This window comes from Streptococcus sp. HMSC034E12 (assembly GCF_001835915.1).
GTDB classification, from domain to species: Bacteria; Bacillota; Bacilli; order Lactobacillales; family Streptococcaceae; genus Streptococcus; species Streptococcus vaginalis.
The window spans coordinates 1-104,456 of record NZ_KV826427.1; the positions used below are offsets into that span (position 1 = coordinate 1).

Genomic DNA, 104,456 nt, shown 5'->3' on the forward strand with positions numbered 1-104,456 from the left:
CTAGACAAGCTTTTGAGCTATTCAGAAGACTTGAAACACCACTACAATCTCTATCATCTCTTGCTTTTTCACTTCCAGAATAAGGAACCAGAGAAATTTTTCGGACTTATTGAGGACAATCTTAAGCTGGTTCATCCTCTTTTTCAGACTGTCTTTAAAACCTTCCCTCAAGGATAAAGAGAAAATCGTCAACGCCCTTCAACTACCCTATTCCAACGCAAAATTGGAAGCCACTAATAATCTCATCAAACTTATCAAGCGCAATGCATTTGGTTTTCGGAACTTTGAAAACTTCAAAAAACGAATTTTTATCGCCCTAAATATCAAAAAAGAAAGGACGAAATTTGGCCTTTCTAGATCTTAGCTTTTCATCTACCCACTACAGTTGACAAAGAGCCTTATAATGTTCATACTGGTCGAGTGACGGCTGGTCAGCGAGTCCTAGCAGGAGAGGATATTGGCCAAACTAAAGATGGTACGGGGCTAAAAGTCACCTATCAAAAGGTGGACGATGACACGGACAAGTTGGTTTATGTCAATCCAGCCTTTTACTTTCCTAAAGTGATTCAGCTTCAAACCACTATTATACCAGCCATTGGTCAGTTTGGCGGAGATGAGTTTGCGAGAGTGAAAGCGATCTATGAGTACCTGAAAAGTCAAGGAGCAACCAATCAAGCCATCGCAGCTATTTTAGGAAACTGGTCGGTAGAATCCTCTATCAATCCCAAACGAGCTGAAGGCGACTACCTATCTCTTCCAGTTGGGGCAAGAGAAAACTCTTGGGATGATGAGGGGTGGCTGTCTCTGGGTGGCCAAGCTATTTATAACGGTCATTACCCTAATATCTTGAGACGTGGACTAGGATTGGGACAGTGGACAGACACCGCTGATGGGTCACGCCGTCACACACTTTTGTTAGAATATGCTAAACGAAAGAATCAGAAGTGGTATGACTTAGGCTTACAACTGGACTTCATGTTGCATGGCGATAGTCCTTATTACACCAACTGGTTAAAGGACTTCTTCAAACATTCAGGAAGTCCAGCAAACCTTGCTCAACTCTTTCTCATTTATTGGGAAGGAAATAGCGGAGATAAGCTCTTAGAGCGCCAAACCAGAGCAACTGAGTGGTATTACCAAATCGAAAAAGGGTTTAGTCAGCCAAATGGTGGGACTGCCCAAAGTGATCCAAAAGCTTTGGAAGCTGTTCGTGGTGACTTCTATGACAACTCTATCCCAGGTGGTGGTGATGGTATGGGCTATGCCTACGGTCAATGTACATGGGGAGTAGCTGCACGGATTAACCAATTAGGCTTAAAACTCAAAGGCAGAAATGGTGAGAAAATTCCGATTATCAATACCATGGGCAATGGTCAAGATTGGGTACGAACTGCGGCTAGTCTCGGTGGTGAAACAGGAACCATCCCTAAAGCAGGAGCGATTGTCTCCTTTGCGGGTGGACAGTACGGGCATGTGGCCTTCGTTGAAAAAGTTTACCCAGATGGGTCATTTCTTATCTCAGAGACCAACTATAACGGCAATCCCAACTATACCTTCCGTAAATTATCAGGAGTGGATAGTACTATCAGTTTTGCCTACACAACGAAATAAAAAGGATATGCTAACAAAGTATAAAAATGTTAGCATATTCTTTTTGTTTTTTTTTATGGCAAGGTCAGCTGCTAGCTTTAAAGTCTTTCAGTCACGACTTAAACGTTATGATTAGAATTGAGAGCTATCAAGAGGCTGATAATCTCATTAAGTATATCTGTGAATAGAATGTCTTTTGTATAGCTATATTTTTTTGAATAATTTTGCCATTGTTGCTGTTGAATAGAGTCAGATTTGAATCTCTCCAGTAGTTCAATGATTTTATTGAAATCGAGTTCAGTTTCACGATAGGAAAAGGTTCTTTCACAAGCAATTTTTAATTGTGAAAAATCAATGTCATCTTTCTTTAGCTTTGAAAGGATATAGACATCGTAAAAATCTTTGCTGCGACTGTTCAAGAAATTTCGTGAATAAATGGTTTGGAGTTTTTCAGCTAAGATTGTTTCAATCGTATAAGCAATGATTGGAAAATTGCCATCATCAAAAATGGCTTTATAGTCATAGGTAACAGGGTAAGGTGTGACAATGTCTCCAGTCGCAATATCTAAATGGATAATTTGTTTAATATTTTCTAGTTGACATAAAATGGTTGCTCGATAACCACCATAATCATCGCTTTCCTTAATAGCTGTTATGGATTGAATTGAAAATTGAATACCATCTTTCGCTTCAGTTAAAATTTCTTCAAGTTGTTGTTGAATATTTTCTTCTGATAAAGTTTGTTTATGAAACAGGAAGTCAATATCAACAGTGCTGCGAGATTCGACCCCAATGACGTTTGAAAGTAGGAATCCACCTTTGAAAATATAGTGATTCGAATAAGAACTCTGACTTAATTTTTTCAGAATAGCTTCAAGAAAGTAATAGGTCATGACGGAATTAAAGGTTAATCCAGTATTCTTCGATATTTTATGGCAGAGTGCTGTTAATTTTGCTTTATTCATAGTAGTACCTCCAAGGTTCGTTTAACTTCATCTAAGATATTTAGTTTTTGAGCATATTTATAGAGCTTTGCGAGATTTCTTTTAGGGAAGTTACTATAAGTTTGAAGTGTTTTGACAAAGAGCTCAGCATCAATGTTATTTCGATTAAGGATAAAATCACACAGAACACGTTCAAAATTATAAACGTTAACGGTGTTTCCCATTGGAGTTTTTACACTGGTGACCCCGAAGTTGACAATGTCTTTAGAAACAGTGTGGATATTTAAATTTAATGGTGTATTCCTAAAACGGTAGTCCCTTGGGACTGTTACTTCAAAATATTGAGGAATTTCATCTGTAAGTCCTTGTAGATAAAGAGCAGAGATATGAGAAAAAACAGTTCTGGGGTAACGATACTGAAAGAAATAGTATTCATCATAACCTCCACTAGAGGATAGATAGATACCTTTTTCGACCCTAAAGATAACCCCTTCGTTTTCTAGTCTAGTTAGATAAATGGTTGGAATACCTAATTTTTTACAATCTCTATAAGTAATCATGCCGTTATGATTGTCTAAGTACTCAAGTAACAATTCTTTTTTAGACATATTTCTCCCTCTCTTTGTTGCTTTTGTACCGCAATTTTACCATTTTTACAGTACAAAAGCAACATTTTTAGATGTTATCTATACAGTTTACTATTCTCTTACTTGATGTGATACCAAAATCAAGCCTTCTTTTTTATGATGGGGAAAGAGCGACAGTTTGTTGCTACTTATCAAAAGAAAAGAAGGATTAGTTATGACAAAACAATGTCATCATCACTTTTTAGTGAATCAGGAAAAAGCAGAGAAGCATGTCTTTCGTAAAAGTAAGAAGTATCGTACGCTTTGTTCGGTAGCTATTGGAACCATGGTCACAGCTATTGTTGCATGGGGTGGTGCAGTGGCGCAGGCTGACGAAGTAACGGCACCACAGGATAACATCATTCAACGAACGGAAAATCCTGCCACCAATTTGCCTCAAGCACAGCCAGCACCAGTTGCCCAACAGACGAATAGTCTTGCTTCAACTGGTCATACAGACGGTGCGATTACTGTAACCGTTCCTCATGACACGGTAACCCAAGCTGTTAATCAAGCGAAAGCAGAAGGTGTCAAGACTGTTCAAGAGCAGCCAATGGATTTGGGCAACACGACATCAGCTAGTGAGACTAACCAACAATTAGCTAAAGCTGAAGCCGATGTTGCTAAACAAGCTGAGGAAATCACTCAGATAACAGATACCTATAAAGCTGATAAAGCAACCCATGAACAGGATAAAACACGTGCTGAAAAAGGGAATGCTGCGTTAGAGGCCAGTCACAAAGAAGCGACTCAAGCAGGAAATGGCTTAAACAGTTCTGTTGATACCAAGGTTTCAGAAGTGAAGACTCAAGATAAATTTGCTGATGTGACCGTAACGACTCAAACTGTATCGTCAGGAGATGGCTCAACTGTTCCAGGCTATCGGGATTACATGTTTTCAGTAGCTACTATTGATCAGATAAATAAGGATAATCTTTCAGAATATGTGACCAAGAAAAAAGCCGCAGATGTCATTGTCGCAAAGAATCTGGCTACTCAAAAGGAAAATGAAACAGGTCTAGCTAAGGCAAAGACTGATAATGAAGCGATTGACAAACGCAATCAAGCTGGACAAAAAGCGATTGATGATGAAAACAAAGCGGGTAAAGCTGCTGTTGATGAGTACAATAACAACCAACAGAAATTGGCCACAGATCGTGCGGATGAAATTGCAGCTATCACCAAACGCAACAAGGAAAAAGAAGAAGCCGCAAAGAAAGAAAATGAAGCCATTGATGCTTATAATGCAAAAGAAATGAACCGCTACAAGCGTGACTTAGCAGAGATTTCCAAAGGAGAAGAGGGGTATGTTTCAGAAGCCCTTGCTCAAGCTTTAAACTTGAATAATGGGGAACCACAAGCTAAACATGGAGCGAATACCCGCAATCCAGACCGTATTATTGCGAAAGGCAATGCTATGCTTGGAGGCTATTATAATATCTTAGATTCCACAGGCTTCTTTGTATATGACTCTTTTAAGACAGGTGAAACCTTAAGCTTCACTTATCAAAACTTACAAAATGCCCGATTTGATGGGAAGAGGATTAGTCGTATCACTTATGATATTACTAATCTTGTTTCACCAACGGGCACCAATGCAGTGCAGTTAGTCGTGCCAAACGATCCAACAGAAGGTTTTATTGCTTACCGAAATGATGGAACAGGAAATTGGAGAACCGATAAGATGGAGTTCCGTGTCAAAGCCAAGTATTTTTTGGAAGACGGAACGCAAGTAGCTTTCACTAAGGAAAAACCAGGTGTCTTTACTCACTCCTCACTGAATCATAATGATATCGGTCTGGAATATGTGAAGAATTCGTCTGGTAAATTTGTTCCTATCAATGGCTCGACGATTCAAGTGACAAATGAAGGTTTGGCTCGTTCACTAGGTTCCAACCGTGCCAGTGATTTGAAGTTGTCAGAGGAATGGGATACGACTTCTAGCCGCTATGCCTATAAAGGTGCGATTGTCTCAACCGTCACATCAGGGAATACCTATACAGTGATTTTTGGGCAGGGAGACATGCCGATGCAGGTGGGTGGAAAGACCTATTGGTTTGCTTTAAATACTTTGCCCGTCGCACGGACTGTTAAACCGTATCGTCCCAAACCATATGTGACCCCAAAACTGGATCCCGTACCTGATCCGATTAAGGTGGTGCAAAAAACTTTCACACCAAAGACGTTTACGCCTGAACCACATGTGACTTTTAAAGAGAAACCACTAGAGAAAGTGACACAACCTAGCTTGACCTTAACAAAGGTCACTTTGCCGAAAATTCCTACTTCAAAACCCTTGCCCAAAGCACCACAAGTGCCAATGGTTCACTACCATGACTACCGTCTGACAACAACGCCCGAAATTATGAAAAAAGTGGTGAATACAGACCAAACTAATCTTCATGGCAAAACAGTCGCAAAGGCTTCAACTGTTATTTACCCACTGACAGTAGACGCTTTTTCTTCCAATCGTGCCAAAACAACAAGCCTTACTTTCGAAGACTACCTTCCAGCAGGCTATGTGTTTGATAAGGAAAAAACACAAGTGGAGAACGGAAACTATGAGGTGACCTTTAATCAGGAAAAGAACTTTGTGACCTTAACTGCCAAGGAAAACTTGTTGCAGGAGGTTAATAAAGACTTAGCGTCTTTGGTAAATGCTGGTATTGTACTTATTGCAGTAAAGAGAGGAGCTGGAGATTTGGTGAAAAAGGTTGATATTGGGGGATATATTTCAACTATTTTTCACTTGTTTAATGATATTAGATTTATTACAAAAATAAAAAAAGATTTTATTGCTAAAGCTATTGAAGAAAATTATCAAGACAAATTAGCACAAGTTAAGTAGTTTCTAATATGTCTCCTGTAATATTGCTACCATGATATCAAGCTTTAGCAGGCACCAGACTATGAATTCGAGAAAGTTCATCCTGCAGTCTTGTTTTTACATGCGCATTACGTTAAGTCTGTTGATCTATTATCTAAGCTAGATGTTGCTTATCAGGATATTTTTGCATTAGATGAGAATGATATTCAATTTATTGATTAAAATTTACCTAATCAACAATCACCCACAGAGAGATAAAATCTGTGAGGTTTACATATAAATAACTGTTTTAAACAAAAAACTGCAAGCGTTTTAAAGAAAAATTGGGAAAAGGATTGATAAAAACGAAAAGGTAGTATAGAATGGAATTATTGAGAAATAATATATTAAAAGGAGTCGTTATATGAACTACAAAGAAGTTTATGAACAATGGCTAAACAATGATTTCTTCGATGAAGAAACAAAAGCTGATTTGCTGTCTATTCAGGATGATGAAGCTGAAATCGAAGATCGATTCTACAAGGGTCTTGAGTTTGGGACCGCTGGTCTTCGTGGGAAATTGGGTGCTGGTACCAACCGTATGAATAAATACATGGTGGGAAAAGCAGCCCAAGCATTGGCTGAAACCTTGAAAGACCATGGTGAAGAAGCGATTAAAAGAGGCGTTGCAATCAGCTATGATGTCAGATATAAATCAAAAGAATTTGCTGAATTGACCTGCTCCATCATGGCTGCTCATGGCATCAAAACTTATATTTACAATGGCATTCATCCTACGCCAATGTGCTCGTATGCAATTAGAAAATTGCACTGTAAGGCTGGCGTGATGGTGACAGCTAGTCATAATCCACAAGAATACAATGGCTATAAAGCATATTGGGAAGAAGGGTCACAAATTTTAGATGACATTGCAGGCCAAATTGCAGGTCACATGGATGAAATTGTCAACTTTGAAGACATCAAATCTATTCCTTTTGAAGAAGCTTTGGAAAGTGGTCTTGCAAATTATATTGATGCATCTGTCGAAGAAGATTACTACCAAGAAGTTCTCAATTTAACAATCAATGAAGATGTTGATAAATCTATTAAGGTTGGCTATACGCCTTTGAATGGTACAGGAAATATTCCTGTCAGAGAAATTCTGAAAAGAAGAGGATTTGAAAATATCTATGTCGTAAAGGAACAAGAATTTCCTGATCCAGATTTTACAACAGTTGGTTATCCCAATCCAGAATTTCCAAAAGCATTTGCCTATTCTGAAAAACTTGGAAAAGAAAATGATTGTGATATTTTGATTGCTAATGACCCAGACTGCGATCGTGTTGCGCTGGAAGTAAGAAATGCAAACGGTGATTATGTCTTTTTAAACGGAAATAAGATCGGTGCTTTGCTTTCTTATTATATTTTCTCACAACGTTCTGCTCTCAATAATTTACCTGAAAATCCTGTCATGGTGAAATCTATTGTTACAGGTGATTTATCTAGAGCGATTGCGAAGAAATATGGTATTGAAACAGTAGAAACCCTGACTGGATTTAAAAATATTTGTGGCAAAGCCAACGAATATGATCGTACTAAAGAAAAAACGTATGTGTTCGGTTATGAAGAAAGTATTGGCTTTTGCTATGGAACTTTTGTCAGAGACAAAGATGCTGTCAGTGCTTCTATGATGATTGTAGAAATGGCTGCTTACTTTAAAAAACAAGGTAAGACTTTGTTAGATGTTTTAAATGATATTTATGCAGAGTTTGGCTTCTATAATGAAAGACAAGTTTCGCTTGAGCTAGAAGGTGTAGAAGGTCAAGAGAGAATCGCTCGAATGATGGAAGAATTTAGAGAACATCCGTTGACAACAATTGGAGCAATGGAACTTGAAAAAGTGATTGACTTTAAAGATGGCTACCTTGATTTTCCAAAACAAAACTGTTTGAAATATTACTTTAAAGATGGTTCATGGTATGCACTCAGACCGTCAGGGACCGAACCTAAAATCAAACTATACATCTATTCAATTGGTAAAGATGAAAAGGAAAGTGTTGAAAAACTTGACCTCATCGAAAAGGCTTGCCGAGAAAAAATGGATAGTGTGAAATAAGCACATATAAAAGAGTTTGGGACAAAAAGATTTCAATTTTTAAAAATCTTAATTATTAAGCCCTTCAAATCTATAATTAAATGCGAAAAGCGAACAAAGCAGAATTCTGATTACCAGAAAACTAGTTTTGTTCGCTTTTTATATTTGAGGTCGGACTTTTGTCCCAGCTTCTTTTTGCTTTTTAAAGACTGGTCGAATGTTTTGGCTGTATTTTTTGGTCGGGATAGATATAATTCATGGCGTTGTTGATAGCTGTAGGAGCTTCGCCTAGTCCTGTGGCTATCAAATCAATCTTTCCGTCATAGCTACAGCAATCGCCAGCAGCATAGATACCTGCGACAGAAGTTTCTTGTTTGCTATTGACGATAATCTTGTGGCGATTGAGTTCTATTCCCCATTTTTTTAAGTTTCCAACAGATGATTTAAAGCCATAATTGACGAAAAGCTGATCAAGCGGCAAGAGCTCCGTTTCATCGCTTTTCACTTTAGTGATTTCAAGATGAGTGAGTTTGTTTCGTTCACCTATAAGTTGACTTGGGATAAATGGTGTTTTAATCGTGACAGTAGAAGCTTTTAGTTCATTGACACTGTGTTCTAAAGCACGGAAGGTGTCTCGACGATGGATGATATGTGTCGGAGCGATTTTATCAAAAGCAAGTGCCCAATCTACTGCAGAATCACCACCTCCTAGAACCACAATGTTTTGTCCAGCGTATTGATTGATATTGGAAACGTGATAATGAATGTTTTCAAATTGTTCTACATTGTCCAAATCAAGTGAGCGAGGTTTAAAAGCACCACCTCCCATAGCAATCAAAATGGCTCTTGAAATGTGCTTCCCATTGCTAGTTGTTAAGGTAAATAATTCATCGTTTTTTTCAATATCTAATACAGTCTCATTGAGATGTATGCTTGTTTCAAATGTTTTTACTTGATCAATCAAACGCTCAATCAATTCCTCACCTGTTAGATTAGTAAAACCAGGAACATCCAGAATTTTCTTTTCAGGATAGAGAATAGCTGGCTGTCCACCGAGCTGAGGCAGCGAATCAATCAAATTCACTTTTGCTTGACGCATGTGAGCATAAAAAGCAGCAAAAAGACCCACAGGCCCCCCACCAACAATCGTAATATCAAAAAATTCAGACATGATTTCTCCTTAAAATAGTAACGTATTTCTATTTTATCACAAAATGAGGAAAACGATAGAGAAATTGTGTTAGGACACGTGAATTATGTTACAATAGTTACAGATTATATTATTAAGGAGACATATATGCAAGCAGTTGCACATTTTATTGAAACATTTGTTCCAGAACATTATGATATTTTTTTAGATTTGAATCGGGAGCAAAAAACGTTCACAGGTAAGGTCAGCATTAGCGGAGAAGCAAAAGGTGAAAAAATTTCTCTTCATCAGAAGGATTTGACAATCCAGTCCGTTGAGGTAGCTGGCGAAGCTCGTCCTTTCTCTGTAGATAATGAAAATGAAGCAGTTTACGTTGAGCTTGGTCAAGCAGGAGTTGTTGAAGTAACGCTGACTTATACAGGTAAAATTACAGATAATATGACGGGGATTTATCCTTCTTACTATACTGTTGATGGAGTCAAAAAAGAAGTTCTTTCTACTCAATTTGAAAGTCATTTTGCACGTGAAGCCTTTCCAAGTGTAGATGAGCCAGAAGCAAAAGCTACATTTGACCTTTCTTTGAAATTTGACCAAGAAGCAGGAGAAATCGCACTTTCAAACATGCCAGAAGTTGATGTAGAAAATCGAAAAGCAACTGGCATCTGGAAGTTTGCAACGACTCCTCGCATGTCGTCTTATCTTTTGGCGTTCGCGGCTGGTGATTTACAGGGTGTTACAGCAAAAACGAAGAATGGTACCTTGGTCGGCGTGTACTCTACCAAAGCTCACCATGTTTCAAATTTGGAATTTGCTTTAGATATTGCAGTTCGCTCTATTGATTTTTATGAAGAATACTACGGAGTAAAATATCCGATTCCTCAATCTCTGCATGTAGCTTTGCCAGACTTTTCTGCAGGAGCTATGGAAAATTGGGGCTTGGTCACTTATCGTGAAGTTTATCTTTTAGTAGATGAAAATTCAACTGTTACAAGCCGTCAGCAAGTAGCTCTTGTGATTGCTCACGAATTGGCTCACCAATGGTTTGGTAATTTGGTTACAATGAAATGGTGGGATGACCTTTGGCTCAATGAAAGTTTTGCCAATATGATGGAATATGTCTGTGTGAACGCTATTGAGCCGACTTGGAACATTTTTGAGGACTTCCAAACAAGTGGCGTTCCTCTGGCTCTAAAACGGGATGCGACTGACGGTGTTCAATCTGTCCATGTGGAAGTAAAGCATCCAGACGAAATCAATACCTTGTTTGACCCAGCAATTGTCTATGCTAAAGGAAGTCGTCTCATGCACATGCTTCGTCGTTGGTTAGGAGATGAAGCCTTTGCAAAAGGTTTGAATACTTATTTTGCTAAACACCAATACAGTAATACGATTGGTCGTGACTTGTGGAATGCTCTCGGTGCAGCTTCAGGACGTGATGTGGCAGCCTTTATGGATTCGTGGTTAGAACAACCAGGTTATCCAGTTTTAACAGCGGTTGTGGAAAATGACACTCTCAAAATTTCTCAAAAACAATTCTTTGTTGGAGAAAAAGAAGAAAAAGACCGTTTATGGGTTGTGCCATTGAATAGCAATTGGACTGGTATTCCAGATACTTTAGAAACCGAAGCGCTTGAGATTCCAAATTATGCAGCTCTGGCAGCGCAAAATGAAGGAGCACTTCGTTTCAATACAGAAAATACGGCGCATTACATTACTGATTATCAAGGGGAATTGTTGGATAATATTTTAGCAACTATTACGGACTTGGATAATACAAGTAAGTTACAAGTAGTACAAGAACGTCGTCTGGTGGCGGAAGCTGGTTTTGTTTCATTTGCAGATTTGATTCCAGTGGTTGAAAAGTTAACCAATGAAACATCTTATCTTGTAGTATCTGCTGTGAAGGCTGTTCTAAATGGTTTGAAGACTTTTGTGGACGAAGGGACAGAAACAGAGGCAGCCTTTAAAAAATTACTCGTTAAGCTGAATGAAGATAACTTTGACCGACTTGGCTTTGAAGCGAAAGACGGTGAAACAGATGAAGATGAATTGGTACGTCAAATTGTTGTGGCAAATATGATTGCAGCTGATGATGAACAAGCGAGCCAAAAAGCGAGCCAAATCTTTGAAGCGCATCAAGAAAACTTGGAAAAACTTCCAGCAGCCACTCGTTTGCAAATTTTGATTAACCAAATCAAACACCATGAGACAAAGGAATTGACCGATCAATATCTAGCAACCTACATTACAACGGTTGACGGTAACTTCCAACGTCAATTGGCTTCGGCTCTTTCTTATACCAAGGACGAAACAACCCTCACCCATCTTTTAGAAGAATGGAAAAATAAGGATGTTGTAAAACCGCAGGATTTAGCAATGAGTTGGTATTTTACTTTCTTACAACATGATTTCACACAAGGAATTGTCTGGACCTGGGCGCGTGACAATTGGGATTGGATTAAGGCAGCTCTTGGTGGAGATATGAGTTTTGACAAATTTGTCATTTATCCAGCAAGTACCTTTAAGACGTATGAACGTTTAGCAGAATACAAAGCCTTCTTTGAACCACAATTATCTGATTTGGCAATTAGCCGTAACATTAGTATGGGAATCAAAGAAATTTGCGCTCGTATTGATTTGATTGACAAAGAAAAAGTAGCTGTTGAAGCAGCAATCAAAGCGACAGTATAACAGTATAGAAAAGAAAAGGTTGAATGCGAATTTCAGCCTTTTCTTATTGCATTTTGCTGTTTTATTAAAAAAGTGATAGTTTTTGAAAGAAAATGTTTGACTTTGAAATGAATTGGTGTATAATAAATCTGTAAACGATTGCAGGAAGAGGTGAGGTCTATCTTAAAATCAGAACGCAAACAGGTAATTTTAGAGGAAATCAATCATCATCAAGTTGTTTCTCTGGATAGCTTAGTTCGTTTGTTAAATACGTCTGAATCAACAGTCCGTAGAGATCTAGACGAATTGGAAGATGAAAGAAAACTGCGCCGGATTCACGGTGGAGCAGAAAGCATTCATTTTCTTCAAGAGGAAGAAAGCAATCAAGAAAAATCTATCAAAAACGTTCAAGATAAATTACGAATTGCTCAAAAAGCGGCGGAATTGATACAAGAACAGGATGTTATTTTTATTGATGCTGGAACGACAAATGAATTGTTAATCAATGAGCTTTCAAGCAAACATATGACGGTTGTGACCAACTCCATTCACCATGCTACAAAGTTAGTTGAGAAAAACATTCCAACGGTTATTATCGGAGGAGTTGTCAAAAGCTCAACAGATGCTAGTATTGGTGGTGTTGCTTTGAATCAAATTGGTCAGTTGAATTTCAACAAAGCCTTTATTGGTATGAATGGAATTGATGAAAATTTCTATACAACGCCTGATATGGAAGAAGGAGCAGTCAAACGAGCGATTCTTGAAAACGCCAAGCAGACCTACATCTTAGCTGATGCTTCAAAAATCGGTCATTCCTCTTTCGTGAAAGTCGCCCCTATCAAACGTGCTAGCATTATTACGAGTGCATGCGCCAATGAGCAATTGGAAAAGATAAAAGAAAAAACGGAGGTTATTGAAGTATGATTTATACTGTTACGCTTAACCCTTCTATTGACTATATTGTCCGTTTGGATAAGGTCAATGTTGGAAGCGTGAATCGTATGGAGAGCGATGATAAATTTGCTGGTGGAAAAGGCATCAACGTCAGTCGTGTGCTCAAACGTTTGGGAATTGACAATACAGCGACTGGCTTTATCGGTGGCTTTACTGGAAAATTTATTACTGATACCTTGGAAAATGAAGCGATTGCGACTAAATTTGTCCAAGTGTCAGAGGATACGCGTATCAACGTTAAGATTAAAGCAGACGCTGAGACAGAAATCAATGGAACGGGTCCGACTGTCTCACCAGAGCAATTGGCAGCCTTAAAAGATATTCTTTCAGGGCTTTCAGAGAAAGATACAGTTGTCTTCGCAGGGTCAAGCAATAAAAATCTAGGCAATGTCGTCTATAAAGAGTTAATTAGTCTGACGAGGCAAACTGGAGCACAAGTCGTTTGTGATTTCGAGGGACAAACACTTATTGATTCACTAGAGTTTCAGCCATTATTGGTTAAGCCGAATAACCATGAACTTGGTGATATTTTCAGAGTGAAGCTGGAAAAGCTGGATGAGATTGAGAAATATGCTCGTGAAATTCTAGCCAAAGGTGCGCAACATGTCATTATTTCTATGGCAGGTGATGGAGCGCTTTTGGTAACAAAGGACGGAGCTTATTTTGCAAAACCAATCAAGGGAATCGTGAAAAATTCTGTTGGAGCTGGTGACTCAATGGTTGCAGGCTTTACTGGCGAATTTGTTCGTTCAGGAAATGCTGTTGAAGCCTTCAAATGGGGAGTGGCTTGCGGAACGGCAACGACTTTCTCTGATGATTTGGCAACAGCCGCTTTTATTAACGAAACATATGAAAAAGTAGAGGTAGAAAAAATATGAAAATTCAGGATTTACTGAGAAAAGATGTGATGTTGCTTGATTTACAAGCAACTGAAAAAACAGCTGCTATTGATGAAATGATTCACAGTTTAGTTGACCACGGTTATGTGACAGATTTTGAAACATTCAAAGAAGGAATCTTGGCTCGTGAAGCTTTAACGTCAACAGGCTTGGGCGACGGGATTGCCATGCCACACAGTAAAAATGCGGCAGTCAAAGAAGCAACCGTTCTTTTTGCAAAATCAAACAAAGGTGTGGATTATGAAAGTTTAGACGGGCAACCGACAGATTTGTTTTTCATGATTGCTGCACCAGAAGGAGCGAACGATACTCACTTGGCTGCACTTGCAGAATTGTCACAGTACCTGATGAAAGATGGATTTGCAGACAAACTTCGTCAAGTAACTTCGCCAGATGAAGTGATTGCATTATTTGACCAAGCGTCTGAAAAAGCAGCAGAACCTACAACGGTAGCACCGGCAACCAAAGATGGTGATTTCCTTGTTGCGGTAACAGCATGTACAACGGGAATTGCACATACTTATATGGCGCAAGAAGCTCTTCAAAAGGTAGCGGCTGAAATGGGAGTTGGTATCAAGGTTGAGACCAACGGTGCTAGTGGTATCGGAAACAAACTGACCGCAGAAGATATTCAAAAAGCAAAAGCGGTTATTATTGCGGCTGATAAAGCTGTGGAAATGGATCGATTTGACGGCAAGCCATTGATTAACCGCCCAGTTGCTGACGGTATTCGTAAGACAGATGAGTTGATTAACTTGGCATTGTCAGGAAAAGCAGAAGTATATCATGCAGCCAATAAAGCAGCTGCGTCCTCTTCAGCGAATGCAGCAGGCGGTTTCTACAAACACTTAATGAGTGGTGTTAGTCAAATGCTTCCATTCGTTATTGGCGGTGGTATCATGATTGCGGTGGCATTCTTGATTGACCAAGCAATGGGAGTACCAAAAGATCAATTGGCAAATCTCGGTACTTATCATGAGTTGGCAGCTATGTTTAAGAATATTGGTGGCTTGGCCTTTGGCTTTATGCTTCCTGTACTTGCTGGTTATATCGCTTATTCTATTGCTGAAAAACCAGGTTTAGCGCCAGGTTTTGTAGCAGGTAGTATGGCTTCCGCAGGTCTTGCTTTTGGTAAAATTCCATTTGCAGAAGGTGGGAAAGCTACTCTTGCACTTGCTGGTGTACCTTCTGGTTTCCTTGGAGCCCTAGTGGGTGGTTTCCTTGCAGGTTACGTTGTAAACTTCCTTAAAAAAGCCTTGAGTTGTCTTCCAAAGTCGCTTGAGGGTATCAAGTCCATTCTACTTTATCCACTGTTGGGAACCTTGCTAACTGGCTTCTTGATGTTGTTGGTGAATATTCCAATGGCCGCTATCAATACTGGCTTGAATAGTTTCCTAGAAGGCTTATCTGGTAGTTCAGCTGTCCTCCTTGGACTCGTTGTAGGTGGTATGATGGCTATTGATATGGGCGGTCCCTTCAACAAAGCGGCTTATATCTTTGGTACAGGAACTCTTGCAGCAACTGTTTCAACAGGTGGTACAGTTGTAATGGCAGCGGTTATGGCTGGTGGTATGGTTCCTCCTCTAGCAGTCTTTGTTGCAACGCTTTTATTCAAAGATAAATTTACCGAAGAGGAACGCAATTCAGGCTTGACAAACATTGTTATGGGACTATCCTTCATTACTGAAGGTGCTATTCCATTTGGTGCTGCTGACCCTGCCCGTGCCATTCCAAGCTTTATGGTTGGTTCAGCCTTAGCAGGCGCACTTGTCGGCATGGCTGGTATTAAACTCATGGCACCACACGGAGGTATCTTCGTTATTGCACTTACTTCAAATGCTCTTCTCTATATCATCTTCATCTTGATTGGCGCAATTGTAAGTGGTGTGTTATTCGGAGCGCTTCGCAAACCATTGAATAAATAATGATGAGTTTCATCGTTCTAGGAGTTGGAGAAAAATTCTCTAGCTCCTTTTTTAATCTAAAAGAAACATTGAAAGGAGATGATTTTCATACTGATAAAATTAGTCAGGCGCTGGAAAATATGTTATAATTTTAATAACGCATATTTTGAGGAGAAATGAAATGGAATTACAACGCGAAAAAGAATTTGTCAGTCAATATCACTATGACGCACGTAATTTAGAGTGGGAAAAAGAAAACGGAACCCCAGAAACAAAAGTGGATGTCAATTTTCAATTGTTAAATCAAGATCAAGAAGGACAAGTAACTTCTATCGTTGTAATTGTGAACTTTATGATTGTCTTTGATGCTTTTGTAATTAGTGGAACAATCTCACAAGTCAACCATATCATGGGACAAATTGTCAATGAGCTAAGTGAATTTGAGCAGGACGAAGTAGAACAACTTGCTCGTCCAAGTTTGTCCATATTAAATCGTTTGACCTATGAAGTAACAGAAATCGCCTTGGATTTACCAGGTATCAATTTGGAGTTTTAATGCATGAAATTAGCCGTAATTACTGATTCGTCAGCATATTTGGATAGCAAAGTCATCGAAAATGAGCATTTATTTATCTTAGATATTCCCGTTAGTATTGACGGGGTTGAGTACATCGAAGGAAAGAATCTTTCTGCTAGCGAATTTTATCAAAAAATGGCAGCCTCTAGTGAATTACCAAAGACTAGCCAACCGAGTATCGCCAGCTTAGTGAACACTCTGTCTTTAGTAGAAGGGCAAGGTTATACTCATGTTATTGGTCTGTTTTTATCGAGCGGCATTTCTGGCTTTTATCAAAATATCCAGTATTTGAAAGATGAATTTCCAAGTTTAGAAATTGCTTTTCCAGATTCAAAAATCACAAGTGCGCCGCTTGGAATGATGGTGGAGCATATTTTAAACTGGGCTGAACAAGGGTTAGCGTTTGAGCAAATTCTGAGCAATCTTGACGTTCAAATCAAGGGAATTGGTGGCTTCATCATGGTAGATGACTTAAATCATTTGGTGAAAGGCGGTCGTTTGTCGAATGGCGCTGCAATTCTGGGAAACTTGCTCAGTATCAAACCAATTCTTTACTTTAATGACGAGGGCGTCATTGAGGTTTATGAAAAGATTCGTACCGAGAAAAAAGCTACGAAACGCCTGATTGAGATTGTCAAAGAGCAAACTGCACAAGGAAATTACCAAGTGATGATTATTCATGGAAATGCACTGGAAAAAGCAGAACATTTACATCAATTATTGTTAGAAGATAGTGTTTCTGGAGAGATTCCGATTGCGACATTTGGTAGTGTGATTGGAACTCACTTGGGTGCTGGAAGTATTGCCTTAGCCTATATTCCGATTATTTAAGGAGGATTCCATGAGTATAAAGGTTATTATTGCTGGTTTCAAAGGAAAAATGGGACAAGCTGCTTATAACATGGTGACAGAAGATCCTGCATTAGAGCTCGTTGGATTGCTTGACCCACTTACTCCAGAAAAAGAAGTAGCTGGTGTTCCCGTTTTTAATCAGAAAGAAGATTTGAGTGGCATAGAAGCGGATGTATGGGTTGATTTTACAACTCCTAAAGTGGCGTATGAAAATACTCGTTTTGCATTAGAGCATGGTTTTGCACCTGTGGTCGGAACGACTGGATTTACATCGGATGAAATCAAAGACTTAGTTGAGTTTTCTCGTCAAAAAGAGCTAGGAGGCTTGATTGCTCCTAATTTTGCTGTGGGAGCGGTTCTTTTGATGCAATTTGCAACGCAAGCAGCTAAATATTTTCCAGATGTGGAAATCATTGAATTACATCATGATCAGAAAAAGGATGCGCCGAGTGGCACAGCGATTAAAACAGCTGAATTGATCAGCAAGGTTCGCCCCAAGAAGCATCAAGGTGCAATGGACGAAAAAGAGTTATTACAAGGAGCACGTGGTGCAGAAATGGACGGCATGCGCATTCATTCGGTTCGTTTACCAGGATTGGTGGCTCATCAAGAAGTAATCTTTGGCGGTCAAGGTGAAGGACTGACACTTCGTCATGATTCGTACGATCGTAAGTCTTTCATGACGGGGGTGAATTTAGGTATTAAGGAAGTGGTCAAGAAAAAAGAGCTTGTCTACGGATTGGAATATTTGTTATGAGATTAAAAAATCTGCCTTCTGAATTTCAGGAGGCTTTACCAGTATTAAAGAAGATTAAGAATGCCGGTTTTGAGGCGTACTTTGTCGGTGGTTCAGTCCGCGATGCTTTATTGAATCGACCGATTCATGATGTGGATATTGCGAGTTCTAGTTATCCAGAAGAAACCAAACGTATTTTTGAGCGAACGATTGATGTCGGTATTGAGCATGGGACAGTTTTAGTCTTAGAAGATAATCATGAATACGAAGTGACGACTTTTCGGACAGAGGATATCTATGTAGATTATCGCAGACCGAGCAATGTCACGTTTGTTCGTTCTCTCGAAGAAGATTTAAAACGGCGCGATTTCACGATCAATGCTTTGGCTTTGGATGAAGCAGGGAATGTGATTGATTTATTTGAAGGGTTGGCTGATTTAGAAAATCAGATCTTACGTGCTGTAGGAATACCTTCGGAACGTTTCAACGAAGACGCTTTGCGCATTATGCGAGGATTTCGTTTTCAGGCTTCCTTAGGCTTTTCATTAGATACAGACACATGTAATGCTATGAAACTGTGTGCTCCGTTATTAGAAAAAATTTCTGTAGAGCGGATTTTTATTGAATTTGACAAATTACTGACAGCGTCTTATTGGCGTAAAGGATTGAAAAGTCTGCTTGCCAGTGGTGCAACAGACTATTTGCCTGACATGCGCAGCAGCCAATCTCAGTTGGAAACGATGTTTGATGTTAAAGCAGATTTTCAATTTACGAGTTCAGAGCAAGCTTGGGCTACTCTTTTAATGACTCTTCAAGTAAAAAATGTTAAAAAATTCCTCAGGCATTGGAAAACTTCAAATGAATTTCAAAAGCGCATAGAGCAAATTGTCACGATTTATAATATTCGCAAAAGGCATTTTCTGGATAAGGAAGAATGCTATCGTTTTGAACTGGAACTGATGATACAAGCAGAAGAAATTCGTCAAGCACAGGGATTAGCTGTTGATTTTGAAAAGATTCATTCTACTTATGATTCACTAACGATTCATGATAAACATGAAATTGTCGTCAATGGCGGTCTGTTAATCAAAGAATTTGGCTTTAAGCCGAGTCCTGCTTTAGGACAGCTCTTGACTGAGATTGAGGCGGCTATTGTGAATGGTGCCTTGGACAACCGTCTTGAAGCTATCTTAGCTTTTGTAGAGGAGAGAAGATGAGTGACTTTATTGTTGAAAAGTTGACTAAAACGGTGGGAGATAAGACTGTTTTTAAAAACATTTCCTTTATTATTCATGGTTTGGATCGGGTTGGCTTGATTGGGGTTAATGGAACTGGAAAAACGACTCTTTTGAATGTTCTGTCTGGAAAATCTGGATTTGATGGGGACGTTAATCCTTTTTCAGCTAAATCGGGCTATAAGATTGGCTACTTAACCCAAGAACCGCACTTTGATGACGACAAAACGGTACTAGATACGGTTTTATCAAGCAATTTGCGAGAAATGCAGCTCATTCGTGAGTATGAGTTATTGCTGTCTAACTATGATGAAAGCAATCAATCTCGTTTAGAGAAGATTATGGCTGAAATGGATGCTCTTCAAGCATGGGAAATTGAAAGTCAAGTTAAGACGGTTTTGTCGAAGCTAGGTTTGACCGACTTATCTGCTAAGGTCGGCGACCTGTCAGGTGGTTTGCGACGTCGCGTGCAATTAGCGCAAGTCTTGTTAGGAGACGATGACTTATTGCTCCTTGATGAACCAACTAACCATTTGGATATTGCTAGTATCGAATGGCTGACGAATTTTTTGAAGAATTCCAAAAAAACGGTTCTCTTCATTACCCATGACCGCTATTTTCTAGACCATGTTTCGATGCGAATTTTTGAATTGGACAGCGGAGATTTGCTTGAATATCAAGGAAATTATCAAGATTACGTCCGTTTGAAAGCAGAACAAGACGAGCGAGATGCTGCCCTTCTCCATAAAAAACAACAGCTTTATAAGCAGGAATTGTCCTGGATGCATCGCCAGCCACAGGCTAGAGCAACCAAGCAGCAAGCTCGAATCAATCGTTTTCAAGATTTGAAAAAGGATTTGTCTGATCAAGCGACTCAGAAAGACTTAGAAATGAATTTCGAGACCAGTCGTATTGGGAAGAAAGTGATTGAATTTAAAGATGTGGGCTTTGCTTATGGTGACAAGAAGATTCTTTCTCATTTCAATTTGTTAGTTCAAAATAAAGATCGGATTGGGATTGTGGGGGATAATGGTGTTGGAAAATCCACCTTGCTCAATCTAATTGCTGGGAAATTAGCACCTCAATCTGGTCAACTGACCATTGGTGAGACAGTTCGTGTGGCTTATTTCTCACAGCAAATTGAAGGGTTGGATGAGTCCAAACGCGTTATCAATTTCTTGCAGGAGGTCGCAGAAGAAGTTAAGACATCTGCGGGGACGACATCAATTGCCGAACTCTTGGAACAATTTCTCTTTCCTCGTTCCACTCATGGAACTTTGATTGAAAAATTATCCGGAGGAGAGAAAAAGCGGCTCTATCTTCTCAAGTTATTGTTGGAAAAGCCGAATGTTTTGCTGTTGGATGAGCCGACTAATGACTTAGATATTGCGACATTAACGGTGCTGGAAAACTTTTTGCAAAGCTTTGCCTGCCCAGTTATGACTGTTAGTCACGATCGGTATTTCCTTGATAAAGTAGCAGATAAGATTTTAGCCTTTGAAGAGGGAACTATCAGAGAATATTTCGGTAATTATACTGATTATCTGGATGAAAAGGCGTTTGAGCTAGAGAGCTCTGCCATTTACCAAAAGTCGGAAAAGGAAAAAGTAGCAAAAGTGCGAGAGGAAAAGAAGCGCTTAAGCTACTTTGAAAAACAGGAGTGGGAGTCTATTGAGGGAGATATAGAGAAGCTTGAGGAGGACATTGCAGCTATTGAGCGGGAAATGCAGGAATATGCTTCGGACTTCGGTCGGCTCGCTGAACTCCAAAAAGAGTTGGATAGCAAAAACGATTTACTTTTGGAGAAATATGAGCGCTATGAATACTTGAGCGAGTTAGTATAGAATTGACTACTGTTTATAATGTGTGTCGAGTATGATCGCATTTTTAAACAAGGTCTATTTACAAGTCCTATAAAATTTGGTATAATATCAACTAATTAAATAAGAATCCGCAAGACTAGTAGCTTAGGGGAAGTTTGACAGGGAGAAGAGCCAGAGACTGAGAGCTCTTTAGATGAAAACTAGGTGAATTCACTTGCAATAGGATTGAGAATTAAGGTCTGGGAAACCAGATAAAAACGGATGGTACCGCGTGTCAACGCTCCGCTTATGGAGTTTGGCATGCGGTCTTTATATTTGGAGGAATTATGTCAACCATTGAAGAACAATTAAATAAGCTTAGAGAAGAAACTCTGGCGTCGTTGAAAAAAATCTCGACTGAAAATGAAAAAGAAATGCAAAATCTACGAGTTTCTGTTCTTGGGAAAAAAGGCTCTTTAACAGAGATTTTAAAAGGAATGAAAGACGTCTCTGCCGATATGCGTCCGATTATCGGGAAGCATGTCAATGAAGTGCGTGATATTTTGACTGCTGCTTTTGAAGAATCTGCAAAGCTATTAGAAGAGCAAAAAATTACCAATCAGTTGGCGAATGAGTCAGTAGATGTCACCCTTCCTGGTCGGAAAATTCCTGCTGGGAATCGTCATGTTCTTAGCCAAACAAGTGAAGAAATTGAAGATATTTTTATCGGCATGGGCTATCAAGTCGTAGATGGTTTTGAAGTCGAAACAGACTATTACAACTTTGAGCGGATGAATTTACCAAAAGACCACCCCGCGCGTGATATGCAGGATACTTTCTACATTACAGAAGAAATTTTACTGCGGACTCACACTAGTCCGGTTCAAGCTCGAGCGATGGATGCACATGATTTTTCTAAAGGACCTTTGAAGATGATTTCGCCAGGGCGTGTGTTCCGACGGGATACGGACGATGCGACGCATTCTCATCAATTTCATCAAATTGAAGGTTTGGTTGTCGGGAAAAATATTTCTATGGCAGACCTTCAAGGAACATTGCAGCTCATTGTGCAAAAAATGTTTGGAGAAGACCGCAGTATTCGTCTGCGTCCGTCTTATTTCCCATTTACAGAGCCGTCTGTTGAGGTGGATGTTTCTTGCTTTAAATGCGGTGGGCAAGGATGCAATGTCTGCAAAAAGACTGGCTGGATTGAAATTATGGGAGCTGGAATGGTACACCCACGCGTCCTTGAAATGAGTGGCATTGATGCTGATGTTTATTCTGGTTTTGCTTTTGGGCTGGGTCAAGAACGGGTGGCTATGTTGCGCTACGGTATCAATGACATTCGTGGCTTCTATCAAGGTGATGTTCGTTTTTCAGAACAATTTAAATAAATGCTATGTTAGTAAAAGTAAAAGAAGAACAGGCTGAAGTTCTACGAGAACTGGAAGTGCAAACCTATCAAGAAACTTTCGGCCCTTATATCAAAGCGGAAGATATGCAAGATTATTTTACCCATGAACTCTCCCTTGAGCAGATTCAGAAGGATTTGGCGCAAGTAGAGTCGGAGACTTATTTTGCACTAGATGAGAAAGAAAAGATTGTTGGTTTGCTCAAATTTAACTGGGGGCAAGCACAGACTGAGCCCGTAGAGGCAGAGCACTCAATGGAGAATGCTTTTGAGGTTCATCGGATTTATGTTTTGAAATCTCATCAAGGACAGGGTTTTGGCAAGGAAATGTTTGATTTTGCTATGCAAGAAGCTGTCAAACGTGGCTTTTTCTGGGTTTGGTTAGGTGTTTGGGAAAAGAATTTTAAGGCACAAAACTTTTACTTTAAATATAGTTTTAAACGTTTTAGTGAGCATGAATATGCGACTGGTGAAACGGTTGATATTGACTGGCTCATTCGGAAAGAATTAAATTAAGCGAAAAAGCACTTGGCTTGGGCACTTGTCCCAGCCTCAAAAAGAAAGGAAGTAATATGAGACAAAATTTTTGAGCAGAAACAGTAGCTCTCAAAGATTTCTATGCACTCATATAGATGAATTATGCTAGTAAGTTATAAATGGTTAAAAGAACTAGTTGACGTAACTGTTCTGAGTGAAGAATTAGCTGAAAAAATGTCAACGACAGGGATTGAAGTAGAAGGGGTTAGCTCTCCTGCTGAGGGATTGTCAAAAATTGTAGTTGGTGAAGTGGTCAGCTGTGAAGAGGTTCCTGAGACGCACTTACATGTGTGTCAAGTGAATGTTGGGGAAGAAGCGCTTCGACAAATCGTTTGCGGCGCTCCAAATGTACGAGCAGGAATCAAGGTTATGGTAGCTCTTCCAGGAGCTCGTATTGCAGATAATTACAAGATTAAAAAGGGAAAAATCCGTGGGTTAGAATCCCTTGGAATGATTTGTTCCCTTGGAGAATTAGGCATTTCGGACTCGGTTGTTCCAAAAGAATTTTCCGATGGTATTCAAATTTTGCCAGAAGAAGCTGTACCGGGGGATTCCGTTTTTCCTTATCTTGACTTGGATGATGAAATTATTGAGCTTTCTATCACACCGAACCGTGCAGATGCGCTTTCAATGCGTGGAGTAGCGTATGAGGTAGCAGCTATCTACGACAAGTCGGTTCATTTTAAAGATTTTCCGTTGTTGGAAACACAAGAGCAAGCTGGAGAACAACTTTCTGTTGCGATTGAAACGGACAAGGCTCCTTTTTATGCAGCACGTATTTTGGAAAATGTAACCATTGCTCCAAGTCCGCAATGGCTTCAAAATCTGCTTATGAATGCAGGGATTCGTCCTATCAATAATGTAGTAGATGTGACAAATTATATTCTACTTTACTTTGGACAACCAATGCACGCCTTTGATTTAGATACTTTTGAGGGCAATCAAATTGTAGTGCGCGAAGCGTGTGCGGGCGAAAAATTAGTAACTCTTGATGACGAAGAGCGCGAATTAGAAATGAGCGATCTTGTGATTGCGGTAGCAGATAAGCCAGTCGCTCTTGCTGGTGTCATGGGTGGAGCTGCAACGGAAATTTCTTCTCAATCAAGCCGTGTAGTGCTTGAAGCAGCAGTTTTTGACGGAACTTCCATTCGTAAGACGAGCGGACGTCTCAATCTTCGTTCAGAATCATCCTCTCGTTTTGAAAAAGGAATTAACCTAGCGACAGTAACAGAAGCTCTAGATGCTGCGGCTAGCATGATTGCAGACCTTGCAGGTGCAACGGTACAAGCCGGTATCGTCTCAGCGGGTCAAGTGGACACATCAGATGTTGAAGTTGTTTCAACATTATCAGATGTCAATCGTGTACTTGGGACGGAATTAACTTATACAGATATTGAAGATGTTTTCCGTCGCCTTGGTTTTGGTCTTACTGGCGATGCAGAGAAATTCACAGTCAGCGTACCACGCCGTCGTTGGGACATTCACATTGAAGCAGACCTTTATGAGGAAATTGCGCGTATCTATGGTTATGATAAATTACCAGCAACTCTTCCAAAAGGTGACGGAACAGCTGGTCAATTGACAGAAACCCAAAAACTTCGTCGCAAAGTTCGTACAGTTGCAGAAGGTGCTGGTTTGACAGAAGTTATCACCTATGCTTTGACTACTCCTGAAAAAGCTGTGCAATTTAGCACTAATCCAAGTAACTTGACAGAGCTGATGTGGCCGATGACAGTAGATCGCAGCGTTCTTCGTCAAAATATGGTAGCTGGCATTTTGGATACTGTTGCCTATAATGTAGCACGTAAAAATAAGGATTTGGCTCTGTATGAAATCGGAAAAGTCTTCGAGCAAACGGGGAATCCACAGGAAGAATTGCCAACTGAAATCAACAGCTTTGCCTTTGCTTTGACAGGTTTGGTTACTGAAAAGGATTTTCAAACTCCAGCTGTACCAGTTGATTTCTTTTATGCAAAAGGAATTTTGGAAGCACTTTTTGACCGTCTGGGTCTAAAAGTAGAGTACACAGCGACACAAGCATTAGCTGGTATGCACCCAGGTCGTACAGCGACTATTTCACTAGACGGACAAGTCGTTGGTTTTGTCGGTCAAGTTCATCCAGTAACTGCTAAGGATTATAATATCCCAGAAACGTATGTAGCAGAAATCAACTTGACAGCGATTGAACAAGTAATGCAACCAGCAAAACTATTTGTAGAAATTACCAAATTCCCAGCTGTAACACGTGATATAGCACTGCTTCTGAAAGCAGAAATCAGTCACAAAGAGGTGGTTGCAGCTATTGAGGCTGCTGGTGTGAAACGCTTGACAGATATCAAATTATTTGACGTCTTCTCAGGTGAAAAACTGGGACTCGGCATGAAATCAATGGCTTACACCTTAACTTTCCAAAATCCAGAGGATACTCTGGAAGATGAGGAAGTAGCTCGTTATATGGAAAAAATCCAAAAGTCTCTTGAAGTAACGATTGGTGCAGAAGTGCGGTAAGACATGAAAAGCTCCTAAATTGAAGTTTAGGAGTTTTTTCTTGTAGTAATATAATGTATAATAAGGAAAAGTTTTATATCGGAGGAGAAAATGACAGTTTTTACACAACTTTGGAAAGCATTTTCCAATTTACCAGAAGTGACAGCGATTGCCTTAGGCGGATCTCGTAGCGGAGAAACTTATGATGAGACTTCGGACTATGATTTATATATTTACTGCACGAGCATTCCAGATGAAGCCAGTCGGAAGTTGATTTTGACCCAATATTGTTCTTATATGGAAATAAGCAATCAATTTTGGGAATTGGAAGACGACTGTACCTTAAATAATGACATTGATATTGATATTCTTTATCGGAATATTCGTGATTTTGCGCGAGATATTGAAAATGTCGTCGAAAAGCACCAAGCAGGAAATGGCTACACCACTTGCTTTTGGCACAATTTAAAAACCTGCAAGATTCTTTATGATGCTAATGGAGAGTTCGGAAAATTGAAAAAACGGTTTGACGTTCCTTTTCCTCCAAAATTAAAAGACAACATCATTTCACGAAATTTCAGTCTGTTAACCGGGCATTTGCCATCCTATGATACGCAGATTTTAAAAGCAGCAAAACGAAAAGACCTTGTCAGTGTCAATCACCGTATTGCAGCCTTTTTAGAATCCTATTTTGACATAATTTTTGCAGTTAATGAATTGACCCACCCCGGCGAGAAGAGAATGATATCATATGCAGCAGCACATGCGAACCTTCTTCCTAATCAATTTGAGCAATCTTTAAATACTTTACTAATGAGCATTACTGCTAGCCCTGAAATTCTTGAAAAACAATTAAGGGAAATTATTGCAAATTTAGAAGAAATTTTATCGTAAAATTCTCTGCCAATTGAGTTGTTAAGTACTAAAAAACGACCCAAGCCGTTTTTTAGTGCTTTTGATTTACAACTGTAAAAGTAGTATAATGTCACATATTTTAAAGAACTATTTAAAGGGAGAGAAAAATGAATCGTCAAGTAATGGGTAAAGAGCGTTTGGGAGCTTTTATTGATGCGGTGATTGCTATTATTATGACCATTTTGGTATTGGAACTGGAAAAGCCGAAAACCTTTGATTTACAAGGTCTATGGGAGTTCCGAACTAATTTTTTTGCCTATGGATTGTCCTTTTTCTGGCTTGGGGCTATGTGGACAAACTTTCACTCTTCATCGCAGGTAGTGGAGAAAATTAGTCAAAAAACAGTCTGGACTGCTATAATCATGCTTTTCTTTTCATCATTTTTCCCTTATACAACAAAATTAGTGGCTTCAAATTTTAACAATGCTATCTTAGATGAATTAAAAAAACTAGAGACAGAAGAAATTATCATTCGTCATGACGATAGACATACCTATGATTCTTTAACAGATTCTGCTCTTTCTGTTTCACAGACTTCGCAAAGTACCATGCTTGTGCCTAGACCAACTGTCATGGAAGTTGAAAAGTATTTGCAAGAGTGGGCTAACCTTGAAAGCTATAAATTACAAGAAACGGCATTAGATCGCTTGTTTTTTGAACTATCACCGAAAAATACAGATATTTCAGATATTCTGTTAAAGGTTGCAACACTAAATGACTTTTATAGTACTAATATTTTTTCAATATTTCCTGTAGCAAAACATATTTTATCACTTGACATTGATGAGAGGTTAAAGAGTGGTGATATTTTTCTAGTAAATGAAATTCAAAATATAACCATAAAAGAAGGTGTGCAGCGAAAATTCTATTCTTTTGCAACTAAGTATTGCTCGCATCACAATCCTTTAGCGTATCCCATATACGATAGTTATGTTGAAAAGGTCTTGAAGTACTTTAGAAAAACAGATCATTTTGCAAAGTTTAAGAATGCTGATTTAAAGGATTACCAGCAATTCAAAAATCTAATTCTAACCTTTAGAAGTTATTACGGACTAGAGCAATTCAATCTTAAACAAATAGACCAATATTTATGGCAGCTGGGAAAAGAATATTTTCCAAATAATTATAAATAGTTTGTATCCCCTAGAAAGGAAAACGACAAAATTGCATTACAAATTTCTACTATTCGATCTTGACCACACCTTGTTAGATTTTGATTTAGCGGAGGATTTGGCTTTGACTGCTTTTCTAAAAGAGCAGGGTGTGGCTGATATTCAGGCTTATAAAGACTACTATATTCCTATGAATAAAGCTCTTTGGCGGGACTTGGAACAGGAAAAACTGACCAAATCTGAGCTGATTAACACACGCTTTTCTCGTCTCTTTAACCACTTTGGTGTGGATAAGGACGGTGTTGAGTTGGCTCTCCATTACCAGCAACATATTGCCCAGCAAGGTCAGACCTATACTGGAGCTAGTGAGCTCTTGGATGTTTTGACAGAGGCAGATTATGAACTTTACGCTGCTACCAATGGTATCGGCTTCATTCAGACTGGTCGACTGGCTCGTTCGGATATCTCCCCCTATTTTAATCAGATTTTCATCTCTGAGCAACTCCACACGCAAAAACCCGATGCTCTATTTTTTGAAAAAATAGCAGAGCTAATACCAAATTTTGACAAAAATCGAACTCTAATGATTGGAGATTCTTTGACAGCAGACATAACGGGCGGGAACAATGCAGGCATTGATACGGCTTGGTATAATCCTAAAAGGTTGAGTAATCATACGCAAGCGAAACCGACTTATAATTTTCAGTCCTATCAGGATTTGTTGGATTTGCTGATAAAATAATAAGACAGAGATCATACCACCTCTGTCTTATTATTTTATAGTTTATTTTCGTGCTATCCAAGCCATTAGAGTAGAAGCTAGAATGGCTAGAAAAATAATGACTACCATGGCTTTAGGAGTGCCATCTGAAAAAAGAGCGAGGAGCAAGGAAGAAAGAATCCCACTTCCGTATTGGAGAGAGCCAAGTAGAGCGGCTGCTGAACCTGTCATCGAATCCTCTGCGCTATTGAGAGCTGCGGCATTTGAACATGCTGCAACGATACCATTGGTACTAAAAATGAGAAGCATAGGAAAGACGACTGCCCAAAGACTACGAAAATTTCTAATATTAAACAGTAGTAGTAAAAGAGCAAAAGCAAGAGCACAGCTAGTGGCAATGTGCAAGAGATTTCGTAGAGAAAAACGATCAACTAACCGACGATTAAGCATACTGATGATTGAAACCCCGATAATATTGATACCGAAGAAAACACCGTAATGTTCTGCTTTGTAGCCGTTTTCTTCTCTTCTCTTTTACTCATGAACTTTTCCTATTTTTTAAAAACTTTTTCCATGATGGTTTCTTGTGGTTTAAAACCTTGATGTTCATAAAATCGTAAGGCACCAGCGTTATCATTCCATACATTAAGGGTTAAGTTGTAACAGTCCATTTCTTGGGCAAATTCTTCTGCAAAACGGCAAAGCTGCTCACCAATTTTTTGACCACGAGCACTTTCATCAACGCAAAGGTCTTCAATGAAAAGTGTTTTGATAGGTGTCAATACGAGACTGTGTGGTTCTTTAATGATGCAAAAGAGGTGACCCAAGATTTTACCTTCTTCATTTTCATAGACAAAGATTGGTGTATGTTCTTGAGACATCAGTGTTTTCAATTGTTCATCGTTGAATTTGCGACTACTCTCTTGGAAAATGTCTGGTCGGACGTTGTGATGAACAAGCAAGATTTGCTCTAAGAGATTATTGAGTGCTGGAATATCGCTTGGGACTGCTTTTCTAATAGGCATGGTGAGCTCCTTTTGGTGACCGTCGGTTATTTTCTTTTAAAATATAATAGGACTGTTGGTCATTTTTGTCAAGAAGAAAATGAAAAAATCTTTTTGAGCAATGTAAAAAGAACCCACAACACGTGAGTTCTAATAATGGGAGTGAGACAACTTTATCAATTTTTAAAGTAGGGATGATCTTTTAAGCTTTTAAAAATAGGTCTACTGATAAAACTAATTGCAATCAGTTTTATGAGATCTGGTAAAATGAAGGGGATGACTCCGACTGTAATAGCTTTATCAAGTTGAAAAACTGCTAGAAACATTAAACCAAGTACACCACCGACAAAAACCAAAGCATCTCCGAGTAGGTTTGATACGAGTATCGTTAAAAAGCTGCTATTTTTGGAAGTTAGACTAGCTGTTACTAGGGCGTAGAACAAATAAAACCAGAGATAACCTGCATTTGGACCGACAAGTGCTTGAAATCCACCGTTTCCTCCTGCAAAGACAGGAAGACCAATAGCGCCTAAGAGAAGATAAAGAGCGACTGCTAATAGAGCTTCTTTTCGATGAAAAATAGTAGCCACTAAGCCAATTGCCATATTTTGCAAAGCAAAAGGAACTGGACCGATAGGAATAGTAATCTGAGCAAAAACGGCTATCAAAGCTGCGCCAATTGCTGGTAAAACGAGTGTAAATGATTTTTTCATAATTGTAACCCTTTGTTTTATAATATGGTAACTATTATAGAACAAATAAAAAAAATGTCAAGGGTTAAATAAAAAGGCAAAAGCATAGACTGAATTCACCTTTTTTCAAAATGTTTACTTTTTCTGAGATATTACTTTTTTTTATTTTTACTGCGAAGGAATAATATCAAAATTGCAATTAGTCCAAAGACATTTAAAAAGATAAATAAGACAGTTGTTAGAATTATTTTGGTCTTTTGCATAAAAGCACTTCCTCGTAAAATCGCTTTAATATTATCATAACAAAATGTATCTCTTTATCAACTAAAAAATCATAGGAAAAAGGAGAGGTTGGGCAAAAATTGTCCCACTCCCTAGCAGATAGTATGAAAGAATAAGTTATGGAATGAGAAGAAGTTATCGTGTAAACTAAAATAGTCAGAAGCGCTGATTGCAATTCTGAGTATTGAGATAAAGTGGGAAAATTTTTGGGAGTAAGACATTTATGATGCTCAACGCATGGTGACAAACTCTTCTGAACCGGTTGGGTGAATGGCGACAGTCGCATCAAAATCTGCTTTGGTAGCTCCCATTTTAATAGCAACAGCAAAACCTTGAATCATCTCATCAACACCGTAGCCAATAGCGTGGAGACCAATGACTTTCTCATCTGGTCCAGTTGTAATGAGCTTGAACTTGGCTTGTTGTCGGTGTTGGGTGACAGCTGAATACATGGAAGCAAAGTTAGAAGTGTAAATATGGATATTTTCTGCTCCGTATTGTTGAATTGCCTGCTCTTTGGTCAAGCCAACTGTTCCAATCGCTGGGTGAGAAAAGACAACAGTTGGAATGTTAGAATAATCCATTTTAGCTTCAGTTTTTCCATTAAATAAGCGCTCGGCTAAGGTACGACCTGCTTTGATAGCAACAGGGGTTAATTCTTTTTCGCCTGTAACATCTCCTAGAGCATAAATACCCGATGTTGTTGTATTTTGAAATTCGTCGACTGCTATAAAACCACGAGAATTTAGGGTAACACCAGCCGCTTCTAAATTCAACCCTTTGGTGTTTGCAGTCCGCCCAGTTGCCCAGATGACGTGTTGAACGGTGTGGCTCGTTCTGTCCTCGAAGGTAATACGAATCGCTCCGTTTTCAAGTTTTTCAAGCCTTTCTGGTATTTTGTGCGTATGTAGAGTAGGACCTGATTTCTTCATTTCTTCCACAAGACCATCAATGATATAAGAATCAAAGTTGCGGAGAGGACGATCTCGACGAACGAAAAGGTCTGTTTTTACACCCAGAGCATGAAGGAGTCCGGCTAATTCAACTGCAATATAACCAGCACCAAGAATGGCAACGGATTGAGGGAGTTCTTCCCATGCAAAAATATCGTCAGAGGTTTCACCTAATTCTGCTCCGGAAATAGCTGGAATATGCGGATGAGCGCCTGTCGCAATGACAATGTGCTTGGCTTGGATAAGCTCGCCGTTGACTTCAACTGTATGGCGGTCTATGAATTTGGCGCGACCTTCAATCAACTCAACGCCATTTCGATTGAAACTATTATTGTAAGAATTATGGGCACGATCAATATAGGCTTCGCGATTCTTCCGAAGCGTCTTAAAGTCAAACTGCTGATTATCCGAAGTAAAACCATAGTCTGGTCCATAATCGCGAATGGCTTCGGCAATCTGGGCGCCATACCACATGATTTTTTTAGGAACACAGCCGACGTTGACACAGGTGCCCCCTAATTTCTTTTCTTCAATAACGGCAGCTTTTGCACCATGTTCTCCAGCACGGTTCATGGTTGCTATTCCTCCGCTACCGCCACCAATGGCAATGATGTCAAATGTTCTCATACGAGTCTCCTTTTTATCTGTAGTATGAAATTATTGTAACGTTTTTAGAAAATGATTGCAAAAATCTGCTACAAAAATTGATGAAAGGCTTGATTATTCAATCGTATTATTGTATTATATATTTAACACAATATAAAATAACTAGAAAGAAGGGAGACGGATGTTAAAAGAGTAAAGGATTTCTTATAGATGTTATCTTATTTTTAATCGTATGTGTTATAATATAAAAATAGACCGTTTTCATCAGGAGGAGAAAGAGATGAAAAAATTGAAAAAGTGGCAGTTGTACAGCTTGATTGGTGTAACTGTGGTCGTCGTTTTAGGAGCGATAGGTACGATGTTATTGTTTAATGGTAATAGTACTACTGATAAAGATAAAGAAGAAACGATTCAAGTGCAGAAAGCAAAAGAAGGGTCAGTTGCTTCATCTGTTTTGCTGTCAGGAAATGTTGCGACTAACAATGAGCAATATGTCTACTATGACGGGACAAAGGGCGATTTGGATAATGTTCTTGTAAATGTTGGAGATCAAGTTACAGCCGGACAAGCTTTAGTTCAATACAAGAGTGTTGAAGCACAAGCTGCATATGATGCTGCTGTTCGTGCTTTAAACAAGATTGATCGCCAAATTTATGATTTGAAAACGTATGGAACAACTGTTGATGTGACGGGTGATGAAGCGGCAGATAATAAAACAACTGCGTCTGCAAAACGTTCGGTGGATTCTCAATTAAACGATTTGCAGGACAATCGCGCAGATGCTGTGGACAATATCAATAAAGCACAGGCATTACTAGATGCAACGACTGTCACCAGTACAAATAATGGAACTGTAGTAGAAGTCAATCGTGATGTTTCTAAATCTACGACAGGTACTAATCAAACACTCGTTCATATTGTCAATAACGGCAACCTCCAAGTGAAGGGAGAATTATCTGAGTACAATCTGGCAAATCTTTCGGTCGGGCAAGAAGTAACAATTACGTCCAAGGTCTATCCAGATAAGAAATGGACTGGGAAAATCAGCTATATCTCAAATTATCCAAAAGACAGTCAAAATACAGCAGCAGCTGGTACAGGTACTGCAAATTCAGGAGCAAAATACCCCTATACAGTAGATATTACAAGCGAAATTGGTGATTTGAAGCAAGGATTTTCCGTCAATGTTGAAGTAAAAAACAATACAAGAGGGATTCTAGTTCCGGTCAGCAGCGTTGTTTCTGAAAACAATAAAAACTATGTTTGGACACTAGAAAAAGGAACTGCAAAAAAAGTGCAAGTGATACTAGGAAATGCAGATGCTAAAAATCAAGAAATCTCATCTGGTTTGACAAAAGATAGTAAAGTTATCACCAATCCAACAGATAGCTTGAAAGACGGTCAAGAGGTGAAATCGTATGAAGAAACTCATTGATTTAAAAAATGTTAGCAAAAGTTACCGCAATGGAGATCAAGAGCTTCAAGTTTTGAAAGATGTTCATTTAGAAGTTGAAGAAGGTGAATTTGTTGCGATTATGGGGCCTTCTGGCTCAGGAAAGTCAACCTTGATGAATATCATTGGTATGTTGGATCGCCCAACGAGTGGCGAATATTACTTGGAAGGTGAAGAAGTTGCCAAGCTTAGTGAGAAAAAGCTAGCCAAAGTGCGTAATCAGCAGATTGGCTTCGTTTTCCAACAATTCTTCCTTTTGTCAAAATTAAATGCTCTTCAAAATGTAGAACTTCCTTTGATTTATGCAGGGGTTTCTCAATCCAAACGGAAAGCTTTAGCAGAGCAATATCTTAAAAAAGTTGAGTTAGAAACGCGGATGCACCATTTACCATCAGAACTTTCTGGTGGGCAAAAGCAACGGGTGGCTATTGCGCGTGCCTTGGTCAATCATCCTTCCATTATCTTAGCAGATGAGCCGACGGGAGCCTTGGATACCAAGACGGGTGAGCAAATTATGGAATTGCTGACGGAGCTAAATCGTGAAGGAAAAACCATTATCATGGTCACTCATGAGCCTGAGATTGCAGCCTTTGCAAAACGACAAATCGTTATTCGAGACGGTGTCATCTCGTCAGACAGTAAGAAAGGAGAAGCATGATGCAGAATTGGAAATTTGCAATCAACTCCATTATGGGGCATAAAATGCGCTCTTTCTTAACGATGTTGGGCATTATCATTGGTGTTATGTCTGTTGTGGTTATTGTGGCTCTAGGAAGTGGTATGTCCAATGCCTTCACAGATGTTCTGGGTGGTGCACAGCAAGATGTTTCCTTATTTTACTCACACAAGAGAAGTAAAAATGGTGATGGTGTTATGACGTATCAAGAGATGCGTGACGATGCTGAAAGTGGAAATGGTGATGAGACAGTTTCGACAGAAGAAGAGCCTCAAATCCAAGAAGTTTGGGTCAAGCAGGCGGTTAATGATATTAACGGAATTGACAATTATTATGTTACAAATAACACAACCGCTACAGTAAATTATGGTAAGAAAAAGGCGGATAATATTCCTATAACAGGTATCAATTCCACTTACTTTACGGTAAAGAAATACCAAATCGTTGCAGGACGGACATTGAAATCAAATGATTATCAAACGTTTGCAAGAGTTGTATTACTGGATACGAAACTAGCTGATATTCTTTTTGGAGGTGCAGATAAGGCGCTCAATCAGATTGTCCAGCTAGGATCTAATAATTACCGTGTGATTGGGGTTTATAAAGATCCAAATGAAACGCGAAATCGCTTAGCCAATATGAACAACGGAAATTTACTAATGGCTAACACTCAGTTGGCAGCTGAATACAATGTTGCTGAGATTATGAATGTCGTGGTACATGTTAAAAAATTAGATGATGTGCTGAAAGACGGAAGTGCAGCTGCGCGCTTGATGACAAAATTGTCTGGTGTGAGAGAAGGCGAGTACCAGATGTTTGATCAAGCCAGTCAATTGGCTGCGATCCAAAGTCAGGTTGCCATTGTGCAAGTGGTTTTTGGAGCGATTGCCGGGATAGCACTTCTCGTTGGTGGTATCGGTGTCATGAATATTATGCTTGTATCGGTAACAGAACGAACCCGTGAAATCGGTCTTCGGAAAGCCCTTGGAGCCACACGTGGTAATATCTTGATGCAATTTGTCATTGAGTCAATGGTGTTGACAGCGATTGGCGGTTTGATTGGGCTTGCTTTAGCAGCTCTTATCGTGGCATTTATCGGTCATAGTTTGGATGCATTTTTCGGAGCTCCACCTACCATTACGACAGTATCTGCTGTCGGAAGTGTGCTCTTTTCTGCAACTATCGGGATTGTTTTCGGTATTTTGCCGGCTAATAAGGCTTCTAAATTGGATCCAATCGAATCCTTGCGTTATGAATAAAAAACTATCTTTTATAGTATGAGAAAGAACGTGTAAAAAAACTCCAACAGATACTCATTTTTCTAGTGAGTTATCCATTGGAGTTTTTATATGAAATGAATGATTTTTAGTGTGATACACGTTTGCGAGCTGCTTTTTTACGGTTTTCTTCGATGAAAGCTGCTTTCTTTTCTTCAGGTTCAATCACTTTTTTCTTGAATGTATAAACTGCACCTGCAACAGCAGCAACAGTACCAGCTACGCCAGTTACAACACCTTTAACAAATCCTTTAGCCATGAGATTTCTCCTTTTCTGAACTTTATTTATGTTATAATATATAGTAACGAAAAATTAAATTTTTTTCAAGGGAAAAGATGAAAACCAAGATAATTGTAATTGTAGGACCAACTGCTGTCGGAAAAACAGCTCTCAGCATAGACCTCGCAAAACGTTTCAATGGTGAGATTATTAGTGGTGATAGTCAGCAAGTTTATAGAAAACTGGACATCGGAACGGCTAAAGTCACTCCAGATGAGCAGGAGGAGATTCCTCATTATTTGATAGATGTACGGGAAGTGACCGAGTCTTATTCGGCTTTTGATTTTGTAAAGGAGTCCGAGGCTGCTATTGAGATGATTGTAGCAAAAGGGAAACTGCCGATTATTGCAGGCGGAACGGGGCTTTACATTCAAAGTTTGCTGGAAGGATATCATCTGGGTGGTTCAGCTTCTCATGAGGAGATTTTAGCTTATCGAGCCGAGCTAGATACTTTGAATGATGAGGAACTATTTGGCAAAATAGCAGAGCTTGGATTGGAAATTTCCCAGATTAACCGTAGGAGAGCTATGCGAGCGCTGGAAATTGCTCATTTTGGGAATGAACTTGAAAACAAACAGCCTGACTATGAAGCCCTGCTGGTTTGTCTGAACGATGACAGAGAAGTTCTTTATGAGCGTATCAATCAGCGAGTAGATCTAATGCTGAAGGCTGGTCTTTTAGAAGAGGCAAAGTGGCTCTATGACAACTATCCACATGTCCAAGCCAGCAAAGGAATTGGCTACAAGGAACTTTTCTCCTACTTTGCTGGAGAGTTGACCTTGGAGGAAGCTATCAATAAACTCAAACAAAATACTCGTCGCTTTGCCAAACGACAGCTAACCTGGTTTAGAAATCGCATGAATGCTACTTTTTATCAGGTCTCAGATCCGAATGCCCAAAAACGGATCATGCAGGATATAGAGGAATTTTTGAATGATTGAAACAGAAAAACAGCAGGAACGAGTGATCCTCATCGGAGTAGAATTGCAGGGGGCGGCTAATTTTGCTATGTCTATGGAAGAATTAGCCAGTTTAGCCAAGACTGCTGGTGCTCAGGTGGTTTCCTCTTACACTCAGAAACGAGAGAAGTATGACAGCAAGACTTTTGTTGGTGCTGGAAAATTAGAAGAAATCAAGCGTATGGTAGAAGCAGATGAGATTTCCACCGTCATTGTCAATAATCGTCTGACACCTCGCCAGAATATCAATTTGGAAGAAATTCTAGGGGTTAAGGTTATTGATCGCATGCAATTAATTTTGGATATTTTTGCTATGCGGGCTAGAAGCCACGAAGGAAAACTTCAAGTTCACTTGGCTCAACTTAAATATCTTTTGCCTCGCTTGGTCGGACAGGGGATTATGCTTAGCCGTCAGGCAGGGGGAATTGGTTCCCGCGGTCCTGGTGAAAGTCAGTTGGAACTCAATCGTCGTAGTGTTCGCAATCAGATCCACGATATTGAGCGCCAACTCAAAATTGTAGAGAAAAGCCGCGCAACTGTACGGGAGAAACGTCTGGACTCCAGTGTTTTTAAAGTCGGTCTGATTGGCTACACCAATGCTGGAAAATCTACCATTATGAATATCTTGACCAACAAGAGCCAATATGAGGCGGACGAACTCTTTGCTACTTTGGATGCGACAACCAAAAGTGTCAATCTGACAGGCAGGCTCAATGTGACCTTGACGGATACAGTCGGCTTTATTCAAGACTTACCGACCGAGCTAGTATCTAGCTTCAAATCTACTTTAGAAGAGAGCAAAAATGTGGACCTTTTGGTTCATGTGATTGACGCTAGCGACCCTAACCACGAAGAGCATGAAAAAACAGTCTTGACTATTATGAAGGACTTGGATATGCTAGATATTCCTCGCTTGACCCTCTATAATAAAGCAGACAAAGTAGAGAATTTCACTCCAACCTTAACTCCCTATGCCCTGATTTCGGCGAAAAATGAAAATAGCAGAGCAATTTTGCAGAATGCTCTGTTGAATAAGATGAGAGAACTCTTTGTCCCTTTTCGTATCAAGGTTAGTCCTAGCAAGGCTTATAAGTTACATGAATTAGAAAGTCTGGCAATCATTGATAAGAGAGAGTATCTGGAAGAAAGTGAAACAATTTCTGGCCATATAGCAGAAAAGAATAAATGGAGACTAGAAGAATTTTATGACTGATTATATCAAATTAGCACTTAAATATGGCGGTTTCACGAGCTTAGACCGTGTTTATCTAGGAAAGGTTTTGGACAAGTTGTCCGATTCGCAAAAGTTGACCTTTATCACACCACCGCCAAGTGTTATAAATGCGTATTTTTCGGAACTCTATCAAAAAAAGAGTCCGGAAGCTGCAACGGATTATTTTTTAGAATTAAGTAAAGAATTGGCTCTTTTTAACGACCACCCTAACTTTGAAGAGGAAAAGCCTTTTATTCGCTTGAATCTTTCAGGTAGGTCTTATGGTTTCTGCTTTGAAAATGAAGTCGAAACTGGCTTGATTTTTCCGGAAACTCCAGAGGAAATTGAGCCCAATTTGCTTTTTGAAATTGCTCAGATTTTTCCTAACTATCTGGTTTATGAAGAGGAAAATGTCATTCGGATGATACCAGCAATTCCTGAAGAAGTAGTCCAAAAGCAGCCGCTCTCTGCTCTGACAGATCTTTATAAGCTAGCAGATGGTCGCCTGAAACTGGAAGGGTACAATCAGGAAGAGCTAATCCAGTTGGCTCAAGACTATGCTGGTCAGCTTTACTATCGCTCGCAGAATCGCTCTGCTATGATTTATATTAAAGAAAAATAGAAAGAAAAATATGCAACTACAATTTTTAGGCACAGGAGCTGGTCAGCCTTCTAAGGCTCGGAATGTTTCTAGTCTGGTTTTGAAACTATTGGATGAAATCAATGAAATCTGGATGTTTGATTGTGGCGAAGGAACTCAGAATCGTATTTTAGAGACAGCGATTCGACCGCGCAAAATCAGAAAAATTTTTATTACTCATCTGCATGGGGATCATATTTTTGGCCTGCCGGGTTTTTTGGCTACTCGCTCTTTTCAGGCTAATGAAAAACAGACAGATTTGGAAATTTATGGACCAGTTGGCATCAAAAGTTTTGTCATGACAAGTCTGCGTGTGTCGGGGTCTCGCCTGCCTTATCGGATTCGTTTTCATGAGTTTGACGAAAAAAGTTTAGGGAAAATTTTAGAAACTGATAAATTTACAGTTTATGCAGAGAAACTAGACCACAGTATTTTTTGTGTGGGTTACCGCATTATGCAGAAAGATTTGGAAGGTACATTGGATGCTGAGAAATTGAAAGTCGCAGGTGTTCCTTTTGGCCCTCTCTTTGGTAAGGTAAAAAATGGAGAAGATGTAGTGCTAGAGGACGGGACGAAGATTATAGCAGCAGATTACATTTCAGCTCCGCGACCTGGGAAAATCATCACTATTCTAGGTGATACGCGTAAAACAAATGCCAGCGTGCGACTGGCTGTCAATGCAGATGTTTTGGTGCACGAATCCACTTATGGTAAAGGAGATGAGAAAATCGCTCGCAATCACGGTCACTCTACCAATCTACAAGCAGCAGAAGTTGCTAAAGAAGCTGGTGTCAAGCGCCTCCTTCTCAATCATATTAGCGCACGCTTTCTATCAAAAGATATAGGTCAAATGCGCAGAGATGCCAGTTCCATTTTTAAGAACGTTCACTTGGTCAAGGATTTAGAAGAAGTAGAACTATGAAATTTTGGCAAGGATAATTCTTAAAATTTAAAGGAAATAGGAAATCATGAACATATTATTTGTCAGACATGGGAAAGATTCTGATCAACACAGAGGTGGCTGGAGTCAGCTTGATTTGCTTCCTGAGGGGAAAAGAGAAGCCGAAGCTTTGGCGGATTATTTAGCACAACACAAAGAAGACTATCACTTTACGAAAATTATTACGAGTGATTTAAAAAGAGCTGAGACAACTGCAACAATTTTAGCAGAGACAATTCAACTGCCATTGGAGAAAGAAAGAGACTTACGCGAAACGAATAATGGCGATTTGGCAGGAATGTTAAATAGCGAGGCTGATCAAAAATTTCCTCGTCTTTATTTTAGAAGTCTTGCAATGGACGAACATTATCCAAATGGAGAAAGTCCGAGAGAATTTTATCAACGGATAAAAACTTGGTTTGAACTTTTTTTGAAGGAAAATCATAACTCAGATGAGACACAAATTGTGGTCACACATGGTGGAGTGATTAACATTATCTATCATTTAGTGAACCAGATAGAATGGACGAATAAAAGCAATCTATTCCACGTCAAACATTGCAGCATTAGTCTATTGAATACAAAAACGCTTGTTTTTGAGGTTGAAAACCAAACGGATTTTTTAGAAGAAAAATAAGGAGGACACATGCGAACAATTGTTATTACAGGGGCTAGTGGCGGTGTCGCTCAGGAAATGGTGAAGTTGTTGCCAAATGACCAGCTGATTTTAGTGGGACGCAGTCAAGAAAAATTAACAAAACTTTATTCAAATCATACGCATTGCGAATTCGTTGAGTTGGATATTACGGATTACAAAACTTTAGAAGCTTTTACTGAAGAAATTTACCAGAAGTATGCTCAGGTGGATGTTCTAGTCAACAATGCTGGTTACGGGATTTTTGAAGAATTTGACAAGATTAGCAACGAGGATATTCATGCCATGTTTGAAGTTAATACCTTTGCTCTTATGAATCTATCTCGTCTCTTTGGGGAGAGAATGAAGCAAGCGGGACGTGGGTACATTGTTAATATTGTTAGTACAGCTGGGTTGATTGCTAGTGCTAAATCTAGTCTCTACTCAGCTACTAAGTTTGCGGCTATCGGTTTTTCCAATGCTTTGCGTTTAGAGTTGATGCCTTACAATGTCTATGTGACGACGGTTAATCCAGGACCGATTAAGACGGCTTTCTTCGACAAAGCTGACCCTGACGGCAGTTATGTCAAGGCGGTTGATAAATACATTTTAGAAGCAGATACTGTTGCTAAGCAGATTGTGAACAATTTTGGGAAAAAGCAGCGAGAGTTGATCATGCCTTTCACACTGAAGGCGGCTCACAAGCTCTATACGCTTTTTCCCAACCTTGGTGACAGACTAGCTAGTAAAATGTTCAATTATAAGTAGGAGACGTTTATGGACGTGGCAGCTTACAAGGAATTTTTAAATCAAGCATGGGGGAAGCTTTATTATGAGATTCTATTTGCTCAGTTAGCACATATAAAAAATAAAAAGGTATTAGATTTTGGGAGTGGTTTTGGTTTGGTGGCGGATTTTTTGGCACAAAACAATCAGGTAATAGCTATAGAACCAAATGACGAGATGATTGCAGAACGTCAGCAGAATTTCCATTATCAGCAACTACAAGGCAGTCTAGAAATGTTGAAGGGAATTCCAAGTGCTCGTTTTGACCTTATCATTTGCCACAATGTTCTGGAGTATGTGGATGAACCAGCTCTTTATCTAGCTGAATTTAGCAGATTGTTGAAAAAAGGCGGACAAATTTCGCTCGTTAAGCACAATGAAGTGGGGCGAATTATGCAGACAGTAGTGTTTGCAAATGATACGAATTTAGCGTTAGATTTATTATCAGGGCAGTCTTATCAATCACATACAATGGGACAAGCAACCTATTATGATTTAGCAGACTTATTACAAAAGGTCACGTCTGAATTGACTGTTCAGAATTATCAAGGAATTCGAATTTTTTATGGCTTGCAAGACAATGCAGTTAAAACAGCAGTCGCTTGGCGAGAAAAGATGTTGAAGATAGAGCTTGCAGTTTGCCAACAGTCTCCTTATCGTGATATTGCTGCTTTTCAACATATTTGGCTGCAAAAAGGAGACAAGAATGATTCGTTACTTTGCAAATAGACAAATTGCTATTGAAGACTTGCTTCCGCTTTACCAATCTGTTAGCTGGACTAACTATACAGAACGAGCAGATATGTTAGAGCAAGCATTTCAGCATTCACTGTTTACTGTATCAGCCTATGATGGGGAACAGTTAGTTGGTCTCCTTCGAGCAGTCGGAGACGGATTTTCTAGTGTTTTCATTCAGGACTTGTTAGTTTTTCCGTCTTATCAGCGCCGAGGTATCGGTCGAGAATTGGTTCGGCAAACGCTGGAGACATTTGCAGATGTTTATCAGATTCAGCTAATAACAGAGCAGTCAGACAAAAATTTAGCCTTTTATCGCTCTTTAGGATTTCGGGAACTGTCGGATTTGAATTGCACGGGTTTGATTTATAGAGGTAAAAGCTATTAGATAAATGCTTGTGTATAAAATTGGAGGTTTGGGCTAGTGAAAGCTAGTCTTTTCGTGTTATAATAGACTTTATATTGCAACAGAAAGATAAAAGCATGATTACATCAAAATATGATTGGCAGATTGCCACAAATTTTTCAGATGAGAGCTTTATTAAAAAAGCTAAAAAACTTGGCTTGGAGGCTTCGGTAGCTAATCTGGTCTACCAGAGAGGAATCCAGACAGAAGAAGCACTGCGAGATTTTCTAGAGCCTAGTTTGGACCAGCTGCATGATCCTTATGAACTGCATGATATGGATAAGGCAGTGACGCGCATTCGTCAAGCGATTGAAAATTATGAGCAGATCTTGATTTATGGAGATTATGATGCGGATGGCATGACTTCGGCTTCTATTGTTAAAGAAGCACTAGAACAACTTGGAGCAGAGTGTCAGGTCTATTTGCCCAATCGATTTACAGACGGTTATGGTCCTAACGCAAGTGTTTACAAGTATTTTATTGAAAATCAGGGAATTTCACTCATCGTTACAGTGGATAATGGAGTTGCAGGACATGAAGCAATCGAACTAGCTCAGTCTATGGGAGTGGATGTCATTGTGACGGATCACCATTCTATGCCAGAGGTACTTCCTGATGCTTATGCAATTATTCACCCAGAACATCCGGAAGCTGATTATCCTTTTAAGCATTTAGCTGGTTGCGGTGTAGCTTTTAAGTTAGCGACTGCTCTTTTAGAGGAAGTACAAGTAGAGTTGCTAGATATAGTCGCTATTGGAACTATTGCAGATATGGTCAGCCTAACAGATGAAAATCGCATTCTGGTCAAATATGGGCTAAGTGTCCTCAAAAACACTCAACGAATCGGCTTGCAGGAGCTTTTTAAGATTGCAGGTATTCAGGAAAATGAAGTGGATGAAGAAACAGTTGGTTTTCAGATAGCTCCCAGACTCAATGCTCTAGGTCGACTTGATGATCCAAATCCTGCTATTGAACTTCTGACGGGCTTTGATGAGGAAGAAGCGCGTGACATTGCCCTTATGATTAACCATAAAAATGAAGAGCGCAAAGAAATTGTTCAGAAGATCTATGATGAAGCCAAGACCATGGTTGATCTCAATAAACCTGTTCAGGTTCTAGCCGGTGAAGGTTGGAATCCAGGTGTTTTGGGAATTGTGGCAGGTCGGTTTTTGGAAGAATTACACCAGCCGGTCATCGTCTTGAATATTGAGAATGGATTAGCAAAAGGCAGCGCTCGCAGCATTGAAGCAGTTGATATTTTTGAAGCGTTAGACCCTCATCGAGATTTATTTGTGGCTTTTGGTGGGCATGCAGGGGCAGCTGGGATGACTCTAGAGGCCAGCAAGTTAGAAGCACTCAGCCAGGTTTTGGTAGCATATATTGAAGATAATCAAGTGGATTTGTCCACTAAGAATGAGCTCTTTTTGGATGAGGAATTATCCTTGCCAGATTTGACACTAGAGACCCTCAAAAACTTTGAAAAGTTAGCTCCTTTTGGCATGGACAATAAAAAGCCTGTTTTTTATTTGAAAGATTTTAAAATTGAAAATGCCCGCACCATGGGAGCAGGGAATACTCACCTTAAGCTGAAAATTTCTCAGGCTGACGCAGTTTTTGAGGTCGTAGCTTTTGGTCTAGGTAATCTTGCGACAGAATTTTCCCAAACTAAAAACTTAGAGCTGGCGGTTACTCTGTCGGTCAATAAATGGAATGGTCAAACTAGTCTCCAGCTTATGCTGGTGGATGCTAGGGTCAATGGGATTCAGCTCTTTAATATCCGAGGTAAAAATGCTCCTTTGCCTGAAAATGTGCCCGTCCTGCGTTTTTCAGAAGAAATGCCTAATTTGGAAAAGAGCAGAGCAGTTGTGGTGTATGACTTGCCTGAACGCCTAAATCAGCTCAAAGTAATCATTCAGCAAGGACATTTTGAAGCAATTTACTTTAAAAATGAGATTGCTCAGCCCTATTATCTGACAGGTTTCGGAACGAGAGACCAGTTTGCCAAACTCTATAAAACAATTTATCAATTTCCAGAGTTTGACATTCGTTATAAGCTCAAAGAACTGGCTGCTTATCTCAAGATTGACCCAATTCTACTCATAAAGATGATTCAGATATTTGAAGAGCTGGACTTTGTGACAATTCAAGATGGAGTGATGCAAGTAAACAAAAAAGCAGAAAAAAAAGCTATTGAAAACAGCCATATTTATCAAGAACTGAAGAAAACAGTCAAGGAGCAGGAGCTTATGGCTCTAGGAACTGTGCAGGAAATTTATGATTATCTGATAGAAAAAGATGAATTTTCAAACTAAATTTTAGATGAACTATTTATTTGTCTCGCACCGAAGGCCGCGAGACGGACTGAAAGTCACATAATAAAAAAGTCATGAGTAAGATGAATCTCATGACTTTATTGTTTATATAAGTATTGCTATCAGCTTGTGTTATCTACTGCAAATTCACTTTATTTTTGAGGATGTAATACGTTCCAGTATAGTAGATAAGCCCCAAAATAAGAGAGGTTATGACTCCGCTCAAACTACCTAAAGAAGTTGAAAGCGATGGGAAAGCTGAAACATATAGATTAGCAGCGATAATCAGAGCAAATTGAATTCCAAAATAAGCTAGAAAGGCTATAGCGGTGCGGTGGTCTTGGAAAAGTTGACCAATAGAGATAGAGAGATAAATCAATAGGATATTTGGAATAAGGGCTACAAGATAGTATCCAAATGATTTCAATAGTTCACTAGCAATTTTCCAAAAGTGATTGCCGAATAATTGTAGAACTGTTCCCATTTCAAATTGTGTATGAGAAGCTACCCCTACGATAAGAACAATGATTCCAAAACTAAGAAACAATGCAAGTGTGCTAAGAATCGTCCATATAACAGCACCGAGTAATTTTGAGAGGATAATTTGATGTTCATTAACTGGTAAAGTGAGCGTTAGATATCCTTCTCTTTCATAAACACTATTTTTAAAGCGACGAATAATCAGAAAGAGTGTTGAAATGGCAAGTGCTACAAGGAGACCTGAGAAAATCAGCATTGTTAAACCGAAGAAAGTACTTGTCATACTCCCTGCTTCATTAGTAGAAGACTGCAAACGGTCGAAAAAGTTCCTTCCATTTGCAAAATGTCTTAGCCAAAGTCCAATACTAATAGATAGAAAGAGTACGATTCCATATAATCCTAAATACCACTTATTTACATTTTTAAATTCATATTTTAATAAATTCCAAAACATAGTCAATCTCCTTTGTTCTAAGACTTAAATTCTTGGCGGAAGAGCTGGTCAATAGATTCACCAGACTCATAGCGAATATCATCTACATTCCCTTGTCGAACAATCTTGCCATTATCAATAAAGATGATTTCATCTAGGATTGGTTCAATATCTGAAATCAAATGTGTTGAAATGAGAACAGAAGCGCTAGGTGAGTAATTGTTGATAATCGTCTTTAGAATGTAGTCCCGCGCTGCTGGGTCAACCCCTCCAATAGGTTCATCCAGAACATACAGTTTGGCTTGGCGGCTCATGACTAAAATCAACTGAACTTTTTCCTTGTTTCCTTTAGACAATTTTTTGAATGTCAAATTTTCGTCAATATGAAGATCTTGCAAGAGTGCCTGTGCACGCTCTATCTCAAAGTCTGCATAGAAAGATTGAAAATACTGCAAAGCATCTTTGACTTTCATATTTTCATTCAGATAGGTCGTATCTGGCAAATAAGATACGATTTTCTTAGTTTCTGACGACGGTTGAAGCCCGTCGATGAGGATTTTTCCGTTATTTGGTTGAAGTAAACCGTTGATTAGTTTTATCATGGTTGTTTTTCCAGAGCCATTTGGACCAAGCAATCCTATAATTTTTCCAGCTTCAATTTCAAAATTGATGTGCTCTAAAGCAGGTGTGCTGCCATATGATTTTGAGACGTTTTCAAATGCAAGTAATACCATTTACTAAACTCCTTTTATATAATCTGCAATGATAGTTGGTAATTCTTCTTTGTGATAACCGAAGCGAGTCATATTTTCTACAAATTTTCTTACTTCCTCCTCAGAAAGTTTTTGTCTTGCTTGTAAAATCAAGTCGCGGTTATCTGTGACGAAACGTCCTGATGTTCGTTGAGAATAGACAAACCCTTCCTTTTCCAAGTCAGATAAAGCACGCTGGATTGTATTTGGATTGACCCCCGCTTCAGCAGCCAATTCTCTAACAGCAGGTAGCTTTTCGCCAGCATGCAGTTGATTGGAGATGATTTGTAGTTTTATCCTGTCCATGATTTGTAAATAAATGGGAAGATTATTATCAAAAGTCCAACTCATAATTTCTCCTTCCTTCTGTGTCTTTGTACCAATTAAATAATACAATATTTTTTAAAAAAAAGCAAGCCTTTAGAAAAAACTTCTATTATTTTTTCTTTAGCAAGCAAGCCATAAATTTAGTATAATAGAAAAAAGAAGGATCAAAGGAGGATGCCGTGGTTGCTCAATTAGATACCAAAACTGTTTATACATTTATGGATAGTTTGATTTCTATAAAAAAATATGTAGAAACAGCTAAAAATTTAGGCTATCAAACTCTAGGGATAATGGATATTGATAATCTCTATGGGGCTTATCATTTCATGGAAACGGCGACCGAGCAAGGAATTCAGCCGCTTTTAGGCGTAGAAATGACCTTGGATTATGTTGGACTTCCTCTTAATCTTCGCTTTCTAGCTCTTGACAGTCAAGGTTATCGCAATTTAATGAAACTTTCTACTTTAAAGATGATAGGAAAAAGCAAGTGGGAAGAATTTCAGCACTTATTGGAAGGGATAGCGATTATTGTGCCTGTGTTTGAGGACATTGAAGCCTTAGACTTGGGACGAGAGTTTTATATTGGCGTATTTCCTGACACTCCTAAGAAGGCATTTTCTCATGCAACCTTACCTTTGCAGACAGTTCGCTATTTTGATACAGGCGATTTAGAAACCTTGCAAATGCTATGTGCCATTCGTGAAAATAGTAGCTTGCGGGAAGTTGGAAATTTGCCAAATCACGAGTATCTCTTATCACCTGAGCAATTCACACAATCCTTTCAAGAAAATTATCCAGAAAGTCTGGATAATTTAAAGCGGCTAGTTGCAGGCATTCATTACGAAATCAATACAGAGTTGAAATTACCACGTTTTAATCCAGAACGGCCAGCAGCAGAAGAATTACAAGAACGAGCAGAAGCAGGGCTAGAGAAAAAAAGGCTAAATAGTCTGGTTTATAAAGAGCGATTGCAGCAAGAGCTGTCTGTCATCCACCAAATGGGTTTTGACGACTACTTTTTGATTGTCTGGGATTTATTGCGTTTTGGTCGTAGTCAGGGCTATTATATGGGTATGGGGCGTGGATCTGCAGTTGGAAGTCTGGTTGCCTATGCGCTAGAGATTACAGGGATTGATCCTGTCGAAAAGAACCTCCTTTTTGAGCGCTTTTTAAATCTGGAACGTTATACTATGCCTGATATTGATACTGATATTCCCGATGTCTATCGCCCGGAATTTATCCGCTATGTCCGCGATCGTTACGGGACGATGCATACAGCGCAAATCGTGACCTATTCTACTTTTGGTGCTAAGCAAGCAATTCGTGACGTTTTTAAACGCTACGGGGTGCCAGAATATGAATTGACCAACATTACTCGTAAAATCAGTTTTCGTGACACATTGACTTCAGCTTATGAAAAAAATATGTCTTTTCGTCAGATTATTAACAGTAAGCTGGAATATCAAAAAGCTTTTGAAATTGCGAAAAAAATTGAAGGGAACCCTCGTCAAACCTCTATCCATGCAGCGGGTGTGGTGATGAGTGACAATGATTTGACAGATCACATTCCACTTAAATACGGGGAAGATATGTATATCACGCAATACGATGCACATGGTGTTGAGAGTAACGGTCTGCTCAAGATGGATTTCCTTGGCTTGCGCAATCTGACTTTTGTTCAACGAATGAAAGAAGCAGCTTTGGAGAAATACGGTGTCGCTATTGACATTGCAAAGATTAACTTAGAAGATGCAGCAACCTTGCAGCTTTTCGCTGCTGGCAGAACCAAAGGGATTTTTCAATTTGAGCAAGCAGGTGCCATTAACCTTTTGAAACGGGTGCAGCCAGCTCAATTTGAAGAAGTGGTTGCAACAACTTCACTCAATCGTCCAGGAGCTAGTGACTATATAGATAATTTTGTCAGAAGAAAGCATGGACAAGAAAAGGTGGAAATGCTGGATCCAAGTTTGGAAGACATCTTGGCGCCAACTTACGGTATTATGCTTTACCAAGAGCAAGTAATGCAAGTGGCGCAGCGGTTTGGAGGATTTTCACTCGGAAAAGCTGACATTCTACGTCGTGCCATGGGTAAGAAAAATGTTGCCGAAATGCACAAAATGGAAGCAGAGTTTGTCACAGGAGCTTTCGAACTTGGGCATTCTGAAACTAAAGCAAAAGAAGTATTTGCAGTTATGGAAAAGTTTGCAGGTTATGGCTTCAACCGCAGCCACGCCTATGCCTATTCTGCACTTGCTTTTCAGTTGGCTTATTTCAAGGTGCATTATCCTGATATTTTCTTTGATATTATGCTGAATTATTCAAGCAGTGATTACATCACAGATGCGCTAGAATTCGACTTCCAAGTTGCTTCTTTAAATATCAATAACATTCCTTATAGAGATAAGTTTCAAGATAAGCAGATTTATTTAGGACTGAAAAATATCAAAGGTTTGCCACGAGATTTTGCTTATTGGATTATTGAAAACCGCCCATTTACAAATGTGGAAGATTTTATTATGAAGTTGCCAACGCAATATCATAAGATTCAGTTGATAACCCCTTTGGTACAAGTCGGTTTGTTTGATGTATTTGAAAAGAATCGCCAAAAAATTCTACAAAATCTTCCGAACTTATTTGTCTTTGCGGATGAGCTGGGCAGTCTTTTTGCAGATACAAATTACAGCTGGACAGAAGCAGAGGATTATACAGAAGCAGAGAAATTCGAGTCAGAAAAAGAAATCATCGGTGTCGGTTTGAGCGAGCATCCTTTGGTAAAGCTTGCAAAAACTGCTACTCAATCCTTTACCCCTATTCAAGAGCTAGTTGAAAACAATCATGCAACGATTTTAGGAGAGATTTTGTCCATTCGTGTCATCCGTACCAAAACGGGGGAAAATATGGCCTTCTTGCAAGTAAGTGATGCTAAAAGAAAAATGGAAGTGACAGTGTTTCCAGATACCTTTAAACAGTTCGGCAATGGTTTGCATGAAAAAGGTTTCTATTATCTGACTGGTCGGATTCAGAAACGAGAGAATCGTTTGCAGATGATTTTAAATCATTTGCAGGAAGCTATCACCGAACGTTTTTGGATACAAGTAGAAGATCATGAAAGTGATGCAGAAATATCCGCTATTTTACGGCAATTTCGAGGAGATATTCCAGTCGTTATCCGTTATGAAAATGAAAGAAAGACAGTAGCAATTCCTCAATATCGTGTTCAAAAATCAGATAAATTACAAGAAGAATTGAAAAAAATAACCATGAAAACGATTTATCAATAAAAAATTAGGAAAAAAGAAGAATTTTGATTTTGATTGTGGTATAATCAAGGGTGAATGTAAAAAGAAAAAGGAGCACAAATGAATGAAACGTATTGCTGTTTTAACTAGTGGTGGAGACGCCCCTGGTATGAATGCTGCTATCCGTGCAGTTGTTCGTAAAGCAATTTCAGAAGGAATGGAAGTTTACGGTATCTATGACGGTTATGCCGGCATGGTTGCTGGTGAAATTTATCCGCTTGATGCCGCATCAGTTGGAGATATTATTTCACGTGGTGGTACTTTCCTTCACTCAGCTCGTTATCCAGAATTTGCCCAATTAGAAGGACAATTAAAAGGAATTGAGCAACTTAAAAAACATGGCATCGAAGGAGTCGTAGTTATCGGTGGTGACGGTTCTTACCATGGTGCTATGCGTTTGACAGAACATGGTTTCCCAGCTGTTGGACTTCCTGGTACGATTGACAATGATATTGTTGGCACAGACTTCACGATTGGCTTTGATACGGCTGTAACAACTGCAATGAACGCCATTGATAAGATTCGTGACACATCATCTAGTCACCGTCGTACTTTTGTTGTTGAAGTCATGGGACGCAATGCTGGAGACATCGCTCTCTGGGCTGGTATTGCTACAGGAGCCGATGAAATCATCGTTCCCGAAGAAGACTTTAAGATTGAGGATATCGTCGCTAGCATTAAACGTGGCTATGAAGAAGGTAAGAAGCATAACATTATCGTTCTTGCAGAAGGTGTCATGTCAGCGAATGAGTTTGGCAAGAAATTGAAAGAAGCTGGTGATTTGAGTGACCTTCGTGTGACCGAACTTGGACATATCCAACGTGGTGGCTCACCAACTGCTCGTGACCGTGTTCTTGCTTCTCGTATGGGGGCGCATGCTGTTAGCCTTCTTAAAAAAGGTATTGGTGGTGTTGCAGTTGGTATTCGCAACGAACAAATGGTTGAAAATCCAATCCTCGGTACAGCAGAAGAAGGTGCTTTGTTTAGTTTAACAGAAGACGGTAAGATTATTGTTAATAATCCACATAAAGCTGACCTTGATCTCGCTAAATTAAACCGTAGCATTTCAATGTAATTTTAATTTGTTATCCTGGTCATAAAGACCATTAAATAAAAAGGAGTTTTCATATATCATGAATAAACGTGTAAAAATCGTTGCAACTTTAGGCCCTGCGGTAGAAATCCGTGGTGGTAAAAGATTCGGTGAAGACGGATATTGGGGCGAAAAGCTTGACGTTGAAGCATCAGCGCAAAATATCGCTAAATTGATCGAAGCTGGAGCTAACACTTTCCGTTTCAACTTCTCACATGGTGACCACGCAGAGCAAGGTGACCGTATGGCTACTGTTCATCGTGCTGAAGAAATTGCTGGTCAAAAAGTTGGTTACCTTCTTGACACTAAAGGTCCTGAAATCCGTACAGAATTATTTGAAGGCGATGCTAAAGAATATTCTTACAAAACAGGTGAAAAAATCCGTGTTGCAACTAAACAAGGTATCAAATCAACTCGTGAAGTTATCGCATTGAATGTTGCTGGTGCACTTGATATCTATGACGATGTTGAAGTTGGAAAACAAGTTCTTGTTGATGACGGTAAACTTGGTCTTCGCGTTATTGCAAAAGATCCTGCTACACGTGAATTTGAAGTAGAAGTTGAAAACGACGGTATTATCGCTAAACAAAAAGGTGTTAATATTCCAAATACAAAAATTCCTTTCCCAGCGCTTGCTGAACGCGACAATGATGATATTCGTTTCGGTTTGGAACAAGGAATCAACTTTATCGCTATTTCATTCGTACGTACTGCAAAAGATGTTAATGAAGTTCGTGCAATCTGTGAAGAAACTGGTAATGGACATGTGAAATTGTTCGCTAAAATCGAAAACCAACAAGGTATCGAAAACTTGGATGAAATCCTTGAAGTAGCGGACGGTATCATGATTGCTCGTGGTGACATGGGTATCGAAGTACCATTTGAAATGGTTCCAGTTTACCAAAAAATGATTATCACAAAAGTCAATGCTGCAGGTAAAATTGCGATTACAGCAACAAACATGCTTGAAACAATGACTGAAAAACCACGTGCGACTCGTTCAGAAGTATCAGACGTATTTAACGCTGTTATTGACGGAACAGATGCAACAATGCTTTCAGGCGAATCTGCAAATGGTAAATACCCACTTGAATCTGTAACAACAATGGCTACAATTGATAAAAACGCTCAAACTCTATTGAATGAGTATGGACGCTTGTCATCAGTTGATTACGCACGTAGTTCTAAAACAGAAGTTGTGGCATCAGCTGTTAAAGATGCTACAAACTCAATGGACATCAAATTGGTCGTAACAATGACTGAATCAGGAAATACAGCTCGTTTGATTTCTAAATATCGTCCAGATGCTGACATCTTGGCAATTACATTTGATGAATTGACACAACGTTCATTGATGTTGAACTGGGGTGTTATTCCAGTAGTAACTGAAAAACCTGCATCTACTGATGATATGTTTGAAGTTGCTGAAAAAGTTGCTCTTGAAAGTGGTCTTGTGGAATCTGGCGACAATATTGTGATTGTAGCTGGTGTTCCGGTCGGAACTGGTGGAACAAACACAATGCGTATCCGTACAGTCCGTTAATCTATTTCATTCAGAAAACTAGCCTATCAATCCAATGATTATCTGATTGATAGGCTTTTTAGTTGTAAATGGAGGCAGAGATAAGAGTTGACTTTCCTACCTTTGTTTATTTTCTGAAAACATGATATAATGAGTAGAAGAAGAGGAGAGACTATGGTTAAAAGAGATTTAATTAGGAATGTTATTTTTTTATCTATTGTTGTGATAATCATTGCTTATTTGCGAATTTTTATTTTTACACCATACAGGATTACTGCAAAAGATGCGAATCATTTTTTGCAAGATAAAGATGTTGTTATTGCCAATAAAAATGAAGCAATCAAAAGAGATGATTTTGTCTTGTACGAGGTGAAGGGAAAAGAGTATGTCGGACGTGTCATTGGTCTAGGAAATGACTCCGTTGTTTATATGGATGATGTTCTTTACTTAAATAATAAAATCAAGTCAGAAGATTATTTAACGAAGGCTAAGGAAGGGTACTTAGCAAAAGCTACTAGTACGGGTTATTTTACTCATGATTTCACCATTCAGACATTAACTAAATCGAATGCAAATAAAATTCCAGCGCAGTCATATCTGATTCTGAATGATAATCGGCAAGATATGGAAGATAGTCGGATGTTTGGCTTGATTACAGAGAAACAAATTAAAGGAGTTATCTCATTTAGAGTACTCCCGCTTAATCAATTGGGATTTATTAAAACAAAGTAGTTCAACTATTTTGTTTTTTTTATTCTTTGGAAAATGAAGTTTTTGCGATATTTAGTAAAAATTCATGAATATATTTTCAAAAAGATGTTGAATATATAAAAATTTTTGATATAATGATAAATATTTATTTAGGAGGTGTACGCATGAACTATATTTTTGAAGTTTTGCCAAGCTTATTGAATGGCGCATTGGTGACTTTACAAGTATTTGTTTTAGTCTTAGTTTTATCCATACCACTTGGAATTGTGATTTCCTTTTTAATGCAAATTCACTTTAAGCTGCTTCATTGGCTTATAAATATTTATATTTGGATTATGCGCGGTACACCTCTTTTGTTACAACTAATTTTTATTTATTATGTTTTGCCAAACATTGGTGTGCGTTTGGATCGGCTTCCAGCAGCTATCATAGCATTCACGCTAAATTATGCTGCTTATTTCGCCGAAATTTTCCGTGGTGGGATTTTATCTATTCCAGCAGGACAATATGAGGCGGCTAAGGTTTTGAAGTTTACACCATTTCAAACGATACGGTTTATTATTTTACCGCAAGTTGTCAAAGTGGTGCTTCCGAGTGTCTTTAATGAAGTGATGACGTTGGTAAAAGACACGTCTCTTGTTTATGCGCTTGGTGTTTCCGACTTAATCTTGGCTAGTCGGACTGCAGCCAATCGTGATGCGAGTTTAGCACCGATGTTTATAGCGGGGGCTATTTACCTTATCTTGATTGGTCTTGTGACGATTATATCGAAGCAAGTTGAAAAGAGATATAGTTACTATAAGTAGGAGGCGCTTATGTTAGAATTGAAGAATATTAGCAAACGGTTTGGCGAAAAGCAAATTATTTCCGACTTGAATTTAAAAGTGCCAGAAAAGCAAATTCTTGCCATTGTAGGACCGTCTGGCGGCGGGAAAACGACATTATTGCGGATGTTAGCTGGCTTGGAAACAATTGATTCGGGTGACATTATTTACAATGGCGAAGAGCTTCCCTTGGATGAACTTGAAAAACGTAATTTATTGGGATTTGTGTTTCAAGATTTTCAGCTATTTCCACATTTAACGGTTCTTGAGAATTTAACTTTATCACCCATTAAAACAAAAAATTTTACAAAAGAGGATGCAGAAAAGAAAGCAATTAGCTTATTGACCCGATTGGGGTTAGCAGAACATGTAAATGCTTATCCTTATTCTTTATCAGGTGGTCAAAAACAGCGTGTAGCATTAGCTCGTGCGATGATGATTGACCCAGAAATTATCGGTTATGATGAGCCAACTTCCGCATTGGATCCAGAATTGCGTCTTGAAGTTGAAAAGTTGATTCTTCAGAATCGTGAGCTAGGAATGACGCAAATTGTAGTGACCCATGATTTGCAGTTTGCGGAAAATATCGCAGATACGATTCTTAAAGTTCAGCTTAAATAGGAGGAGAATATGAAGATAAAACGTTACGTCCTTGCGATCTGTAGTTTGATTTCTTTTTTGCTCCTTACAGCTTGTAGTAATGTTAGCAACCCTAAAGTAGATAATTGGTCAAAATACCAACAAAAAAAGAGCATTACTATTGGTTTTGACAATACATTTGTTCCTATGGGATTTGAACAAAAAAATGGTCAATATGTTGGTTTTGATATTAATTTGGCAAATGCTGTATTTAAAGAATATGGGGTAAAAGTGAATTGGCAGCCGATTGATTGGGATATGAAAGAAACAGAGCTCACAAATGGAACGATTGACCTCATCTGGAACGGTTATTCTGCAACCGATGAGCGGTGGAAGAAAGTACAGTTCACCATTCCTTATATGAAAAATGAACAAGTACTGGTTACTAAAAAATCGTCGAACATTGCAAAAACAGCTGACATGAAGGATAAAATTCTTGGTGCTCAGACGGGTTCTTCGGGTTACGATGAGTTTGAAGCTCATCCAGAGCTTTTGAAGAATCTAGTTAAAAATCACAAAGCTGCTCAATATCAAAGTTTTACAGAGGCGTTGATTGATTTGCAAAATAGTCGGATTGATGGGTTGTTGATTGACCGAGTTTATGCTAATTATTATTTAAAAGAAGAAGGAATTTTGCAGGATTATTATGTTTTCCCAGCTGGATTTGATAGCGAATCCTTTGCAGTAGGTGCTAGAAAAACGGATAAGCAGCTCGTTGAAAACATAAATCAAGCATTTAAAAAATTATATCAAACAGGTCAATTTCAAAAAATAGCAGATAAGTGGTTTGGTGAGGATATTGCGGCAGATGAAGTCAAACAATGAGAGAACATCTGATTGTTGCACCAATCACCCACAGAAGAAGTAAAGACAAAACCCAAAGTTTTTGCTAGGAGTATCATCTTAGTGAGGGCTTGGGGTTTGATGATTTATTGATTTTGAGAAACGAGGGACAAATTAGTTTGTTTTACTGATAAATTCTCCAAAAATATAGGCTGAGAATATTTTTATCTCAGCCTTGTTTTTTATAGCAAAACTCCTTATTAGCCTTGTGGGAGCGAGATAAGAAAGTCGATTCTATGGAATTACGACTTTCTTATCTCGTTTTTTCGTGTTTCTTGGTGGAAAATATTTTGCCACGTTTCGTGACGACGCCAAAGGCTGGTATGAATAATCCCGTCTTCTTCGTAACAAATTAATTTGGTTTTTTGGCTGATAGAAGTTAATTGAAAATTTTTGATAGGAGATTGTTTTCCTTTTTCGATTTGAAATTCCTCTTTGTTCATTTGGCAGCCCTCCTGAGAAATGTAAACAAATTCAGGTGCTAGTAAATCCTCTAATTGGCTTCCCTGCTCAACCAATTGCTCTCTCATAAAGAGCTTTCGATAAACATTGTCCAATATTTCATCTTCGGGGATAGGAGCAGGCTCAATGTGGATGTCAATATCAAAGACACCAAAGCGCTCTTTGAGCATATTTTCAACCTGATCGGCAATTTCGTGGCTTTCATAGACAGACAAGTCGGGATTCATTTCTAAAATGAGGTCAAGATAGATGTTGCTACCGTAAGTCCGCCCTCTTTGAGATTTAACACGGGAAATTTTAGGAATTTCTAAAATGGCTTCTTTGTATTCTTTTAAAAGATTTTCATCAAAACCGTCTGATAAACTAAAAGAAGATTCCATGAAAATTTCGTAAGCCGTTTTAAGGATGAAAAAGGTAATAATGATAGCAACCAGTTTATCTACAATCGGGAAATTGAAGGCGCTTGCGATGATTGCAATGGTTGTACCAAGCGAAGTGATAGCGTCAGATAAATTGTCTTTGGCAGCAGCGTCGAGTGCTTTAGACTGCGCTTTTTTTGCTAAGGCTTTATTGTAAAAATACACTCCTGCCATGACCAAGGCGGAAATAATCCCGATGATGGCTCCTAAGGGATCGATGGTCGTTTCTTGATTAGAGATGATTTTTTGAACGGTGTCAATTAAAACATCAAATCCGACAAAAAACATGATAAGAGAAGTGATAAGGCTAGCTAAGTCCTCGATTTTCCAGTGACCAAATTTGTGATCCGTGTCAGCCGGTTTGCGTGCCATGCGAAGTCCAATCAAGACGGCAATATTAGCCACAATATCTGAAACATTGTTAAAACCGTCGGCTGTCAAACTAGAGGACTGTAAGACAGAACCGGCAATGATTTTAGCAATGGATAAAACGATATAGGCTAGAATGGCTAAAATAGCACCACGCTCTGCGAGTTTAAGATTCTTTGCTGGATTATTCATGCATTTTCCTTTCAGAATGTTTATTATAACGCTTTTTAAGTGATTTTTCAAACTTTTATATAGTAAGAAAATAAAACAAAGATTTTCTTTTCTAGTTTAGCTTATGAGTGATTTTTGTTATAATAGAGTCACTGACTTTGAAAGAGGAAAAAAGATGAATCCTTTATTAACTAGTATGAATGATCGTCAGGCGGAGGCGGTTCAAACAACGGAAGGACCTTTGCTGATTATGGCAGGAGCTGGGTCTGGGAAAACCCGTGTTTTAACTCACCGTATTGCTTATTTGATTGATGAAAAGTTAGTCAATCCTTGGAATATCTTGGCGATTACTTTTACCAATAAAGCAGCTCGTGAGATGAAGGAGCGTGCTTACACTCTCAATCCAGCAACAGAAGATTGCTTGATTGCGACTTTTCACTCGATGTGCGTGCGGATTTTGCGTAGGGAAGCTGACCATATCGGCTATAACCGAAATTTTACGATTATCGATCCTAGTGAGCAACGGACTCTGATGAAACGAATTCTTAAAACGCTCAATTTAGATCCTAAAAAGTGGAATGAACGAGCTATTTTAGGCACGATTTCCAATGCGAAAAATGATTTGATTGATGAAGCGGCCTATGTAGCTTTAGCAGGAGATATGTACACAGAGATTGTGGCGAAGTGCTATGAGATGTACCAAAAAGAACTCCGTCAGTCAGAAGCGATGGATTTTGATGACTTAATCATGCTGACCTTGCGCCTTTTTGATAAAAATCCAGATGTGTTGACTTATTACCAGCAGCGCTATCAATACATCCATGTGGACGAGTATCAAGATACGAACCACGCTCAGTACCAACTGGTTAAACTGTTGGCTTCACGCTTTAAAAATATTTGTGTGGTAGGAGATGCCGACCAGTCTATTTATGGCTGGCGAGGTGCTGATATGCAGAATATCTTGGACTTTGAAAAGGATTATCCTGAAGCTAAAGTTGTTCTTTTGGAAGAAAATTATCGCTCAACCAAGACCATTCTGCAAGCTGCTAATGATGTGATCAAAAATAACCGCAACCGTCGACCAAAGAATCTTTGGACACAAAATGCTGATGGTGAGGATATTGTCTACTATCGGGCTAATGATGAGCAAGACGAAGCTCTCTTTGTAGCTAAAACCATTGATGAGCTATCTAGCACATCTGACTATGTCTATCGGGATTTTGCTGTTCTTTACCGAACCAACGCCCAATCTCGGAATATTGAGGAAGCTCTCCTTAAAGCTAATATTCCTTACACTATGGTGGGGGGGACTAAGTTTTATAGCCGTAAGGAAATTCGGGATGTCATCAGCTATCTCAATCTTATTGCTAACACTAGCGACAACATTAGTTTTGAGCGCGTGGTCAATGAGCCTAAGCGGGGAGTCGGACCGGGTACAGTGGAGAAAATTCGTAATTTTGCAGCTGGTCAAGAGATGTCTCTTTTGGATGCTTCTTCGCAGATTATGCTCTCACCTGTTAAGGGGAAAGCTGCTCAGGCTGTTTTTGACTTTGCCAATCTCATTTTGAATCTGCGCGAGCAATTGGACGAATTGACCGTGACAGAATTGGTAGAGCTGGTGCTTGAAAGGACTGGTTACACCGAGCAATTAGTAGCTCAAGCTACACTGGAAAGTCAGGCTCGGATTGAAAATATCGAAGAATTTCTTTCTGTTACTAAGAATTTTGACGAAGATTCAGAAAATGATACTGAAGAGACTGGTTTAGACAGACTTAGCCGTTTTCTCAATGATTTGGCTTTGATTGCAGATACAGATGATGGTGATCAGGAAAGCTCGGAAGTGACACTTATGACGCTACATGCTGCCAAGGGATTAGAGTTTCCAGTGGTTTTCATCATTGGTATGGAAGAGAATGTCTTTCCACTTAGTCGTGCGGCTGAAGATGAAGACGAGCTAGAGGAAGAGCGCCGATTAGCCTATGTTGGAATTACTCGTGCTGAAAAAGTCTTGTTCCTAACCAATGCAAACTCGCGCCTGCTATACGGAAAAACCAATTACAATCGTCCAACTCGTTTTCTCAATGAAATTAGCTCAAGCTTGCTAGATTATCAAGGCTTGGCTCGACCTGCTAATACATCCTTTAAAGCTTCCTATGTGAATGGTAAAACTGTTCAGTTTGGTCAAGGAATGAGTCTCGCTCAAGCATTGCAGGAACGCAAGCGGCAAGCTGCACCGAGCAGCATTTCCTCAAGCCAGTTGCCATTTGGTAAGAATGTAGCTGCTAATCAGCCGACTATTGATTGGGCTATCGGTGATATTGCTCACCATAAAAAATGGGGAGACGGAACGGTATTGGAAGTGTCAGGCAGCGATAGTAGCCAAGAATTGAAAATCAATTTCCCAGAGGTTGGATTAAAGAAACTGTTGGCAAGTGTTGCACCAATTGAGAAAAAGTGAAATCTAAGGGACTACTGCGATGAAATATTCCATTGAAGCCTGGATTTATAACCCGATTGCTAAGGAAATTTTGCTCTTAAAAGTTAAAACTGAACAACTTTCTTTCTGGCAACCGATTACTGGTGGCATTGAAAATGGTGAAAGTTCTGAAATAGCTTGTATTCGTGAGATTTTTGAAGAAACTGGACTGGAAATCGAGCTAACAAAACTGTTGCAAGTCGGTCATTACACAGTTGTTATTGATGAAGACTTGACCATTTTTAAAACACTTTTTCTTGTGGAAACAAAGCAAAAAGATATTCGTATTTCTGATGAGCACATTGATTTTATGTGGACAGAAGTTAAAAAGGTGCCTGATATATTATACTGGCAGAGCAATCAAGAGACTTTTCAAAAGATTTTAGAGAAATTGAGATAAGGTGTTCATGGAAAGGCACGGTCTATGACAGAGAGTAGATTATTTAGAATAGTGTATGTTCTTTTAGAAAGGGATAACGTTACAGCGAAGGAGCTGGCAGAACAATTTGAAGTATCTGTTAGAACGATTTATCGAGATGTTGACCGATTTAGCAGCGCAGGTATTCCAATTTACACGACATAAGGCAGAGACGGAGGCATTCGACTGACGGAGGATTTTGTCCTAAATAGTTCTTTGCTTAATCAATCGGAAAAAGAGCAACTGTTGGTTGCTTTACAAGGATTAGGGGTTACGGGTCTTCTGCATGAAAACGAGCTTTTGACCAAACTATCGGCTTTATTTAAATTGAACCAACCAAACTGGATAGAAGTAGATTTTACCAGCTGGTCCAATAGCAAGAAATATGAAGAGCTATTTCAGAATTTGAAAAATGCAATCATCAGTAAGCAAGTGATTTCCTTTTCTTATGTTAGCAACAAAGAGGAATTCACCCAGCGTCAAGTAAAACCAGTTCGCCTGTTTTTTAAAGGACAATCCTGGTATCTTCATGCATTTTGCTTAGTCCGAAATGATTTTCGTTATTTTAAACTTTCTCGCATAAGCCAGCTAAAGCTTTTACCACAACATTTTGCAGATAACTTTGACAATGTTAGCTTGGAAAAAGAAGCGCGATTAGAAGAGGTCGTACGAGTCAAGCTGAAATTTAATAAAAAAGTTGCTTTCAGAGTATATGATGAACTGGATTGTCCAGTCAAAGAAGATGAGCAAGGAAACTTGTATGCAGAGATAGAAATTCCGAATGATTATAGTCTGTACTGCTATATTCTCTCTTTTGGAGACAATGTGGAAGTGCTGGAGCCAACAAAGATTCGTGTGCAAATAACAGAAATGATTGAACATATGGCACAAAAATATAAAAACTGATAGCAGTGTCTACTTTTTCAAGCTTCATTTGACTTTATTTCCAACCTCGAAAGGTTCTCCAAACCTTTCGAGCTGTGTGGAGGTGGGATAGAAATCAGGTTTCTACGAAACTACTGATTTCTGTCTCACTTTTTTATTTTGTTTGACATTAGAATTGTCAGAATTTATAATATAAGTATAAATTAAATGACAGCATATCATGAATTGTTTGACTAGGGTTCTTTATTTGTTTTTTAGGAGAAAGAAGGGATTTGTATAAAGAAAAAGTCGGTTGTATCTTGGATACTGGAATTTGTCTCTCTTCACAAATTTTATTTTATTGTTAGTCTTGTTTTTGCCTTTTTATCTGTTTTATGCGGATTTTTGCCTTATTTTTTTGTAGGAAATATCATCAATCAGCTCTTACAAGGCAATCGAGATTGGAATTTTTATGTTCTTCAGTCCATTTGGATAGGACTGGCATGGATAGCACATTGGGGATTTCACGGGATTTCGACGCTCTTGTCTCATACAGCAACCTTTAAGATTTTAGCAGAAATGCGCTATCGTCTGACAGAGAAATTGGCCAAATTGCCTCTGGGAACGGTTTTAAGTCAATCTTCTGGAACTTACAAAAATATCATTGTTGAGCGAGTGGATGCCACAGAAGTAACTTTGGCACACTTAATTCCTGAGTTTACATCCGGGCTATTTGGTCCCTTTATTATCTTAATTGCCATGTTAGTGATTGATTGGCGCCTAACCATGCTTTCGCTTCTGACAATCCCGATTGTTATCTTAGCTTATGGGAATATGCTACGCAAGAGCGAAGGTGATTTTGAAAATACAGTCGAGAAAACGAAGAAGCTCAATGATACAGCAGTAGAATACATAAATGGGATTGAAGTTATCAAGGTTTTTGGAAAAGAGAAATTTTCTTACGATAAATTTGTCAGGGCTGCCAAAGAAGGAGCTGATTGCTTTATTGAATGGATGCGTAAATGCGTAGTTGAAATGGGCATTGTTACAGCTTTCTTGCCGTCTGGTTTGCTTTTCTTACTCCCTTTTGGAACTCTCTTTTACCTTCAAGGTAGCCTAACAGCTAGTAACTTTATTTTACTAATCATTCTGTCTCTTAGCCTTTTGACGCCGTTTATTTTAGTGGCTTCCTATATGGATGATTTACGGAAAATTGCGACAATCTTTGGTGAAGTGATTGCTATTTTGGAAAAACCTGATTTGCCTCGTCCAACAGAATTAACGGACATTCCAAAAGGAACAGAACTTCAAATGACAGATGTTAGCTTTGGTTATTCAGATAAGGAAGAAGTATTGCATAGTATTTCCTTAACGATTGAGCCTGATACAGTAACTGCTCTTGTCGGCCCTTCTGGCTCAGGGAAATCTACGATTGTTAAACTTATAGCTTCTTTCTGGGATGTCAATTCTGGTAGTATTACCTTTGGTGGCGTAGATCTTCGAAACCTACCTCTTGATTATTACAGTCGTCAGATTGCTTATGTCACACAGGATAATTACCTTTTTGATGAAACGATTATGGAAAATATTCGTATGGGTAATTCCGCTGCTTCGGATGAAGAAGTGATTGACATTGCTCGCAAGTGCGGCTGCTATGATTTTATTAGTAATTTAGAAAATGGTTTTGAGACCCGTGTTGGAACTGGTGGTAATCATTTATCTGGTGGAGAACGACAACGGATTGCAATTGCACGAGCTATGCTGAAAAACGCACCAGTCATTATTTTGGATGAGGCAACGGCTTATACCGATCCTGAAAATGAAGCTCTCATTCAGTCTAGCTTAGCTCATTTGATAGAAGGTCGTACGCTTCTGGTCATTGCTCACCGTCTTTCAACGATTGCAAGTGCAGATCAGATTGTCGTAGTTAATGAAGGATGTATTGAGGTAAAAGTAAGACATATAGATTTGCTAAAGACTTGTCCGCTTTATGCTTCTATGTGGCAGGATCATCTTGCAGTAAAGGATAGCGATCAAATGACAGAAGGAGGATTGGCAGATGCTTAGTACATTGAAAAGATTCTTTGATTTTTGTACGGAAGAAGATCGTAAGAAATTCTATACTTCTGTTTGTTTAGGGGTTCTAAAAGCTTTCATTATTGCTTTTCGGATTCCAGCTAATGGGTTGGTTGTTATGGCTATCATTAACAATGATGTTTCTATGCAGACTGTATGGTTCTCTCTTGGAATGATGCTCTTGTCTGTTATTCTTAATATTTTGATTAGCCTGAAAGTTACGATGTTGCAGACAGAAGCAGGTTATCATACTTGTACCCATAAGCGGATTGAAATTGCTGAACACATGCGCTACCTGCCAATGGGATATTTTAATCAAAATAGTCTGGGACAAATTACCAGCGTCACAACTAATACGCTTGAAAGTCTAGCAGATGTTGCGACTCGGGTTGTTATGATGACGTTGGAAGGATTCCTAACGGCAGGAACTATTACGGTTTTTGTATTTATCTACGATTGGCGAATTGGTTTAATCTTGTTGGCAGGATTGATACTGTTTCTCTTGCCAAATGGATTGATGCGTTGGCAAGCTGGGAAAGTATCAGAAGCTAAACAACAAGCTGATACAGATTTGGTAGCAGTTGTGCTAGAATACAGTCAAGGGATTGCGGAAGTAAAGAACTATAATATTGTTTAATCATCTGCTAAAAAGCTATCGCATGCTATTGAGAATAAAAGGCATTTAGATACAAAGCTGACTTGGGTTACCTCGCCTTATATCGCTCTGCGAGGGATGATTACCAAGCTGACTGGAACGATTATGGGACTGTTCTCCATTTACTTTTACCTGCAGGGAAGTATGAGCCTTTTGATTTGTATCATGATGCTCATCAGTGCTTTTATGATTTACGAAAGTCTGGACGGAGTTGGTAGCTTTTCTTCTCTTCTTCGCATTGTTGATTGGTCAGTTGATATGGTCAATAAAGTTTTGTCGATTAAACCAATGGATATTAGCGGAAAAGATTTGCAGCCAAAAACCAGCAATATCAAGTTGGATCATGTCAGTTTCTCCTATGAAAGTAAGAAAATTATTGATGATGTATCGTTGGATATTCCAGAAAAGACGACAGCAGCTCTGGTGGGACCTTCTGGTTCTGGAAAGACAACTCTTTGCAATCTCATTGCTCGTTTTTGGGATATAGAAAATGGCAGCATCAGCTTAGATGGTCATGATGTAAAAGAATACAGCTATGACAGCCTTATTCGTAATTTCAGTTTTGTTTTTCAAACGGTCTATCTGTTTGAAGATACCATGGAAAATAACATTAAATTTGGAAATCCAGACGCTAGTCATGAAGAAGTTGTCGCTGCTGCGAAAAAAGCTGCTTGTCATGACTTTATCCTGTCTTTGACAGAGGGATATCAGACCAAGATTGGTGAGGGCGGACCCAGTCTCTCCGGTGGGGAACGGCAGCGGATTTCCATTGCTCGTGCCATTATCAAGGACGATCCAATTATCATTTTGGACGAAGCAACAGCCAATGTCGACCCTGAAAATGAAGAAGCGCTTATGCAAGCCATTCATTCTTTGACAAAGGATAAAACCATTATCATGATTGCTCATAGGCTAAAAACAGTAGAGCATGCCGATCAAATTATTGTTCTTAATCAAGGTCGTATAGTCGAACAAGGCAAACACCAAGAATTGCTTGCTAAACAAGGATTATATAGTCGCTTTATTCAGGAAAGACGCAGTGCTGCCAGTTGGCGGATAGAGGCTTAATTTAAAAAAAGATCGTTGTTCAAATATGCAACGGTCTTTTTATATTTAAGCTGTTGATTTAAAATCATCATGAGAAATGGTATAATGAGATGTTATAAAGAATGATTAATGAAGAGGTATCCATGAACGAAATCAAATGCCCCAACTGCGGGGAAGTCTTTACAGTCAACGAAAGTCAGTACAGCGAGCTCTTGGCTCAGGTACGGACGACAGAATTCGACAAGGAAATCCATACTCGAATTGAGCAGGCGTTAGCTTTAGAAAAACAAAAGGCACAGAATGAGCAACAGCAAGCGTTAAGTCAGAAAGAATCTGAAATTCAAGAGCTCAAGGCGACTATTTCCAATTTTGAATCCCAAAAAGAGCTAATCAAAAAGAATACAGAGCAGGCTTTGTCTGGAAAACTATCGGATAAAGAAAAAGAATTGGTAGAGCTACAAGCCCAACTAGACCGTCTTCGACTGGAACACCAAAATGAACTGCAAGCTTCGCTGACAAATATTGAAAAAGAACGCGACCAAATCCAAAACCAGCTTTTGTTGCAAGAGAAAGAAAATGAATTATCCCTTGCATCTGTTAAACAAAATTATGAAGCACAACTTAAGGCGGCCAATGAGCAAGTAGAATTTTACAAGAACTTTAAAGCACAACAGTCTACTAAGGCGATTGGAGAGAGCTTAGAACACTACGCTGAAAGCGAATTTAACAAGGTTCGCAGTTTTGCATTCCCGAATGCTTACTTTGAGAAGGATAATCAGGTTTCTGCACGAGGGTCTAAAGGAGATTTCATTTTCCGTGAGGAAGATGAAAGCGGAGTAGAAATCATTTCTATCATGTTTGAGATGAAAAATGAAGCAGACGGTACGGAGAAGAAGCATAAAAACGCTGATTTTTACAAAGAATTGGACAAGGATCGCAGGGAAAAGAAATGTGAGTATGCTGTTTTGGTAAGTATGCTGGAAGCAGATAATGATTATTTCAACACTGGCATTGTTGATGTTAGCCATGAGTATGAAAAAATGTATGTGGTTCGTCCTCAATTTTTTATCCAGCTCATTGGGCTTTTACGAAATGCTGCGCTCAATTCTCTTAAATACAAGCAGGAGCTGGCTCTGGTTCGGGAGCAAAATATTGACATTACCCACTTTGAAGATGATTTAGAAACCTTTAAAGTAGCCTTTGCTAAAAATTATAATTCAGCTTCTAAGAATTTCAATAAGGCAATCGAAGAAATTGACAAAGCCATTAAGCGAATGGAAGCAGTCAAACAGGCACTTCAGACATCAGACAATCAACTGCGCCTCGCCAACAACAAACTAGATGACGTCTCCGTTAAGAAACTGACCCGCAAAAATCCAACTATGAAAGCTAAGTTTGAGGCATTGAAGAACGACTAGGAGGAAACGATGCAGATACGACAAGCAACCTTGAAAGACATAGAAGCCTTGCTACCCCTCTATGAAGATTTAGGCTATCCGACGATTACTTCAAGTCTGACTAGAGGTTTGGATACAGCTTCATTATGGCTCTTGTGGACTGAAAAAACAAGGAATTTAATCAACTACTAATAGAATTTTTAGCAGAATAAGGAATCAATGAACGGAATTATCAATTTAAAAAAGGAAGCGGGGATGACCTCGCATGATGCGGTATTTAAGCTGCGCAAAATTTTAGGAACTAAGAAAATCGGTCATGGGGGTACCTTGGATCCAGATGTGGTCGGGGTGCTTCCGATTGCTGTGGGCAAGGCGACGCGCTTGGTTGAGTTTATGCAGGAGGAAGGCAAGGTCTATGAGGGGGAGATTACTCTGGGCTGCTCAACAACGACAGAGGATGCTAGTGGGGAGCAGATTGCTTTCAGCCCTGTGACTGAAATATTGGATGAAAACTTAGTGGATCAAGTCATTGCTAGTATGGTTGGAGAGCAGACTCAAGTGCCGCCTATGTACTCGGCTGTCAAGGTCAATGGGCGAAAACTCTATGAGTATGCTCGTTCTGGAGAGACAGTAGAGCGACCGAAGCGTCAGGTGACAATTTATAACTTTGAGCGGACAGGAGCTATTGTCTATGAAAGTGACTTGGCACGTTTTCCTTTTCGAGTTAAATGCAGCAAGGGGACCTATGTGCGAACATTGGCAGTTGATTTAGGGGCGAAGTTGGGTTATGCTTCCCACATGTCTCAACTGACTCGCACTGCTGCAGCTGGCATGTCTTTGGAAGAAGCATTGACTTTAGCAGAAATTGATGAGAAGGTGAATAAAGGAGACTTTTCATTTTTGCAGCCCATTGAATTCGGCATAGGAGATTTACCTAAGGTAAACCTTACGGAAGAGCAGGTTGAAGAAGTACGATTTGGACGCTTTATTCATATAGATACCAAGGCAGAACAGGTGGCTGGCTTTTATCAAGGGAAATTACAAGTCATTTTAGAAAAGCGTGACAAAGAATATAAACCTAGAAAAGTATTTCTTTAAAATTTTGTGATAAAATAGTTAAGTGATGAAAACGATTAGAATAAAAAATGAAAAAGACATTCAGCAAATTGAACACACAGTATTAGTGCTAGGGTATTTTGACGGGTTACATAAAGGACATCAAGCTTTGTTTGCTGAAGCGAGAAAAATGGCAGCAGAAAAACATTTGAAGATTGCAGTGCTGACATTTCCAGAATCTCCCAAATTGGCCTTTGTACGCTACCAGCCTTCTTTAATGCTTCATTTGACTAGTCCAGAAGATCGCTTGCAGCAAATGAAAAATCTTGGTGTAGACTACCTTTATTTGATTGATTTTACCAGTCAATTTGCTCGTAATACGGCTGAACAATTTTTTACAAAATACATCTCGCGTTTGAAAGCAAAAGTTGTCATTGCGGGATTTGATTACCATTTTGGTTCAGATCGAGGCAATGCAGAGGATTTGGAGAAACTGTTTGAAGGACAAGTTATCATAGTTCCTTCTGTAAATTTCAATGGAGCAAAAATTAGTTCAACTCGCATTCGTGAAACGGTACTAGCAGGAAATGTTGCCGAAAGCAATCAATTGCTGAGCTATTCGCTATCCACCCGCGGAATTGTCGTTCATGGCAATGCAAGAGGGCGGACGATTGGCTATCCAACGGCAAATCTTGCTCCCTTGGATCGGGTTATTTTACCAGCAGATGGGGTCTATGTGGTTGATGTAGAGCACGATGGGCAGATATATCGCGGAATGGCTAGCGTTGGAAAAAATGTCACTTTTGAAGGTGATGAACTTCGTTTTGAAGCTAATATTTTTGATTTTTCACAAGATATTTACGGTGATACTATTCGTATTTTTTGGTTGGATAAAATCCGAGATATGGTAAAATTCGACAATGTGGACGAACTAGTCAAACAATTGCAAGCAGATGAGGAAATCGCAAGATATTGGATTCCTGAAAATGATAACCACTAAATCATGTATTAAGCTTCTTATTTTTCCTAAAAGAATAGGAGAAAATTTGTAAAAATACCTAGTAATCTTACATAAAATTTAGTATAATGATAACAGTTACAAATAATAAGAAGAGAAATGCATGGTTACACTATTTTTATCACCGAGTTGTACAAGTTGTCGCAAGGCGCGTGCATGGTTATCCAATCATGAAGTTCCTTTTGAGGAGCACAATATCATGACTAGTCCACTGTCTGCACCAGAATTGAAACATATTCTTTCTCTGACGGAGAATGGAACAGACGACATCATTTCAACTCGCTCCAAAATATTTCAAAAATTAAATTTAGATGTTGAAAGTTTATCAATTTCTGAATTGCTTCGTTTAATCGAGGAAAATCCAAGCCTTTTGCGTCGTCCAATTATTTTAGAGGGAAAACGAATGCAGATTGGATTTAACGAAGACGAAATCCGTGCGTTTTTGCCTCGTGGTTATCGTAAACAAGAATTGCGCGATGCAACTTTGAGAGCTGAGATTGAATAATATGAATAAAAATTATCGTTACCCGCTAGACATGTCGTGGAGCACTGAAGAGCTTGCTTCAGTGCTTTCTTTTTTGAATGATGTTGAGCAGGCTTATGAAGCGAAAATAGCAGCAGAAAAGATATTAGCATCTTATCAACAATTCAAAAAAATTGTTCCAAGCAAAGCTGAAGAAAAGCGTATCGGACGTGAATTTGAAACAGCGAGTGGCTATTCTTTATATCGAGCCGTTCAAGCTGCAAAACAAAAGGAGAAAGGAACGTTTTCTCTTGGAAAAGAAATTTAATTTTGCCAAGCACATTGTATTGAATGCGGCTTCTTATATTAAAGAGCATTTGAATGATCAGTTGCAAATTGAGACCAAGTCCAGTCCGACTGATTTGGTAACTCAAATGGACAAAGAAGTTCAGGATAATTTAGTAACCTGGATTTTAGAAGCTTATCCTGCAGATCACATTTTAGCTGAGGAAAATGGCTTGCGTCATTCTATTTCAGATGGCAATGTTTGGGTCATTGATCCTATTGACGGCACGAATAACTTTGTAGCACAAAAAGCAGATTTTGCTGTTGTTCTGGCTTATTTTGAAAATGGCATTGGTCAATTTGGTGTCATTTATGATGTGATAGGAGATAAATTGTATCACGGCGGTGGTCAATTTGATGTCTATTGCAATGAGCAGAAATTGCTTCCCTACCAAGATCGCCCTTTAAATCAGTTTTTAATGGCATCAAATGCTGGTATTTTTGAGCGCAATGATTGGGGAATTGCGGATTTGGCAAAAGAAACCTTGGGCGTTCGAGTGTACGGAAGTGCTGCGATTAGTTTTAGCAAGGTTTTATCAGGACAACTGTTGACCTATATTTCCTATATTTGGCCTTGGGATTATGCTGCAGCTTCGATTATGGGAGATAAGCTAGGCTATATGACATTGACATTTGAGGGTGAGGAGCCTGATTTTGAAAGCCACCAAGGTATTATGATGATTCCAACTATGAAATTGAACGAAATTAAAAAATACATATATCGAAAGCGAGAGTATTAGATGAATTTTCCAAAAGGATTTGAAGAAAAGTACAACAATCTTTTGGGAGAGGAGGCTCCCTCTTTTTTTCTAACTTTCGATGAGGATCCAGTTTCCGCTTTTCGGGTCAATCCATTAAAAGAGCAGCAAAAAACTTTTCCAAATCCTATTCCAAATACGAACTGGGGTTATTATGGCAAAGTTTCTGGAAAATCAATAGAGCATGTCACAGGATTAGTCTATTCACAAGAACCTGCTGCACAAATGGTTGCCCAAGCTGCAGCGCCACAACAGAATATGAAATTACTTGATTTGGCAGCAGCGCCGGGTGGAAAATCCACTCATCTATTGTCATACTTGAACAACACAGGTCTTCTTGTTTCCAATGAAATCAATCCAAAACGATGTAAAGTGTTAGTAGAAAATATTGAGCGATTTGGAGCGAGAAATGTTGTGGTGACAAATGAATCAGCTGGCAGATTAAGTCAAGTCTTTCAAGGTTATTTTGACTTGATTGTCTTAGATGCACCATGTTCTGGTGAAGGAATGTTTAGAAAGCAGCCAGAAGCAATGGAGTATTGGAGTGAATCTTATCCTGCTCAATGTGTACAGCTTCAACGTGAGATATTGGAAGATACGATAAAAATGTTGGCGACGAATGGTGAGTTGATTTACTCAACTTGTACTTGGGCACCAGAGGAAAACGAGGAAATCGTTGACTGGCTGTTAGAAAACTATCCACTTGAATTGGTTGAAATTCCAAAAATCAATGGTATGGTGGCTGGTATTCACTTTTCGGGAACTGCACGTATGTATCCTCATCATTTTAAGGGAGAGGGACAATTTGTTGCAAAATTTCGTTTTTATGGTGAGCAGTCAGCTAAAAAGATAAAGACAAGAAAAAGCTGTTTGACATCGGAGCAGAAGATGTTGTGGAAAGAGTTTCAAAGAGAACATCTTGCCATAGAGCTAACTGGCGAGTTACAGACTTTTGGTGAACATTTATATCTATTGCCACTAGGTCTTCCAGAATTATCGAAACTTAAAATTGCCAGAAATGGTTTGCACCTAGGTGTTTTTAAGAAAAAACGATTTGAACCGAGTTTTGCTTTAGGACTGACTTTAAAACCAAGTGAAGTAAAGCACATAATTGAAATTGATGAAGAGCAGTTTAAAAAGTACGTTGCCGGGGAGACAGTCAATCTCCATCAGAACACTGCAAATGGTTGGTATCAAGTTGTTGTCCAAGGTAATGGTTTAGGGTTTGCAAAAGTGACTGGAAATATTCTGAAAAATTATTTTCCAAAAGGCCTGAGATTTCAATAAAAAATCTTTCCAAATGTCTAAAGATATGCTATAGTGAGATTAGATGTGAAAAGATTAGGGAAATCTTAGAATGAAAATGCTTTCACATCTGAAAAGGAGTTTCATGTGATTAAACACAAAAAAATAATTTGGGCAGTCACTCTCGTGATTTGCAGCATTGGTCTTTCAGCCTGTTCTTCCTGGATTAACCGCGGTGAGGCGATAACAGCAGTTGGCTCAACAGCTCTACAACCGTTGGTTGAAGCAGTTGTGGATAAATACACCGAGGAAAATCCGAAAAAAATTGTAAATGTGCAAGGTGGAGGATCGGGAACTGGATTATCACAAGTCCAATCCGGTGCAGTAGATATTGGAAATAGCGATTTATTTGCAGAAGAAAAAAGTGGTATCAATGCTAAGGCTTTAGTTGATCATCAGGTCGCTGTTGCAGGTACTGCTATCATAGCAAATAAAGGGATTAAGATAAACAACTTAACCACAGAGCAGCTATGTAAAATTTTTACCGGAGAATACACCAATTGGAAGCAAGTTGGTGGTCAAGATTTGGAAATTACCATCATCAACCGTGCCGTTGGTTCTGGTAGTCGAGCAGTTTTTGATAGTGTTATTATGAATGGCAAAGAAGCCAAGCAGGCGCAGGAGCAGGATTCTAACGGAATGGTCAAAACAATTGTTTCACAGACTCCAGGTGCCATTTCTTACTTAGCTTTTTCTTATGTGGACACGAGTGTGAAAAGTTTAAACTTGAATGGCTACAAGCCAACGAAGAAGAATGTGACAACGAACAACTGGCCTATTTGGTCTTATGAGCACATGTATACTAAGGGAGAACCTAACAAATTAGCTAAAAAACTTCTAGATTATATGATGACAGCAGAAGTCCAAAATAATATTGTTGGTAAAATGGGTTACATTCCTATCAACGACATGAAAGTTACTCGTAGTCTTGACGGAACGATCAGCTCAAAGTAAAAGAAAGAATTTAGGAATAACATGAACGAAGTAGCAAAAAAAATGCTGACAAAGTCAAAAAACTCTCGTTTAGAAACATTTGGAAAAACCATTACTTTTCTTTGCATGAGTTTAATTGTTTTTGTCGTTGCAATGATTTTATTATTTGTAGCGGAGAAAGGACTTTCGACTTTCTTTGTTAATAAAGTAAACATCTTCAGTTTTCTTTTTGGAACAAGGTGGAATCCATCCGGTAGGGAATTCGGTGCTTTACCAATGATTCTGGGCTCTTTCCTCGTAACTCTCCTATCAGCTTTATTAGCAACACCATTTGCAATTGGAGCAGCTGTTTTTATGACGGAGGTTTCCCCTAAAGGCTCAAAAATTCTACAACCAGCTATTGAACTTCTAGTCGGAATTCCATCGGTTGTGTATGGATTTATTGGATTACAGGTAGTTGTTCCCTTTGTTCGCAGTATCTTTGGTGGAACAGGTTTTGGAATCTTATCAGGAATTTTTGTTCTTTTTGTCATGATTTTACCAACGGTGACCTTTATGACAACAGATAGCCTGCGTGCTGTACCGCGGCATTATCGAGAAGCTAGTATGGCAATGGGAGCGACTCGTTGGCAAACGATTTGGCGTGTGACGCTAAAAGCAGCTCGCTCAGGTATTTTTACGGCTATTGTCTTTGGAATGGCTCGTGCCTTTGGTGAAGCTTTGGCGATTCAAATGGTTGTCGGAAATTCAGCGGTTATCCCAACTTCTCTGACAACACCTGCTGCAACCTTGACCTCTATTTTAACAATGGGAATTGGAAATACCGTTATGGGAACCGTTAATAACAATGTCTTGTGGTCGCTTGCTCTGGTTCTGCTTTTGATGAGTTTAGCCTTCAATACTGTGATTAAATTGATTACAAAGGAAAGAGGTAAGAAGAACTATGCACGCTAAAAAGATGGATAAATTAGCAACAGGCGTCCTTTATACCATTGCAGGAATCATTGTTGCTATTCTTGCTTCCTTGATTTTGTACATTTTAGTAAGGGGCTTACCTCATGTTTCGTGGAAATTCTTGACTGGACAATCGTCTTCCTATCAAGCGGGCGGCGGAATTGGAATTCAGCTCTATAATTCATTGTTTCTGTTAGTTATCACCTTGATTATTTCCATTCCTCTATCAATGGGAGCAGGGATTTACTTGTCTGAATATGCTAAAAAAGGCCCAGTGACAGATTTTGTCAGAACCTGTATTGAAATTTTATCCTCCTTGCCTTCCGTTGTTGTGGGTCTCTTTGGATATTTGATTTTTGTTATTCAATTCCAATATGGTTTCTCAATCATTTCTGGAGCCTTGGCTTTGACTGTATTTAATCTACCGCAGATGACACGTAGTGTGGAAGACAGCTTACAGCATGTGCATCATACACAGCGCGAAGCTGGACTTGCACTTGGCATCTCTCGCTGGGAAACGATCGTCCATGTCGTCGTTCCAGAAGCGTTACCAAGTATTGTGACGGGGATTGTATTAGCTTCTGGACGTATTTTTGGGGAAGCTGCTGCGCTTATCTATACAGCAGGTCAGTCTGCCCCAGCACTTGACTGGTCAAATTGGAATATTTTCAGTGTAACTAGCCCAATTTCTGTTTTTCGTCAAGCTGAAACTTTGGCTGTTCACATTTGGAAAGTCAATAGTGAAGGAACGATTCCTGATGCAGTAGAAGTGTCAGCTGGATCAGCGGCAGTACTTCTTATCTTTATTTTAATCTTTAACCTTGGAGCTCGTAAGCTCGGAAGTTATCTGCATAAGAAATTAACATCTGCCTAAAAGGAGAAGAAATGACAGAATATAACTGGAATGAAAAACATATCGTTACTTTTCCTGAGGAAGAGGTTGTTTTATCAACGAAGGATTTGCATGTTTACTATGGTAAAAACGAATCCATTAAAGGGGTTGATATGCAGTTCAAGAAAAATAAGATTACAGCTCTTATCGGGCCTTCAGGTTCTGGTAAGTCAACCTATCTTCGCAGCTTGAATCGGATGAATGATACGATTGACATTGCTAAGGTCACTGGTGAGATCTGGTATGAAGGTATTGACATTAATCGCCCAGATATCAATGTCTATGAAATGCGGAAGCATATCGGAATGGTCTTTCAAAGACCAAATCCTTTTGCCAAATCTGTTTACCGCAACATCACCTTTGCGCATGAACGTGCCGGTGTTAAGGATAAGAAAATCTTAGATGAAATTGTAGAAACATCTCTAAAACAAGCAGCTCTGTGGGAACAGGTAAAGGATGACCTTCATAAATCTGCTTTGATGTTATCAGGCGGTCAGCAGCAACGTCTCTGCATTGCCAGAGCCATTTCCGTGAAGCCAGAAATACTTCTAATGGATGAACCTGCTTCTGCACTCGATCCAATCGCAACAGCGCAGTTAGAAGAAACGATGTTAGAGTTGAAGAAGAACTATACGATTATCATCGTGACCCACAGCATGCAGCAAGCGGCGCGTGCGAGCGATTATACCGGTTTCTTCTATCTTGGTGATTTAATCGAATATGATGAAACAGCCAATATTTTCCAAAATGCTAAGTTACAGTCTACAAATGACTATGTTTCTGGTCATTTTGGCTAAGAAAATTGCTGATTAATTAGAATTTATTAAAGGACTATCAGAATGACAGAACCTATTTTACAAATCAAGGACTTGTCGGTTTATTATAACAAAAAGAAAGCACTTAATAGTGTATCGTTGGATGTATTGCCTCATGAGATTACAGCTTTGATTGGTCCTTCTGGGTCGGGAAAATCAACACTCTTAAAAGCAATTAATCGCATGGGTGATTTAAATCCAGAGGTGACAACGACAGGTACTGTAATTTATAACGGGCACAATATTTACAGTCCACGGACAGATACGGTGGAGCTTCGCAAAGAAATTGGAATGGTTTTTCAACAGCCCAATCCATTTCCAATGACGATTTATGAAAATGTTGTCTACGGTTTGCGAATCAATGGTGTTAAAGACAAAGAGATACTAGATGAAGTAGTTGAAACATCATTAAAAGGAGCATCTATTTGGGATGAAGTGAAAGATCGTTTGAATGATTCAGCGATTGGTTTGTCAGGCGGTCAGCAGCAACGTGTCTGTGTGGCTCGTGTTTTGGCGACGAGTCCGAAAATCATCCTTTTAGATGAGCCAACATCAGCACTTGATCCCATTTCTGCAGGAAAAATTGAAGAAACACTTCATGGGCTGAAAGATCAATATACAATGTTACTCGTAACCCGCTCAATGCAACAGGCTAGTCGTATTTCAGATAAGACAGCTTTCTTCCTAAATGGTGATTTGATTGAGTTTAATGCCACGAAAGAGATGTTCCTCAGTCCGATTCATAAGGAAACGGAAGATTATATCACAGGCAAGTTTGGTTAGAGATTGTAATTGTTCACTACAATATTGTGGTTATTTCTAATGTTTTGGAGATTACCGATTTCCTATATATATAAATGCACATATGCTTGTAGACAAGAATTATGTAAAAAGATGGATTTTCGTATAAAATTCTTTAGATCTTAGGAAAGGAAAATTTATGCTTAGAGTACAATTTGAAGAAGACTTAGCAAAACTTCATAACCAATTTTATGCAATGGGAAATGAAGTTTTGTCACAGATTAATCGCACAGTTCGTGCATTTGTGACCCACGATCGTGAATTAGCAAAAGAGGTTATCGAAGAAGACGCAGAAGTAAATGAATATGAAGTAAAGTTGGAGAAAAAATCTCTGGAAATTATTGCTTTGCAGCAGCCAGTTTCACAAGACTTACGCACAGTTATTACAGTTTTGAAAGCAAGTAGTGATGTGGAAAGGATGGGGGATCATGCTGTTTCCATTGCACAAGCGACGATCCGCATGAAAGGAGAAGTTCGCATCCAGTCTGTTGAGGAAGAAATCAGCAAGATGGGGCGTGATGTTAAGAACTTTGTGGAAGCAGCGCTTGATCTTTACCTTAATGGCGACGTGGATAAGGCCTATGAAGTAGCTGCTATGGATGAGAAAATCAATCAGTACTTTGATGATATTCGAGACTTAGCAACGCAAGAAATTAAGTCAAATCCAGATTTGATTGTTACAGGTCGTGATTACTTCCAAGTTATTTCGTACTTAGAACGTATTGGTGATTACGCCAAAAATATCTGTGAATGGGTTGTTTATTTTGAAACAGGTAAAATTGTTGAAATGTAAATACTAACTTAAAAAATTTGAGAATCGGTACTGCACCCCAATAATGGGACAGAAGAAAAAACCTTTTTAGGCGACCAGATTTCTGTAATCTACAGGATACCGGTCGTTTCATCTCTGTTGAATTCTAGTTTCATTATAAAATATGATGTAGATTTGACAATATCTGTTCTACTATCTTTGGTTAAGTTTCTCCAGTTATGGAGATAGAAGGTTTCAGACTTTAGGACAGAATGAAACCATTCGATACAGGCATTATCTGCTGGTGTTCCCTTGCGGGACATAGAGCGGGTGATGCTTTTTTCTGTGCAAGCCTGATAATAAGCTTTTGAGGTGTAGACAGAGCCCTGATCGCTGTGCAACAGCGCTCCTTGAGACACATTCAGTTGGTTCAAAGTATCCAACACAAAGTCCGTATCCTGACAATCTGAGATTGTATAAGCCACAATCTCACGATTATAGAGGTCCATGATAGAGGAAAGGTAGAGTTTACAGTTTCCAAAGTAGAGGTAGGTCATGTCTGTGACTAGCTTCTCCAGTGGCTTTTCTGCTTGAAAATCACGGTCTAGCTTATTTTCTGTTACATAGTAGGGCTTACCTAGACTCGGTCCCTTCTTAGGACGTACACGGCAGAACCAACCATTCTCCTTCATGATACGATAAACCTTTTTAGGATTGATGACAAGGTTATCCCTCTTCTTGAGCAATCGAGTGATGGTACGGTAGCCGTAGATAACCTGATTTCCCATACAGATTCGCTCGATTTTTTCTACAACCTCGTCCCTTTTTTAGGCTTCTCACCTTCTGCTTTCCAACGGTAGAAAGTGGATCGTTTGATACCAAAACAGTCCAGAGTGACGGATACTGAGCAGACGTTTTTGTATTCTTCCACCAGCTTGATAAGACTTACTTTGTCGATGGTCTTATCAAGATCCGATACTTTTTTAGTAGTTCCACCTGTAGTCGTAACTGTTCCACTTCGGATAGCTGTTCCATTCCTTTACCGTAGGTATATTGTTTCCCCACAGGTTGGTGGAAGCGGTGCAGTTCATCATTTCGATACCATCGCCACCAGGTTTTGACCTGACTAACATTTTTTATGCTCAGAGTCTCCATGATAACCTTATTGGACTTACCTGCTTTCTTCATTTCGATACAGGCTAACTTAGTTTCTACCGAATACGCTTTTTTGACCATAACAAAACCCTTCTGTTTCTAGTAAACTAGAAACAGAAGGGTTTTTCTTGTGTCTCATTTTATGGGGCTAGTGCCAATTATTTCTCAGATTTTTTATTTTCCTCTTCTTTTTCCGAATAAGGATATGAGGAGGTTTTTTATGTATAGTATTTCATTTCAGGAAGATTCTTTGTTGCCAAGGGAACGTTTAGTTGCAGAAGGTGCAGAACAATTGAGCAATCAAGAATTGTTATCCATTCTTATCCGCACAGGTAATAAAAAAGAAACTGTTTTTCAAGTTTCTCAACGGATTTTATCAACTATTTCTAGTTTGAATGATTTGCGCAATATGACGCTACAAGAATTGCAATCAATCTCTGGAATTGGTCGTATCAAGGCTATTGAATTACAAGCTATGATTGAATTAGGCCAGCGAGTCAGTAAAGCAGAATTGATTACGCAAGAGCAAATTTTAGGTAGTCAAAAGCTGGCGAAAAAAATGCAACAAGAATTGGGGCATAAGAAGCAGGAACACCTTGTGGCTTTATATCTGAATACTCAAAACAAAATCATTCATCAGCAGACGATTTTTATCGGTAGTGTATCACGCAGTATTGCAGAGCCACGAGAAATCCTGCATTATGCTGTGAAACACATGGCGACATCCATTATTTTGGTGCACAATCATCCGTCAGGAGCTGTACTGCCAAGCAAAAATGACGATGAAGTGACCAAACATGTAAAAGAAGCGTGTGAATTAATGGGCTTCATCTTACTGGATCATCTCATCGTCGCAGAGAAAGATTATTATAGTTATCGCGAAGAAACAGACTTGATTTAAAGTCTATTGACAACATAGTCAAATAACATTCGATCTTTAGGGCGTGTTTCAAATAAGAATTCTGGATGCCACTGGACTCCCAGATAAGCGATTTCATCAGTTGTTGTAATGGCTTCAATGGTGTTATCTTTCGGATCACGGGCAATGACTTCGACATTTTCTGCTAAATCTTTGATACTCTGATGATGGAAAGAGTTGATATGAGATACTTCGCCGTAAATCTTTTCCAAAACAGAGCCGGATTTAGTGACTAGTTTTTGAGTAGTATATTCAGCAGAACTGTCTTGCCAATGGTGCTCAATATCTTGATAAAGTGTTCCACCCATTGCAACATTAAACAATTGCGTACCGCGGCAAACGGTAAAAATTGGTTTTTGTTGCTGGATAGCTTCATGGATTAAGGCTAATTCAAACAAATCACGCTCCAAATGGTAATCATCACTGTCAATTGTTTTTTCTTCGCCATAGAATTGTGGTGATACATTTTGCCCACCCGTTAGGATAAGTTTATCAATCATCTGGATGTAGCGCTGTGCCATATCTGCATCTCCAATCGGCAATATGATAGGAGTTCCACCAACTTCTTTTACGCCCTCTACAAATCCCTTAGCAGCATAACTCATGATGGCAAATTCATCTTCAGGGTTTGGTCTTTCGTTTCCAGTAATGCCGATAATAGGTTTCTTCATAAATAGATGTCTGCTCTTTCTAATTGCTTAATGCTCTTTTTTCATAAAATAAAGGAGTGTTTGTAGTTCACTTGTCAAATCAACATATTGAACGACAACATCTTTTGGAACGGTTAAGTGAACAGGAGAAAAACTGAGAATACCTTTTACACCAGCTTCCACAAGAACAGTTGCAACCTCTTGCGCTTTTGCACTAGGAACTGTTAAAATAGCTGTTTTGACATTCACATCTTTTAATTTGTTATTGATTTGTGAAATGCCATAAATAGGAATCCCGTCATTTGTAGTAGTCCCAACTTCAGGATGATTATCTGTATCAAATGCCATAACAATCTTCATTTTGTTCCGTTCGTGGAAACGGTAGTGGAGCAAAGCATGTCCCATGTTACCGATACCAACTAACATCACATTGGTAATGGAATTGTCATGAAGTAAGTCAGCAAAAAAATTCATGAGTTTTTTTACATCATAACCATATCCACGACGACCTAATTCGCCAAAGTAAGAAAAATCTCGACGGACAGTTGCAGAATCAATCCCGATCGCATCTGCGATTTGTTTTGAATTGGCTTTTTCGATTTTTTCGGAATTAAATCGTTTGAAAATCCGATAATACAGAGAGAGCCTTTTAGCAGTTGCGCGTGGAATGGTTGTATTTTTTTCAGATTTCACAAAATCACATCCTTTCAAAGACTATTTTATAGAAAGTTTGTGAAAAAATCAACTTATTTGATAAAAATAGAAAAGGAGTAGGACAAAATCAAAGATTATTGGCTTGTTTCCTACTCTTTATTGTTTTACTAATGATTTAAAAATGAGTTTTTAAGCTATTTGTTTATTGTTCTTGTTTAGTGAAAATACCACGTTCTACCAAGCTATCCATTAAGAAATAAAACTTTTCTTGAATGATGTGATTGTCTTCTGATTTAAAAATATTCACTAACCGAAGGCCAGATTTATCTGTGATGTTGATTTTTACACCTGAAAGGTTTTTGTTGATAATGATTTTCAACAAAAAGCCGTCTCCACTATTGGGAACATTTTCTAATAAGCGTGTCAATTCGTAATTTCCAACTTTGGTTTCGACAAATGTGTTATCGCGCAAAGTAAATTTTTTTACATTTTCTCCAAGAGAATAGCTGAAAGAGCAGTCTTTTAAGTGAATAGTGGTCTGAAAAGCCATCTATTTATCCTCCTAAAATTTCTTTTAATGTTGTAGTAAATTGTCGAACTTCTTCTGAAGTATTTTGTTCTGAAAAGCTAATGCGAATAGATTCTCTTAATCGCTTTGAGTCGCTACCATAAAAAGCTTTAAGCACATGACTGGGTTCGATAGCTCCTGCTGTACAAGCAGAGCCAGTTGAGATAGAAATTCCAGATAAGTCTAAACGCATGAGCAATAAATCGTTAGCCTGCTTTGGAAAGCCAAGATTTACGACATAGGGAAGTGTGTGTGAATCATTATTTATATAGTAATGGATTCCGTCAAGTTCAGAGAGAAGTTGCTGTTTCAAACTTTCAACATGTTCCATGTTTTCTTGGTAGCAATTGAGGCTCTCTTTTAGAGCCGCAACCATACCGGCAATAGCCGCTAAATTCTCAGTTCCTGCACGTCTTTTATCCTCTTGATCTCCACCATGTAAAAATTTGTCAAATTTTACATGATTGAAGTACAAGAAGCCGATGCCTTTTGGACCATGAAATTTATGAGCTGATGCACTCATAAAGTCAATTCCTAGCTCGTCAGGATAGACAGGTAATTTGCCTATAACTTGCACAGCATCCACATGATAAGCAGCGGGATGATGTTTCACAACGTCAGCAATTTCTTTGACTGGAAGCATATAGCCTGTTTCATTATTGGCATACATGGTTGAGACAAGTATTGTATCTTCTCGAAGGGCTTCTTTTATCTGTTGAGCCGTAATCTCTCCATTTTTAGGTTGGATATAAGTAGCTTCAAAGTCAAATTTATCCACCAGATATTCAATCGTTTCAAGAACCGAATGATGCTCAATAGCAGTTGTAATAATGTGTTTCCCTTGATCTTGATGGGCTAAGGCATATCCTTTTATGGCTGTATTGTTACTTTCTGTCCCACCAGATGTATAGATGACATGTTGACTATTAGTATGAAGCAGTTCAGCAAGCTCTTGTCGGGCTTTGCGAAGAATTTTACTAGCAGCTCTTCCGTGGCTATGAATGCTAGATGGATTGCCAAAGGTATTTTCCATAACCTGTGTCATAGCAGTAATAGCAGCTGTTGACATAGGAGTTGTTGCTGCATTATCGAAATAAATCAAGATTTCTCCTTATTTCTTTTTATTGTAAGCAAACAGTGGACTGACTGGTTTTCTTTTATGGATACGAACGATTGCATCTCCGATTAGCCCACTTGCAGTAATGTATTGAACATTTTTCGGAGTTTTTTCTTTCGTTGCAACTGAGTCAGTAACCAGGATTTCTTTGATAGGAGAGTTATCTAACTTTTCAGCGGCTCCCTCAACAAATAAACCATGACTAGAAACTGCATAAATCTCTGTTGCACCTTCGCGTTCAACAATTTTTGAGGCTTCAGCAAATGTACGACCAGTATTTAAAATATCATCAATAAGGATAGCTTTTTTCCCAGCTACATCTCCGATAATATAGCCTTCGTTACGGTGGGTATCGTCTTGAGCGTAGTCGATAATCGCAATCGGAGCATCTAAATGCTCTGCTAAGCTTCTAGCACGTTTAACACCAGAATTTTTTGGACTGACCACAACAACATCTTCACCAGACAAGCCCTTTTCACAGTAATGTTTGGCAAAAAGAGGAACGGTGTAAAGGTTATCAACAGGGATATCAAAGAAGCCTTGGACTTGGACAGCATGCAAATCTAGGGTTAGAACACGATCAACTCCTGCCTTAACCAGCATATTCGCTACGAGCTTGGCTGTAATTGGTTCGCGAGGAGCGGCTGTTCGGTCTTGACGAGCATAGCCAAAATATGGCATCACAACATTGACAGAATTAGCGCTGGCGCGATTGCAAGCATCCACCATGATGAGAAGTTCCATCAAATGATTATTGACAGGAAAACTTGTTGATTGAATGATAAATACATCAAAGCCACGCACGCTTTCCTCGATGTTTACTAGGATTTCTCCGTCTGAAAATTGACGTGATGAAAGTTTTCCAAGAGGCACATCAGCAGCTTTAGCGATTTTCTCGGCAATATCGTGATTGGAATTTAGTGCAAACAACTTCATCTGTGCTTTATCCGTCAGTATATTCATCATAACTTATTAAGACTCCTTTTGATTTCTACACTCCATTTTATCAAAAAATAAGTAAAATTTCAGCTTTTTATTCATAAGTTTTGAGCAAATCTTGCAACTTTAGGCTTTGCATATTTATAATGGATATGATGAGCTTGTAAAAAGCACTCGAATTGTTCTTTTCCAGTTTTTGCATCTGTCACTTCCAGCTCTAATTCGTAGTCTGTTTTGTCAAAATAATGATTTTCATCAAGTGCCATTAAGCCAATAGTGGTTTCTTTTTCATAGCGAATAGTTGTTAAGCTCCCTAGAATCTTTAATTTCTCGAGATTGATAGCAGCCTGAGTCAGCAGAGTGTGTATTTCTCCTTCAGGTAGCACACATGTATTGATGAGAGTGTGAGACTCTTCTAAAGTGAGAAATTGATTGTATTCCATATTACCGACCTGCTGCGGAATTTTTAAAGTTAATTCGGCACGAGTTTCAAAAGTACGAATCCGAAGTGCCATTTTTGCATCTCGAATTGAAAAGTCGGCTGTGTCAATATAGTAGTTTATCTGCTTGGTAGCTTTTATCTTTGAAAACAGTGGTAACAGCTGTTGGTACTCATTTTTTGTCAGAAGCGTTTTGTATTCAATTTCCAAATGATCCATTTTCCAATCCTTTTCTTTTGTTTGAAAGCGATTTATGTTATAATAAGTATTGTGTTTATTTTATAAAAAATTAAGTAAAATGACAAGGTGAGTGTATGCAATTAGAGTGGGAAGAGTTTCTGGATCCTTATATTCAAGCGGTTGGTGAATTAAAGATCAAACTGCGTGGGATTCGTAAACAGTATCGAAAACAAAAAAAACATTCTCCGATTGAATTTGTAACAGGTCGTGTAAAACCGATAGAAAGTATCAAAGAAAAAATGGCTTTGCGTGGGATTAAAGAGGAAAATCTAGCGCAAGATATGCAAGATATAGCTGGTTTGCGCGTAATGGTTCAATTTGTGGATGACGTAGAAGAAGTTTTGGATGTTTTACGAAAGCGCCACGACATGCGGATTATCCAGGAGCGAGACTATATTAAAAACCGTAAGGCTAGTGGATATCGAAGTTATCATGTCATTGTTGAATACCCAGTTGATACCATTGATGGCAACAAAACAGTTTTGGCAGAGATTCAAATCCGCACTTTGTCCATGAACTTTTGGGCAACAATTGAACATTCGTTGAATTATAAATATAAGGGTGAATTTCCAGATGAAATTAAGAAACGTCTAGAGATTACCGCAAAAATCGCCTATCAATTGGACGAAGAAATGGGGAAAATTCGTGATGATATTCAAGAAGCGCAAGCTTTATTTGACCCAATTAGTCGTAAATTAAATGATGGCGTAGGAAATAGTGACGATACAGATGAAGAATACAGGTAAAAGAATAGGGATTATCAGTAATCGTAGACGGCAAAGTCAAGAACTTTGTCGCCAATTAAAACAAAAATTAAAGCAAAATCATTTTATTTTGAATGATAATAATCCTGATATTGTCATTTCAATCGGTGGCGACGGGATGCTTTTGTCAGCCTTTCACAAATATGAAGATCAGCTAGACAAAGTTCGCTTTGTTGGTGTTCACACAGGACATTTGGGCTTTTATACAGATTATCGAGATTTTGAGTTGGACAAACTAATTGATAATTTAAAATTAGATACAGGTGCAAAGGTGTCTTATCCGATTTTGAATGTTAAAATTTTCCATGGAAATAATGAAATTTGTATAAAGCGTGCATTAAACGAAGCGACAATCAAGCGTTCTGGACGAACAATGGTCGCCGATGTTATTATCAATCAAGTGCATTTTGAGCGCTTTCGTGGTGATGGCGTTTCAGTATCAACGCCGACAGGAAGTACAGCTTACAATAAATCGTTGGGCGGAGCTGTTCTCCACCCAACCATCGAAGCTCTTCAGATTGCAGAAGTTGCAAGCTTGAACAATCGTGTGTTTCGGACTTTGGGCTCCTCAATTATCGTTCCTAAGAATGATAAAATTGAAATTGTGCCGACTTGGAATGATCGACATGCGATTTCGATTGACAATCAAAATTTTATGATAAATGATATTTCTAAAATTGAATTTCAAATTGATCAACATAAGATTAACTTTCTTGCTACACCGAGTCATACTAGTTTTTGGAATCGTGTCAAAGATGCCTTTATCGGCGAGGTGGAGGAATGAGGTTTGAATTTATCGCAGATGAGCATGTGAAAGTCAAAACCTTTCTAAAAAAACAGGAAATTTCCAAAAGTTTACTTGCAAAAATTAAGTTTTCTGGTGGGGATATTCGGGTAAACGGAAAGAAGCAAAATGCCATTTATTTGTTAGATATTGGTGACAAAGTTGCCGTTGATATTCCGGCGGAAGAAGGATTTAGCAGTCTATGTGCAGTAGAAAAAGAATTGGATATTGTATACGAAGATGAACATTTTCTGATTTTGAACAAGCCAGCAGGCGTAGCTAGCATTCCTAGTGTGAATCATTCCAATACAATGGCCAATTTTGTGAAGGCTTATTACATTGCAAATCATTATGAAAATCAGCAGATTCATATTGTGACTCGTTTAGACCGTGATACGAGTGGTCTGATGTTATTTGCAAAGCACGGTTATGCTCATGCAAGATTAGATAAACAATTGCAAAAGAAAGTCATTGAGAAGCATTATTATGCTTTGGTCAAGGGTTCGGCACCGTTAAAGCCAGAAGGAGATATTATTGCTCCCATAGCGCGTGAAGATAGTAGTATCATTACTCGCTGTGTGGCAAAAAATGGAAAATATGCTCATACGAGTTATAAAGTTTTAGCGCAGTATGATGACATTTATCTCGTGGATATTCATCTTCATACAGGACGAACACACCAGATTAGGGTTCATTTTTCTTATATTGGTTTTCCTCTCTTGGGAGATGACTTATATGGTGGAAGTATGACTGACGGAATAACGCGGCAAGCGCTTCATTGTCATTCATTGCGTTTTTACAATCCATTCCATAAGGAAGTTGTGAATAAATCAAGTCCTTTTCCGAAAGATTTTCAAACAGTCATTCAAAAATTAAGCAATAAGTAAGGAGTAAAACATGAAAATTTTTGAAACAATTCGTGAAACATTGCAAGACAAAGAAGTGAAGATTGTCTTACCAGAAGGTGAAGAACCACGTATTATTCAAGCTACTAAACGTTTGGTAAAAGAAACAAGTATCACACCTGTTTTATTGGGAAATCCTGAAAAAATTCGTATTTACCTTGAAATTGAAGGTGTGACAGAAGGTTATGAAGTCATTGACCCTCAAAATTGTTCATGCTTTGAAGAAATGGTGGCAGCTTTTGTAGAACGTCGTAAAGGAAAAATCACAGAAGACGAAGCGCGTAAATTATTGAAAGAGGACGTCAATTATTTTGGTGTCATGCTTGTTTATCTTGGTAAAGTACAAGGTATGGTTTCTGGTGCGATTCATTCTACAGCAAGCACGGTTCGCCCAGCTCTTCAAATTATCAAAACACTTCCTTGGGTTTCTCGCACATCTGGTGCCTTTCTCATGGTTCGCGGTGAGGAACGCTATGTTTTCAGTGATTGTGCAATCAATATTGATCCAGATGCTAAAACATTAGCAGAAATTGCTATTAACTCTGCCTTGACCGCGCAAATCTTTGACATTGACCCTAAAGTAGCTATGCTGAGTTATTCAACTAAAGGTTCTGGATTTGGTGAAAAGGTTGATAAAGTCATCGAAGCAACGAAACTTGCGCAAGAAATGCGACCAGATCTTGCTATTGATGGAGAATTACAGTTTGATGCGGCATTTGTACCTAAAACAGCAGAGTTAAAAGCTCCTGGCAGCAATGTAGCTGGTCAAGCAACTGTCTTTGTATTTCCTGGTATTGAAGCTGGAAATATCAGCTATAAAATGGCAGAGCGTCTCGGTGGCTTTTCAGCAGTCGGTCCTATTTTGCAAGGATTGAATCATCCAGTAAACGACCTTTCACGTGGATGCAACGCTGATGATGTTTATAAATTAACATTGATTACTGCCAGCCAAGCAGTTGGTCATTATTAGAAAGCCAAGACAGAATCCAGAATTCAAGTTCTGGGTTCTCTTTTTATTTTATGTTATACTAAAGTTATGTTAGATTTGAAAAAATATGAAATTGAGATGTGGGAGGATGAAAAAATTGCCTCCTTTCGTCAAAAATTATTAGCTTGGTATGATGAGAATAAACGTGATTTGCCTTGGCGGAGAAGCAGTAATCCTTATCATATCTGGATTTCAGAAATTATGCTTCAGCAAACACGGGTAGATACGGTTATTCCTTACTATGAGCGCTTTTTAGCTTGGTTTCCGACAATCAAAGATTTAGCAATGGCTTCAGAAGAACGTTTGCTTAAAGCTTGGGAGGGGCTAGGTTACTACTCGCGAGTACGCAATATGCAACAGGCTGCTCAGCAGATTATGACAGATTTTAGTGGCGAGTTTCCTCACACTTACGAGGAGATTTCTAGTCTGAAAGGAATTGGTCCTTATACAGCAGGAGCTATTGCAAGTATTGCTTTTGGTTTGCCTGAGCCAGCGGTTGATGGGAATGTTATGCGGGTCCTGAGCCGTTTATTTGAAGTGAATTTGGATATTGGTGTCCCTGCTAACCGAAAGGTTTTTCAAGCGATGATGGAAATTCTGATTGACCCCCAAAGACCGGGAGATTTCAACCAAGCTTTGATGGATTTAGGATCAGATATTGAAGCACCTATCAACCCTAGACCTGATGACAGTCCAGTAAGGGAATTTAGCGCTGCTTACTTACATGGAACAATGGATAGATACCCTATCAAAGCTCCTAAGAAAAAACCAGTTCCAGTTTATTTGTATGGTTTAATTATCCAGAATAATCAAGGAGAATTTCTTTTAGAGAAAAATGAAACAAGCAGTCTTTTATCAGGATTTTGGCACTTTCCTTTGATTGAAGTAGAAGAATTTCCGGACGGTGAACAGTTATCCTTTTTTGAAGTGGCAGAAAATCAAGTTGCATTTGAATTATCTCCGCAAGAAAGCTTTGAGCAGGATTATGATGTGGTAGTGAATTGGCAGGAGCAAGCTTTTCCGACAATTCAACATGTGTTCAGTCATCGCAAGTGGCAGATTCGTTTGCTTTACGGTCGAGTAGCAAATATGATAAAAAATCAAAAAGAGGAACAAGTTCTGTGGCTGCATCCTGATGACTTTACCAACTATCCGTTTGCGAAACCTCAGCAGAAGATATGGCAAGCCTTTCAAGAAGGTAAATTAAAAGGAAATTAAATGTTAAGAGGCAGGGATAATATGTTCCCTGCCTCGCTTTGTGATTGTAAAAAGCTATTGCCTAGTTAGTTTATAATATGCTGTGAAGTTGGTGATTTATCTCAGCTTCATTTTTATAAGTTAGCGAATGACTTGATTTCGTCAGCCGTCATAGAGGAGTCACAACGGACAGTCACATGACCATTTTCTGTATGTAAAAATCCTGGTACAGTTGGGATTCCATATTCGGAACGGAAAGCTTGGAGCTCTTCCAGTTCACTAGGTTCCTCACTATTGATAAAGAAAATATGTGCTTGGGTTTCAGCGACAACACTAGCTAGCGTAGTGGCGAATTTACGACAGTAAGGGCACGTTTTACGCCCAATGAAAAAAGTTGCATTTTCTTTATTTGCAATGGCTTGTCGGGCACGTTCAACAGTCGTGACTTCTAAATCATTGATATCTTGTGTAAATTTATCCATAAAATAACCTCATTTCTTTTGTTCATTCTAGTATGCCACAAATAGGAAAATAATGCAGAGATTTGAAATGAAATGTAAAACATTGAAAGAGAGGTGAAACAGGACTAGAAATTGAAAATTTTAATTGTCGTGCTCTTGTTTCAAGACTCCGATATAAAATGTTTCCTAGCTATTTTGTATAGTCTCCCCTATAATGTTGAGCAAATGTTAAAAAGCGAAAAGACCTTGAGACCTGCTTCGAAAGATCTGTCTGCTATCTTAAAAAGCAGCATCTGAGCAATTATCTGTTATTTGTTACAAGACAACTTCGAGTCTGAGATATTCTTGTCCCAGACTCGAAGTTTGAATATTGTGGAAGTTAGAATGAGAAATCAAAGCCTTCTTACTTTTTGCTTATTTTACAAAATCATTGATTTCTGCTTCAATTTTTGCAATTTTTGCTTGAGCGTCTTGGCTAGAATTTCCGACAACAGCAATGTAGAATTTGATTTTTGGTTCAGTTCCTGAAGGACGTACAGCAATCCATGAACTATCAGCAAGTGTGTATTTTAATACGTCACTTGCTGGAGTTGTTAATTTCCTTACATTGCCGTCAGAATCGGTAGCGGTTTGTGCTTTGAAATCTTCTGTGACTGTAATAGCAGTAGCGTTGAATTCTTTCGGTGCATTGTCACGGAACTTGCTCATAATAGCTTTGATTTGTTCAGCGCCATCAACACCAGACAAAGTAACTGAAATCGTCTTTTCAGCATAATAACCATATTCTTTGTAGATTTCTTCAATTCCGTCTGCAAGAGTTAAGCCGCGAGAACGGTAGTAGGCAGCTAATTCTGCAACAACCAATACAGCTTGGATAGCATCTTTGTCACGCACAAATGGTTTAATCAAGTAGCCAAAGCTTTCTTCAAAGCCCATCATGTAAGTGTGATTGTGTTTTTCTTCAAATTCTTGAATCTTTTCAGCGATAAATTTGAAACCAGTTAAGACGTTAAACATGGTAGCGCCGTAGCTTTCAGCAATCTTGGTCACAAGATCGGTAGACACAATGGATTTGCAAAGTGCTGCATTGGCAGGAAGTGTTCCAGCAGTCTTGTGCGCTTCAAGGATATACTTAGCCATAATCGCACCGATTTGATTTCCTGAAAGATTGCGGTAGCTACCGTCTTTTTGGAGAACTTCAACACCCACACGGTCAGCATCTGGGTCCGTTGCGACAAGAACATCCGCACCAACTTTACGTCCCAATTCTTCAGCAAGAGCGAAAGCAGCTTGGTTTTCTGGATTTGGTGATTTGACAGTGGAGAAGTCTGGATCTGGCACGCATTGAGCTTCAACAACCTGAACAGAATCAAAACCAGCTTGGGCAAATGCTCGACGTGCTAACATTTCACCTGTACCGTGAAGCGGAGTGTAGACGATTTTCATGTCTTTTCCATATTCGTCAATCAATTGTTGGTTGATGTTGACGTCTTTAACTTCCTTGAGATATTCGGCATCAATAGTTTCACCAATAACTTCAATCAAACCAGAAGCTTTTTCGGCTTCAACATCAGCTACTTCAATAGTAAATGGATTTTCAATGGCACGAATATAAGCTGTTAGAGCATCAGCATCATGAGGCGGCATTTGACCACCATCTTCGCCATAAACTTTATAGCCATTAAATGGAGCAGGGTTGTGGCTGGCTGTAATCATAATCCCGGCAAAAGCTTTTAAGTGACGAACTGCAAATGACAGTTCTGGTGTTGGACGGAGACTTTCAAATACATAAGATTTAATGCCATGTTTTGCTAAAACAGCAGCAGATTCAAAGGCGAATTCTGGAGAGAAGTGACGAGAGTCATAAGCGATAGCGACACCGCGTTTTTTGAAATCTTCATCTTTTTCATCAATCAAACGTGCTAAACCTTCAGTTGCCTGACGAACAACATAAATATTGATACGATTCGTACCAGCGCCTATCAGACCACGCATACCAGCAGTACCAAATTCAAGATTGGTATAAAAAGCATCTTCTTTTGTCTTTTCGTCCATCGAATCCAATTCTTTACGAAGGTAGTCTGGAAGTTCTGCAAAATCAAGCCATTTTTTGAAATTTTCTTGGTAAGTCATTACGAAATCTCCTTTTTAAAATAGGAAAGCTTATGAAAAATTAGTGAAAACAGGAAATGTCATTACCTGTTTAATAAAGGAGCGAGCACATCCAGTTTTCTCAATTTTTCAGCTTTCTGCATTGTTTAATCGTTTTCATTATAGCATTTTTTCATAAAAAAATCACGATTTCACGTGATTATTTTCTAACTTTTTCAAGGGCTGGAATAATGGTAACTGTCAGAATCGCAGAAATAATCATTTCAGCAATGGAATTGGTTGAAATGACAGATGCGAGTAAGAGCTGAATATTCCCATTATATACTTTGGAGAATAATAAGAAAATCCCTCCTAAAACAAAAATTGTATTTGTCAACGAACCGACTGTTCCAGCTAAGATAAGTCCGATCTTATTTTTAAGATATTTATAAACAAAATAAGGGGTGACTCCGATTAAGATTCGCGGAACAAGGGCAATGATGAGCGAATAAATATTCCCATTAGGTACAAACGGGCTAAACAAGTAACTGGTTGGCAAGAGAACAAGTGTGTTCGTAACCAGACTAATGATACCCATTAGCGCCCCTAAAATAGCGCCTACCTTTGGTCCATATAAAATACTTGCAATAATAACGGGAATGTGGACAATCGTTGGTTTGATTGGGACGGGAAAAAGATTAAATATTACTGAACTCAATAGATGAATGACGAGCATAATCGCAAAAAAGATAGCAATTTGAGCAATATTAGATTGTTTCTTCATAAATCATTTCCTTTACTTTTTTTATAATTGTTTCTACAGAAGCAAGGGCGCCAATTCCGTGGTCACCACAGGCTAGGACGGTTTCTCTAGGCTGAATAATTTGCCAGCCGTATTTTTCTAGTTTAGATAGATTTTCTTGAGTGATTGGATTTTCATACATTTTGGTATTCATAGCTGGGGCTAATACCTTTTTGGCTGTTGATGGCAGAGCAAGTGCGGTACTGGTTATCATATTGTCTGCAAAGCCATTAGCTAATTTAGCGATCGTATTGGCGGAAGCAGGTGCAACTAAGAAAAGATCCGTTTGCTTGGCAATTTCAATATGATTGACCTTGTTTGGCGCAGGCTCCTCCATGACATCTGTATGCACTAAATTTTTCGACAATACTTGCAAAGTCAGCGGTGTAATGAAATTTGTAGCTGCTTGAGACATCAGAACAGTCACCTTTTGATTGTCTTTTGTCAATTGACTGACCAAGTCGGCAGCTTTATAGGCGGCAATGCTTCCTGTGACAGCTAGTGTAATATGTTTCATAGATTGTCCTTTGTGTGAATATGTGTCAGCAATAATTGGGCAATTTCTTCTTTAGTAGTGGCTTCTATTACGGAATCTTGTTTGACCAAGAAAGCATGATGTTGATTATTGGAAATATCATACAAGTCATTTGCTACAATTATTTCTGCTTTGTTTTTTATGAGACTAGCACGAGCAACTGTCAGTAATTCTTCCTTAGAAACACCAACTAAGAGTTTAAAGCCAATTAGACGGATATTGGGATTCCATTTTTTGACTTGACTGATAATTTTCGGTGTTTGTTTGAGAAAGAGCACTTGGTATTCATCTTTTGATGAAATCTTGCCTTGATCATTGGTCTTGTTTAAAAACTCTGTTAAATCCTGTGAAGCAGTGATTTGTTCAAAACCTGTCATGTAAATAGGCATGTAGTCAGAAACGGCCATTGAATGAATTAAAACACCATGAGTTTTGACTAAAGGCTGCATCGTTTCCAGCAAATCTTGTACATTTTCAATGATTTGAATGGTTAAATTCGGATGAGCAGCAGGCTTGACAGCACTCTGTGTAGTGACTAATGTAACTTGATCGCCTTGTGCTAAAAAACTCTCCGCAATAAGAGCACCAAGCTTTCCTGTTGAGTGATTCGTAATAGAACGAACTTGATCGATTTTTTCGCTCGTTCCGCCAGAAGTAATCAATAGTTTCATAACTAAATTTTACACAAAAAAAGTTAATTCGTAAATAGAAAAGACCTTTCCGAACGTTTTTGAGAATTTTAGCTTTGAAAGTGTTTGTTTTCTTTATTTTTTGGTATAATAATCCTATCAAAACTGGAGGATTCCAAATGAAAACGGATATAGAAATTGCTCAGAGTGTTGACTTGCATCCGATTGCTGATGTAGTGAAGAAAGTTGGAATTGATTACGATAATTTGGAGCTTTACGGTAAATACAAGGCGAAATTATCTTTTGACAAGATTCAGGAATTGCAAAAGAAGCCAGTTGGTAAGCTGATTTTGGTAACAGCCATCAACCCAACACCGGCCGGCGAAGGAAAATCAACTATTACTATTGGCTTGGCAGATGCTCTCAGCAAAATTGGAAAGAAAACCATGATTGCGATTCGTGAACCGTCTCTTGGACCAGTTATGGGAATCAAAGGCGGAGCCGCTGGAGGTGGTTATGCACAGGTTCTACCAATGGAAGACATCAATTTGCATTTCACAGGAGATATGCATGCGATTACCACTGCCAACAATGCCCTTTCTGCTTTGATTGATAATCATTTACATCAAGGAAATGCTCTAGGAATTGACCAACGTCGCATTATCTGGAAGCGCGTGGTAGATCTGAATGACCGTGCTTTGCGGCATGTGACCGTCGGTCTGGGCAGTCCGGTTAATGGAATTCCGCGGGAAGATGGTTTTGATATTACGGTTGCATCTGAAATCATGGCTATTCTCTGTTTAGCGACAAGTATTGAAGACTTGAAAGAACGTCTAGCTAATATCGTTATTGGTTATCGTTATGATCGGACGCCTGTTTATGTTCGAGATTTGGAAGTAGAAGGGGCTCTTGCTCTCATCTTGAAAGACGCTATAAAGCCCAATCTAGTACAGACTATTTATGGAACCCCTGCCTTTGTTCACGGTGGACCGTTTGCAAATATCGCCCACGGCTGTAATTCCGTTTTGGCAACGACAACAGCTTTGCATTTGGCGGACTACACGGTGACTGAAGCTGGCTTCGGTGCGGATCTAGGGGCTGAAAAATTCCTAGACATCAAAACGCCCAATCTTCCGACTGCTCCAGATGTAGTGGTTATTGTTGCAACTCTTAGAGCATTGAAAATGAACGGTGGTGTCGCTAAAGAAGATCTGACAACTGAGAATGTTGAAGCGGTTAAAGCAGGTTTTGCCAACCTCAAACGCCATGTGGGAAATATCCGTAAATTTGGTATTCCGGTCGTGGTGACTATCAATGAATTTGTGACGGACACCCAAGCTGAAATTGCCGTTCTCAAGGAACTTTGTGCAGAGATTGATGTCCCGGTGGAATTGGCTAGTGTCTGGGCAGATGGTGCTGACGGTGGATTGGCTCTTGCGGAAGTTGTGGTCAAAACGATTGAAACGAGACCTGCCAAATACACTCGACTCTATGACAACAATCTGTCTATCGAAGAAAAAATCGAGAAAATTGTCAAGGAAATCTATCGTGGAACAAAAGTCAATTTTGAAAAGAAAGCAAAAACTCAAATTTCTCAAATTGTCAAGAACGGCTGGGATAAGCTGCCAATTTGTATGGCCAAGACCCAGTACAGTTTTTCAGATAATCCAAATCTTCTAGGAGCGCCAGAAAACTTTGAAATCACTATCCGCGAAGTAGTTCCAAAATTGGGTGCAGGTTTTATTGTCGCCCTAACTGGTGATGTTATGACGATGCCCGGTCTGCCAAAACGCCCAGCAGCCCTCAATATGGACGTAGCAGCAGACGGAACTGCTATTGGACTATTTTAAAACGAAAAAGGTTCGAGAGAGCCTTTTCTTTTTGAATTTGGTAAAATATACATGGTGATATACTTCATTTTTATGAAAGTAATAAGAAGAAAGGAACGTTTGGATGAACATCAGATTAGAAAATAAAAACGACGCTGCTGCTCTCATTGCTATTTACGCACCCTATGTGGAGAAAACAGCCATTACTTTTGAGTATGATGTTCCGTCGGTGGAGGAATTTTCTGGTCGGATTGAGAAGACCTTGGAAAGGTATCCTTATCTGTTGGCAGAGGAAGAGGGAGTCATTCTGGGTTATGCTTATGCTTCGACTTATTATGGTCGAGAGGCATACAACTGGGCTATTGAGCTGTCGGTCTATGTAGCTGATGAGAATTGCGGCAGAGGGATTGGGAAGCAGCTTTATGACAAATTGGAAGAAATTCTTGAACAGCAAGGGTTTGTTCATTTTCTAGCTTGTATTGCTCTGCCGAATGACGCCAGTATTTCTTTCCATAAAAAAACTTGGTTATCAGCAAGTAGCGCATTTCCCAAAAATCGGCTATAAATTTGGCTGCTGGCATGCTACAGTTTGGTTGCAGAAGAGTTTAGATAAACCAGCAAGACCAATTAAATTATTCAAAGATATGAATGTTGAAAGTGAATGGTAATATGAAAGTAGAAGATGTTTTCCAAGGATTAAAAGAAGTAGCAAACCCTGAAGATGCTATTCACATGAAAGCATACATGAAAGATCAGTTCGAGTTTTTAGTGGTCAAAACACCTATTAGGCGGCAAATTTCTAAAATATTTTTTAAGAAAAGTCACAAGTCTACGATAGATTGGAAATTTATCAATCAGGCTTGGGAAAATCCCTATCGTGAAATGCAATATGTGGTGCTGGATTATTTACAACTAAAACAAACATCTTTAGCCTCAAACGATTTAACAAAGGTAAAGAAATTGGCACAAACAAAGCCTTGGTGGGACACGATTGACTTTTTGTGTCGCTCGGTAGGTTATATTTGTTTACACTATCCTGAGACAAAGAAAATAGTATTGGATTGGAGTACGGATGAGGACATTTGGTTGCGCCGATTGGCTATCGAACACCAATTACTTCAAAAAGAGCAAACGGATGTCCAGATGCTAGAGCAAATCCTGATTAATAATCTTAATAAGACCGAGTTTTTCATCAATAAGGCCATTGGCTGGGCACTTTGGGACTACTCCAAGACCAATCCCGACTGGGTGCGGGAATTTATCGAAAAATACAAAGACAGGCTGAGCAAACTCAGCATTAAAGAAGGAAGCAAGTATTTGTGAGATTGATAGATGAGGAAGAGGATCGATAAATGAAATATCGCAGGCAAGTATTGATGAACTAGCAAAAACCGAACCAATTCTCTTTGTGAGCATTACCCAAGAGGATTGGTTCGGTTTTTTGTCTTACTTAGTTCCTAGTTTGCTTTTCGATTTTCATTGAGTGTTAGATATTTTTTTGCTCTAAGTGATGTATATGATTGTATCTGGTATAATGAATGATAATAGTTGTCAAAATAGTAGTGACTGTCCAGATAGCGTATTGATGAATGAAACGTGTGAGAAATCCAGTAAAAATAGCACCGCCGATGAAACTAGCGACAATCATAGAGTAATTAGCCGCTTGCCTTCTAATAATATGTCTACGATCTTTAAAACGAATATATTCATACCAAGCAGTGACCATTCTCCGATAGTTTCCTGAAGTCATCATAATCATGTAGGGATAAGACTCGATTTTTGAGCCTGTATAAGTTAGCATGACCATGCCTGTAGAGGTTGCAAGCAATATCACCCAGATAAAATAATGAGAATGAAAAAAAGGAAAGAGGAAAGTCGTGAGAGTCAATGGTAAGACTCCCCAAGTACGCCAATGTGAGCTTTGCGCCCGTTCCTTAAGTAGAATACCAAGGATAAAGCCACAGGTAAAGAAGACAAGCGAAAGGATACGGTAAGCGGTCTTTACGGTTGGTCCATCCCAATCGGCTACGATTAAAATAATATTCCCTGTCTGAGTGGCGATTAGTGTACTAAATTGTATATGCGAAAAAACGTCTAGGCAACCACCCACAGCTCCTAGCAATATAGCCATTGTTCGCCTATCTTGAGGCATGGGGACAGGCTGTTTCGTAGTATCCATAACTTTATCCTCCTAAAAACTATTTTACTCTTTTAAGGCACCAATTTCAAATATGGATAAGCTAGAAAATCTCTCATAAAAAATAGTTTGACTTTTAGGATTCTCTGTAGTAGAATGCTAGATATGCGATGAGTCGATAGGTGGCGCAAGTCACATATTGAGCATGGGAGGTCATATACGCAGGAGCGGACCTTGATGAGTTGTGTGAACCTGCTCATCACACGTAAGTGCCCTCAATCCCTACTTTTTAGTGGGGATTTTTTTCTTCTAAGTCTTTTCAATTCTTTAGAAAAGTAGTATAATACCAGCAATACACAAATTTTTTGAAAATTCAGAGAGGTATGTTATGGGATACACAGTTGCTGTGGTAGGTGCTACAGGTGCCGTTGGAGCTCAAATGATTAAAATGCTGGAAGAATCAACTCTTCCGATTGAGAAAGTACGCTACTTGGCTTCAGCTCGTTCAGCGGGGAAAGTTTTGAAATTTAAAGACCAAGACATCACAATTGAAGAAACAACGGAGACTGCCTTTGAAGGTGTAGATATCGCTCTCTTTTCAGCAGGCGCCTCAACGTCTGCCAAGTATGCTCCATACGCTGTCAAGGCAGGAGCGGTTGTCGTTGACAATACCTCTCATTTCCGTCAGAATCCTGATGTTCCTTTGGTTGTACCAGAGGTCAATGCACATGCACTTGATGCTCATAACGGAATTATTGCCTGCCCAAATTGCTCCACTATCCAGATGATGGTAGCTTTGGAGCCGATTCGTCAGAGATGGGGCTTAGAGCGCATCATCGTATCGACCTATCAGGCCGTGTCTGGAGCTGGTATGGGAGCTATTCTTGAAACTCAGCGTGAACTGCGTGAGGTCTTAAATGACGGTGTCAATCCGCGTGATGTTAAGGCTGAGATTTTGCCTTCCGGCGGTGACAAGAAACATTATCCGATTGCTTTTAATGCTCTTCCTCAAATTGATGTCTTTACGGACAATGACTACACCTACGAAGAGATGAAGATGACCAATGAAACCAAGAAGATCATGGAAGATGACACGATTGCGGTTTCTGCTACTTGTGTTCGTATCCCTGTTCTTTCAGCGCACTCAGAGTCTGTCTACATCGAGACAAAAGAAGTAGCACCCATCGCAGAAGTCAAAGCAGCTATTGCGAACTTTCCAGGAGCAGTATTAGAGGATGATGTTGCTCATCAAATCTACCCTCAGGCTGTTAATGCTATCGGCAAAAAAGAAACATTTGTTGGTCGTATCCGCAAGGATTTGGACGCTGAAAAAGGCATCCATATGTGGGTGGTTTCAGACAATCTGTTTAAAGGTGCTGCTTGGAATTCTGTTCAAATCGCTGAGACCTTGCATGAACGTGGATTGGTGCATCCAACAGCAGAGGTCATTTTCAAATTGAAGTAAAATGTGAGATAATATTCGTATAGTTGTATTTTGCAGGCTAGGAGGACGATAGTTATGTCTATAGAAGATTTAAAAAAAGCAAGAATCATAACAGCACTTGTAACACCGTTTAAAGAGGACGGTAGCATTAACTTTGAGGCTCTTTCTAAGCTGATTGAACATCTTTTAGCGCATCATACAGAAGGATTGATTATCGCAGGAACGACAGGCGAAAGCCCAACTCTGACGCATGAAGAGGAGCTGGAATTATTTGCAGCAGTTCAAAAGATTGTAAAAGGGCGAGTTCCGCTGATAGCCGGAATTGGTACAAATGATACTCGAGATTCAGTTGAATTCGTGCGTGAAGTTGACAAATTTGGTGGTTTTGCTGCCGGACTTGCAGTAACACCTTATTACAACAAACCGACTCAAGAAGGTCTATATCAGCATTATAAAGCGATTGCGGAAGCTTCAAATCTGCCAGTCATCGTTTATAATGTTCCTAGCCGAACGGTTGCTGGTTTGACAGTAGAAACTTCCTTGCGCTTAGCACAATTGCCAAATATTATTGCAATCAAGGATTGTACAGGCATAGATGCTCTTACTCATTTGGTTGAAAACGCTCCACAGGACTTTCTAATTTATACTGGGGAAGACGGACAAGCTTTTCATGCAAAGGCAATCGGAGCACAGGGGGTTATATCTGTTGCGGCTCATACCAATGGAGATGACTTTTATGAAATGTTTGCTGCTTTAGATGAGGGTAAGCTGAAAAAAGCTGCTCAGATTCAACGTCAGCTGTTACCAAAAATAGAAGCTCTCTTTTCTGTGACAAGCCCAGCACCACTTAAAGCTGTGCTAAATTCTCAAGGGTTTGAAGTCGGACCACTCCGCCTCCCGCTTGTTGCCTGTACAGAGGAAGAAAAAGCCTATATCCTTCCATTTTTTGAAGATTGAAGGAAGCATTTTAGGCTTGTAAAATGTTGGGAGCATTTACGATGAACTAGTGAATTTTTTATTACGGAGGACTTTAGCATTTAAATCTGCAAGAAGAAATGTTTGAAAAGACAAAACTAGGCTGAATGGAAACACTGATATTACAAGATTGTCATATTTTTTGTTATGATGAGATAAGGGTGGGATATTTAGTATAATAGAAATGGATAAATTGAAAGTTGATGAGAAGTTGGAACATATGAAGAAAAGAAAATTGAGAATCAGTTCCATTGAAATTATGGCGATTTTAGGATTATTAATTTGGCTACTCACAATATTTTTAAGAAAATATTATTCAATTAATTCAGTTGTTCCTATGTTTTATGTCACACCTAGTTTTGGAGGAGCATGGATTGCAACAGCTATGCTAAAACAACCTTTTAGTCCAACATTCAGTACAAATAAAGTCTCAACTATTGAATTTTCTAAAAAGACACTTATGTATATATGTATAGTGTTTGTACTGATGTCTTTTATTAATGAGCTATTACCATTGATTAATACTAGTGCAGTATTTGACGTATACGATGTGCTTGCTACTGTATTAGCGGAAATCATAGCTTTTAGCATACCTGTCATTCTAAAAGAAAAGACTTTAATAGATTATCGTTGATTTTGGGAAGATTAAAAAACCAGTGTCGAACTGAACAAGGAATAAAAACACATCAGACAGACGGTAGAAATGAAACATTCTATCGTCTTTTCGTATTAGCCTTTACCATTTTCTCTTTTTTCCAACAATTTAATAAATCTGCTAACTAAAAAGAATAGATTTTCGTTCTAATTATAAAAATTATTAAAAACTCTTGCAATCTTTTTTTTCTTATGTTACAATAATCATTGGTTTGAAAAAACTGCCTAAGACAGTAGGGGAGCTCGACTCATAAAGATCCTACCGAGGACAAAACGGATCATGTAAAAGAAACGTATTGTACTTTCGTGTCTAGGTTTGGGCGCGTTTTTCTTTTGGAAAAATTTCCCAAGCAAAATAATTACGGAGGTGAAACACTAAATGAGTGAAGCAAGTATTGCTAAAAAAGCGGAACTAGTTGATGTAGTTGCTGAAAAAATGAAAGCAGCTGCAAGTATCGTTGTTGTGGATGCTCGTGGTCTTACAGTTGAACAAGACACAGTTCTTCGTCGTAATCTTCGTGGAAGCGAAGTTGAGTATAAAGTTATTAAAAACTCAATTTTACGTCGTGCAGCTGAAAAAGCTGGACTTGAAGGTCTTGCTGATGCATTTGTTGGACCATCTGCTGTTGCATTTTCAAATGAAGATGTTGTAGCACCAGCAAAAATCATCAATGATTTTACTAAAGAAGCTGATGCACTTGAAATTAAGGGTGGAGCTATTGAAGGTGCTGTTGCATCTAAAGAAGAAATCGTTGCTCTTGCAACTCTTCCAAATCGCGAAGGACTTCTATCTATGCTACTATCTGTGCTTCAAGCACCAGTTCGCAATGTTGCTCTTGCAGTCAAAGCGGTTGCAGACAACAAAGAAGAAGCAGCTTAATTTTAAGTTGCGCGTAGCCTATGCTACAAACTAATAATAAATAACGAAAACATATTTGGAGGAAATGACAATGGCATTGAACATTGAAAATATTATTGCTGAAATTAAAGAAGCTTCAATCCTTGAATTGAACGACCTTGTAAAAGCTATCGAAGAAGAATTTGGTGTAACTGCAGCTGCTCCTGTAGCTGTAGCTGCTGCTGGTGCTGGTGAAGCTGCCGCTGCAAAAGATTCATTTGACGTTGAATTGACTGCAGCAGGCGACAAGAAAGTCGGCGTTATCAAAGCTGTTCGTGAAATCACGGGTCTTGGTCTTAAAGAAGCTAAAGAACTTGTTGACGGAGCACCAACTGTTGTTAAAGAAGGTGTTGCAACTGCAGAAGCTGAAGAAATCAAAACTAAATTGGAAGAAGCTGGAGCTTCAGTTACTCTTAAATAAGAGTAACATCATAATTAGATTGCGGAATCCCTATTTACCAGTCTTTGAGAGCGATAAGCGATTGATAGAAACTGATAAATTGATTTGGTTTCCTGTCAAAAATCCTGCCAAAAATTCTTTGGCAGGATTTTTGTTTTAATAAACTTTCGGGGGTAGACACTAGATTGTCTACCCCATTTTTGCGTTTTGGAGGTAATTATGCAAAAGGAAGAACAGTCATCACGTCATATCGTCAAGAGCCATATCATGACCATCATGGGAGTTGATAATCTAAAAGCAACTCAACTGGTAAATGAAATGGAACAAACAGGTTTAATCCGATTTGATGAATTTGGAAATGTTGGAATTTTAGTTTTGGAGGGACAATAATGAAACGAATTACCGCTAATCAGTATCAGACATCAGAGCGTTATTATAAACTCCCTAAAATTTTGTTTGAGAGTGAACGTTATAAGGATATGAAGCTGGAGGTTAAGGTAGCCTACGCGGTTTTAAAAGATAGGTTGGAGCTGTCTTTGAGTAAGGGCTGGATTGATGAGGATGGGGCTATTTATTTGATTTATTCCAATTCAAATCTGATGGCACTATTAGGCTGTTCAAAGTCAAAACTACTCTCTATTAAGAAAACCTTACGCGAATATGGCTTAATCGATGAAGTCCAACAGTCCTCTAGTGAAAGAGGTCGAATGGCAAATAAAATTTACTTGGGGGAATTAGAACATATGCCTTCCCCAGTCTTACATACAGACGGGGCTAGTGTTAAAAAAACACTAGGGGGGTCTCAAAGAAAGACGGGGCCGGTCTTATATTCAGCCCCTAGTGAGACTGAAGGAAGTGAGACTAAATATAGTGAAACTAAAGGGAGTGATTTCCTTATTGAGGACGAGGAGGAGAGGCAGCTAGTAGATGAGAAGCAAGAAGAAAACTTTACTTCAAAAGTCGATGGCGTGACCAAGTACGATCGAGATTATATTTGGGGTTTGGTTCATGACCAGTTAAGACAGACAGGTCTATCTCAGTCGGCTAGTGACTATGCCATGCTCTATTTTAGTGACCGTTATCAGTATGCATTGGAACATATGCGATTTGCTCGGTCAGCGGAAGTAATAGCTGAATACGTATTTAATGGTGTGCTGTCAGAGTGGACCAAGCAACTGAGACGACAAGAAGTAAAGGGAGGTGATTAAGTTGATTTGGTGGATACTAGGTGGAATCTATCTGATTTCTATCATCTGAAATAGTTTTTCAACCTGAGATATCTAAGTATTATAATGATATTGATTTAGATCGAGAAGTAGTATTAGTTGCTGTTGAAGATGATGAAATTGTAGGTGCAATTTGGGAGAGAATGCTTGATGCAGATAAAAGTGGTTACGGATATTATAAAAGCTCCTTTTCCGAGTTAATGATTTCCATTGATTTTAACCATAGACAAAAAGGGATTGGTAATCAACTAATGATAGGTTTCCTTGATAGATTATCGGAAATTGGTAGAGAAGGAGTTTCTCTAAGTGTTAGCTATGGAAATAATGCGATCCATCTTTATGAAAAATTTGGTTTTGAAGTTGTGAAATGTAGAGACGATGATATTTTGATGATTAAGATTTTAAAGTCCAAATGATAACATAAAATTATTAGTTCGTTGGTAAGAAATATTAAAGAATAGAAAAAATGATAATATGCTTGAAATACCAATCTTTTATTTTGGGAGTGATCGTAATGAGTTTGATTTTTACTTTTCGAATGAAGATCCTTTAATCACATATGACAGTAATCAGGAGCCAATTTATTCTGGAGTATATTTCAGTCGACCTGAGAACTCAAAAAGTTTGTTTAAATTAACGAATAGTAATATCCCTGAGGAAATCTGGGAAGGAAAATTAATAATTGGTCGGTAGGGACCTAGTTTTAAACCTTCTGGTCCCTTGGAAAAAATATTCGAAGATGGTAAATTTTTCAAAGTAGAAATGCTTAGATTTTATGAAGATTAAAAATAGGAACAGTAAATCGAACTGCTCCTATTTTTGTGCTAAGTATGTTGTTGTATTCTTGTAAGAATATCGGTAGATTAGCGGATTTTCATCTATGGTACTTACCTCAAATATGAAGAAGTGATCGCGGTTATCTTTAGACTTCTCCTTATTCAGGATAAAGTAATTCTTACGTGAAGTCGCCATTGTTTTGAGGATATCATCGGTCAGGAAGGTCAATGGAATATTCATGTTAGAGTAGCGGTAGAAGTCACGTTCAAAATCTTGGTAGCTATCGCTATAATAGTCCATTTGTAGGTGATTACGCTGAAACTCAAGCTGATTCATAAAGCACCTCCTCAACAAGTTCAATGCTAACAATGTTATGTATAGTAGATTGAAATAAACTGCGAACAAATCTATTGGGGAATTCAAACAAGTTTATAGCAATGTTTTAGAAGCTTCAATGTACTGTTTCAATTTCGGGCATGAAATAAAATCTAAGTGTGTTTTTATTTTTCTGTCCAATGAATTAAAATAATTGACTTAAATAATTGACTTAAATAATTGACTTAAATAATTGACTTATTAGATTAACAATGATAAGATTAGACTGAAAATGGTTTATAAGCTATAGCTCTGGTTAATATATATATATATATATATATATTAACTGAAGTTGCCATTTTCATTAATAAATTATAAAGGAGTTTTTATAGATGGGAAATAATCATTCTATGAGTCGAGTAGAACGCTCACGTCGTGAGAAGGTAACCCGTTACTCTATTCGAAAAGTAAGTTTTGGTGCAGCCAGTGTAGCGGTTGCAGCATTTCTCATGTTTTTAGGAAATGGTGCAGTATATGCAGCAGAGACAAACGTAACAGCAACAGATTCTGCCCTAACAGCTACTAAAGCTAATAATCAGGTGGATGAAAATCCTGATGCCAGTGACTCGACTGCTCCGAAAACTCAAGCAGACGCAACTACTTCAAAACCTGCTGATGCAACTCCAGCGCCAGTAGTATCATCTCCTACTCCAGCGCCAGAAGAAAAATCAACGGAGAAAAACACTGAGGCGTCATCTACAGAAGCAAATAGCGTAGAAAACAAAGAGAAAACAACAGTAAAAGCTGAAGAGCCATCTACGACATCAGCAGAAACAACAAAACCTGCAGAAGAAACTGCGACAACAGAAAGCAACAAACCAAAATCACGTAGAAAACGTGCTCTAGATGCAAACGATCAGAACCGATCAGGTGATGCAGCTACAACAGATGGAGATGATGATTCAGTTGTCAACGAAAAGGATCTACATGTGGTAAACCCATATTTTGAAGATAACGGAAAACCTACTACTGCTGAAAAATGGAAAGTTATTAATGCTTTTGACTTGATTGGATGGAAGCCGATCAATCCTAATCAAAAAAAAGTAGTTATTGCAAATGGTAAAGTAACAGAGTATGGAGGTTACGGATCTGTTGTAAATCAAACTCATCCATATAGTATTCCGTTGGCACTATATAAAAAAGCTGGTGATCGCACTAGTAAGAGTGATCAGTTTGATGGGGTGTATCAAGATATTGATGTAATTCCTGGACAAGAGATTGTAATTACTCAAAATACAGGTACTTTTGGACCGATTGGATCAAGAGACAATAGAACTATACTAACAGTATCTTACCCAGAAAGAGGGAATGAGGTTCAAGGAAAGATTGTTTGGAGATCACTTATGACACCATATAATGGTGTAGTGACAGTACCTAAAGGGATAACTAAACTTCGTGTACGTCTTGAGGTAGATCCAGATTCAAATGTAGCACATAAAGATAATGGTAAAATTGAAATTGATGGAGAAACATATTACCTTGGAGCAATGGTATCTAATCTATCGATAACTACCGGATCTCACGTTGTAGCTAAACCATCAACTGTAACATACAACGAAGTATCACCATCAGCGACAGCAAAAACTGTAAGAGCTAAAATTAGTGTCGAGATGGAAAATAAGGGACATGCTTCTTCAGGATCAAATAAATATCAAGTTAAGTTACCAGAAGGTGCGACTTTTGTATCATCTGAAGGTGGGACAAAGGATTCGGTTAAAGATGGAACATTGACAATCGATTATAAAGGGTTGAAACCTGGAGAGAAAGTTACATTAAGCTATGTAGTTGAGTTGCCGGCGGATAAACCAACTTCTTCAGATTTTAAAGGAACTAACACATTCTTAACAAGTACCACATATGGTGGGTTAACAGGAACTGTTACAGGGGGAGCAAGTTTTGCTGTTGTAGGAGCTAAATTAAGAAATATCCCTGTAAATACTCAAAATGTAACAGTTAACATGTATAAAACAGACCTGGAGAATAAGGTTAATGGATTAGAAACTCAATTAGCACAGCTAAATGAAAGTGACTATACTCCAGAAAGCTGGAAAGCAATGCAAAATCAACTTGCTGAAGCTAAGAATATCCTAAACGAAGAAAAAAATAATGTACCTGTAGCTGACAGAAAAAATCAAGCTGAAATTAACACTAAGTTAGTATTATTAGAAAAAGAAAAAGCTAAATTAGACTTAGAAAAAGCAGCTAAAGATCAAATTGCTAAGATTGAAGCAGTTGATGGTTCAGTAAAAGAAGAAAAAGAAGCCGCTAAATCAAAAGTAATTGAAGCCTTAGCAGCAGCTAAAAAAGCAGTATACTCAGCAACAACCGAAGCTGATGTAGCAACAAAACTGACAGAAGAAACAAACAAGATTACTCCAATACTTCCAGCAGAAGAAGTTAAGACAGCGGCGAAAAATGATATTCAAAGTATACTTGAAGAGAAGAAAACTCAAATAGCAGCTCGTGATGAACTAACTACTGAAGAAAAAGAAGCCGCTGTAAAAGAAGCAGAACGTTTAGCTCAAGATGCAAAAAATAGAGTGGATGCAGCAACTACTCAAGAATCTGTTGAACGTAACAAAGACCGCGGTGAAGAAAAAGTAGAAAAAGTAGATCCAGCAGCTAAAGTCAAACCAGCAGCTAAAGCAGCGATCGATGCAGCAT

Annotated in this window: 92 protein-coding genes, 11 pseudogenes and 1 other annotated feature; of the genes and pseudogenes, 77 read left to right on the top strand and 26 right to left on the bottom strand. The window is 38.8% G+C overall.

What is annotated here, in order from left to right; genetic code table 11:
* Together HMPREF2574_RS10005 and HMPREF2574_RS00425 are read left to right on the top strand one after the other, a co-directional pair.
* Nucleotides 1-364: pseudogene (locus tag HMPREF2574_RS10005) on the top strand (transposase); the annotation flags it as partial.
* Nucleotides 365-399: 35 nt separating this feature from the next.
* Nucleotides 400-1,611, top strand: a pseudogene (locus HMPREF2574_RS00425) (phage tail tip lysozyme); the annotation flags it as partial.
* Nucleotides 1,612-1,709: 98 nt separating this feature from the next.
* Here the strand turns inward: HMPREF2574_RS00425 and HMPREF2574_RS00430 are convergent.
* Both HMPREF2574_RS00430 and HMPREF2574_RS00435 read right to left on the bottom strand, forming a co-directional pair.
* Nucleotides 1,710-2,555 (bottom strand): nucleotidyl transferase AbiEii/AbiGii toxin family protein, encoded by an 846-nt coding sequence (locus HMPREF2574_RS00430; RefSeq protein WP_070812031.1) that lies wholly within the window; start codon nt 2,553-2,555, stop codon nt 1,710-1,712.
* Nucleotides 2,552-3,142, bottom strand: a complete 591-nt coding sequence (locus HMPREF2574_RS00435) for a type IV toxin-antitoxin system AbiEi family antitoxin domain-containing protein (protein WP_024052556.1) — start codon at nt 3,140-3,142, stop codon at nt 2,552-2,554. The genes HMPREF2574_RS00430 and HMPREF2574_RS00435 overlap by 4 nt, the downstream gene beginning before the upstream one ends.
* 193 nt (nt 3,143-3,335) lie before the next feature.
* On the opposite strand from HMPREF2574_RS00435, the pseudogene HMPREF2574_RS00440 reads away from it, so the two are divergent.
* Both HMPREF2574_RS00440 and HMPREF2574_RS00445 read left to right on the top strand, forming a co-directional pair.
* Nucleotides 3,336-5,813, top strand: a pseudogene (locus HMPREF2574_RS00440) (GbpC/Spa domain-containing protein); the annotation flags it as partial.
* Nucleotides 5,814-6,390: 577 nt separating this feature from the next.
* On the top strand, nt 6,391-8,082 hold the full coding sequence (locus tag HMPREF2574_RS00445) for a phospho-sugar mutase (protein WP_024052345.1): 1,692 nt from the start codon (nt 6,391-6,393) through the stop codon (nt 8,080-8,082).
* A 181-nt stretch (nt 8,083-8,263) separates the two neighbouring features.
* Here HMPREF2574_RS00445 and HMPREF2574_RS00450 read toward each other — a convergent pair whose 3' ends face one another.
* Nucleotides 8,264-9,232 (bottom strand): NAD(P)/FAD-dependent oxidoreductase, encoded by a 969-nt coding sequence (locus HMPREF2574_RS00450; protein ID WP_024052346.1) that lies wholly within the window; start codon nt 9,230-9,232, stop codon nt 8,264-8,266.
* A 126-nt stretch (nt 9,233-9,358) separates the two neighbouring features.
* Here HMPREF2574_RS00450 and HMPREF2574_RS00455 point away from each other — a divergent pair, with 126 nt between their 5' ends.
* The 16 genes and pseudogenes from HMPREF2574_RS00455 to HMPREF2574_RS00525 all read left to right on the top strand — a co-directional run bounded on the left by HMPREF2574_RS00455 (nt 9,359) and on the right by HMPREF2574_RS00525 (nt 28,044).
* Nucleotides 9,359-11,902 (top strand): M1 family metallopeptidase, encoded by a 2,544-nt coding sequence (locus HMPREF2574_RS00455; RefSeq protein WP_070812032.1) that lies wholly within the window; start codon nt 9,359-9,361, stop codon nt 11,900-11,902.
* Nucleotides 11,903-12,061: 159 nt separating this feature from the next.
* Nucleotides 12,062-12,805 carry a DeoR/GlpR family DNA-binding transcription regulator gene (locus HMPREF2574_RS00460; protein ID WP_037593742.1) on the top strand — a complete coding sequence of 248 codons (744 nt, stop codon included), beginning with the start codon at nt 12,062-12,064 and terminating at the stop codon, nt 12,803-12,805.
* Nucleotides 12,802-13,713, top strand: a complete 912-nt coding sequence (gene pfkB, locus HMPREF2574_RS00465; protein WP_022526204.1) for a 1-phosphofructokinase — start codon at nt 12,802-12,804, stop codon at nt 13,711-13,713. The genes HMPREF2574_RS00460 and pfkB overlap by 4 nt, the downstream gene beginning before the upstream one ends.
* Nucleotides 13,710-15,659: a PTS fructose transporter subunit IIABC gene (locus HMPREF2574_RS00470; protein ID WP_070812033.1), complete on the top strand. Its 1,950-nt coding sequence runs from the start codon at nt 13,710-13,712 to the stop codon at nt 15,657-15,659. The genes pfkB and HMPREF2574_RS00470 overlap by 4 nt, the downstream gene beginning before the upstream one ends.
* A 160-nt stretch (nt 15,660-15,819) precedes the next feature.
* The gene (locus tag HMPREF2574_RS00475) at nt 15,820-16,194 is read left to right on the top strand and encodes a DUF1149 family protein (RefSeq protein ID WP_024052351.1); all 375 of its coding nucleotides are present in this window, start codon (nt 15,820-15,822) and stop codon (nt 16,192-16,194) included.
* Nucleotides 16,195-16,197: 3 nt separating this feature from the next.
* Nucleotides 16,198-17,046 (top strand): DegV family protein, encoded by an 849-nt coding sequence (locus tag HMPREF2574_RS00480; protein ID WP_070812034.1) that lies wholly within the window; start codon nt 16,198-16,200, stop codon nt 17,044-17,046.
* Between the two features lie 10 nt (nt 17,047-17,056).
* Complete coding sequence (gene dapB / locus HMPREF2574_RS00485) at nt 17,057-17,824, top strand: 4-hydroxy-tetrahydrodipicolinate reductase (protein ID WP_070241741.1); 768 nt, start codon at nt 17,057-17,059, stop codon at nt 17,822-17,824.
* On the top strand, nt 17,821-19,020 hold the full coding sequence (locus HMPREF2574_RS00490) for a CCA tRNA nucleotidyltransferase (RefSeq protein WP_070812035.1): 1,200 nt from the start codon (nt 17,821-17,823) through the stop codon (nt 19,018-19,020). The genes dapB and HMPREF2574_RS00490 overlap by 4 nt, the downstream gene beginning before the upstream one ends.
* A complete protein-coding gene (locus HMPREF2574_RS00495) occupies nt 19,017-20,882 on the top strand; it encodes an ABC-F family ATP-binding cassette domain-containing protein (RefSeq protein WP_070812036.1) in 1,866 nt (621 codons plus the stop codon). The genes HMPREF2574_RS00490 and HMPREF2574_RS00495 overlap by 4 nt, the downstream gene beginning before the upstream one ends.
* 305 nt (nt 20,883-21,187) lie before the next feature.
* Nucleotides 21,188-22,234 carry a phenylalanine--tRNA ligase subunit alpha gene (gene pheS, locus HMPREF2574_RS00500; protein ID WP_024052356.1) on the top strand — a complete coding sequence of 349 codons (1,047 nt, stop codon included), beginning with the start codon at nt 21,188-21,190 and terminating at the stop codon, nt 22,232-22,234.
* Nucleotides 22,235-22,239: 5 nt separating this feature from the next.
* A complete protein-coding gene (locus tag HMPREF2574_RS00505; RefSeq protein WP_024052357.1) occupies nt 22,240-22,767 on the top strand; it encodes a GNAT family N-acetyltransferase in 528 nt (175 codons plus the stop codon).
* Nucleotides 22,768-22,890: 123 nt separating this feature from the next.
* A complete protein-coding gene (gene pheT, locus HMPREF2574_RS00510) occupies nt 22,891-25,296 on the top strand; it encodes a phenylalanine--tRNA ligase subunit beta (protein WP_070812037.1) in 2,406 nt (801 codons plus the stop codon).
* A 90-nt stretch (nt 25,297-25,386) separates the two neighbouring features.
* Nucleotides 25,387-26,169, top strand: a complete 783-nt coding sequence (locus HMPREF2574_RS00515; protein WP_070812038.1) for a nucleotidyltransferase domain-containing protein — start codon at nt 25,387-25,389, stop codon at nt 26,167-26,169.
* 143 nt (nt 26,170-26,312) lie between these two features.
* Nucleotides 26,313-26,624: pseudogene (locus HMPREF2574_RS10500) on the top strand (TMEM175 family protein); the annotation flags it as partial.
* Between the two features lie 114 nt (nt 26,625-26,738).
* A complete protein-coding gene (locus tag HMPREF2574_RS11015; RefSeq protein WP_042754072.1) occupies nt 26,739-27,323 on the top strand; it encodes a hypothetical protein in 585 nt (194 codons plus the stop codon).
* Nucleotides 27,324-27,354: 31 nt separating this feature from the next.
* On the top strand, nt 27,355-28,044 hold the full coding sequence (locus HMPREF2574_RS00525) for a pyrimidine 5'-nucleotidase PynA (protein ID WP_024052361.1): 690 nt from the start codon (nt 27,355-27,357) through the stop codon (nt 28,042-28,044).
* Nucleotides 28,045-28,086: 42 nt separating this feature from the next.
* Here the strand turns inward: HMPREF2574_RS00525 and HMPREF2574_RS10015 are convergent.
* The 4 genes and pseudogenes from HMPREF2574_RS10015 to gorA all read right to left on the bottom strand — a co-directional run.
* Nucleotides 28,087-28,515, bottom strand: a pseudogene (locus HMPREF2574_RS10015) (Bcr/CflA family drug resistance efflux transporter); the annotation flags it as partial.
* A 59-nt stretch (nt 28,516-28,574) separates the two neighbouring features.
* Complete coding sequence (locus tag HMPREF2574_RS00535) at nt 28,575-29,048, bottom strand: GNAT family N-acetyltransferase (protein WP_024052363.1); 474 nt, start codon at nt 29,046-29,048, stop codon at nt 28,575-28,577.
* Nucleotides 29,049-29,203: 155 nt separating this feature from the next.
* On the bottom strand, nt 29,204-29,740 hold the full coding sequence (locus HMPREF2574_RS00540) for a biotin transporter BioY (RefSeq protein WP_024052364.1): 537 nt from the start codon (nt 29,738-29,740) through the stop codon (nt 29,204-29,206).
* 491 nt (nt 29,741-30,231) lie between these two features.
* Nucleotides 30,232-31,581, bottom strand: a complete 1,350-nt coding sequence (gene gorA, locus HMPREF2574_RS00545; RefSeq protein WP_070812039.1) for a glutathione-disulfide reductase — start codon at nt 31,579-31,581, stop codon at nt 30,232-30,234.
* 259 nt (nt 31,582-31,840) lie between these two features.
* Here gorA and HMPREF2574_RS00550 point away from each other — a divergent pair, with 259 nt between their 5' ends.
* From HMPREF2574_RS00550 to HMPREF2574_RS00560, 3 genes are read left to right on the top strand one after another with little or no spacing between them, the layout of a single operon-like run.
* The gene (locus HMPREF2574_RS00550; RefSeq protein WP_070241728.1) at nt 31,841-32,995 is read left to right on the top strand and encodes an efflux RND transporter periplasmic adaptor subunit; all 1,155 of its coding nucleotides are present in this window, start codon (nt 31,841-31,843) and stop codon (nt 32,993-32,995) included.
* A complete protein-coding gene (locus HMPREF2574_RS00555; RefSeq protein ID WP_003024078.1) occupies nt 32,979-33,671 on the top strand; it encodes an ABC transporter ATP-binding protein in 693 nt (230 codons plus the stop codon). Before HMPREF2574_RS00550 ends, HMPREF2574_RS00555 begins: the two co-directional genes overlap by 17 nt.
* Complete coding sequence (locus HMPREF2574_RS00560; protein WP_070811284.1) at nt 33,671-34,948, top strand: ABC transporter permease; 1,278 nt, start codon at nt 33,671-33,673, stop codon at nt 34,946-34,948. Before HMPREF2574_RS00555 ends, HMPREF2574_RS00560 begins: the two co-directional genes overlap by 1 nt.
* Nucleotides 34,949-35,054: 106 nt before the next feature.
* On the opposite strand, the gene HMPREF2574_RS00565 is transcribed toward HMPREF2574_RS00560, so the two are convergent.
* Complete coding sequence (locus tag HMPREF2574_RS00565) at nt 35,055-35,225, bottom strand: DUF3042 family protein (protein WP_003024081.1); 171 nt, start codon at nt 35,223-35,225, stop codon at nt 35,055-35,057.
* Between the two features lie 77 nt (nt 35,226-35,302).
* On the opposite strand from HMPREF2574_RS00565, the gene miaA reads away from it, so the two are divergent.
* The 9 genes from miaA to recJ all read left to right on the top strand — a co-directional run bounded on the left by miaA (nt 35,303) and on the right by recJ (nt 43,871).
* Nucleotides 35,303-36,187 carry a tRNA (adenosine(37)-N6)-dimethylallyltransferase MiaA gene (miaA, locus tag HMPREF2574_RS00570; RefSeq protein ID WP_024052368.1) on the top strand — a complete coding sequence of 295 codons (885 nt, stop codon included), beginning with the start codon at nt 35,303-35,305 and terminating at the stop codon, nt 36,185-36,187.
* Nucleotides 36,180-37,418 (top strand): GTPase HflX, encoded by a 1,239-nt coding sequence (gene hflX, locus HMPREF2574_RS00575; protein ID WP_070812040.1) that lies wholly within the window; start codon nt 36,180-36,182, stop codon nt 37,416-37,418. The genes miaA and hflX overlap by 8 nt, the downstream gene beginning before the upstream one ends.
* Entirely contained in the window at nt 37,411-38,040 is a 630-nt protein-coding gene (locus HMPREF2574_RS00580) for a hypothetical protein (RefSeq protein ID WP_024052370.1), read from the top strand. Before hflX ends, HMPREF2574_RS00580 begins: the two co-directional genes overlap by 8 nt.
* A 10-nt stretch (nt 38,041-38,050) precedes the next feature.
* Complete coding sequence (rnz, locus tag HMPREF2574_RS00585) at nt 38,051-38,980, top strand: ribonuclease Z (RefSeq protein WP_070241726.1); 930 nt, start codon at nt 38,051-38,053, stop codon at nt 38,978-38,980.
* 46 nt (nt 38,981-39,026) lie between these two features.
* Nucleotides 39,027-39,635 (top strand): histidine phosphatase family protein, encoded by a 609-nt coding sequence (locus HMPREF2574_RS00590; protein WP_024052372.1) that lies wholly within the window; start codon nt 39,027-39,029, stop codon nt 39,633-39,635.
* A 9-nt stretch (nt 39,636-39,644) separates the two neighbouring features.
* A complete protein-coding gene (locus HMPREF2574_RS00595; RefSeq protein ID WP_070812041.1) occupies nt 39,645-40,400 on the top strand; it encodes an SDR family NAD(P)-dependent oxidoreductase in 756 nt (251 codons plus the stop codon).
* Nucleotides 40,401-40,409: 9 nt separating this feature from the next.
* Nucleotides 40,410-41,147 (top strand): class I SAM-dependent methyltransferase, encoded by a 738-nt coding sequence (locus HMPREF2574_RS00600; RefSeq protein ID WP_070812042.1) that lies wholly within the window; start codon nt 40,410-40,412, stop codon nt 41,145-41,147.
* Nucleotides 41,125-41,541: a GNAT family N-acetyltransferase gene (locus HMPREF2574_RS00605; protein WP_070812043.1), complete on the top strand. Its 417-nt coding sequence runs from the start codon at nt 41,125-41,127 to the stop codon at nt 41,539-41,541. Before HMPREF2574_RS00600 ends, HMPREF2574_RS00605 begins: the two co-directional genes overlap by 23 nt.
* Before the next feature lie 95 nt (nt 41,542-41,636).
* On the top strand, nt 41,637-43,871 hold the full coding sequence (gene recJ / locus HMPREF2574_RS00610; protein ID WP_070812044.1) for a single-stranded-DNA-specific exonuclease RecJ: 2,235 nt from the start codon (nt 41,637-41,639) through the stop codon (nt 43,869-43,871).
* A gap of 136 nt (nt 43,872-44,007) precedes the next feature.
* Here the strand turns inward: recJ and HMPREF2574_RS00615 are convergent, their stop codons facing one another.
* The 3 genes from HMPREF2574_RS00615 to HMPREF2574_RS00625 are packed head-to-tail and all read right to left on the bottom strand — an operon-like array spanning nt 44,008 to nt 45,887.
* Nucleotides 44,008-44,805 carry an ABC transporter gene (locus HMPREF2574_RS00615; RefSeq protein ID WP_024052377.1) on the bottom strand — a complete coding sequence of 266 codons (798 nt, stop codon included), beginning with the start codon at nt 44,803-44,805 and terminating at the stop codon, nt 44,008-44,010.
* Between the two features lie 17 nt (nt 44,806-44,822).
* Entirely contained in the window at nt 44,823-45,518 is a 696-nt protein-coding gene (locus HMPREF2574_RS00620; protein ID WP_070811286.1) for an ABC transporter ATP-binding protein, read from the bottom strand.
* Between the two features lie 3 nt (nt 45,519-45,521).
* Nucleotides 45,522-45,887 (bottom strand): GntR family transcriptional regulator, encoded by a 366-nt coding sequence (locus HMPREF2574_RS00625; protein ID WP_003024106.1) that lies wholly within the window; start codon nt 45,885-45,887, stop codon nt 45,522-45,524.
* A 155-nt stretch (nt 45,888-46,042) separates the two neighbouring features.
* On the opposite strand from HMPREF2574_RS00625, the gene HMPREF2574_RS00630 reads away from it, so the two are divergent.
* From HMPREF2574_RS00630 to HMPREF2574_RS00660, 7 genes are all read left to right on the top strand, one after another.
* Nucleotides 46,043-49,144 carry a DNA polymerase III subunit alpha gene (locus HMPREF2574_RS00630; RefSeq protein ID WP_070812045.1) on the top strand — a complete coding sequence of 1,034 codons (3,102 nt, stop codon included), beginning with the start codon at nt 46,043-46,045 and terminating at the stop codon, nt 49,142-49,144.
* Nucleotides 49,145-49,226: 82 nt separating this feature from the next.
* Nucleotides 49,227-50,237, top strand: a complete 1,011-nt coding sequence (pfkA, locus tag HMPREF2574_RS00635) for a 6-phosphofructokinase (protein ID WP_024052380.1) — start codon at nt 49,227-49,229, stop codon at nt 50,235-50,237.
* Nucleotides 50,238-50,295: 58 nt separating this feature from the next.
* Entirely contained in the window at nt 50,296-51,798 is a 1,503-nt protein-coding gene (gene pyk, locus HMPREF2574_RS00640) for a pyruvate kinase (protein WP_003024114.1), read from the top strand.
* Between the two features lie 153 nt (nt 51,799-51,951).
* A complete protein-coding gene (gene lepB, locus HMPREF2574_RS00645) occupies nt 51,952-52,509 on the top strand; it encodes a signal peptidase I (protein WP_070812046.1) in 558 nt (185 codons plus the stop codon).
* 143 nt (nt 52,510-52,652) lie between these two features.
* Nucleotides 52,653-53,294: an amino acid ABC transporter permease gene (locus tag HMPREF2574_RS00650; protein WP_042754066.1), complete on the top strand. Its 642-nt coding sequence runs from the start codon at nt 52,653-52,655 to the stop codon at nt 53,292-53,294.
* Nucleotides 53,295-53,303: 9 nt separating this feature from the next.
* Nucleotides 53,304-53,933 (top strand): amino acid ABC transporter ATP-binding protein, encoded by a 630-nt coding sequence (locus HMPREF2574_RS00655; protein ID WP_024052383.1) that lies wholly within the window; start codon nt 53,304-53,306, stop codon nt 53,931-53,933.
* 9 nt (nt 53,934-53,942) lie between these two features.
* Nucleotides 53,943-54,776, top strand: coding sequence for an amino acid ABC transporter substrate-binding protein (locus tag HMPREF2574_RS00660; RefSeq protein ID WP_024052384.1), 834 nt, complete (start codon nt 53,943-53,945; stop codon nt 54,774-54,776).
* Nucleotides 54,777-55,036: 260 nt separating this feature from the next.
* Here the strand turns inward: HMPREF2574_RS00660 and HMPREF2574_RS00665 are convergent, their stop codons facing one another.
* On the bottom strand, nt 55,037-56,236 hold the full coding sequence (locus tag HMPREF2574_RS00665; RefSeq protein ID WP_024052385.1) for a cation diffusion facilitator family transporter: 1,200 nt from the start codon (nt 56,234-56,236) through the stop codon (nt 55,037-55,039).
* 154 nt (nt 56,237-56,390) lie between these two features.
* On the opposite strand from HMPREF2574_RS00665, the gene pcrA reads away from it, so the two are divergent.
* The 19 genes and pseudogenes from pcrA to phoU all read left to right on the top strand — a co-directional run bounded on the left by pcrA (nt 56,391) and on the right by phoU (nt 75,281).
* Complete coding sequence (pcrA, locus tag HMPREF2574_RS00670) at nt 56,391-58,673, top strand: DNA helicase PcrA (protein ID WP_070812047.1); 2,283 nt, start codon at nt 56,391-56,393, stop codon at nt 58,671-58,673.
* 19 nt (nt 58,674-58,692) lie between these two features.
* The gene (locus HMPREF2574_RS00675) at nt 58,693-59,091 is read left to right on the top strand and encodes an NUDIX hydrolase (protein WP_024052387.1); all 399 of its coding nucleotides are present in this window, start codon (nt 58,693-58,695) and stop codon (nt 59,089-59,091) included.
* A gap of 24 nt (nt 59,092-59,115) precedes the next feature.
* Nucleotides 59,116-60,015: pseudogene (locus tag HMPREF2574_RS00680) on the top strand (helix-turn-helix transcriptional regulator).
* A gap of 255 nt (nt 60,016-60,270) precedes the next feature.
* Nucleotides 60,271-62,040, top strand: coding sequence for an ABC transporter ATP-binding protein (locus HMPREF2574_RS00685; protein ID WP_070812048.1), 1,770 nt, complete (start codon nt 60,271-60,273; stop codon nt 62,038-62,040).
* Nucleotides 62,033-63,772 (top strand): annotated as a pseudogene (locus tag HMPREF2574_RS00690) (ABC transporter ATP-binding protein). Before HMPREF2574_RS00685 ends, HMPREF2574_RS00690 begins: the two are co-directional and overlap by 8 nt.
* A 122-nt stretch (nt 63,773-63,894) precedes the next feature.
* Nucleotides 63,895-65,169 (top strand): DUF2130 domain-containing protein, encoded by a 1,275-nt coding sequence (locus HMPREF2574_RS00695; protein ID WP_070812049.1) that lies wholly within the window; start codon nt 63,895-63,897, stop codon nt 65,167-65,169.
* A 9-nt stretch (nt 65,170-65,178) separates the two neighbouring features.
* Nucleotides 65,179-65,286: pseudogene (locus HMPREF2574_RS10510) on the top strand (GNAT family N-acetyltransferase); the annotation flags it as partial.
* Nucleotides 65,287-65,367: 81 nt separating this feature from the next.
* Nucleotides 65,368-66,246 (top strand): tRNA pseudouridine(55) synthase TruB, encoded by an 879-nt coding sequence (gene truB / locus HMPREF2574_RS00700; RefSeq protein ID WP_070812050.1) that lies wholly within the window; start codon nt 65,368-65,370, stop codon nt 66,244-66,246.
* A gap of 25 nt (nt 66,247-66,271) precedes the next feature.
* The gene (locus HMPREF2574_RS00705; protein WP_070812051.1) at nt 66,272-67,204 is read left to right on the top strand and encodes a bifunctional riboflavin kinase/FAD synthetase; all 933 of its coding nucleotides are present in this window, start codon (nt 66,272-66,274) and stop codon (nt 67,202-67,204) included.
* A 121-nt stretch (nt 67,205-67,325) separates the two neighbouring features.
* Nucleotides 67,326-67,727 (top strand): Spx/MgsR family RNA polymerase-binding regulatory protein, encoded by a 402-nt coding sequence (locus HMPREF2574_RS00710; RefSeq protein WP_070812052.1) that lies wholly within the window; start codon nt 67,326-67,328, stop codon nt 67,725-67,727.
* 1 nt (nt 67,728) lies between these two features.
* Nucleotides 67,729-68,013 (top strand): UPF0223 family protein, encoded by a 285-nt coding sequence (locus HMPREF2574_RS00715; protein WP_024052397.1) that lies wholly within the window; start codon nt 67,729-67,731, stop codon nt 68,011-68,013.
* Entirely contained in the window at nt 67,997-68,770 is a 774-nt protein-coding gene (locus tag HMPREF2574_RS00720; RefSeq protein WP_024052398.1) for an inositol monophosphatase family protein, read from the top strand. Before HMPREF2574_RS00715 ends, HMPREF2574_RS00720 begins: the two co-directional genes overlap by 17 nt.
* The gene (locus HMPREF2574_RS00725) at nt 68,771-70,075 is read left to right on the top strand and encodes an RsmF rRNA methyltransferase first C-terminal domain-containing protein (protein ID WP_070812053.1); all 1,305 of its coding nucleotides are present in this window, start codon (nt 68,771-68,773) and stop codon (nt 70,073-70,075) included.
* Nucleotides 70,076-70,180: 105 nt separating this feature from the next.
* Nucleotides 70,181-71,047 (top strand): phosphate ABC transporter substrate-binding protein PstS family protein, encoded by an 867-nt coding sequence (locus tag HMPREF2574_RS00730; RefSeq protein ID WP_070812054.1) that lies wholly within the window; start codon nt 70,181-70,183, stop codon nt 71,045-71,047.
* 21 nt (nt 71,048-71,068) lie between these two features.
* Nucleotides 71,069-71,980, top strand: a complete 912-nt coding sequence (pstC, locus tag HMPREF2574_RS00735; protein ID WP_024052401.1) for a phosphate ABC transporter permease subunit PstC — start codon at nt 71,069-71,071, stop codon at nt 71,978-71,980.
* Complete coding sequence (gene pstA, locus HMPREF2574_RS00740) at nt 71,970-72,854, top strand: phosphate ABC transporter permease PstA (RefSeq protein ID WP_003024156.1); 885 nt, start codon at nt 71,970-71,972, stop codon at nt 72,852-72,854. The genes pstC and pstA overlap by 11 nt, the downstream gene beginning before the upstream one ends.
* 11 nt (nt 72,855-72,865) lie before the next feature.
* Nucleotides 72,866-73,669, top strand: a complete 804-nt coding sequence (pstB, locus tag HMPREF2574_RS00745) for a phosphate ABC transporter ATP-binding protein PstB (RefSeq protein WP_003024159.1) — start codon at nt 72,866-72,868, stop codon at nt 73,667-73,669.
* Nucleotides 73,670-73,711: 42 nt separating this feature from the next.
* A complete protein-coding gene (gene pstB, locus HMPREF2574_RS00750) occupies nt 73,712-74,470 on the top strand; it encodes a phosphate ABC transporter ATP-binding protein PstB (RefSeq protein WP_022526152.1) in 759 nt (252 codons plus the stop codon).
* Nucleotides 74,471-74,627: 157 nt separating this feature from the next.
* Nucleotides 74,628-75,281, top strand: coding sequence for a phosphate signaling complex protein PhoU (gene phoU, locus HMPREF2574_RS00755; protein ID WP_003033270.1), 654 nt, complete (start codon nt 74,628-74,630; stop codon nt 75,279-75,281).
* 108 nt (nt 75,282-75,389) lie between these two features.
* Here the strand turns inward: phoU and HMPREF2574_RS10020 are convergent.
* Nucleotides 75,390-76,475 (bottom strand): annotated as a pseudogene (locus tag HMPREF2574_RS10020) (IS3 family transposase).
* 139 nt (nt 76,476-76,614) lie between these two features.
* On the opposite strand from HMPREF2574_RS10020, the gene radC reads away from it, so the two are divergent.
* Nucleotides 76,615-77,295, top strand: a complete 681-nt coding sequence (gene radC / locus HMPREF2574_RS00770; protein ID WP_003024167.1) for a RadC family protein — start codon at nt 76,615-76,617, stop codon at nt 77,293-77,295.
* On the opposite strand, the gene HMPREF2574_RS00775 is transcribed toward radC, so the two are convergent.
* From HMPREF2574_RS00775 to HMPREF2574_RS00800, 6 genes are all read right to left on the bottom strand, one after another.
* The gene (locus tag HMPREF2574_RS00775) at nt 77,292-77,984 is read right to left on the bottom strand and encodes a gamma-glutamyl-gamma-aminobutyrate hydrolase family protein (RefSeq protein ID WP_003042762.1); all 693 of its coding nucleotides are present in this window, start codon (nt 77,982-77,984) and stop codon (nt 77,292-77,294) included. The genes radC and HMPREF2574_RS00775 overlap by 4 nt on opposite strands.
* Before the next feature lie 27 nt (nt 77,985-78,011).
* Nucleotides 78,012-78,656 carry a redox-sensing transcriptional repressor Rex gene (locus HMPREF2574_RS00780; protein WP_024053069.1) on the bottom strand — a complete coding sequence of 215 codons (645 nt, stop codon included), beginning with the start codon at nt 78,654-78,656 and terminating at the stop codon, nt 78,012-78,014.
* A gap of 163 nt (nt 78,657-78,819) precedes the next feature.
* The gene (locus tag HMPREF2574_RS00785; RefSeq protein ID WP_003024175.1) at nt 78,820-79,167 is read right to left on the bottom strand and encodes a DUF1831 domain-containing protein; all 348 of its coding nucleotides are present in this window, start codon (nt 79,165-79,167) and stop codon (nt 78,820-78,822) included.
* Nucleotides 79,168-79,171: 4 nt separating this feature from the next.
* On the bottom strand, nt 79,172-80,287 hold the full coding sequence (locus tag HMPREF2574_RS00790) for a cysteine desulfurase family protein (protein WP_024053071.1): 1,116 nt from the start codon (nt 80,285-80,287) through the stop codon (nt 79,172-79,174).
* 9 nt (nt 80,288-80,296) lie between these two features.
* Entirely contained in the window at nt 80,297-81,256 is a 960-nt protein-coding gene (locus HMPREF2574_RS00795) for a ribose-phosphate diphosphokinase (protein WP_101749702.1), read from the bottom strand.
* 83 nt (nt 81,257-81,339) lie between these two features.
* Nucleotides 81,340-81,900 carry a CYTH domain-containing protein gene (locus HMPREF2574_RS00800; protein WP_024053073.1) on the bottom strand — a complete coding sequence of 187 codons (561 nt, stop codon included), beginning with the start codon at nt 81,898-81,900 and terminating at the stop codon, nt 81,340-81,342.
* Nucleotides 81,901-81,995: 95 nt separating this feature from the next.
* Here HMPREF2574_RS00800 and HMPREF2574_RS00805 point away from each other — a divergent pair, with 95 nt between their 5' ends.
* The 5 genes from HMPREF2574_RS00805 to mutY all read left to right on the top strand — a co-directional run bounded on the left by HMPREF2574_RS00805 (nt 81,996) and on the right by mutY (nt 86,580).
* Entirely contained in the window at nt 81,996-82,667 is a 672-nt protein-coding gene (locus HMPREF2574_RS00805) for a GTP diphosphokinase (protein WP_024053074.1), read from the top strand.
* Nucleotides 82,651-83,469, top strand: a complete 819-nt coding sequence (locus HMPREF2574_RS00810) for an NAD kinase (protein WP_024053075.1) — start codon at nt 82,651-82,653, stop codon at nt 83,467-83,469. Before HMPREF2574_RS00805 ends, HMPREF2574_RS00810 begins: the two co-directional genes overlap by 17 nt.
* Nucleotides 83,466-84,356 (top strand): RluA family pseudouridine synthase, encoded by an 891-nt coding sequence (locus tag HMPREF2574_RS00815; protein WP_024053076.1) that lies wholly within the window; start codon nt 83,466-83,468, stop codon nt 84,354-84,356. Before HMPREF2574_RS00810 ends, HMPREF2574_RS00815 begins: the two co-directional genes overlap by 4 nt.
* A gap of 10 nt (nt 84,357-84,366) precedes the next feature.
* Entirely contained in the window at nt 84,367-85,344 is a 978-nt protein-coding gene (pta, locus tag HMPREF2574_RS00820; protein WP_070811484.1) for a phosphate acetyltransferase, read from the top strand.
* Nucleotides 85,345-85,410: 66 nt separating this feature from the next.
* Entirely contained in the window at nt 85,411-86,580 is a 1,170-nt protein-coding gene (gene mutY, locus HMPREF2574_RS00825; protein WP_024053078.1) for an A/G-specific adenine glycosylase, read from the top strand.
* 113 nt (nt 86,581-86,693) lie between these two features.
* On the opposite strand, the gene HMPREF2574_RS00830 is transcribed toward mutY, so the two are convergent.
* From HMPREF2574_RS00830 to HMPREF2574_RS00850, 5 genes are all read right to left on the bottom strand, one after another.
* A complete protein-coding gene (locus HMPREF2574_RS00830; RefSeq protein ID WP_070812056.1) occupies nt 86,694-87,041 on the bottom strand; it encodes a DUF6568 family protein in 348 nt (115 codons plus the stop codon).
* A 393-nt stretch (nt 87,042-87,434) separates the two neighbouring features.
* Nucleotides 87,435-89,153 (bottom strand): phospho-sugar mutase, encoded by a 1,719-nt coding sequence (locus HMPREF2574_RS00835; RefSeq protein ID WP_024053080.1) that lies wholly within the window; start codon nt 89,151-89,153, stop codon nt 87,435-87,437.
* 178 nt (nt 89,154-89,331) lie between these two features.
* A complete protein-coding gene (locus tag HMPREF2574_RS00840) occupies nt 89,332-89,895 on the bottom strand; it encodes an ECF transporter S component (protein ID WP_024053081.1) in 564 nt (187 codons plus the stop codon).
* Nucleotides 89,879-90,430, bottom strand: a complete 552-nt coding sequence (gene coaC / locus HMPREF2574_RS00845; RefSeq protein WP_024053082.1) for a phosphopantothenoylcysteine decarboxylase — start codon at nt 90,428-90,430, stop codon at nt 89,879-89,881. Before coaC ends, HMPREF2574_RS00840 begins: the two co-directional genes overlap by 17 nt.
* Complete coding sequence (locus tag HMPREF2574_RS00850) at nt 90,427-91,119, bottom strand: phosphopantothenate--cysteine ligase (protein WP_024053083.1); 693 nt, start codon at nt 91,117-91,119, stop codon at nt 90,427-90,429. The genes coaC and HMPREF2574_RS00850 overlap by 4 nt, the downstream gene beginning before the upstream one ends.
* A gap of 137 nt (nt 91,120-91,256) precedes the next feature.
* Here HMPREF2574_RS00850 and HMPREF2574_RS00855 point away from each other — a divergent pair, with 137 nt between their 5' ends.
* The 3 genes and pseudogenes from HMPREF2574_RS00855 to HMPREF2574_RS00865 all read left to right on the top strand — a co-directional run bounded on the left by HMPREF2574_RS00855 (nt 91,257) and on the right by HMPREF2574_RS00865 (nt 94,229).
* Entirely contained in the window at nt 91,257-92,927 is a 1,671-nt protein-coding gene (locus HMPREF2574_RS00855; RefSeq protein WP_024053084.1) for a formate--tetrahydrofolate ligase, read from the top strand.
* 103 nt (nt 92,928-93,030) lie between these two features.
* A pseudogene (locus tag HMPREF2574_RS00860) lies at nt 93,031-93,574 on the top strand (N-acetyltransferase family protein).
* 1 nt (nt 93,575) lies between these two features.
* Complete coding sequence (locus HMPREF2574_RS00865; RefSeq protein WP_070812060.1) at nt 93,576-94,229, top strand: DNA alkylation repair protein; 654 nt, start codon at nt 93,576-93,578, stop codon at nt 94,227-94,229.
* Nucleotides 94,230-94,392: 163 nt separating this feature from the next.
* On the opposite strand, the gene HMPREF2574_RS00870 is transcribed toward HMPREF2574_RS00865, so the two are convergent.
* Nucleotides 94,393-95,085 (bottom strand): YoaK family protein, encoded by a 693-nt coding sequence (locus HMPREF2574_RS00870; RefSeq protein ID WP_024053087.1) that lies wholly within the window; start codon nt 95,083-95,085, stop codon nt 94,393-94,395.
* 346 nt (nt 95,086-95,431) lie between these two features.
* Here HMPREF2574_RS00870 and HMPREF2574_RS00875 point away from each other — a divergent pair, with 346 nt between their 5' ends.
* The 9 genes and pseudogenes from HMPREF2574_RS00875 to HMPREF2574_RS00910 all read left to right on the top strand — a co-directional run.
* On the top strand, nt 95,432-96,508 hold the full coding sequence (locus tag HMPREF2574_RS00875) for an aspartate-semialdehyde dehydrogenase (protein WP_070812057.1): 1,077 nt from the start codon (nt 95,432-95,434) through the stop codon (nt 96,506-96,508).
* 54 nt (nt 96,509-96,562) lie between these two features.
* Nucleotides 96,563-97,444: a 4-hydroxy-tetrahydrodipicolinate synthase gene (gene dapA, locus HMPREF2574_RS00880; protein WP_024053089.1), complete on the top strand. Its 882-nt coding sequence runs from the start codon at nt 96,563-96,565 to the stop codon at nt 97,442-97,444.
* Between the two features lie 202 nt (nt 97,445-97,646).
* The gene (locus tag HMPREF2574_RS00885; protein WP_081333915.1) at nt 97,647-98,096 is read left to right on the top strand and encodes a hypothetical protein; all 450 of its coding nucleotides are present in this window, start codon (nt 97,647-97,649) and stop codon (nt 98,094-98,096) included.
* A 226-nt stretch (nt 98,097-98,322) separates the two neighbouring features.
* Nucleotides 98,323-98,457, top strand: a sequence feature (ribosomal protein L10 leader region).
* A 38-nt stretch (nt 98,458-98,495) separates the two neighbouring features.
* Complete coding sequence (gene rplJ / locus HMPREF2574_RS00890; RefSeq protein ID WP_003029380.1) at nt 98,496-98,996, top strand: 50S ribosomal protein L10; 501 nt, start codon at nt 98,496-98,498, stop codon at nt 98,994-98,996.
* Nucleotides 98,997-99,066: 70 nt separating this feature from the next.
* Entirely contained in the window at nt 99,067-99,435 is a 369-nt protein-coding gene (gene rplL, locus HMPREF2574_RS00895; RefSeq protein WP_003024225.1) for a 50S ribosomal protein L7/L12, read from the top strand.
* Between the two features lie 198 nt (nt 99,436-99,633).
* Nucleotides 99,634-99,804: a hypothetical protein gene (locus tag HMPREF2574_RS10350; protein ID WP_142350172.1), complete on the top strand. Its 171-nt coding sequence runs from the start codon at nt 99,634-99,636 to the stop codon at nt 99,802-99,804.
* A complete protein-coding gene (locus tag HMPREF2574_RS00900) occupies nt 99,804-100,622 on the top strand; it encodes a replication initiator protein A (RefSeq protein ID WP_070812058.1) in 819 nt (272 codons plus the stop codon). Before HMPREF2574_RS10350 ends, HMPREF2574_RS00900 begins: the two co-directional genes overlap by 1 nt.
* A 68-nt stretch (nt 100,623-100,690) precedes the next feature.
* The gene (locus tag HMPREF2574_RS00905; protein ID WP_373878887.1) at nt 100,691-101,056 is read left to right on the top strand and encodes a GNAT family N-acetyltransferase; all 366 of its coding nucleotides are present in this window, start codon (nt 100,691-100,693) and stop codon (nt 101,054-101,056) included.
* A gap of 28 nt (nt 101,057-101,084) precedes the next feature.
* Nucleotides 101,085-101,400, top strand: a pseudogene (locus tag HMPREF2574_RS00910) (hypothetical protein); the annotation flags it as partial.
* Between the two features lie 53 nt (nt 101,401-101,453).
* On the opposite strand, the gene HMPREF2574_RS00915 reads toward HMPREF2574_RS00910, so the two are convergent.
* Nucleotides 101,454-101,753, bottom strand: a complete 300-nt coding sequence (locus tag HMPREF2574_RS00915) for a DUF5960 family protein (RefSeq protein WP_070812059.1) — start codon at nt 101,751-101,753, stop codon at nt 101,454-101,456.
* 371 nt (nt 101,754-102,124) lie between these two features.
* Here HMPREF2574_RS00915 and HMPREF2574_RS00920 point away from each other — a divergent pair.
* Nucleotides 102,125-104,456, top strand: a 2,332-nt coding sequence (locus HMPREF2574_RS00920) for a SasC/FmtB family protein (protein ID WP_142350173.1), incomplete at its 3' end; no start/stop codon positions are given.

Excerpts from the sequence above, each read along its gene's own strand:
- pstC (WP_024052401.1), top strand. The coding sequence starts at position 71,069 with ATGAACGAAGTAGCAAAAAAAATGCTGACAAAGTCAAAAAACTCTCGT.
- HMPREF2574_RS00650 (WP_042754066.1), top strand. The coding sequence starts at position 52,653 with ATGAACTATATTTTTGAAGTTTTGCCAAGCTTATTGAATGGCGCATTG.
- HMPREF2574_RS00505 (WP_024052357.1), top strand. The coding sequence starts at position 22,240 with ATGTTAGTAAAAGTAAAAGAAGAACAGGCTGAAGTTCTACGAGAACTG.
- HMPREF2574_RS00775 (WP_003042762.1), bottom strand. The coding sequence starts at position 77,984 with ATGAAGAAACCTATTATCGGCATTACTGGAAACGAAAGACCAAACCCT.
- recJ (WP_070812044.1), top strand. The coding sequence starts at position 41,637 with ATGATTACATCAAAATATGATTGGCAGATTGCCACAAATTTTTCAGAT.
- HMPREF2574_RS00555 (WP_003024078.1), top strand. The coding sequence starts at position 32,979 with ATGAAGAAACTCATTGATTTAAAAAATGTTAGCAAAAGTTACCGCAAT.
- HMPREF2574_RS00475 (WP_024052351.1), top strand. The coding sequence starts at position 15,820 with ATGGAATTACAACGCGAAAAAGAATTTGTCAGTCAATATCACTATGAC.
- pcrA (WP_070812047.1), top strand. The coding sequence starts at position 56,391 with ATGAATCCTTTATTAACTAGTATGAATGATCGTCAGGCGGAGGCGGTT.
- HMPREF2574_RS00580 (WP_024052370.1), top strand. The coding sequence starts at position 37,411 with ATGACTGATTATATCAAATTAGCACTTAAATATGGCGGTTTCACGAGC.
- radC (WP_003024167.1), top strand. The coding sequence starts at position 76,615 with ATGTATAGTATTTCATTTCAGGAAGATTCTTTGTTGCCAAGGGAACGT.
- HMPREF2574_RS00710 (WP_070812052.1), top strand. The coding sequence starts at position 67,326 with ATGGTTACACTATTTTTATCACCGAGTTGTACAAGTTGTCGCAAGGCG.
- HMPREF2574_RS00535 (WP_024052363.1), bottom strand. The coding sequence starts at position 29,048 with ATGCCTATTAGAAAAGCAGTCCCAAGCGATATTCCAGCACTCAATAAT.
- HMPREF2574_RS00625 (WP_003024106.1), bottom strand. The coding sequence starts at position 45,887 with ATGAGTTGGACTTTTGATAATAATCTTCCCATTTATTTACAAATCATG.
- HMPREF2574_RS00445 (WP_024052345.1), top strand. The coding sequence starts at position 6,391 with ATGAACTACAAAGAAGTTTATGAACAATGGCTAAACAATGATTTCTTC.
- HMPREF2574_RS00560 (WP_070811284.1), top strand. The coding sequence starts at position 33,671 with ATGCAGAATTGGAAATTTGCAATCAACTCCATTATGGGGCATAAAATG.
- pta (WP_070811484.1), top strand. The coding sequence starts at position 84,367 with ATGAAAATTTTTGAAACAATTCGTGAAACATTGCAAGACAAAGAAGTG.
- HMPREF2574_RS00885 (WP_081333915.1), top strand. The coding sequence starts at position 97,647 with ATGGATAAATTGAAAGTTGATGAGAAGTTGGAACATATGAAGAAAAGA.
- HMPREF2574_RS00850 (WP_024053083.1), bottom strand. The coding sequence starts at position 91,119 with ATGAAACTATTGATTACTTCTGGCGGAACGAGCGAAAAAATCGATCAA.
- pyk (WP_003024114.1), top strand. The coding sequence starts at position 50,296 with ATGAATAAACGTGTAAAAATCGTTGCAACTTTAGGCCCTGCGGTAGAA.
- HMPREF2574_RS00490 (WP_070812035.1), top strand. The coding sequence starts at position 17,821 with ATGAGATTAAAAAATCTGCCTTCTGAATTTCAGGAGGCTTTACCAGTA.
- HMPREF2574_RS00620 (WP_070811286.1), bottom strand. The coding sequence starts at position 45,518 with ATGGTATTACTTGCATTTGAAAACGTCTCAAAATCATATGGCAGCACA.
- coaC (WP_024053082.1), bottom strand. The coding sequence starts at position 90,430 with ATGAAACATATTACACTAGCTGTCACAGGAAGCATTGCCGCCTATAAA.
- pheT (WP_070812037.1), top strand. The coding sequence starts at position 22,891 with ATGCTAGTAAGTTATAAATGGTTAAAAGAACTAGTTGACGTAACTGTT.
- HMPREF2574_RS00450 (WP_024052346.1), bottom strand. The coding sequence starts at position 9,232 with ATGTCTGAATTTTTTGATATTACGATTGTTGGTGGGGGGCCTGTGGGT.
- HMPREF2574_RS00660 (WP_024052384.1), top strand. The coding sequence starts at position 53,943 with ATGAAGATAAAACGTTACGTCCTTGCGATCTGTAGTTTGATTTCTTTT.
- HMPREF2574_RS00810 (WP_024053075.1), top strand. The coding sequence starts at position 82,651 with ATGAAGAATACAGGTAAAAGAATAGGGATTATCAGTAATCGTAGACGG.
- HMPREF2574_RS00605 (WP_070812043.1), top strand. The coding sequence starts at position 41,125 with ATGATTCGTTACTTTGCAAATAGACAAATTGCTATTGAAGACTTGCTT.
- HMPREF2574_RS00865 (WP_070812060.1), top strand. The coding sequence starts at position 93,576 with ATGAAAGTAGAAGATGTTTTCCAAGGATTAAAAGAAGTAGCAAACCCT.
- HMPREF2574_RS00800 (WP_024053073.1), bottom strand. The coding sequence starts at position 81,900 with ATGGATCATTTGGAAATTGAATACAAAACGCTTCTGACAAAAAATGAG.
- HMPREF2574_RS00495 (WP_070812036.1), top strand. The coding sequence starts at position 19,017 with ATGAGTGACTTTATTGTTGAAAAGTTGACTAAAACGGTGGGAGATAAG.
- HMPREF2574_RS00785 (WP_003024175.1), bottom strand. The coding sequence starts at position 79,167 with ATGGCTTTTCAGACCACTATTCACTTAAAAGACTGCTCTTTCAGCTAT.
- HMPREF2574_RS00675 (WP_024052387.1), top strand. The coding sequence starts at position 58,693 with ATGAAATATTCCATTGAAGCCTGGATTTATAACCCGATTGCTAAGGAA.
- HMPREF2574_RS00615 (WP_024052377.1), bottom strand. The coding sequence starts at position 44,805 with ATGTTTTGGAATTTATTAAAATATGAATTTAAAAATGTAAATAAGTGG.
- rplJ (WP_003029380.1), top strand. The coding sequence starts at position 98,496 with ATGAGTGAAGCAAGTATTGCTAAAAAAGCGGAACTAGTTGATGTAGTT.
- HMPREF2574_RS00830 (WP_070812056.1), bottom strand. The coding sequence starts at position 87,041 with ATGGATAAATTTACACAAGATATCAATGATTTAGAAGTCACGACTGTT.
- HMPREF2574_RS00550 (WP_070241728.1), top strand. The coding sequence starts at position 31,841 with ATGAAAAAATTGAAAAAGTGGCAGTTGTACAGCTTGATTGGTGTAACT.
- HMPREF2574_RS00540 (WP_024052364.1), bottom strand. The coding sequence starts at position 29,740 with ATGAAAAAATCATTTACACTCGTTTTACCAGCAATTGGCGCAGCTTTG.
- HMPREF2574_RS00655 (WP_024052383.1), top strand. The coding sequence starts at position 53,304 with ATGTTAGAATTGAAGAATATTAGCAAACGGTTTGGCGAAAAGCAAATT.
- HMPREF2574_RS00875 (WP_070812057.1), top strand. The coding sequence starts at position 95,432 with ATGGGATACACAGTTGCTGTGGTAGGTGCTACAGGTGCCGTTGGAGCT.
- gorA (WP_070812039.1), bottom strand. The coding sequence starts at position 31,581 with ATGAGAACATTTGACATCATTGCCATTGGTGGCGGTAGCGGAGGAATA.
- HMPREF2574_RS00515 (WP_070812038.1), top strand. The coding sequence starts at position 25,387 with ATGACAGTTTTTACACAACTTTGGAAAGCATTTTCCAATTTACCAGAA.
- rplL (WP_003024225.1), top strand. The coding sequence starts at position 99,067 with ATGGCATTGAACATTGAAAATATTATTGCTGAAATTAAAGAAGCTTCA.
- HMPREF2574_RS00855 (WP_024053084.1), top strand. The coding sequence starts at position 91,257 with ATGAAAACGGATATAGAAATTGCTCAGAGTGTTGACTTGCATCCGATT.
- HMPREF2574_RS00695 (WP_070812049.1), top strand. The coding sequence starts at position 63,895 with ATGAACGAAATCAAATGCCCCAACTGCGGGGAAGTCTTTACAGTCAAC.
- mutY (WP_024053078.1), top strand. The coding sequence starts at position 85,411 with ATGTTAGATTTGAAAAAATATGAAATTGAGATGTGGGAGGATGAAAAA.
- truB (WP_070812050.1), top strand. The coding sequence starts at position 65,368 with ATGAACGGAATTATCAATTTAAAAAAGGAAGCGGGGATGACCTCGCAT.
- dapA (WP_024053089.1), top strand. The coding sequence starts at position 96,563 with ATGTCTATAGAAGATTTAAAAAAAGCAAGAATCATAACAGCACTTGTA.
- HMPREF2574_RS00705 (WP_070812051.1), top strand. The coding sequence starts at position 66,272 with ATGAAAACGATTAGAATAAAAAATGAAAAAGACATTCAGCAAATTGAA.
- HMPREF2574_RS00455 (WP_070812032.1), top strand. The coding sequence starts at position 9,359 with ATGCAAGCAGTTGCACATTTTATTGAAACATTTGTTCCAGAACATTAT.
- HMPREF2574_RS00815 (WP_024053076.1), top strand. The coding sequence starts at position 83,466 with ATGAGGTTTGAATTTATCGCAGATGAGCATGTGAAAGTCAAAACCTTT.
- pstB (WP_022526152.1), top strand. The coding sequence starts at position 73,712 with ATGACAGAACCTATTTTACAAATCAAGGACTTGTCGGTTTATTATAAC.
- pstB (WP_003024159.1), top strand. The coding sequence starts at position 72,866 with ATGACAGAATATAACTGGAATGAAAAACATATCGTTACTTTTCCTGAG.
- pstA (WP_003024156.1), top strand. The coding sequence starts at position 71,970 with ATGCACGCTAAAAAGATGGATAAATTAGCAACAGGCGTCCTTTATACC.
- HMPREF2574_RS11015 (WP_042754072.1), top strand. The coding sequence starts at position 26,739 with ATGCTTGTGCCTAGACCAACTGTCATGGAAGTTGAAAAGTATTTGCAA.
- HMPREF2574_RS00590 (WP_024052372.1), top strand. The coding sequence starts at position 39,027 with ATGAACATATTATTTGTCAGACATGGGAAAGATTCTGATCAACACAGA.
- pheS (WP_024052356.1), top strand. The coding sequence starts at position 21,188 with ATGTCAACCATTGAAGAACAATTAAATAAGCTTAGAGAAGAAACTCTG.
- HMPREF2574_RS00805 (WP_024053074.1), top strand. The coding sequence starts at position 81,996 with ATGCAATTAGAGTGGGAAGAGTTTCTGGATCCTTATATTCAAGCGGTT.
- HMPREF2574_RS10350 (WP_142350172.1), top strand. The coding sequence starts at position 99,634 with ATGCAAAAGGAAGAACAGTCATCACGTCATATCGTCAAGAGCCATATC.
- rnz (WP_070241726.1), top strand. The coding sequence starts at position 38,051 with ATGCAACTACAATTTTTAGGCACAGGAGCTGGTCAGCCTTCTAAGGCT.
- dapB (WP_070241741.1), top strand. The coding sequence starts at position 17,057 with ATGAGTATAAAGGTTATTATTGCTGGTTTCAAAGGAAAAATGGGACAA.
- HMPREF2574_RS00870 (WP_024053087.1), bottom strand. The coding sequence starts at position 95,085 with ATGGATACTACGAAACAGCCTGTCCCCATGCCTCAAGATAGGCGAACA.
- HMPREF2574_RS00715 (WP_024052397.1), top strand. The coding sequence starts at position 67,729 with ATGAATAAAAATTATCGTTACCCGCTAGACATGTCGTGGAGCACTGAA.
- HMPREF2574_RS00900 (WP_070812058.1), top strand. The coding sequence starts at position 99,804 with ATGAAACGAATTACCGCTAATCAGTATCAGACATCAGAGCGTTATTAT.
- phoU (WP_003033270.1), top strand. The coding sequence starts at position 74,628 with ATGCTTAGAGTACAATTTGAAGAAGACTTAGCAAAACTTCATAACCAA.
- HMPREF2574_RS00840 (WP_024053081.1), bottom strand. The coding sequence starts at position 89,895 with ATGAAGAAACAATCTAATATTGCTCAAATTGCTATCTTTTTTGCGATT.
- HMPREF2574_RS00600 (WP_070812042.1), top strand. The coding sequence starts at position 40,410 with ATGGACGTGGCAGCTTACAAGGAATTTTTAAATCAAGCATGGGGGAAG.
- HMPREF2574_RS00725 (WP_070812053.1), top strand. The coding sequence starts at position 68,771 with ATGAATTTTCCAAAAGGATTTGAAGAAAAGTACAACAATCTTTTGGGA.
- HMPREF2574_RS00430 (WP_070812031.1), bottom strand. The coding sequence starts at position 2,555 with ATGAATAAAGCAAAATTAACAGCACTCTGCCATAAAATATCGAAGAAT.
- HMPREF2574_RS00595 (WP_070812041.1), top strand. The coding sequence starts at position 39,645 with ATGCGAACAATTGTTATTACAGGGGCTAGTGGCGGTGTCGCTCAGGAA.
- HMPREF2574_RS00665 (WP_024052385.1), bottom strand. The coding sequence starts at position 56,236 with ATGAATAATCCAGCAAAGAATCTTAAACTCGCAGAGCGTGGTGCTATT.
- lepB (WP_070812046.1), top strand. The coding sequence starts at position 51,952 with ATGGTTAAAAGAGATTTAATTAGGAATGTTATTTTTTTATCTATTGTT.
- HMPREF2574_RS00565 (WP_003024081.1), bottom strand. The coding sequence starts at position 35,225 with ATGGCTAAAGGATTTGTTAAAGGTGTTGTAACTGGCGTAGCTGGTACT.
- HMPREF2574_RS00915 (WP_070812059.1), bottom strand. The coding sequence starts at position 101,753 with ATGAATCAGCTTGAGTTTCAGCGTAATCACCTACAAATGGACTATTAT.
- HMPREF2574_RS00470 (WP_070812033.1), top strand. The coding sequence starts at position 13,710 with ATGAAAATTCAGGATTTACTGAGAAAAGATGTGATGTTGCTTGATTTA.
- pfkB (WP_022526204.1), top strand. The coding sequence starts at position 12,802 with ATGATTTATACTGTTACGCTTAACCCTTCTATTGACTATATTGTCCGT.
- HMPREF2574_RS00480 (WP_070812034.1), top strand. The coding sequence starts at position 16,198 with ATGAAATTAGCCGTAATTACTGATTCGTCAGCATATTTGGATAGCAAA.
- HMPREF2574_RS00835 (WP_024053080.1), bottom strand. The coding sequence starts at position 89,153 with ATGACTTACCAAGAAAATTTCAAAAAATGGCTTGATTTTGCAGAACTT.
- HMPREF2574_RS00435 (WP_024052556.1), bottom strand. The coding sequence starts at position 3,142 with ATGTCTAAAAAAGAATTGTTACTTGAGTACTTAGACAATCATAACGGC.
- miaA (WP_024052368.1), top strand. The coding sequence starts at position 35,303 with ATGAAAACCAAGATAATTGTAATTGTAGGACCAACTGCTGTCGGAAAA.
- pfkA (WP_024052380.1), top strand. The coding sequence starts at position 49,227 with ATGAAACGTATTGCTGTTTTAACTAGTGGTGGAGACGCCCCTGGTATG.
- hflX (WP_070812040.1), top strand. The coding sequence starts at position 36,180 with ATGATTGAAACAGAAAAACAGCAGGAACGAGTGATCCTCATCGGAGTA.